Annotated in this window: 111 protein-coding genes, 4 tRNA genes and 2 riboswitches (2 of these 117 cut by a window edge); of the genes, 57 read left to right on the top strand and 58 right to left on the bottom strand. The window is 65.4% G+C overall.

The window, feature by feature from the left end; translation table 11 throughout:
* Window positions 1–1865 carry the 3' portion of a S9 family peptidase gene (locus tag CH306_RS04235; protein WP_094645732.1) on the top strand. The gene continues 262 nt to the left of window position 1, outside the view, so only the last 1865 of its 2127 coding nucleotides appear in the window; the start codon falls outside the window, past its left edge; the stop codon is at window positions 1863–1865.
* A 48-nt stretch (window positions 1866–1913) separates the two neighbouring features.
* Here the strand turns inward: CH306_RS04235 and CH306_RS04230 are convergent, their stop codons facing one another.
* The gene (locus CH306_RS04230; RefSeq protein WP_094645731.1) at window positions 1914–2588 is read right to left on the bottom strand and encodes a response regulator; all 675 of its coding nucleotides are present in this window, start codon (window positions 2586–2588) and stop codon (window positions 1914–1916) included.
* Window positions 2585–4078: a sensor histidine kinase gene (locus CH306_RS04225; RefSeq protein WP_235387245.1), complete on the bottom strand. Its 1494-nt coding sequence runs from the start codon at window positions 4076–4078 to the stop codon at window positions 2585–2587. The genes CH306_RS04230 and CH306_RS04225 overlap by 4 nt, the downstream gene beginning before the upstream one ends.
* Before the next feature lie 233 nt (window positions 4079–4311).
* Here CH306_RS04225 and CH306_RS04220 point away from each other — a divergent pair, with 233 nt between their 5' ends.
* From CH306_RS04220 to CH306_RS04210, 3 genes are all read left to right on the top strand, one after another.
* On the top strand, window positions 4312–5706 hold the full coding sequence (locus CH306_RS04220) for a cation:dicarboxylate symporter family transporter (protein ID WP_032395930.1): 1395 nt from the start codon (window positions 4312–4314) through the stop codon (window positions 5704–5706).
* Window positions 5707–5834: 128 nt separating this feature from the next.
* Complete coding sequence (locus CH306_RS04215; RefSeq protein ID WP_306436637.1) at window positions 5835–6344, top strand: glutathione peroxidase; 510 nt, start codon at window positions 5835–5837, stop codon at window positions 6342–6344.
* Between the two features lie 55 nt (window positions 6345–6399).
* Complete coding sequence (locus CH306_RS04210) at window positions 6400–7101, top strand: DUF2334 domain-containing protein (protein WP_094645839.1); 702 nt, start codon at window positions 6400–6402, stop codon at window positions 7099–7101.
* A gap of 169 nt (window positions 7102–7270) precedes the next feature.
* Here CH306_RS04210 and CH306_RS04205 read toward each other — a convergent pair whose 3' ends face one another.
* From CH306_RS04205 to CH306_RS04180, 6 genes are all read right to left on the bottom strand, one after another.
* Entirely contained in the window at window positions 7271–8953 is a 1683-nt protein-coding gene (locus CH306_RS04205; RefSeq protein ID WP_094645729.1) for a glycerol-3-phosphate dehydrogenase/oxidase, read from the bottom strand.
* 51 nt (window positions 8954–9004) lie between these two features.
* A complete protein-coding gene (locus tag CH306_RS04200) occupies window positions 9005–10765 on the bottom strand; it encodes a thiamine pyrophosphate-binding protein (RefSeq protein WP_094645728.1) in 1761 nt (586 codons plus the stop codon).
* A 60-nt stretch (window positions 10766–10825) separates the two neighbouring features.
* Window positions 10826–12226, bottom strand: coding sequence for an iron-containing alcohol dehydrogenase (locus CH306_RS04195; RefSeq protein ID WP_094645727.1), 1401 nt, complete (start codon window positions 12224–12226; stop codon window positions 10826–10828).
* Entirely contained in the window at window positions 12223–13080 is an 858-nt protein-coding gene (locus CH306_RS04190; RefSeq protein ID WP_094645838.1) for an HAD-IIA family hydrolase, read from the bottom strand. The genes CH306_RS04195 and CH306_RS04190 overlap by 4 nt, the downstream gene beginning before the upstream one ends.
* Window positions 13077–14576, bottom strand: coding sequence for a glycerol kinase GlpK (gene glpK / locus CH306_RS04185; RefSeq protein WP_094645726.1), 1500 nt, complete (start codon window positions 14574–14576; stop codon window positions 13077–13079). The genes CH306_RS04190 and glpK overlap by 4 nt, the downstream gene beginning before the upstream one ends.
* A gap of 88 nt (window positions 14577–14664) precedes the next feature.
* The gene (locus CH306_RS04180; protein ID WP_094645725.1) at window positions 14665–15624 is read right to left on the bottom strand and encodes a hypothetical protein; all 960 of its coding nucleotides are present in this window, start codon (window positions 15622–15624) and stop codon (window positions 14665–14667) included.
* Between the two features lie 406 nt (window positions 15625–16030).
* Between CH306_RS04180 and CH306_RS04175 the strand changes: the two genes are divergently transcribed.
* Complete coding sequence (locus CH306_RS04175; RefSeq protein ID WP_179272979.1) at window positions 16031–17599, top strand: FGGY-family carbohydrate kinase; 1569 nt, start codon at window positions 16031–16033, stop codon at window positions 17597–17599.
* On the opposite strand, the gene CH306_RS04170 is transcribed toward CH306_RS04175, so the two are convergent.
* The gene (locus tag CH306_RS04170; RefSeq protein WP_179272978.1) at window positions 17563–18405 is read right to left on the bottom strand and encodes a DeoR/GlpR family DNA-binding transcription regulator; all 843 of its coding nucleotides are present in this window, start codon (window positions 18403–18405) and stop codon (window positions 17563–17565) included. The two genes, CH306_RS04175 and CH306_RS04170, sit on opposite strands and share 37 nt — an antisense overlap.
* Window positions 18406–18424: 19 nt before the next feature.
* Between CH306_RS04170 and thiM the strand changes: the two genes are divergently transcribed.
* Together thiM and CH306_RS04160 are read left to right on the top strand one after the other, a co-directional pair.
* Entirely contained in the window at window positions 18425–19243 is an 819-nt protein-coding gene (gene thiM / locus CH306_RS04165; RefSeq protein ID WP_094645837.1) for a hydroxyethylthiazole kinase, read from the top strand.
* 193 nt (window positions 19244–19436) lie between these two features.
* Window positions 19437–20063, top strand: coding sequence for an LppP/LprE family lipoprotein (locus CH306_RS04160; RefSeq protein WP_094645836.1), 627 nt, complete (start codon window positions 19437–19439; stop codon window positions 20061–20063).
* On the opposite strand, the gene CH306_RS04155 is transcribed toward CH306_RS04160, so the two are convergent.
* Window positions 20060–20698, bottom strand: coding sequence for an MBL fold metallo-hydrolase (locus CH306_RS04155; protein ID WP_094645835.1), 639 nt, complete (start codon window positions 20696–20698; stop codon window positions 20060–20062). The genes CH306_RS04160 and CH306_RS04155 overlap by 4 nt on opposite strands.
* 100 nt (window positions 20699–20798) lie before the next feature.
* Here CH306_RS04155 and purS point away from each other — a divergent pair, with 100 nt between their 5' ends.
* From purS to CH306_RS28965, 5 genes are read left to right on the top strand one after another with little or no spacing between them, the layout of a single operon-like run.
* Window positions 20799–21050, top strand: a complete 252-nt coding sequence (gene purS, locus CH306_RS04150) for a phosphoribosylformylglycinamidine synthase subunit PurS (protein ID WP_032395924.1) — start codon at window positions 20799–20801, stop codon at window positions 21048–21050.
* On the top strand, window positions 21047–21724 hold the full coding sequence (purQ, locus tag CH306_RS04145) for a phosphoribosylformylglycinamidine synthase subunit PurQ (protein WP_045196674.1): 678 nt from the start codon (window positions 21047–21049) through the stop codon (window positions 21722–21724). Before purS ends, purQ begins: the two co-directional genes overlap by 4 nt.
* A gap of 34 nt (window positions 21725–21758) precedes the next feature.
* Window positions 21759–22109, top strand: a complete 351-nt coding sequence (locus CH306_RS04140; protein ID WP_094645722.1) for a VOC family protein — start codon at window positions 21759–21761, stop codon at window positions 22107–22109.
* Between the two features lie 7 nt (window positions 22110–22116).
* On the top strand, window positions 22117–22449 hold the full coding sequence (locus CH306_RS04135; RefSeq protein WP_094645721.1) for a hypothetical protein: 333 nt from the start codon (window positions 22117–22119) through the stop codon (window positions 22447–22449).
* Window positions 22446–22607 carry a hypothetical protein gene (locus CH306_RS28965; protein ID WP_179272977.1) on the top strand — a complete coding sequence of 54 codons (162 nt, stop codon included), beginning with the start codon at window positions 22446–22448 and terminating at the stop codon, window positions 22605–22607. Before CH306_RS04135 ends, CH306_RS28965 begins: the two co-directional genes overlap by 4 nt.
* A gap of 93 nt (window positions 22608–22700) precedes the next feature.
* On the opposite strand, the gene CH306_RS04130 is transcribed toward CH306_RS28965, so the two are convergent.
* Window positions 22701–23609 (bottom strand): hypothetical protein, encoded by a 909-nt coding sequence (locus CH306_RS04130; RefSeq protein ID WP_179272976.1) that lies wholly within the window; start codon window positions 23607–23609, stop codon window positions 22701–22703.
* 58 nt (window positions 23610–23667) lie between these two features.
* On the opposite strand from CH306_RS04130, the gene CH306_RS04125 reads away from it, so the two are divergent.
* A complete protein-coding gene (locus CH306_RS04125; RefSeq protein WP_094645720.1) occupies window positions 23668–24975 on the top strand; it encodes a M18 family aminopeptidase in 1308 nt (435 codons plus the stop codon).
* Window positions 24976–25533: 558 nt separating this feature from the next.
* Here CH306_RS04125 and CH306_RS04120 read toward each other — a convergent pair.
* Window positions 25534–26298, bottom strand: a complete 765-nt coding sequence (locus CH306_RS04120; protein ID WP_230596830.1) for a nucleoside phosphorylase — start codon at window positions 26296–26298, stop codon at window positions 25534–25536.
* A 114-nt stretch (window positions 26299–26412) separates the two neighbouring features.
* Here CH306_RS04120 and purL point away from each other — a divergent pair, with 114 nt between their 5' ends.
* The 10 genes from purL (at window position 26413) to purM (ending at window position 39848) form a co-directional block, all read left to right on the top strand.
* Window positions 26413–28704 (top strand): phosphoribosylformylglycinamidine synthase subunit PurL, encoded by a 2292-nt coding sequence (gene purL, locus CH306_RS04115; protein WP_094628480.1) that lies wholly within the window; start codon window positions 26413–26415, stop codon window positions 28702–28704.
* 83 nt (window positions 28705–28787) lie between these two features.
* Window positions 28788–30515, top strand: coding sequence for an alpha/beta hydrolase (locus tag CH306_RS04110; protein ID WP_256981035.1), 1728 nt, complete (start codon window positions 28788–28790; stop codon window positions 30513–30515).
* Window positions 30512–31108, top strand: coding sequence for a CPBP family intramembrane glutamic endopeptidase (locus CH306_RS04105; protein WP_094645718.1), 597 nt, complete (start codon window positions 30512–30514; stop codon window positions 31106–31108). The genes CH306_RS04110 and CH306_RS04105 overlap by 4 nt, the downstream gene beginning before the upstream one ends.
* Window positions 31108–31494 (top strand): sterol carrier family protein, encoded by a 387-nt coding sequence (locus CH306_RS04100; RefSeq protein ID WP_032395916.1) that lies wholly within the window; start codon window positions 31108–31110, stop codon window positions 31492–31494. Before CH306_RS04105 ends, CH306_RS04100 begins: the two co-directional genes overlap by 1 nt.
* A gap of 127 nt (window positions 31495–31621) precedes the next feature.
* On the top strand, window positions 31622–33184 hold the full coding sequence (gene purF, locus CH306_RS04095) for an amidophosphoribosyltransferase (RefSeq protein WP_032396301.1): 1563 nt from the start codon (window positions 31622–31624) through the stop codon (window positions 33182–33184).
* A gap of 142 nt (window positions 33185–33326) precedes the next feature.
* Complete coding sequence (locus tag CH306_RS04090; RefSeq protein WP_045200295.1) at window positions 33327–34967, top strand: ABC transporter substrate-binding protein; 1641 nt, start codon at window positions 33327–33329, stop codon at window positions 34965–34967.
* A 105-nt stretch (window positions 34968–35072) separates the two neighbouring features.
* Window positions 35073–36059 carry an ABC transporter permease gene (locus tag CH306_RS04085; protein WP_045200293.1) on the top strand — a complete coding sequence of 329 codons (987 nt, stop codon included), beginning with the start codon at window positions 35073–35075 and terminating at the stop codon, window positions 36057–36059.
* The gene (locus tag CH306_RS04080; protein ID WP_032395914.1) at window positions 36059–37027 is read left to right on the top strand and encodes an ABC transporter permease; all 969 of its coding nucleotides are present in this window, start codon (window positions 36059–36061) and stop codon (window positions 37025–37027) included. The genes CH306_RS04085 and CH306_RS04080 overlap by 1 nt, the downstream gene beginning before the upstream one ends.
* Window positions 37024–38661: an ABC transporter ATP-binding protein gene (locus tag CH306_RS04075; RefSeq protein ID WP_094645717.1), complete on the top strand. Its 1638-nt coding sequence runs from the start codon at window positions 37024–37026 to the stop codon at window positions 38659–38661. Before CH306_RS04080 ends, CH306_RS04075 begins: the two co-directional genes overlap by 4 nt.
* An 86-nt stretch (window positions 38662–38747) precedes the next feature.
* Window positions 38748–39848, top strand: coding sequence for a phosphoribosylformylglycinamidine cyclo-ligase (gene purM / locus CH306_RS04070; protein ID WP_032376541.1), 1101 nt, complete (start codon window positions 38748–38750; stop codon window positions 39846–39848).
* A gap of 91 nt (window positions 39849–39939) precedes the next feature.
* On the opposite strand, the gene CH306_RS04065 is transcribed toward purM, so the two are convergent.
* The 3 genes from CH306_RS04065 to ygfZ form a co-directional block, all read right to left on the bottom strand.
* Entirely contained in the window at window positions 39940–40134 is a 195-nt protein-coding gene (locus CH306_RS04065; protein ID WP_082073787.1) for a DUF3073 domain-containing protein, read from the bottom strand.
* Between the two features lie 248 nt (window positions 40135–40382).
* A complete protein-coding gene (locus CH306_RS04060) occupies window positions 40383–41021 on the bottom strand; it encodes an MOSC domain-containing protein (RefSeq protein ID WP_094645716.1) in 639 nt (212 codons plus the stop codon).
* Window positions 41018–42139, bottom strand: a complete 1122-nt coding sequence (gene ygfZ / locus CH306_RS04055) for a CAF17-like 4Fe-4S cluster assembly/insertion protein YgfZ (RefSeq protein ID WP_094645715.1) — start codon at window positions 42137–42139, stop codon at window positions 41018–41020. Before ygfZ ends, CH306_RS04060 begins: the two co-directional genes overlap by 4 nt.
* Window positions 42140–42249: 110 nt before the next feature.
* Here ygfZ and CH306_RS04050 point away from each other — a divergent pair, with 110 nt between their 5' ends.
* The 6 genes from CH306_RS04050 (at window position 42250) to CH306_RS04025 (ending at window position 50448) form a co-directional block, all read left to right on the top strand.
* Window positions 42250–43548, top strand: a complete 1299-nt coding sequence (locus tag CH306_RS04050; RefSeq protein ID WP_094645714.1) for a dicarboxylate/amino acid:cation symporter — start codon at window positions 42250–42252, stop codon at window positions 43546–43548.
* A 34-nt stretch (window positions 43549–43582) separates the two neighbouring features.
* Complete coding sequence (locus CH306_RS04045) at window positions 43583–44449, top strand: aminodeoxychorismate lyase (RefSeq protein ID WP_094645713.1); 867 nt, start codon at window positions 43583–43585, stop codon at window positions 44447–44449.
* Between the two features lie 131 nt (window positions 44450–44580).
* On the top strand, window positions 44581–46137 hold the full coding sequence (locus CH306_RS04040; RefSeq protein WP_094628484.1) for a cytochrome ubiquinol oxidase subunit I: 1557 nt from the start codon (window positions 44581–44583) through the stop codon (window positions 46135–46137).
* A gap of 9 nt (window positions 46138–46146) precedes the next feature.
* Window positions 46147–47184: a cytochrome d ubiquinol oxidase subunit II gene (gene cydB / locus CH306_RS04035; protein ID WP_094645712.1), complete on the top strand. Its 1038-nt coding sequence runs from the start codon at window positions 46147–46149 to the stop codon at window positions 47182–47184.
* On the top strand, window positions 47178–48869 hold the full coding sequence (gene cydD / locus CH306_RS04030) for a thiol reductant ABC exporter subunit CydD (protein ID WP_094645834.1): 1692 nt from the start codon (window positions 47178–47180) through the stop codon (window positions 48867–48869). The genes cydB and cydD overlap by 7 nt, the downstream gene beginning before the upstream one ends.
* Window positions 48862–50448: an amino acid ABC transporter ATP-binding/permease protein gene (locus tag CH306_RS04025; protein ID WP_143545368.1), complete on the top strand. Its 1587-nt coding sequence runs from the start codon at window positions 48862–48864 to the stop codon at window positions 50446–50448. Before cydD ends, CH306_RS04025 begins: the two co-directional genes overlap by 8 nt.
* Window positions 50449–50643: 195 nt before the next feature.
* On the opposite strand, the gene CH306_RS04020 is transcribed toward CH306_RS04025, so the two are convergent.
* Window positions 50644–51285, bottom strand: a complete 642-nt coding sequence (locus CH306_RS04020) for an FABP family protein (RefSeq protein WP_045200287.1) — start codon at window positions 51283–51285, stop codon at window positions 50644–50646.
* A gap of 418 nt (window positions 51286–51703) precedes the next feature.
* Between CH306_RS04020 and CH306_RS04015 the strand changes: the two genes are divergently transcribed.
* Window positions 51704–53158 carry a cutinase family protein gene (locus CH306_RS04015; RefSeq protein ID WP_256981024.1) on the top strand — a complete coding sequence of 485 codons (1455 nt, stop codon included), beginning with the start codon at window positions 51704–51706 and terminating at the stop codon, window positions 53156–53158.
* A gap of 78 nt (window positions 53159–53236) precedes the next feature.
* Here the strand turns inward: CH306_RS04015 and CH306_RS04010 are convergent, their stop codons facing one another.
* From CH306_RS04010 to CH306_RS03990, 5 genes are all read right to left on the bottom strand, one after another.
* Window positions 53237–53542 (bottom strand): DUF1416 domain-containing protein, encoded by a 306-nt coding sequence (locus tag CH306_RS04010; protein ID WP_032395905.1) that lies wholly within the window; start codon window positions 53540–53542, stop codon window positions 53237–53239.
* 1 nt (window position 53543) lies between these two features.
* The gene (locus CH306_RS04005; RefSeq protein ID WP_094645710.1) at window positions 53544–54380 is read right to left on the bottom strand and encodes a sulfurtransferase; all 837 of its coding nucleotides are present in this window, start codon (window positions 54378–54380) and stop codon (window positions 53544–53546) included.
* Window positions 54381–54418: 38 nt separating this feature from the next.
* Window positions 54419–54904, bottom strand: a complete 486-nt coding sequence (locus CH306_RS04000) for a DUF4395 domain-containing protein (RefSeq protein ID WP_032396296.1) — start codon at window positions 54902–54904, stop codon at window positions 54419–54421.
* A gap of 254 nt (window positions 54905–55158) precedes the next feature.
* Window positions 55159–55578, bottom strand: coding sequence for a thioredoxin family protein (locus tag CH306_RS03995; RefSeq protein ID WP_094645709.1), 420 nt, complete (start codon window positions 55576–55578; stop codon window positions 55159–55161).
* Window positions 55575–56354: an LmeA family phospholipid-binding protein gene (locus CH306_RS03990; RefSeq protein WP_045196641.1), complete on the bottom strand. Its 780-nt coding sequence runs from the start codon at window positions 56352–56354 to the stop codon at window positions 55575–55577. Before CH306_RS03990 ends, CH306_RS03995 begins: the two co-directional genes overlap by 4 nt.
* A 130-nt stretch (window positions 56355–56484) precedes the next feature.
* Here CH306_RS03990 and CH306_RS03985 point away from each other — a divergent pair, with 130 nt between their 5' ends.
* The 6 genes from CH306_RS03985 (at window position 56485) to pstB (ending at window position 62306) form a co-directional block, all read left to right on the top strand.
* Window positions 56485–57246: a winged helix-turn-helix transcriptional regulator gene (locus tag CH306_RS03985; RefSeq protein ID WP_032395901.1), complete on the top strand. Its 762-nt coding sequence runs from the start codon at window positions 56485–56487 to the stop codon at window positions 57244–57246.
* Entirely contained in the window at window positions 57247–58152 is a 906-nt protein-coding gene (gene mshD, locus CH306_RS03980; RefSeq protein ID WP_094645708.1) for a mycothiol synthase, read from the top strand.
* Between the two features lie 202 nt (window positions 58153–58354).
* Window positions 58355–59455: a phosphate ABC transporter substrate-binding protein PstS gene (pstS, locus tag CH306_RS03975; RefSeq protein ID WP_032395899.1), complete on the top strand. Its 1101-nt coding sequence runs from the start codon at window positions 58355–58357 to the stop codon at window positions 59453–59455.
* Window positions 59456–59542: 87 nt separating this feature from the next.
* On the top strand, window positions 59543–60580 hold the full coding sequence (pstC, locus tag CH306_RS03970) for a phosphate ABC transporter permease subunit PstC (protein WP_045196637.1): 1038 nt from the start codon (window positions 59543–59545) through the stop codon (window positions 60578–60580).
* Window positions 60581–60583: 3 nt separating this feature from the next.
* Complete coding sequence (gene pstA / locus CH306_RS03965) at window positions 60584–61492, top strand: phosphate ABC transporter permease PstA (protein WP_032395897.1); 909 nt, start codon at window positions 60584–60586, stop codon at window positions 61490–61492.
* 37 nt (window positions 61493–61529) lie between these two features.
* A complete protein-coding gene (gene pstB / locus CH306_RS03960; protein WP_032395896.1) occupies window positions 61530–62306 on the top strand; it encodes a phosphate ABC transporter ATP-binding protein PstB in 777 nt (258 codons plus the stop codon).
* 134 nt (window positions 62307–62440) lie between these two features.
* On the opposite strand, the gene phoU is transcribed toward pstB, so the two are convergent.
* The 6 genes from phoU to CH306_RS03930 all read right to left on the bottom strand — a co-directional run bounded on the left by phoU (window position 62441) and on the right by CH306_RS03930 (window position 69112).
* Window positions 62441–63115, bottom strand: a complete 675-nt coding sequence (phoU, locus tag CH306_RS03955; protein WP_032395895.1) for a phosphate signaling complex protein PhoU — start codon at window positions 63113–63115, stop codon at window positions 62441–62443.
* A 66-nt stretch (window positions 63116–63181) separates the two neighbouring features.
* On the bottom strand, window positions 63182–65104 hold the full coding sequence (locus CH306_RS03950) for an LCP family protein (RefSeq protein ID WP_094632561.1): 1923 nt from the start codon (window positions 65102–65104) through the stop codon (window positions 63182–63184).
* A 120-nt stretch (window positions 65105–65224) separates the two neighbouring features.
* A complete protein-coding gene (gene dusB, locus CH306_RS03945; protein WP_032395893.1) occupies window positions 65225–66364 on the bottom strand; it encodes a tRNA dihydrouridine synthase DusB in 1140 nt (379 codons plus the stop codon).
* 122 nt (window positions 66365–66486) lie between these two features.
* Entirely contained in the window at window positions 66487–67443 is a 957-nt protein-coding gene (locus tag CH306_RS03940; protein ID WP_045196634.1) for an acyl-ACP desaturase, read from the bottom strand.
* 271 nt (window positions 67444–67714) lie between these two features.
* Window positions 67715–67790: transfer RNA gene (locus CH306_RS03935), tRNA-Lys, on the bottom strand.
* Between the two features lie 68 nt (window positions 67791–67858).
* Window positions 67859–69112 carry a lipase family protein gene (locus tag CH306_RS03930; RefSeq protein ID WP_094645707.1) on the bottom strand — a complete coding sequence of 418 codons (1254 nt, stop codon included), beginning with the start codon at window positions 69110–69112 and terminating at the stop codon, window positions 67859–67861.
* A 664-nt stretch (window positions 69113–69776) separates the two neighbouring features.
* On the opposite strand from CH306_RS03930, the gene CH306_RS03920 reads away from it, so the two are divergent.
* The 6 genes from CH306_RS03920 (at window position 69777) to CH306_RS03895 (ending at window position 71968) form a co-directional block, all read left to right on the top strand.
* Window positions 69777–70445, top strand: coding sequence for a TetR/AcrR family transcriptional regulator (locus tag CH306_RS03920; RefSeq protein ID WP_032377441.1), 669 nt, complete (start codon window positions 69777–69779; stop codon window positions 70443–70445).
* A gap of 79 nt (window positions 70446–70524) precedes the next feature.
* Window positions 70525–70597, top strand: a tRNA-Glu gene (locus CH306_RS03915).
* 124 nt (window positions 70598–70721) lie between these two features.
* Window positions 70722–70795: transfer RNA gene (locus tag CH306_RS03910), tRNA-Asp, on the top strand.
* Between the two features lie 56 nt (window positions 70796–70851).
* Window positions 70852–70928 (top strand) — tRNA-Phe (locus tag CH306_RS03905).
* Between the two features lie 84 nt (window positions 70929–71012).
* A complete protein-coding gene (locus tag CH306_RS03900) occupies window positions 71013–71582 on the top strand; it encodes a DUF6584 family protein (RefSeq protein WP_094645705.1) in 570 nt (189 codons plus the stop codon).
* An 83-nt stretch (window positions 71583–71665) separates the two neighbouring features.
* Window positions 71666–71968 (top strand): hypothetical protein, encoded by a 303-nt coding sequence (locus CH306_RS03895; RefSeq protein ID WP_032395870.1) that lies wholly within the window; start codon window positions 71666–71668, stop codon window positions 71966–71968.
* A gap of 21 nt (window positions 71969–71989) precedes the next feature.
* On the opposite strand, the gene CH306_RS03890 is transcribed toward CH306_RS03895, so the two are convergent.
* A complete protein-coding gene (locus CH306_RS03890) occupies window positions 71990–72289 on the bottom strand; it encodes an ANTAR domain-containing protein (RefSeq protein ID WP_141214673.1) in 300 nt (99 codons plus the stop codon).
* Window positions 72290–72380: 91 nt separating this feature from the next.
* Complete coding sequence (locus CH306_RS03885; protein ID WP_032395868.1) at window positions 72381–72965, bottom strand: helix-turn-helix domain-containing protein; 585 nt, start codon at window positions 72963–72965, stop codon at window positions 72381–72383.
* Between the two features lie 111 nt (window positions 72966–73076).
* On the opposite strand from CH306_RS03885, the gene CH306_RS03880 reads away from it, so the two are divergent.
* Complete coding sequence (locus tag CH306_RS03880; protein ID WP_094645704.1) at window positions 73077–74195, top strand: hypothetical protein; 1119 nt, start codon at window positions 73077–73079, stop codon at window positions 74193–74195.
* On the opposite strand, the gene CH306_RS03875 is transcribed toward CH306_RS03880, so the two are convergent.
* The 6 genes from CH306_RS03875 to metE form a co-directional block, all read right to left on the bottom strand.
* Entirely contained in the window at window positions 74122–75039 is a 918-nt protein-coding gene (locus tag CH306_RS03875; RefSeq protein WP_094645703.1) for a pseudouridine synthase, read from the bottom strand. The two genes, CH306_RS03880 and CH306_RS03875, sit on opposite strands and share 74 nt — an antisense overlap.
* 90 nt (window positions 75040–75129) lie before the next feature.
* Window positions 75130–76125, bottom strand: coding sequence for an NADP-dependent oxidoreductase (locus CH306_RS03870; RefSeq protein ID WP_094631136.1), 996 nt, complete (start codon window positions 76123–76125; stop codon window positions 75130–75132).
* 10 nt (window positions 76126–76135) lie between these two features.
* Window positions 76136–76561 carry an organic hydroperoxide resistance protein gene (locus tag CH306_RS03865; protein WP_027495882.1) on the bottom strand — a complete coding sequence of 142 codons (426 nt, stop codon included), beginning with the start codon at window positions 76559–76561 and terminating at the stop codon, window positions 76136–76138.
* The gene (locus tag CH306_RS03860; RefSeq protein ID WP_032395865.1) at window positions 76558–77016 is read right to left on the bottom strand and encodes a MarR family winged helix-turn-helix transcriptional regulator; all 459 of its coding nucleotides are present in this window, start codon (window positions 77014–77016) and stop codon (window positions 76558–76560) included. Before CH306_RS03860 ends, CH306_RS03865 begins: the two co-directional genes overlap by 4 nt.
* 97 nt (window positions 77017–77113) lie before the next feature.
* Window positions 77114–78157 carry an ABC transporter substrate-binding protein gene (locus tag CH306_RS03855; RefSeq protein WP_045200282.1) on the bottom strand — a complete coding sequence of 348 codons (1044 nt, stop codon included), beginning with the start codon at window positions 78155–78157 and terminating at the stop codon, window positions 77114–77116.
* 106 nt (window positions 78158–78263) lie between these two features.
* Window positions 78264–80519 carry a 5-methyltetrahydropteroyltriglutamate--homocysteine S-methyltransferase gene (gene metE, locus CH306_RS03850; RefSeq protein ID WP_094631137.1) on the bottom strand — a complete coding sequence of 752 codons (2256 nt, stop codon included), beginning with the start codon at window positions 80517–80519 and terminating at the stop codon, window positions 78264–78266.
* A gap of 130 nt (window positions 80520–80649) precedes the next feature.
* A riboswitch (cobalamin riboswitch) is annotated at window positions 80650–80847 on the bottom strand.
* Window positions 80848–81096: 249 nt separating this feature from the next.
* Between metE and CH306_RS03845 the strand changes: the two genes are divergently transcribed.
* Window positions 81097–82188, top strand: coding sequence for a 3-deoxy-7-phosphoheptulonate synthase (locus CH306_RS03845; protein WP_094645833.1), 1092 nt, complete (start codon window positions 81097–81099; stop codon window positions 82186–82188).
* 13 nt (window positions 82189–82201) lie between these two features.
* Here the strand turns inward: CH306_RS03845 and CH306_RS03840 are convergent, their stop codons facing one another.
* Window positions 82202–82822: an alpha-ketoglutarate-dependent dioxygenase AlkB gene (locus tag CH306_RS03840; protein WP_094645702.1), complete on the bottom strand. Its 621-nt coding sequence runs from the start codon at window positions 82820–82822 to the stop codon at window positions 82202–82204.
* Window positions 82823–82880: 58 nt separating this feature from the next.
* Here CH306_RS03840 and CH306_RS03835 point away from each other — a divergent pair, with 58 nt between their 5' ends.
* Entirely contained in the window at window positions 82881–83306 is a 426-nt protein-coding gene (locus CH306_RS03835; protein ID WP_094645832.1) for a VOC family protein, read from the top strand.
* Here CH306_RS03835 and CH306_RS03830 read toward each other — a convergent pair.
* Together CH306_RS03830 and CH306_RS03825 are read right to left on the bottom strand one after the other, a co-directional pair.
* Window positions 83299–84324, bottom strand: coding sequence for an AraC family transcriptional regulator (locus tag CH306_RS03830; RefSeq protein WP_094631138.1), 1026 nt, complete (start codon window positions 84322–84324; stop codon window positions 83299–83301). The genes CH306_RS03835 and CH306_RS03830 overlap by 8 nt on opposite strands.
* The gene (locus CH306_RS03825) at window positions 84321–85493 is read right to left on the bottom strand and encodes a pyridoxal phosphate-dependent aminotransferase (RefSeq protein ID WP_094645831.1); all 1173 of its coding nucleotides are present in this window, start codon (window positions 85491–85493) and stop codon (window positions 84321–84323) included. The genes CH306_RS03830 and CH306_RS03825 overlap by 4 nt, the downstream gene beginning before the upstream one ends.
* 62 nt (window positions 85494–85555) lie before the next feature.
* Here CH306_RS03825 and CH306_RS03820 point away from each other — a divergent pair, with 62 nt between their 5' ends.
* Window positions 85556–86542 (top strand): LLM class F420-dependent oxidoreductase, encoded by a 987-nt coding sequence (locus CH306_RS03820; protein ID WP_094645701.1) that lies wholly within the window; start codon window positions 85556–85558, stop codon window positions 86540–86542.
* Between the two features lie 19 nt (window positions 86543–86561).
* On the opposite strand, the gene CH306_RS03815 is transcribed toward CH306_RS03820, so the two are convergent.
* The 3 genes from CH306_RS03815 to CH306_RS03805 form a co-directional block, all read right to left on the bottom strand.
* Window positions 86562–87230 (bottom strand): DUF3239 domain-containing protein, encoded by a 669-nt coding sequence (locus CH306_RS03815; RefSeq protein WP_032395859.1) that lies wholly within the window; start codon window positions 87228–87230, stop codon window positions 86562–86564.
* 39 nt (window positions 87231–87269) lie between these two features.
* Window positions 87270–88925 carry a DNA repair helicase XPB gene (locus CH306_RS03810; RefSeq protein WP_032396285.1) on the bottom strand — a complete coding sequence of 552 codons (1656 nt, stop codon included), beginning with the start codon at window positions 88923–88925 and terminating at the stop codon, window positions 87270–87272.
* Between the two features lie 88 nt (window positions 88926–89013).
* Window positions 89014–91305: a helicase-associated domain-containing protein gene (locus CH306_RS03805; RefSeq protein ID WP_094645700.1), complete on the bottom strand. Its 2292-nt coding sequence runs from the start codon at window positions 91303–91305 to the stop codon at window positions 89014–89016.
* A 61-nt stretch (window positions 91306–91366) separates the two neighbouring features.
* Between CH306_RS03805 and CH306_RS03800 the strand changes: the two genes are divergently transcribed.
* Window positions 91367–91555, top strand: coding sequence for a hypothetical protein (locus CH306_RS03800; protein WP_032395857.1), 189 nt, complete (start codon window positions 91367–91369; stop codon window positions 91553–91555).
* 77 nt (window positions 91556–91632) lie between these two features.
* Here CH306_RS03800 and CH306_RS03795 read toward each other — a convergent pair whose 3' ends face one another.
* From CH306_RS03795 to CH306_RS03785, 3 genes are all read right to left on the bottom strand, one after another.
* Window positions 91633–92244 (bottom strand): resuscitation-promoting factor Rpf1 domain-containing protein, encoded by a 612-nt coding sequence (locus CH306_RS03795; RefSeq protein ID WP_032395856.1) that lies wholly within the window; start codon window positions 92242–92244, stop codon window positions 91633–91635.
* Between the two features lie 8 nt (window positions 92245–92252).
* Window positions 92253–92453: riboswitch (cyclic di-AMP (ydaO/yuaA leader) on the bottom strand.
* Window positions 92454–92729: 276 nt separating this feature from the next.
* Window positions 92730–93104 (bottom strand): YccF domain-containing protein, encoded by a 375-nt coding sequence (locus CH306_RS03790; RefSeq protein WP_032395855.1) that lies wholly within the window; start codon window positions 93102–93104, stop codon window positions 92730–92732.
* A gap of 2 nt (window positions 93105–93106) precedes the next feature.
* On the bottom strand, window positions 93107–93325 hold the full coding sequence (locus CH306_RS03785) for a hypothetical protein (protein WP_032395854.1): 219 nt from the start codon (window positions 93323–93325) through the stop codon (window positions 93107–93109).
* Window positions 93326–93522: 197 nt separating this feature from the next.
* On the opposite strand from CH306_RS03785, the gene CH306_RS03780 reads away from it, so the two are divergent.
* The gene (locus CH306_RS03780; RefSeq protein WP_008719325.1) at window positions 93523–93939 is read left to right on the top strand and encodes a cold-shock protein; all 417 of its coding nucleotides are present in this window, start codon (window positions 93523–93525) and stop codon (window positions 93937–93939) included.
* Between the two features lie 13 nt (window positions 93940–93952).
* Here CH306_RS03780 and CH306_RS03775 read toward each other — a convergent pair whose 3' ends face one another.
* Genes CH306_RS03775 through CH306_RS03765 form a run of 3 tightly spaced genes read right to left on the bottom strand, consistent with a single transcriptional unit; the run spans window position 93953 to window position 97062 of the window.
* A complete protein-coding gene (locus CH306_RS03775) occupies window positions 93953–94465 on the bottom strand; it encodes a DUF2771 domain-containing protein (RefSeq protein WP_032395853.1) in 513 nt (170 codons plus the stop codon).
* Window positions 94462–96219 carry an MFS transporter gene (locus CH306_RS03770; protein ID WP_179272724.1) on the bottom strand — a complete coding sequence of 586 codons (1758 nt, stop codon included), beginning with the start codon at window positions 96217–96219 and terminating at the stop codon, window positions 94462–94464. The genes CH306_RS03775 and CH306_RS03770 overlap by 4 nt, the downstream gene beginning before the upstream one ends.
* A 3-nt stretch (window positions 96220–96222) precedes the next feature.
* Window positions 96223–97062 carry a glutaminyl-peptide cyclotransferase gene (locus tag CH306_RS03765; protein ID WP_094645699.1) on the bottom strand — a complete coding sequence of 280 codons (840 nt, stop codon included), beginning with the start codon at window positions 97060–97062 and terminating at the stop codon, window positions 96223–96225.
* Between the two features lie 32 nt (window positions 97063–97094).
* On the opposite strand from CH306_RS03765, the gene CH306_RS03760 reads away from it, so the two are divergent.
* From CH306_RS03760 to CH306_RS03750, 3 genes are read left to right on the top strand one after another with little or no spacing between them, the layout of a single operon-like run.
* Window positions 97095–98156, top strand: coding sequence for a DUF3027 domain-containing protein (locus CH306_RS03760; protein ID WP_094645698.1), 1062 nt, complete (start codon window positions 97095–97097; stop codon window positions 98154–98156).
* Between the two features lie 23 nt (window positions 98157–98179).
* A complete protein-coding gene (locus CH306_RS03755; protein WP_256981022.1) occupies window positions 98180–100882 on the top strand; it encodes a sacsin N-terminal ATP-binding-like domain-containing protein in 2703 nt (900 codons plus the stop codon).
* The gene (locus CH306_RS03750; protein WP_176459147.1) at window positions 100872–101423 is read left to right on the top strand and encodes a phosphatase PAP2 family protein; all 552 of its coding nucleotides are present in this window, start codon (window positions 100872–100874) and stop codon (window positions 101421–101423) included. The genes CH306_RS03755 and CH306_RS03750 overlap by 11 nt, the downstream gene beginning before the upstream one ends.
* On the opposite strand, the gene CH306_RS28960 is transcribed toward CH306_RS03750, so the two are convergent.
* Entirely contained in the window at window positions 101392–101535 is a 144-nt protein-coding gene (locus CH306_RS28960) for a hypothetical protein (protein ID WP_155289340.1), read from the bottom strand. The genes CH306_RS03750 and CH306_RS28960 overlap by 32 nt on opposite strands.
* Window positions 101536–101676: 141 nt before the next feature.
* On the bottom strand, window positions 101677–101916 hold the full coding sequence (locus CH306_RS03745) for a DUF2530 domain-containing protein (RefSeq protein WP_094631145.1): 240 nt from the start codon (window positions 101914–101916) through the stop codon (window positions 101677–101679).
* Between the two features lie 82 nt (window positions 101917–101998).
* On the opposite strand from CH306_RS03745, the gene CH306_RS03740 reads away from it, so the two are divergent.
* The 3 genes from CH306_RS03740 to CH306_RS03730 are packed head-to-tail and all read left to right on the top strand — an operon-like array spanning window position 101999 to window position 105260.
* Window positions 101999–103450 carry an NCS2 family permease gene (locus CH306_RS03740; RefSeq protein ID WP_032395850.1) on the top strand — a complete coding sequence of 484 codons (1452 nt, stop codon included), beginning with the start codon at window positions 101999–102001 and terminating at the stop codon, window positions 103448–103450.
* A gap of 52 nt (window positions 103451–103502) precedes the next feature.
* Entirely contained in the window at window positions 103503–103931 is a 429-nt protein-coding gene (locus CH306_RS03735) for a MarR family winged helix-turn-helix transcriptional regulator (RefSeq protein WP_032396280.1), read from the top strand.
* Window positions 103932–103988: 57 nt separating this feature from the next.
* Window positions 103989–105260 (top strand): MFS transporter, encoded by a 1272-nt coding sequence (locus CH306_RS03730; protein WP_094631146.1) that lies wholly within the window; start codon window positions 103989–103991, stop codon window positions 105258–105260.
* 5 nt (window positions 105261–105265) lie between these two features.
* Here the strand turns inward: CH306_RS03730 and CH306_RS03725 are convergent, their stop codons facing one another.
* The 5 genes from CH306_RS03725 to CH306_RS03705 are packed head-to-tail and all read right to left on the bottom strand — an operon-like array spanning window position 105266 to window position 108973.
* Window positions 105266–105871, bottom strand: coding sequence for a response regulator transcription factor (locus CH306_RS03725; protein ID WP_094645696.1), 606 nt, complete (start codon window positions 105869–105871; stop codon window positions 105266–105268).
* Window positions 105868–107004, bottom strand: coding sequence for a sensor histidine kinase (locus tag CH306_RS03720; RefSeq protein WP_094645695.1), 1137 nt, complete (start codon window positions 107002–107004; stop codon window positions 105868–105870). Before CH306_RS03720 ends, CH306_RS03725 begins: the two co-directional genes overlap by 4 nt.
* Window positions 107005–107043: 39 nt before the next feature.
* On the bottom strand, window positions 107044–107817 hold the full coding sequence (locus tag CH306_RS03715; protein WP_094631148.1) for an ABC transporter permease: 774 nt from the start codon (window positions 107815–107817) through the stop codon (window positions 107044–107046).
* Window positions 107814–108749, bottom strand: coding sequence for an ABC transporter ATP-binding protein (locus CH306_RS03710; protein WP_094631149.1), 936 nt, complete (start codon window positions 108747–108749; stop codon window positions 107814–107816). The genes CH306_RS03715 and CH306_RS03710 overlap by 4 nt, the downstream gene beginning before the upstream one ends.
* A complete protein-coding gene (locus CH306_RS03705; protein ID WP_082073783.1) occupies window positions 108746–108973 on the bottom strand; it encodes a hypothetical protein in 228 nt (75 codons plus the stop codon). The genes CH306_RS03710 and CH306_RS03705 overlap by 4 nt, the downstream gene beginning before the upstream one ends.
* An 80-nt stretch (window positions 108974–109053) precedes the next feature.
* Here CH306_RS03705 and CH306_RS03700 point away from each other — a divergent pair, with 80 nt between their 5' ends.
* Window positions 109054–110469, top strand: coding sequence for an MFS transporter (locus CH306_RS03700; protein ID WP_094645694.1), 1416 nt, complete (start codon window positions 109054–109056; stop codon window positions 110467–110469).
* Here the strand turns inward: CH306_RS03700 and CH306_RS03695 are convergent.
* On the bottom strand, window positions 110450–111649 hold the full coding sequence (locus CH306_RS03695; RefSeq protein WP_094645693.1) for a GNAT family N-acetyltransferase: 1200 nt from the start codon (window positions 111647–111649) through the stop codon (window positions 110450–110452). The two genes, CH306_RS03700 and CH306_RS03695, sit on opposite strands and share 20 nt — an antisense overlap.
* Window positions 111650–111766: 117 nt before the next feature.
* Between CH306_RS03695 and CH306_RS03690 the strand changes: the two genes are divergently transcribed.
* Window positions 111767–112570: a TrmH family RNA methyltransferase gene (locus CH306_RS03690; RefSeq protein ID WP_032395843.1), complete on the top strand. Its 804-nt coding sequence runs from the start codon at window positions 111767–111769 to the stop codon at window positions 112568–112570.
* Window positions 112567–112836, top strand: coding sequence for a DUF2537 domain-containing protein (locus CH306_RS03685; protein ID WP_032395842.1), 270 nt, complete (start codon window positions 112567–112569; stop codon window positions 112834–112836). The genes CH306_RS03690 and CH306_RS03685 overlap by 4 nt, the downstream gene beginning before the upstream one ends.
* 33 nt (window positions 112837–112869) lie before the next feature.
* On the opposite strand, the gene CH306_RS03680 is transcribed toward CH306_RS03685, so the two are convergent.
* The 3 genes from CH306_RS03680 to CH306_RS03670 form a co-directional block, all read right to left on the bottom strand.
* Window positions 112870–113622, bottom strand: a complete 753-nt coding sequence (locus CH306_RS03680; protein WP_045196604.1) for a DUF6928 family protein — start codon at window positions 113620–113622, stop codon at window positions 112870–112872.
* Between the two features lie 93 nt (window positions 113623–113715).
* The gene (sepH, locus tag CH306_RS03675) at window positions 113716–114612 is read right to left on the bottom strand and encodes a septation protein SepH (protein ID WP_094631152.1); all 897 of its coding nucleotides are present in this window, start codon (window positions 114610–114612) and stop codon (window positions 113716–113718) included.
* Window positions 114613–114724: 112 nt separating this feature from the next.
* On the bottom strand, window positions 114725–115343 hold the 3' portion of the coding sequence (locus CH306_RS03670) for a rhomboid-like protein (RefSeq protein ID WP_094631153.1). The gene runs 53 nt beyond the window's last position; 619 of the gene's 672 nt are visible here — the last part of the coding sequence; its start codon lies beyond the right edge, outside the window; it ends in the stop codon at window positions 114725–114727.

Below are 115343 nucleotides of genomic sequence, written 5' to 3'. Positions count from 1 at the left end.
CGCGCACCGTCGAGGGACAGTCCTACGGACTCCAATGCCGTTGTCCCGTCGACTCTCTCGACGACTGGACCCCGCCCACCCTGTCGTCCGACGTGGACGTCCCCGGTGAGCAGATCCTGCTCGATGCCAACGAAGAGGCGAAGGGACACGACTTCTTCTCCCTCGGCGCGTTCTCGATCAGCCTCGACGGCAACCTGCTGGCCTATTCGACCGACACCGAGGGCGACGAGCGCTACACACTGCGTTTCAAGAATCTCGAGACCGGCGAGCTGCTCGCCGACACCATCGAGAACGTCGCGCCCGGGGCCACCTGGACGGCCGACGCCACCCACGTGTTCTACCTGACGGTCGACGAATCCTGGCGTCCCGACACCGTCTGGCGGCACACCCTCGGCAAGTCCGAGGACGTCCAGGTCTTCCACGAGCCCGACGAAAGTTACTGGGTCGGATTCGGTTCCACCCGCAGCGAGAAGTACCTGATGATCTGGGTCGGCTCGAAGATCACCTCCGAGTGCCTGGTGCTGGAATCCACCGATCCCGAGGGCGAGTTCCGCGTCGTACTGCCCCGCACGGACGGCGTCGAATACAGCATCGAGCACGCCGTCGTGGCCGGTGAGGATCGATTCCTCATCACCCACAACGGCTCGGTGAACGGTTGGGGCACCGAGGGGGAGAAGGCCGAGAACTTCCTGCTCGCCGAGGCTCCGGTCTCGGACCCACTCGATCAGCGCACGCTGGTTCCGCATCGCGACGACGTCCGCGTCGAGGACATCGATGCGTTCGCCGGCCACCTGATCTTCACGTACCGACGAGAAGCCCTGACGCGCATGGCGATCTGGCCGCTGACCGACGAGGGGTACGGCGAGTACCGCGAGCTCGAATTCGACGAGGAGCTCTACTCCGTCGGCGCAGGTTCGAACCCGGAATGGGATCAGCCGCTGCTGCGGATGGTGTACACCTCATTCATCACCCCCGGCCAGGTCTACGACCTCGACATCGCCAGTGGCGAACTGCTGCTCCGCAAATCACAGCCGGTCCTGGGCGAGTTCGACGCCGGTGACTACGTGCAGCATCGTGAGTGGGCCACTGCGCCGGACGGAACTCAGGTTCCGCTGTCGGTCATCGCGCGCAAGGATGTCCCCGAGGGGCCGGCTCCCACGTTGCTCTACGGCTACGGATCGTACGAGGCGTCGATGGACCCGTCCTTCTCGGTCGCCCGGTTGTCGTTGCTCGACCGCGGCATCGTGTTCGTCGTCGCACACGTACGCGGCGGCGGCGAGATGGGTCGGCACTGGTACGACAACGGCAAGACGCTGAAGAAGAAGAACACCTTCACCGACTTCATCGCTGCCGCACAGCATCTCATCGACACCGGGCGCACCTCACCGAAGCATCTGGTCGCCGACGGCGGCAGCGCAGGCGGACTGCTCATGGGAGCGGTGGCGAACATGGCACCGGAGCTGTTCAACGGCATCCTCGCCAACGTTCCGTTCGTCGATCCGCTCACCTCCATCCTCGACCCGTCGCTCCCGCTGACGGTCATCGAATGGGACGAATGGGGAAACCCGTTGGCCGACAAGGAGGTGTACGAGTACATGAAGTCGTACAGCCCCTACGAGAACGTCGAGGCCAAGGACTACCCGTCGATCCTGGCGATCACGTCCATCAACGACACTCGCGTCCTCTACGTCGAACCCGCCAAATGGGTTGCGGCTCTGCGTGCGACGAAGACCGGTGACTCGGACCTGCTGCTCAAGACCGAAATGAGCGCCGGACACGGCGGAGTCAGCGGACGCTACGAGAAATGGAAGGAAGCGGCTTTCGAGTATGCGTGGATTGTGAGCGCCTCCGGCGCACGTGCATAGAAATTCGTAGCCTGCTACGAATTTCCGCTCACATGCGGCGCAGCCGCTCTAACGCCACACGTAGCGGACTTGCGGTCGCCCGGCCTTGCCGTATTCGGTGTGCCGGGTGACCAGTCCGTCGTCGGCGAGGCGCTCGAGATATCGCCACGCCGTCACTCGGGACACTCCGACGACCTTGGCGGCCTCGGATGCATTGAGTCCGTCGGCCGCTTCCTTGATGCTCGCGGTGATGCCGTCCATCGTCTGCGGGGCGATGCCCTTGGGTGTCGAGACGCGTTCGTCGGCGGTCCGCAGATGCGCCATCGCGCGGTCGATGTCGCGTTGACTCGACGCGTTCTCTCCGGCAGGCAACGCGGCATGGAATTCGCGATAGCGCTCGAGTTTGTCGCGGAACGCAGCGAACGTGAACGGCTTGAGCAGATACAGCACGATGCCGTGTGCCACGGCGGAGCGCACCACCGACAGATCCCGTTCGGAGGTGATGGCGATGACGTCGGGACTCGGGCGTAGACCGCCGAGAGCTGCCGCCACGTCGATGCCGCTCGCGTCGGGCAGATCGATGTCGAGCAACACCAGATCGACGGCTTCGGTGCTGGCGAAGCGCATGGCCGACGCACCGGTGTGCGCCACCCCCGCCACCTCGAAGCCCGGGGTTCGCTCGACGTACGTCTTGTGCGCTTCGGCGATCAGCGGTTCGTCGTCGACGATCAGGACGCGGATCACGAGAGCGATCCCGGGATGGTGGCGACCATGACCGATCCGTACGTCACTTCCGAGGTCAAGGTGCCGCGATGGCGACCGATCACCTGAGTCACCAGGGCGAGGCCGAGACCGCGTGAGCCGGACTTGGTCGAGTAGCCGCGCCGCAGAGCAGCTTTGAGCGTCTCCGGCGGCATTCCGGGACCGCTGTCGGCGACTCGGACGACGAGTTCACCATCGGCGTCACGGACCGTCACTTCGACCCACGGCTGGTCGGATTCTTTCGAGGCATCGATGGCATTGTCTATCAGATTGCCTACCAGCGTGACCAATTCACGTGCAGTGAGCACACCCTCGTGCTCCATGGCGGTGTCGTCGGTGATCGTCAGCTCCACGCCCTGCTCGGCGGCCTGACTGACCTTGCCCAGCAGCAGTGCAGCGAGTGCAGGTTCGCTGACCGCGTTCATCAGGCGATCGATGAGAGCCTGCGACAGCTCCAGATCGGCCGTCGCGAATTCGACTGCCTCCTCGGGTCGGCCGAGCTCGACCATCGTGATGACGGTGTGCAGCCTGTTCGCCGACTCGTGAGCCTGCGAACGCAGCGACTCCGCGAAACTGCGCACCGAGTCCAATTCACCCATCAACGAACGCAATTCGGTCTGATCGCGAATCGTGAGTACGTTGCCCAGGCGTCGGCCCTCCCACATCACCGGATCCTGATTGACCACGAGCACGCGATCCTTCGTCAGATGCAGTTCACCGCGCACGATGCCGGTGTCCATCTGCTGCATGGACTCCGGCAACGAGCCGAACGAGACAGGGCCCTCGGGCAGATCGAGGAGGCGTCGGGCCTCGTCGTTGACCAACTCCGCCTCGTCGCCCCGACCGAACACCAGCAAGCCTTCACCGATGGAATGCAGAACGGCGTCGTGATGCTCGTACATCGTGCGCAGCTCCGCAGGAGCCATCCCCAGTGTCTGACGCCGGAGCCGGCGGCTGAGCAGCGTCGATCCCGCGGCGGCGACGACGAAGGCGGCGAGAACGACCCCGACGATGAGGGGTAGACCCTGGAAGAACTGGTCGCTGATCTTGGCCCTGGTCACGCCCGCCGAGACGAGGCCGACGATCTCGCCGGAGGAATCGGTGACCGGAGTGACCGAACGGATCGACGGGCCGAGAGAACCCACGTACGTCTCGGTGAACGTCTCGCCTTGCAACGCGCGATCGATGTTGCCGCTGAACGGCTTACCGATCAGGTCGACGGTCGTGTGGGTGTAACGGGTCCGATCCGGGGCCATGACCACGATGAAATCGACACCCGTGACCTGACGGATCTTCTCGGTTTCCGGCTGCAGCCGAGACGTCGGATCGTCGGACTCGATAGCAATGGGCGTCGACGGTTCGTTGGCGATACTGACCGCGATCGCCGTGACTTCGCGTCGGGTCGCGTCGTCGCTGTTGGACCGCTCGTTGAGCACCGTCAGGATGCCGCCGGCGAACACGACGACCGCCATGACGACGAGCTGGAGCACCAACACCTGGCCGGCGACGCTCAGTGGGCGCTTCGAGGACAACGCAATCCTTTCGTGCAATACATCGAACGTGAACGAAATGAACGTATAGGTGACTCCTGTCACCCGGTGCAGCAACATCATCTCTCAGCAGGGGTGATCCACCTCACTCCACTCCCAGTAGTCACGAAGTCAGCAGTTCGACTCGCGCTTCACCGGAACCAGAAGGAACATTCATGACAACCATCGATGCGGAGCGGTTCGACAATCCGCCCACCGAGCCCAAGAAGAAGCGCGACAAGACTCACTGGCTCTACATCGCCGTGATCATCGCCGTCGTCGCCGGCGTCATCGTAGGACTGACCGCCAAGGACTTCGCCGTCGAGCTCGCGGTCCTCGGCACGCTCTTCGTCAGCCTGATCAAGATGATGATCAGCCCCGTCATCTTCTGCACCATCGTCCTCGGTATCGGATCGGTTCGAGCGGCAGCCAGCGTCGGACGGGTCGGCGGCCTTGCCCTGGCCTACTTCATCACGATGTCGACCATCGCCCTCGGTATCGGCATGGTCGTCGGCAACCTGATTCAGCCCGGCGAGGGACTCAATATCGTGCCCGGCGGTGGCGATGAGTACGCCAAAACCGCAGAGGGTGCAGGCGGAACCATGGACTTCATCGCCGGCATCATCCCCGAGAGTCTGCTGTCGTCGCTGACCGCCGGATCCGTCCTGCAGACGCTGTTCGTCGCCATCCTCGTCGGCTTCGCGCTGCAGGCCATGGGCAAGAGCGGCGAGGGCATCCTCAAGGGCATCGGTTCGGTGCAGAAGCTCGTCTTCCGCATCCTGACCATGATCCTGTGGCTCGCCCCGATCGGTGCCTTCGGTGCCATTGCCGGTGTCGTCGGCAAGACCGGGTTCGACGCCGTCATCCAGCTCGGCACCCTGATGCTCGCCTTCTACATCACCTGCTTCATCTTCGTCTTCTTCTTCCTCGGACTGATCTTGCGCTTCGTCTCCGGCTTCTCGATCTTCAAGCTGGTCAAGTACCTGGCCCGTGAGTACCTGCTCATCGTCGCCACGTCGTCCTCCGAGTCGGCCCTGCCGCGTCTGATCGCCAAGATGGAGCACGTCGGAGTCGAGCGCACCACCGTCGGCATCGTCGTCCCCACCGGATACTCGTTCAACCTCGACGGCACCGCGATCTACCTGACGATGGCCTCGATCTTCATCGCCGACGCCATGAACATGCCGCTCTCGATCGGCGAGCAGTTCTCGCTGCTGCTCTTCATGATCATCGCCTCCAAGGGCGCAGCCGGCGTCTCCGGAGCCGGTCTGGCCACCTTGGCCGGTGGCTTGCAAAGCCATCGCCCCGAACTGCTCGACGGAGTCGGCCTGATCGTCGGAATCGACCGCTTCATGTCCGAGGCCCGTGCGCTGACGAACTTCTCGGGTAACGCCGTCGCCACCCTGCTGGTCGGCACCTGGACCAAGACCATCGACAAGGACCGGGTCAACACGGTGCTCGACGGCGGCCTTCCGTTCGACGAGGAGACCATGGTCGACGACCACCTCCCCGAGGACGACCGGCCTGCAGACAAGCAGGTCATCATCGAAAAGCACGCCGCCAAGGCGTAGTGCCTGCCGGGCGCCGCGCATCCCCCCGTCGCCCGGTTCGGAAAACCGAGAACGACCCCGCCACCAGCGGGGTCGTTCTTGTTTTCCACGTCGGTTCCCGTTCTCGGCGTACTCACAGGTAAGTTCGGATGATGACTGAAGTTCAGAACATCGGCATCAACACGCTGGGCGGTGCGCCCACCTCGCTCGACGAGTACGCCGGACGGGCCGTGCTCGTGGTCAATGTCGCGTCCAAGTGTGGACTGACCCCGCAGTACGAAAAGCTCGAGAAGCTCGCCAACGATTACTCCTCTCGTGGCCTGTCGGTCGTCGGAGTGCCCTGCAACCAGTTCGGTGGCCAGGAGCCCGGCACGGCAGAAGAGATCGAAACCTTCTGCTCCACCACCTACGGCATCACGTTCGCGATGACCGAGAAGATCGACGTCAACGGTGACAATCAGCACCCGTTGTACGCCGAACTGACCAAGACCGAAGACGCCGAAGGCAAGGCCGGAGACGTCCAGTGGAACTTCGAGAAGTTCCTGATCTCGCCCGACGGCGTCGTCACCAACCGTTTCCGTCCGCGCACCGAGCCGGACGCCCCCGAGGTGCTCGCAGCGATCGACAAGATCCTGCCGAAGGAAACGATGACCGTTTAGCTTCTGTCTGCATCGACTTCGAGCCTCGTTCACGCTGGTGTGCGAGGCTCGAGTCATGTCTGGACGCCTGATCGTGTCGGTGAGCGGTATCAAGAACGACACCTACGAGCACGCCGCCGAATTCGCGCGGATCCTCGACGGACGAGGCGTTCCGCTCTCACTGCTCGTCGCGCCTCGATTGAAGGACAAATACCGTCTCGCAGCGGACGTGCCCACCCAGGAATGGTTGCGGGCGCGACGCGACGGCGGCGACGCGATCGTTCTGCACGGCTACGACCAGGCCGCGACGAAGCGTCGACGCTCCGAGTTCTCCGCACTGCCGCGTCACGAAGCCCGACTTCGACTGATGGCCGCCGACCGCGTCATGGAACAGACCGGCCTGCGCACCCGGGTGTTCGCCGCTCCCCGCTGGATCGCTTCACCCGGCGCCGTGGAAGCACTGCCCGACGCGGGATTTCGAACGTTGGCTGCGCTCAACGGTATTCACGACCTCGACCGGGACGGTGTCGTCCGCGCCCGAGTCTGGGGAATCGGCGAAGGATTCAAAGCCGAACCCTGGTGGTTCAAAGCACTGGTACTCGGCGCAGGCCGCACCGCCCGCCGCGACGGAGTGGTACGCCTGGCCATCAGCGCCAAGCAACTCGGACGACCCGGACCGCGCCAGGCAATCCTGGACGCCATCGACCTCTCCCTGCACCACGGAGCCGAGGCCGGGGTCTACGAATGGACCCCACGCACCAAATCCCGCGTGGCCTAGCTCCTCGCTGCACCCCCACCCGCCCCGCGTCAATGGACCATTGCACGGTCCAGACGTCTGCAATGCGCCATTCACGCGTACGGGGTTGCGGCGTGAATGTGCCATTGCACCGCTCAGACGTATGCAGTGGTCCATTGACGCGAACGGGGTGGGGGTACGGGAACGTCGATCAGCTGCTGGTTGTCGAGTATGAGACCTCGGGTTCGAGTGCCGTCGGAACAGGGCGGCGCGTGCAGGAGGTCAAGCGTTTGACGTACTCCTGATTTTCTCGAAGATCTCGCGCGACGTGGTCGGTGGACCATCCCGCGTGCTGTTCGAGGATTCGCCCCACGGCCTCGGCGGCACCGTCCTGCGCGCCGGGTTCGATGCCGATCATGATGCGCCGATGCAGGATGTCGGCCAGTGTCACCGCGTATTCCTCTCGGATTGCCAGCATCACTTCGGCGGCCAGGAACGCACCGCGGCCGTGTCCGACCACCTCTGCCAGTGTCGGTTCGGTGCGCGTCAACTCAAGCAGTTCGTCCACGCGGCGGCCGTACACGGCCACCAATCGGTCCACGAGATGTTCGGATAGACCCAGATCGTCTGCAGCCGAGCGTAATCCGCGAGCAGGATCAGGGCCTGCACCGGGCAGTGGCGTGGTGCGAGCACAGAACGTCGGCTTCGGGCGCTTCATCTTCCGGTAGACCATCGTCAGCGTCTCCTCGGCCAGCGACAGGTGTGGCGTCAGCTTGCCGCCGACGACCGAGATCAGCCCCTCCAGCTCGTCGTGATCGACGATGTCGTGGCTGCGGGAGATGGCCCGAGTGTCCCCATCGGCTTGGAAGGGGAGGGGCCGAACACCCGCGTACGTCATCACCACCGACTCGCGCGTCAATCCGGCACCGGGGATCAGCTCGTTGGTCTCGGCCAGGATGTAGTCGATCTCGTCCTGTGTTGCCGCCACGGTGTCCAGGTCGCCGTCGAAGCGGTCGTCGGTGGTTCCGATGAGGAAGTGCCCGCGCCACGGAATGACGAGCACTGCGCGGTTGTCCGAGCGGGCCTCGTAGTACACCGCGCATGTCGGAGCGCCGGGGAACGGTCCGACGACGGCGTGAGTTCCCTTGGTACCACCGATCAATCGAGGCATCGAGGGTGCGGAGCCGACCAGCACGTCATCGACCCACGGCCCGGCTGCGTTGACGACGACCGTGGCCCGAATCACGGCGGATCGTCCGGTCGTGACGTCGAGGAGTTCGACTCCGGTGACCGTGGATCCCGTCGTGGTCAACGCAATTGCCTGGGTGTGGTTGCGCACCGTCGCACCGTGACGCGCCGCGTCGAGCACATTCTCGACGACCAATCGCTCGGCGAACTCGACCTGGCCGTCGTAGTAGTGCAGACCACCCGCGAGTGACGAGGTGTCCAGACCGCCGAGTTCGACGGCCATGGCTTTCTTGTTCAATCTGCGGTGTCGAGGCACCGACTTGTTCCAGGACAAGGCGTCGTACATCGCCATGCCCACCCGCATCATCCAACCCGGTTTGTGGTTGTGGCCGTAGAGCGGAACGACGAACGGCAACGGCTTGACCAGATGAGAAGCAATGTCGAACAGTGCTTCCCGGTCGCGCAGTGACTCGTGCACCAATGCGAACTCCATGAATTCGAGGTAGCGAAGTCCGCCGTGCATCAACCTGCTCGACCAACTGGACGTGCCGCCCCCGAAATCTCCCTTGTCGATCAGGAGGGTTCGGGTGCCCTGCAGTGCGGCCTCGCGGGCGATCGCCGCCCCGTTGATGCCCGCACCGATCACGACGAGGTCGTACTCCTGCGCGGCCACCTCGTCGAGATCCAGTCGTGTGGTGTTACTCATGTCTGTCCCTCTTCGTCGTTCCACTCGGTCTTCGGACCTGTTGCTGTGCAGTTACTTTCGTCCCGCAGACTGCTGCCATGGACGAGCCTGGTAGACCGTTCCCGGGCGTGGATAGAATTTGCCCGACGCCAACCGGCGGGTGTAGCTGTCGATCGGCGTCGCGTCGGGATCGATTCTGATCTCGACGACGGTGGGTCCTTCGGTACTGAAGGCCTTGTCGAATGCGTTGGCCAGCTCGTCGGCCGAGGTGACCAGAATTCCCTGCATTCCCAGACCTGCCGCCGCCGCGGCGTACGAGGTACTGGCCTTCTCGCTCTCCAGGTCCACGGAATAGCGCAGACCCTCGTAGTGGAGGTGCTCCCACATACGGAGCCATCCCCACGTTCCGTTGTTGAGGACGACGTGCACGATGTTCATGCCGTGGGCGGCCTGGGTGGCCAATTCGCCTACCGAGTAACTGAATCCGCCGTCGCCCGAGACGGTGACGATGCGTGCTTCGGGGCGGGCTTTCGCGGCACCCATCGACGCCGGGGTCGAGTAACCGAGCCCGCCCTGTCCGCGTGCGAACAGGAAGTTGCGTCCCGGCACCGGGTTCTTCAGGTAGTTCGATATCCAGCCGGCGCTGAAGCTGGCGTCGGAGACGACGATGTCGTGGGGCCGCAGATGCTTGGCCAGTTCGGTCATGGCCCTCGGCGGCATGACCGGGCTCGCCTCACTCAGTCTCAGTGGTTCCGTCGATGCCCATGCGGCAATCTTCGACTCCGCAATTCGCCTCTGCCACTCCGGGACCGACTTGGGTTCCACCAGCGGGACGAGCGCTTCGAGGGTGGCCTTGACATCGCCCAGCAGTCCGGACGAAGGCCCGAAGGTTCGGCCGAGCTGACTGCCGTCGACGTCGACCTGGATGGTCATCTGCTCCGGACGGGGCAGGGCCCAGTTCAGCGACGTGTTCTGTCCCACTTTGGATCCCAACCAGATGATGAGATCGGCCTCGCCGGCCAGCTCACGCGCGGCCTGTGATCCGAGAGGGTTCAGTACGCCCACCGAGTAGCTTTCGGTCTCGGTGACCGAGCCCTTGCCGGTGAAGCTGGTGCCCACTGCGGCGCCGACGCGAGTGGCGAACTCGGCGAGCTCCGCGGTTGCTCCCGAACCCAGAACGCCGCCACCGGCAATGATGTACGGACGCTCGGCCTTCGCGATCAGCGCTGCGGCGGTGCGCAGTTCGTCGTCGGAGGGCCTGCTTCGGTACGCAGGTGCGGAGTTGAATCTTTCCTCTACCTGGAGATCTGTTTCTTCCCACTCCTCGTCCAGCACATCGTGTGGAATCACCACGGCCGTCGGGCCGGGCTTGCCGGTGGTGGCAGTGCGGAACGCCGCTCGCACCAGATCGGGGACCGTTTCCAGGTCCGGTGCCAGCCAGGACTGCTTGGTCATGGTCTGCAGGAACGGCATCTGATCGAACCCCTGGGAACCGACGCCACCGTCGCGCAGCGGAACCCAGGACCGTGGGAGTTCGCCGACGATGGCAACGATGGGCACCGAGGCGTTCATGCTCTCGATGAGTCCGTCGGGAAGCTTGGTCGTGCCGGGGCCGACGGTCACGTCGACGATTCCCGGCTTACCGCTCACTCGTGCATAGGCGTCGGCGGCGTAGGCCGCGGATCGCTCGTCACGGCAGCCGAGATGGGACATGTCTTTCCTGTTCGACAGACCCTGGTAGAACGCAGCCGTCTGGCCGCCGGGCTGTCCGAACACCTGTGTCACTCCGTGCTTACGCAGAATTTCTGCGACGAGATCGCCACCGTGTGGCATGAGACACGCTCCTTGTTGTCGGGTCGAGAGTTGTTGGTGCGTAGAGGGAATGGTCTTCGGTTAGAGTCCGCCGCCGGACTCGGCGGCGCGGTCGAGTACGCGGTCGATGAATTCGTCTGTCCAGCGGCCGGATACGAGCAGCGCGTCGCACAGCGTGAACCGATCTCGCATGAGCGGAAGTGTGCGCATGATCCACCGAACAGTCTCGCGGTCGACAGGAGGTGTCAGCTGCGAGAACCTGGTCGGTGCGCCGATGGCTGCCAGATCGGCAGCGATGTCGGCTGCGGGTCGGAGAAGGGCAACCAACGCGCGGCGGTGATCGGGCCAGTTCGCCACGAAATCGTCGAGTTCACTGCGCGCGCTCGACCACCTGGCCATCTTGGTCGCCACATTGCGGGCACAGGCCTCTCCGACCCTGCCGGAGGGGTCGATCGATTCCCATGCCCCGATGACCGAGGACTCGAGGTCCGGTATCGGTGTGACCGCGTCGTCGACGTCGATGGCGAGAGCATCGAAGGATTCGATTGCACTCTCCCACAACGCCGCTGATATCACCGCGGCGACACCCACCTGAGCGCCGTGTAGGTCGTGGTCGGTACCTCGGGCCACTGCCGCCATGTCGATCAGGTGGCTGATCAGGTGCTCGCAGCCCGATACAACGGCCGTCGTTCCGGTGACGCCGATGCCGAGCCCCCCGTAGGTGAGCGTATCGAGTAGTGCTTCGAGATCCAGCTCCGTCAGCGACGGTGCATCTCGAAGTCGCTCCGCCGCTGCCCCGATCACGGCCAGAACGTCGGAGTCGAACTCGGTGTCCATGCCCAGAGTGCACGCCAGATACCAGTCGGCAGGTGCGCACCAGATCGCGGCCGCATCTCCGAATCCTGCTCTGGTCAGCGCGGCAGGTGCGTGGGCGACCACGTCGTGATCGATGAGCAAGGCGACGGGCCAGGCGGTGGGAACCGTGCTCTTGGTGCCGCTGCGGACCAGCACCGACAGTGGATCGGAGAAGCCGTTGACCGACGCACATGTCTGGATCACCACGAGGGGAACGCCATGCCGATGGGAGAGCACCTTGCCGAGGTCCACGATGGTGCCACCGCCGACGGCCACGATGGCCGCACACCCCGCGCTGGCGGCGGTGGAACCGTCCACCGTTGTTTCGTCGAGAACCACCGTCCCGTGCCGGTGGTTCGGGACCGACACCATGGCCGTGAAGTGTCGGGCAACAGTGCTCTCGATCTCGGCGAGGACGTCGCGTGAACCCACCGAGATCGGTGTGCCGTCGTGCAGGATCACCGCCGTACCCGACGCATCGAGTTCTGCCAGAACGGAGTTCAACTCCGCCAACGCCCCCGGAGCACTGACGAGCGTGCGGAGCGTCGACGCGGCGTGGTCGATTCCGATCTGCGCGAGATAACGCGCTGTGTCCGTCGTCGCGCCGACGGTCTGCGGCCGGCTCATCCTGCGCTCCGAGTCGATCGAACAGGCAGCAGATCATCGACCGATTCGACGATGTACGTGGGCCGACCCTCTGGCTCTGCCCGGTCGACATCGTCGAGAGTCGATTCGCCGGTGAGCACGAGAGCCGTCGAGGTGCCGGCGTTCACCCCCATGGCGATGTCGGTGGTGAGCCGGTCGCCGACGACGAGCGTGGTGGCCGGATCGATCCCGGTGAGCGCGCTGATGGTCTCGAACATGAACGAGCTGGGTTTGCCCATCTGCGCAACGGCAACGAGTCCTGTGCTCGCCTCGATGGCCGCCGTGACCGCCGCCGCGTCCGGGTCGCCGAATCCTCCTGGGAGAGGGCAGAACCGGTCGGGGTTGGTGGAGACGAGAATCGCGCGACGGTAGACGGAGAGTGCCTCGAAGGCAATCTTGAGTTTGCGGTAGTCGAATCCGCGGTCGTAGCTCGCGACCACGACGTCGATCTCCCGTGGATCCTCGCTCAGTTCGAGGCCGGCCGCCGAGATCGAGTCCTTCAGCGGCTGTTCACCGATGACGAAGATCTTGCTTTTCGAGGCATGCTCGGCCAACCACCGCACCGTCGTCATCGACGTGGTGATCACGTCGGACACCTGCGCCGGTATGCCGAGCGAGGTGAGCTTGTCGGCGTACTGCTGCGGCGCACGGGTGGGGTTGTTGCTGCAGAACACAACTCGATGACCATGGTCGCGGAGCGCTTCGATCAGGTGCGCTGCACCGGGCAGCAGTTCGTCGCCGAGATAGAGCGTGCCGTCGAGGTCGAAGACGTAGGACTCGAACAGCTGTGTCGGTCTGTGCAGAATCGACTGTGTGAGTGTCGAAGTCGGCGTCATCGGGTCGTCACCTTGCGGGCCCAACCCTTGGAGAGTTCGACCGCCTCGATCCAGCCCGCGTACATCTCCTCGGCTTTGGTGCGGTCCATCTTGGGCTCGAAGGTGCGGTCCACCGACCACAGTGCCTCGATCTCGTCGAGGGATTCCCATACCCCGGTGCTCAATCCGGCCATCAGCGTCGCCCCCAGCGCAGTGGCTTCGGTGATGGCGGGCCGGATCACGGGGATGCCGAGGATATCGGCCTGGAGTTGGCAGAGCATGTTGTTGTTCACCGCGCCGCCATCGACCCGCAGCTCGGGCAACGTGACCTGACCGTTCGCGGTGATCGCGTCCACGACATCGCGGGTTTGGAAGACCATGGATTCGACGGCTGCGCGGATGATGTGCAATCTGTTGGTGGAGCTGCTCATTCCGACGATGCAGGCACGGGCGTAGGGATCCCAGGTCGGCGCGGCGAGTCCGGTGAAGGCGGGAACCAGGTAGACACCGTCGGTGCTGGCCACCTGGCCTCCGTACCATTCGCAATCCGCAGCTCCGTGAATGAGTTTCATGTCGTCGCGCAGCCACTGCATGGTCTTGCCCATGCTGAACAGCACGCCCTCGTTCTCGTAGCGGACATCGTCGCCGACACCCCAGGCGACGGATGTCGTTGCGCCCTCGACCATCTGCGGGGTGTCGCCGCAGTTGATCGTCAGCACCCCCGCTGTTCCGTACGTCATCTTGGCCTGACCGGCTCGGAAGCAGACCTGCCCGAAGAGTCCGGCTTGCTGATCGCCCATGTTGGACGCGATGGGAATCGGTGCCCCGAACGTGGCACCGGCGTCGCCGACGATCGTGTCCGAGGAGACGACCTTGGCGAGCATGCAGCGCGGAATGCCATAGGCGTCGAGCAGATCCTGATCCCACTCACGGGTGTGGATGTTGAACATCATGGTTCGCGAGGCGTTGGAGTAGTCGGTGACATGGGCGCACCGTCCGGTGAGGTTCCAGATCAGCCAGGTGTCGATGGTGCCCGCCAACAGTTCCCCCTTCTCGGCCCGCTCGTGCGCTCCCGGCACGGTCTCGAGAATCCAGGCGATCTTGGACGCGGAGTAGTAGGCGTCCGAGTTCAGGCCGGTGCGCTCACGAATCACAGAGTCGAGTCCGCGTTCCCGCCATCGCTCGATCACGCCGTTGCTCTGACGCGATGCCCAGACCACCGCGTTGTGGATCGGTCGCCCGGTCTCCTTGTCCCACACCACGGCCGTTTCCCGTTGGTTCGTCAGTGCGATCGCGGTGATGTCGGTCGGTTCGAGATCGGCGCTCCGCAGTGCCTCGCGCATCGTTTCCAGCTGTGCGGTGAGGATTTCGAGAGGATCGTGTTCGATCCATCCCGAGTTCGGATAGATCTGAGTGATTTCGCGTTGCGCTACCGCGCGGACCTCGCACTTCTCGTCGAAGATGAGAGTTCTTGCGCTGGTGGTGCCTTCGTCGATTCCGAGAATGTACTGAGTCATGGCTGACGCTCTTTCCGTCGTGTCGTGGCGAGATGGGGTTGGTGTTTCGGGTGAGATCGAGTTACCGCTGTGGGGCCGACGGGCCGGTTTAGATTTGTCCGAATATCAGTTGGGTGCCGACGATCAGCGATGTCGTGACGGCGATGGCGCACGCCGGAGGGTCGAAGTGGCTGTCTCCGAGCGTGTGGAAGATGCGGGAGCTGAGCTCTGCGAGAAAAGCGCTGAACAATCCCACTCCGACGGCCGCCACCAGTGCGATCGTGCTGGGCGCACCTGCGGAGAGAACGGCGACGGCGGCCAAGCCGGCGGGCAACGTGATGTGATGCGATACCGGACCGGACAGGCCGATCTGCAGCAGCAGGAGTGTCGTGGCACTGAATCCGAAGAGCAGGATGGGGCCCAGTGCTCGGGCCGACTCCGGAAGGCTGACGATCAGCCAGCCCGCGGCGAGTCCGAAGCCGACAGCGACGGTGGCAACCTGCAGCCGGTGCGATTGGAACGGTAGCCAGGCCTGCGTCGCGGTCGGGTGCCACCGGGTGGCGATCTGTGCGCCCGGGCCACCTCGGTTCGATGCCACCAGTCCGGTGCGTCCGAACGAAAGGCGCGTTGCCGCAGCAAGAATCACGACCGTGAGGGCGACAGTATCGGTGAGCACCACCGCCGAGGTAATCGTCGAGTCGATGCTCACGGCGGATTTGAGCGCCTTTTCGAGTGCGAATCCGAGAACTCCGAATGCGCCGCCGACGAGCAGCACGCTGCTGCTACCGAGGCCGACCAGCGGCGAGAGAATGTTCTTGCCGTCGTCCAGCTTGCCGGTGCGTTTGGCATATGCCGCCGCCGCAACCGCCCCGACGAACGCCACCTGGGGGCCGAGAAAGGGCCCGAATGCCAACTGCCCCAGGAAGTCGTAGTCGGAACCGGCCAGCGCAGCCACCACGCCGACGATGCAGAAGATGCCGCAGAGACTGAAGACGAACAGTCCGCCGAGGGCAGCGCCGACCAACCCACCGCCGAATGCGGCGATGTACGCGACCAGTTGAAGATCCACGGCAAGAGTCCTTTGTTCGAGACGGTGAGGTGCCCGTTCACGGGTCCTCGTGGTGGAGCCCGTCCACTCCTGGCCCGAGGTGACGGGTGGGAATGCGGGGCGAAACCTCTTCGAAAGCCATCGGCCGCACCAGGCGGGGACGGTGACCGAGGGAGCTCGTGTTCGAGCGGCGCCGGGTTGAGAGGAACTGACTTCGTGTTTATGCCGGTTTGTGCGGCTTAGTGACGAAGTTAACTCACGGTGGAGTGGCAGTCAACATCTACCGAGCGGTAATATTTACGACTTCAAACCCCATTTCACTAGGCAACTTGGTGAAACTATGTGATCCTTGTCATCTAGTTCTGAGGCGGTAGCCCTCCGCACGGGATCGCAAGAGCTGCATTAATCCGCAGCCGGGATGGTGGTCATGGAGCAATACATCGTCGGCATCGACGCCGGCGGAACCTTCGTCAAAGCGGGGCTGTTCGACGCGAACGGGCACGAATTGGCCGCATCGAAGGAACGAAGCCCGCACTCGACGTCCAGCGGCGGCAGGCGTGAACAAGATCCCGATGCACTGTTCGGTGCTGTGTGCTCCGCGGCGCAGGCCCTGCTCCGCTTGTCGGACATCGGTCCGCGCGACATCGCCGCGATATCGGTCACCGGCTACGGCAGCGGGTTGTGGCTGGTCGACGAGCACGGCGCGGCACTCGGGAACGGCATCCTCTCGACAGATGTCAGGACCGAACTCGAACCCGCATCAGCACTGGACGAGGTCACGGCAGCACGGGTTGCGCACATGGTGTCGCAGCGAGGGTGGAGCGGACAGACCGCGGCGTTGTTGAGATGGTTCGACGAGCACGAGCCGTCGATGCTGCCCAGGGTGCATCGCGTCCTTGCCTGCAAGGACTACATCAGGTCTCGATTGTGCGGGGACATGTCCACCGATCACACCGATGCCGGGCTGACCGGCTTGTGCGACATCGAGCGAAATTCATGGTCGGAGGACGCACTCGACTTGCTGGGACTCTCGCAGTGGCGCGCCGTGTTGCCGAGTATCGGGCCGGGCGCAGAGAAGGTCGGCGTGGTCACCGCCGTGGCCGCCGAACTGACCGGATTCGCGGTGGGCACCCCTGTGGTTCGGGGAGTGGTCGACGTCGCCGCGTGCGCTGTCGCCTCACGAGTGCTCGACAGGAGGCACATGTCCGTTGTCGCAGGAACATTCGGAATCGACCAAACGCTCCATCGACGCCCCAGAACCAGCAGGCCCCCGTTGCTCCAGTGCCGGTACGTCACGGGGGAGGTGTATCTCGCGAGCGAAGGCGGGATCACGTCGGCGAGCAACCTCGAATGGTGTTGTCGCTCGCTGTTCGGCGGACTGGCCGACGACGCCAGGAGCCGAGGGGGAGAGCTCTATCGGATGTGCGACGAGGCCGTGACTCGCGCGTATGCCCGAGATCGATTGGGCGACATGATGTTCTTCCCGTATCTGTTCGGTGGACCCGGGGGCGCGCCGGCCGGTCTGCTCGGGGCTGTCGCCGAGGACGGGTTCGACGAGGCGGCGCTGGCTGTGTACGAGGGAATCGCCTACGCGCACAGAGCGGATATCGAGTCGCTCCTCGAGGGCGAGGACGCAGCTCGGCCGGGCGTCGTCCGGATGTCGGGGGGTGCCTCGCTCAGCCCGATCTGGCCGCAGATATTCGCCGACGTTCTCGGACTGCGCGTGGACGTCGCCGACCGAGGGGAAATCGGGGTCCGTGGTGCTGCGATCACAGCTGCGGTGGGAATCGGACTGTTCTCGGAATTCGCCTCCGCTGCATCGGCATTCACGCCTACGCTGCGATCCTACGAACCCGATCCGCAGAAGGAGGCGGTGATGGCTGTTCGATACGCGCGCCATCGCGCAACGACCACGGCACTGGCTGCGGTCTGGAGCAGAGGGTATTCGGTCGACGTTCGCTATTGCGATCGGTCGGTCGTCGGCGCGGATGCCTGACCGCCCTGTTCGATGTCGTCGACGGAGATGCACTCGACGCCGCTGTCGCGATACTGCCGCAGAAGTGCGGGATCGAGGCCGGGCTCGACCGCAAGCGTGGTGATCGCCGCGAGCGGGGCGACCTGGAATGCGCCGGAATAGCCCAGCTTGTCGCTGGTGCACAGGACGATCGAGCGGTGGGCCCCCTCGATCATCGCCCGTTTGATCTGAGCTTCCTCGTACTCGAAATGAGTGATACCGGAGTCGACGTTGATGCCCAGAATGCCGAGGATCGCGACATCGGCATTGATCGACTCGTACGTCTTGAGAGTCTGCGCGCCCACCGTCACCATGGCGTTCTTCAGGAGGCGACCCCCTACCACGACGACCTCGCAGTGGGGATGCTCCGCGAGGTTCACCGCGGTGGACGGGCTGTGTGTGACGAACGTTGCGCGAAGTTGGGGGTCGAGCTGTTTCGTCACCTCGATTGCCGTCGTACCGCCGTCGATGAGAATCACCTGGCCGTCCTGCAACAGGCTTGCGGCAGCACGGGCGACGAGCGACTTGGCCGACGCCTCCTGGCCTCGCCGATCCCGGTAGTCCTGGTGCAACGTGGACACCACCAGCGCTCCGCCGTGCACACGCTTCAATTTTCCTTCCGCTCCGAGCTCGTCCAGATCCCGGCGAATGGTGTCCTCGGAGACGTCGAACGTCACGGCGAGTTCGGAAGACAGAATCTTGCCCGTCGTGCGCAGTTGCTCGAGGATTCGGAAGTGCCGCTCGGGCTTGAGGAGTGTGGCCACCAGGGCATCGTATCCGGCGATCACGGTCGTAGACTCGTCAGCGATGAGTAATTCGAGCGTGACCGTGGACGACATCGTTGCCGCACATCGACTTCTGCGCGAGCGCAATCCGCTGGTGCAGTGTCTGACCAACACGGTGTCGGTGCAGTTCGTCGCCAACGCGCTGTTGGCCGCGGGGGCCGCGCCGGCGATGGTGGACAACCCCGAGGAAGCGGCCGGCTTCGCCGAGATCGCCGACGCGGTCCTGGTCAATCTCGGGACTCCGACGGCCGCGCAGGTCGAAAGCGCTCACCTGGCGTCGGCCGCAGCTGGGGCAGCGGGGAAGCCGTGGGTACTCGATCCGGTGGGAGCGGGCGGTCTGCCGTGGCGAACCCAGGTGGCCGTGGAGCTGCTTGCCAACCGGCCCAGCGTCATTCGCGCAAATGCATCGGAAGTCATGGGACTGGCGGGCGCTGACGGCGGATCGCGCGGCGTGGATTCGTCTGCAGCCGTGGCCGATTCGGTCGAAGCGGCCCGGTCGCTGCTCGATCGAGTGGACGTGGTGGCTGCATCGGGGGAGATCGATCACATCCTCGGCCCCGGCGGCCTGGTGAAGGTGGGCGGCGGAAGTGCACTGCTGCAGCGAGTTACGGCTACCGGGTGTGCGCTCGGTGCACTGACGGCTGCCTACTGCTCGGTGTCACCGAATGCGCTGATCGGTGCCGTCGCGGCGCACGCGCATGTCGCGGTGGCGTCGGAGATCGCGGCCCGGTCGACGTCGCGGCCGGGATCCTTCGCTGCCGCGTTCCTCGACGGCCTGGATGCGGTGGACGGGTCGGTCTTACGCGAGTTGGTCCGGCTCGACATCGGCTGGCCTGAATGACGCGCGCTCCAGTGTGCAGCTGGTGCTCCACTGTGCTGCCATATTCGCGGGAATGTCGCGAAATGTGCGCGTAGTGGCGCGAAAAATGCAGATCGCTGCGAAGGTAACGCCCTCTTGACCGAAACGTGATGTAACGGAACACGTTTGCGAGCGGACATACTTGGCGTCGGGCAAATCGAACCAGGTGGTCTTCATGAAACGACTTCTACTCCTCGTAGTCAGTGCAACACCCCTCGTCGCCTGCGGCGGAGCGGAGCAAGGAACCCCCGCGGCAGCACCGTCCCCGGCCGTTCCGGCAACCACTCAGGCAAGCCCGGCACCGGTGACACCCGACCCGGCCACCGTGACCGAGGGAGCGCAGCCGCAGCGGACGCCACCCGAGGAGGCCAGCGACCTGGTTCCGATGGGTACGTCGGAAGCCGAGCCACTGTGCCTGGATCTGACGTGGGGGCAGGTACCGCAGGCCGTGGACTCGCTGCCGCTCGTGTTCGCAGATTCACCGTGGGTCGCTACCGACATGGGCGATCCCTGTGCGTCGTTCACCTGGGTCGAAGCTCTGCCGTACGGCGCGACGGTCAGCTCGCCGACACATCTGCTGTTCTTCCACGACGCTGAGTACCTCGGCACTGCGACGTCGGAGCCGTACGGGTTCACGTCGGTGGCGGCCCAGTCCGCCGACACGATCACAGTGAACTACCGCTGGCCGCTCGCGAACGATGCCAATGCCAATCCCACCGGCGGCCCGGTGACGATCGACTACCGCTGGGACGGGACACAGGTCACCATGATCGGCACCCTCCCGCCCGAGGTCACCGGCTAGATCGAGACGGAGGATTCCTCGGGTAGCTCGCGGATTTCGGCGTCGGACATCTCCTTGAAGCGGCCGTAATAGACGCCCCTTGCCTGCTCCGCAACCACGGCCTGGTGAATGGGGAAGGCCATGCGCGGCGCCACCGCACGCAGGAATTCGACGGTTTCGGACAGCTTCGACCAGGGTGCTGCCGCAGGAAGTGCGAGCACCTCGACCTGTTGTTCTGGAACGAACAGCGAGTCGCCCGGATGGAAGAGCTGGCCGGGGTTCTCCGGGGTGCCGAGCAGGTAGCCGGTGTTGTCGATCTCGGGCAGCTCGGGATGGATGACGGCGTGCGTGCCGCCGACGCCGGTAACCGTGATGCCGCCGACCGTGAAGGCCTTGCCTGCGGGAGCTGCCGCCCATTTGCCGCCGAGCTGGCCCGCGGTCATCGGATCGGCGTGCAGTGCCGCACGCGGATTCGCCTCGACGAGCCCGGGAAGTCGTTGCAGATCAACGTGATCCGGATGCTGATGGGTGACGAGGATCGCGTCGAGTCCGGTGATGCCCTCGAACCCGTGCGAGAACGTGCCGGGATCGAACAACACGGTGGTGCCGTTGAGTTCGACGAGAACGCAGGAATGTCCGAAGTGTGTCAGCCGCATGGACTCCACAGTAAGCGCGGTTTCGCGCCTCCCGCCAGGGCTGCGTAGACTCCCACCTGCCGGTAACTGTCTTGCTGTACGTATTTCAAGGAGCGCTTTAGTGGCCCGAGTCGTTGTCGATGTCATGCCCAAGGCCGAGATTCTCGATCCGCAGGGTCAGGCGATCGCAGGAGCGCTCGGCCGACTGGGGATCTCCGGCGTGTCCGACGTCCGCCAGGGCAAGCGCTTCGAGCTCGAGGTCGACGACACCGTCGACGACGCTGAACTCGAGAAGATCGCAGAATCACTGCTGGCCAACACCGTGATCGAGGACTGGACGGTCACTCGCGTCTCGGTGGAGCCCGCCGCATGAGCGCCCGCGTAGGGGTCATCACGTTTCCCGGGACCCTCGACGACGTCGACGCCTCGCGCGCCGTAACCCTCGCCGGTGGCGAGGCCGTCAGTCTGTGGCATGCCGATGCGGATCTGAAGAACGTCGACGCCATCGTCGTCCCCGGCGGATTCTCGTACGGCGACTACCTCCGGGCCGGTGCAATCGCTCGCTTCGCCCCCGTGATGGAGTCCGTCGTGAAGGCCGCCGAAGGTGGCATGCCGATCCTCGGCATTTGCAACGGCTTTCAGGTGCTCTGCGAGGTGGGCCTGCTCCCCGGCGCGCTGACCCGTAACGAGGGTCTGCACTTCGTCTGCCGCGATCAGTGGCTGAAGGTGGAGAACACCGACACCGCATGGTCGTCGCGCTACGAGCCCGGTGCCGAGATCCTGATCCCGGTCAAGAATGCCGAGGGCCGGTTCCAGGCACCGCAGAACGTGCTCGACGAGCTCGAGGGCGAAGGTCGCGTCGTGTTCCGCTACAGCGGCACCAACCCGAACGGATCGCAGCGGGGGATCGCAGGAATATCCTCGGCGAACGGCCGGGTCGTCGGTTTGATGCCGCACCCCGAGCACGCCACCGAGCCGTTGACCGGACCGAGCGACGACGGCCTGGGGATCTTCTACTCGGCACTGGACACGATCGTCAACGCCTGAGTTTCATGTCGGTGGTCGCGGTTACTGTGCCGCCATGACACTGACCTTGGGCATGATCACGTTCGACACAACCGATCCGGAACCGCTCGCACACTGGTGGGCGGCACAGGTGGACGGAACGATCGTGGAAGAGAACGACGGCTGGTTCTACGTCGTCGAACTCGCTGCGGCACCGTACCGAATGGCGTTTCAGAAGGTCGAGGACCCGACGCCGGGCAAGAATCGCGTCCACCTCGACATGACCACCCTTGACCTCGACGGCGAGGTCGCGCGACTGGTCGAGGCGGGTGCACGCGAAGTTGCGCAGCACACCATGGGCGACTTTCGCTGGGTGACGCTGAGCGACCCCGACGGCAACGTGTTCTGCGTGTCCGGGTCGCACTGAGCAGTGAATGCCGGCCCAGGCATGGGTGACTCTGGTGGTGGGCGTCCTCGCCGTCGTCGGAGTCGCTCTCACCATTCGTCAGCGCACCGTCGCCGACAAACGAGCGCAGGCATGGCAGCGGATCACCTGGTGCCTCGACCACACAGTCAGCACGGACGACGCCGAAGCTGCCCTGGGGTGGGATATCTACGGGGCGGTCACAGATTCGCCACTCATAACCAGAACAGAACAGGACGTTCTCGTTGCCGTTGCCGATCGCGCCCTCCGACACGCACTGGCGGAACCCTCTGAATGCGAGGACACTGACAATCGAGTCGATGAACTGGAGGAACCGCGATGACCACCGCCGAGGAACGCAAGATCAAAGCTGGGCGTCCGGAAGTCGCCGCGGCCGCCGCTCGCGCATCAATCGCAATCCGTGAACGCAACGGGCGTGAGGTACCTCAGTGGATTCGCGACGCCGCAGCGGGACGACCCACCGCCCCGCCGCCCGAATAGCACGCGTCCTATCAGGACACGAGCGCCCAGCATTCCGTCTCTGGAATGCGGTGCGTTCGTCGTGAATGCCAGGCGTTCGGACCGTCGAACACGTCATGCCGCACACTCTCGCAGCTCGGTCACAGTCGAGGCGAAGATGCCGGTGGGTTCGATCGAGATCCCGTCGAACACCTGGCAGTACTCGCCGTCCCGCCAGAAGAACACCGAGCGAGACAGTGGGCTCGGTGTATCACGACTGAACATATCCGCCAGATCGGCGAGCTCGGCTGCTGCCATGAGCGCCACGTCGGCGTTGCGCGGCCGGTGAAAAACGAACTCGTAGGCATTTGGAACCACGAACAATACGCCGTACAGACATTCGCCGAGGTGCGCGGAGATCAGCGTGGTCATATCGGCAACCTTCGACGCGAGGTAGATCGAATCACCGCTGAGGACCTCGATGTCGATGCTGTTTCTGCTGAGAATTCGGCCGTCCTCGAACTTCAGCGCCGCGGTGTTCCTTCGTCCGGCTGCCCAGGCGGCGTTCAGGTCTCGGCCGACGAGATGCCGATCTGCCAGTGTCACAGCGCGATTCGGAGAAGACAGGTTCAGCACCCGTCGCGGTGCGCCCGGCACGTCGAGTAGTGGGACGGAATACTCGTACTCGCACTCACCCATAGCCGCCAGGGCTGACGGAGCGATGACGCGCTCGCGCAGCCTCGAGTGGAATTCGTCGTCCGACAATCCGGTGAAGAACGTGGGATCTGCCTCGCGCATCGTCTCGATCATGAGGTCGACATGGCCGGCGATGATGCCGTCCCACGCCGATCGACTCACCCCGGAGCATCGGGCGAACACATTGTTCAGTGACATGCGAACGCCCGAGCCCACCGCCAAAGTCGTCGCGTCCTCGCGGTGAACCACCACCCCGCGCTTGCGAAATGCTTCGATCGTCTTCATCCGCACGATGGCGAATGTGGTGGCATGAACTGCGCCGTAGTCGGGCAAAGAATGAAATTTCATGACGTCGTCCCCCCGGTCGGTGTGTGCTCTCGAGGTGTTCGACGCGGCGGCTGCCACAATGGTTCCCATGTCGACTCACGCCTCCGCCACCGGTCTCTGCAACTTCGTCGACGTCTCGCCGTCACCGTTCCACGTCTGCAACACGGTGTCGGTGCAGCTCGAGGACGCCGGTTTCGTACGCCTCGAGGAGACCGACGCCTGGTCGACGGACCCGGGCCGCTACTACCTCGTTCGCGGCGGATCACTCGTCGCGTGGAGTACCGAGCACAGTAATTCGGGTCAATCCGCAGGCTCCACTCCTGACGGCCCGTTCCGAATCGTCGGCGGGCACACCGACAGCCCTAACCTTCGCGTGAAGCAGCATCCCGATCTGCAATCCGCGGGCTGGCAGATGGTGGGCCTCGAACCGTACGGCGGTGCCTGGCTCAACTCCTGGCTCGATCGCGATCTGGGTATCTCCGGCCGGCTGAGTGTGCGCGACGGCAACACGGCCCGCGAGGTACTGGTGAAGGTCGACGAGCCCATTCTGCGAGTTCCGCAGCTGGCAATCCACCTGTCCGAGGATCGCAAGGGCGTCACCCTCGATCCGCAGCGACACGTCAATGCCATTTGGGGCGTGGGCAATTCACCTCAGTCGTTCATCGCCTACGTCGCCGAGCGAGAAGGCGTCGACCCGCATTCGGTACTGGGTTGGGAGTTGATGACCCACGACCTCGCACCCAGTGCCGTCGTGGGCGTCGAGTCCGAACTGGTCAGTGCGCCGCGTCTGGACAATCAAGGAACCTGCTACGCCGGAACTCAGGCTTTGCTTGCCGCAGTGGACAATCCGACCGCAGTCACGCCGGTGCTGGCACTGTTCGACCACGAGGAAGTCGGCAGTATGTCCGACCGCGGCGCGTTCTCGGACCTGCTGAACACAGTGCTCGAGCGCATCGTGCTCGGACGCGGCGGTGGGCGTGAGGAATTCCTGCGCACGATGGCCGGATCCATCTGCGCCTCGGGCGACATGGCGCACGCGACGCATCCCAACTACCCGGACCGGCACGAGCCCGCGCATCGCATCGAACTCGGTGGGGGACCGGTACTCAAGGTCAACCAGAATCTTCGCTACGCAACGGATTCCGCGGGAGCTGGTGCCTTCGCGCTCGCCTGCGATCAGGCCGGGGTTCCCTTGCAGCGCTACGTACATCGCGCCAATCTGCCGTGCGGATCGACCATCGGACCCATCACCGCATCGCGCACCGGCCTGTCGACGGTGGACGTAGGAGCCGCTCAGCTCGCCATGCACTCGTCACGAGAATTGATGGGAGCTGCCGACGTGAAGGCATACGCCGACGCGTTGGCGGCATTCTTGGCTCCTGCCTGAGCTCGATCGGCCAGTCGCAAACGCGCGCGCATTTGTCGGGTGCGCGCGGACTCGTGACCCGTGCGGGGGCAATTCTGCGCGCGTATTGCAAACGCGCGCGCGTTTGCGGGGGCCGAGGGGCGGAGGGTGAGGGTAGTAGCTGAATACCGCGGCGCGACCCCGTTCGGCGTTCCCCGTTCCCCGTTTCTCGTTCGGCTATCGCAAACGCGCGCGCATTCGTCGGGTGCGCGCGGATTTGTGACCCGTGCGGTGGCAATTCCGCGCGCGTTCGGCAAACGCGCGCGCGTTTGCGGGGGTCGGGGGGCGGAGGGTGAGGGCGGAGGCTGAGTACCGCGGCGCGACATCGTTCGGCGTTCCCCGTTTCTCGGTCGGCCAGTCGCAAACGCGCGCGCATTCGTCAGGTGCGCGCAGATTGGTGACCCGTGCGGGGGCAATTTTGCGCGCGTCTCGCAAACGCGCGCGCGTTTGCGGGGTCCGGGGGTGAGCGGGGGCTGGGGTGAGCCGGGGCTGAGGTGAGCGAGGGCCGGGGATGAGTCAGTGACCCAGCGCCCCGGAGACTCAGATCGGGCTCAGTTGGAGGCACGCATCTGCCGCGAGCCAGAACAATTGTTCGCGCACTGTTGTCGCCTTGGTCCAGCCGCGGTGATCCCAGTCGGCGGCGAGGGAATCGCCCGCGTACAGCAGTTGCGCGAATCGCACTCCGCGGAATCGGGCCACGGCGCAGAAGGCCGAGGCCTCCATGTCGACGGTTCGGCAGCCTTCTTCGACTCGGCGGGAGACGCGGGCGCGGGTCTCGCGGTAGAGCGCATCGGTGGTCCAGGAACGCCCGGTGACGAAGTCGACTCCGGCGTCGGTCAGTACGGATTGCAGCACGGCCACGCCTGCCGGGTCGGCGTCGACCACGCGGCCCGGCGGCAGGTAGTGGAACGAGGTGCCCTCGTCGCGGACGGCGCTGTCGACCACCATCACATGTCCCATGCCCAGGTCGTCGGACAGTGCGCCCGCGCCGCCGACGGCCACGAACTGGGTGCATCCCATAGCGATGGCCTCTTCGAGGAACAGTGCCGCCAACGGCGCACCTACGCCGGGGTGGAACACGGCGAGCTTCTCCCCGTGTCGTTCGATCTCGTAGACGGGGTGTTCGCCGTGCTCGGAGCGCATGACCGACACGACTCGGGCGTCGCCTTTCGCGCAGATGCTCTCGATCACCTCGGAGAAGAAACAGACGACGGCTTTCGGCGGAACGTCGACTCCCTTGGCCACCATCGACGGGTCGATGACGCCCGTTTCGTCCAGATCGTTCTCGGTCAGCGCGATGTCCATCAGGTGATGTTCGCACGAGGCGACGCTCGGCCCTGCACGACCGATGCCGTACATGTCTGCGGGTCCCGATAGACTCTCCCTGGCATTTCGCTCCATCGAAGGGACCTATTCCTCGTGTCCGCTAGCTCTGTACCCACAGACACCGTCTCCAACGCTGTCGCCACCCCCGACGTTGCGCAGCCGTACAAAGAACTCGGACTCAAGGACGACGAATACGTCCGCATCAAGGAAATCCTCGGCCGTCGGCCCACCGACGCCGAATTGGCGATGTACTCAGTCATGTGGAGCGAGCACTGCTCGTACAAGTCCTCGAAGGTGCACCTGAAGTACTTCGGCGAGACCACCACCGACGAGATGCGCAAGCCGATGCTCGCCGGTATCGGTGAGAACGCGGGCGTCGTCGACGTCGGCGACGGTTGGGCCGTCACGTTCAAGGTCGAGAGCCACAATCACCCGTCGTACGTCGAGCCCTATCAGGGTGCAGCGACCGGCGTCGGCGGCATCGTCCGCGACATCATGGCCATGGGCGCGCGCCCGATCGCCGTCATGGACCAGCTGCGATTCGGTGCTGCCGATGCACCCGATACGCGCCGCGTTCTGAGCGGCATCGTCGCAGGCGTCGGCGGTTACGGAAACTCGCTCGGCCTGCCGAACATCGGTGGCGAGACGGTGTTCGACGCCTCCTACGCCGGCAACCCCCTGCTCAACGCTCTGTGTGCCGGCGTCATGCGTGTCGAGGACATGCATCTGGCGTTCGCGTCGGGCCTGGGCAACAAGATCATTCTGTTCGGCGCACGAACCGGTCTCGACGGCATCGGCGGCGTGTCCGTGCTGGCCTCGGAGACGTTCGACGGGGACGAGACCGGCGGGGGCCGTAAGAAGCTCCCCGCGGTGCAGGTGGGCGACCCCTTCACCGAGAAGGTGCTCATCGAAGCCTGCCTCGAGCTGTACTCCAACAAGTTGGTCGTCGGCATCCAGGATCTCGGCGGTGCCGGATTGTCCTGTGCCACTTCCGAACTCGCCTCCGCAGGCAGTGGCGGAATGCACATCGAGCTGGAGAAGGTGCCGATGCGCGCCACCGGCATGACGCCCGCCGAGGTGCTGTCGAGCGAATCCCAGGAGCGCATGTGCGCGGTGGTGACGCCCGAGAACGTCGACGCGTTCATGGCCGTCTGCCGCAAGTGGGACGTCCTGGCCACCGTCATCGGTGAGGTCACCGACGGAGAGCATCTGCAGATCACGTGGCACGGCGAGACCGTGGTCGACGTTCCGCCGAAGACCGTTGCGCACGAGGGACCGGTGTACAACCGTCCCGTGCAGCGACCCGCCACCCAGGACGATCTGGTCGCGAACACCACGGCGTCGCTGAAGCGTCCGGAAACCGGTGACGAGCTGCGGGCGACGCTGCTGAAGATGATCGGCTCGCCGCAGCTGTGCAGCCGTCGATTCATCACCGAGCAGTACGACCGCTACGTGCGCGGAAACACCGTCCTCGCCGAGAACGCCGACGCCGGCGTCATCCGCATCGACGAGAAGACCGGTCGTGGAATCGCTTTGGCCACCGACGCGTCGGGCCGCTACACCGCACTCGATCCTTACCAGGGCGCGCAGCTCGCGCTCGCCGAAGCCTTCCGCAACGTCGCTGTCACCGGCTCGACGCCCAAGGCCGTCACCAACTGCCTGAACTTCGGCTCGCCCGAGGACCCGGGCGTCATGTGGCAGTTCCAGCAGGCCGTGCGCGGACTGGCCGACGGCTGCGTCACCCTCGGTATTCCCGTGACCGGCGGCAACGTCAGCTTCTACAACCAGACCGGTGCAGAGCCGATCCTGCCGACGCCCGTCGTCGGTGTACTCGGCGTCATCGACGACGTGCATCGCCGCATCCCCACCGGCCTCGGACTCGAGCCCGGCGAGACGCTGATCCTGCTCGGTGACACCCACGACGAGTTCGACGGGTCCATCTGGGCGCAGGTCGAGCACGACCACCTCGGCGGCGTGCCGCCCAAGGTCGATCTCGCCCGTGAGCAACTGCTGGCAGACATCTTGCTCTCGTCCTCGCGTGACGGACTGGTCTCGGCAGCCCACGATCTGTCCGAGGGTGGCCTCGCGCAGGCCGTCGTCGAAGCTGCTCTGGCCGGTGAAACCGGTTGCCGCATCATCGTTCCCGAGGGTGCCGATCCGTTCGTGACACTGTTCTCCGAGTCCTCGGGCCGCGTACTGGTCGCCGTACCGCGCACGGAAGAGACTCGCTTCACCGGCATGTGCACCGCCCGCGGTCTGCCGTGGGTGCGCATCGGCGTCGTCGACGAGGGCTCGGATTCGATCGAGGTGCAAGGGCAGTTCTCCGTCCCGATGACGGAACTGCGCGAGACGTTCGAGAGCACTCTTCCCAGACTCTTCGGCTGACCGAGGTGGGGGGACACACATCGGAGCAGCAGCTCGCCGAGCCCGACTCCGCACTCGAGCAGAACGAGCATCACCGCTACCACCTGCCGACGGTCGAGTTCTCGGTCCCCTCACCGGACAAGCACCCGTTCGTCATGTGGGCCTGGGGCCTGCTGCGCCTGGACTTCACCGGAATTGCGTTCGGCGCGTTGTTCTTCTGCTGGTCGTTGACTCCGTCGCTGCTCCCGCGGGGATGGTTGTTCCAGGGCATCATCGGCGGTATCAACGCGGCCATCGGCTACGCATTCGGCGTGGCGGTGGGATGGGCCGTCACCCGTTGGTGGCTCTCGTCCCGATCGTGGTGGCCGTTGCCGCGCAAGATCGAACTCGCCGTCAAGGTCGCCGTACCCGTCCTCGCGATCGCAGCGTCGATGATCATGTTGGCGATCTCGGCGGAATGGCAGCGTGAGCTGGCCGCACTGATGGACGCCGAGGGCACCACCACCACGGGATACTTCCGAACCGGTGCACTCAGTATCGCCGTTGCGGCGCTGTTGATTTCGGTATGGCGGGTGTTGCGCGACCTCGTTCGTCTGCTCGCCCGGCAGATAAACCGCGTCGTGAAGATGCCACGCGAAGTTGCCAACGCGCTCGGAGTCGTCGTCCTCGTCGTGCTGTCCGTAGCGCTGGTTCAGGGCGTCCTGCTCCGGGCCGTCTCCGAGGTCACCAACTCGGCCTTCAGCCTGCAGAACGACGAAACCCGCGACGGCGCAGAACAACCCGTGGCCGACGAACGCTCCGGTAGTCCGAACTCGTTGGCACCGTGGGACACCCTCGGATTCGAGGGCCGCAACTTCGTCTCCAGCGGACTGCGCGCCGACGAGATGGAGCGGGCGACCGGCCGTCCCAGCCTCGAGCCGATCAGGGCGTACGCCGGCCTGGAAACCGCCGAGACCCAGGACGAGCGACTGAACATCGTGGTCGCAGAACTCGAACGTACCGGGGCGTTCCAGCGCGCGGCTCTCGTCGTCGTTCCGACCACCGGAACCGGATGGGTCAATCCCACCGCCATCGAAGCCGAAGAGCTCATGTTCGGCGGCGATGTCGCCACCGTCGCATCCCAGTACTCCTACCTGCCGAGTTGGATCTCCTTCATCGCGGAGGGCGACAAGGCCGCGCAGGCGGGCAGAGCTCTGATCGACAAGGTGCACGACCGCTGGCTGCAGGAACCGGAGGCCACCCGCCCCAAGTTCTACGTCTACGGCGAGAGCCTCGGCACCCAGGCGGGCGAGGGCGCGTTCGACGGGTTGGCCGACATCCGGGACACCACCGACGGCGTGCTGTGGGTGGGGCCACCGAACAACAACCGCATCTGGAGTCAGTTCGTCAGCCGACGCGACCCGGGAAGCCCCGAGGTTCGGCCGGTCTACTCCGAGGGACTGACGGTCCGATTCGCCGACAACTCGTCGGGCATCCCGCCGGAGGATCAGCCCTGGTACGAACCGAGAATCCTCTACGTCCAGCACGCGTCGGATCCGGTGGTCTGGTGGTCACCCGATCTGCTGTTCGAGCGTCCCGACTGGTTGTCCGAGCCACCCGGTCCGGACCGGCTGCCGAGTATGCGGTGGTTCCCGGTCGTCACCTTCTGGCAGGTGGCCGCCGACCTGACCAACGCTGCGGGCGTTCCCGACGGGCACGGCCACAACTACGGAACCCTCGTGCTCGACGGCTGGGTTGCCGTCGCCGCGCCGGAGGGGTGGACCGACCGCGACACCGAACGAGTCCGCGGAGTCATGGAGCAATTCGCCGGCCGAGACGGTCCCGAGAAGTGACCACCGAGGCGTTGGCGATCGGTGCCGCGACGACGGCGTGGAGCACGGTCGTGCTGCCCTCGACAGGCCTCGGTGCCCGTGGACGGGCGGTGGCCAATTCCTCGTTCGCAGTGGCCGTTGCGGCGGTCTCGGGCCGCAGCGCCGCGCAACTGGGATTGCGCAATACGGTTGCAGGCGTGAAGTGGGGCGCGGCGGCATCGGCCGTTCCGGTACTCGGATCGGCCGTCGTGGCCGCGATTCCTGCGTTGCGACGCCGGGTTCGGCCGTCCGAGGACGAGCTGGCCGAGTGGGTTCTGTTTCGGATTCCGGTGGGGACGGTCCTCACCGAGGAGTTGCTCTTTCGCGGCGTGCTCGACGCTGCATCGCCCGCTCTGTCGCCGATCTTCTTCGGGCTCTGGCACATTCACCCGGCCCGGGCGGCGGGTGACACCGTGGTCGGGACGGTCGTGGCGACGGCCGCGGCCGGGGTGGTGTTCTCGTGGCTGCGAGCCCGCAGCGGCAGTGTGCTCGCGCCGGCCTTGCTGCATTACTTCCTCAACGCCGGCGGCGCCGTTCTGGCGCATCTCGCTGCGAACGACAGGAGTTCGACGTAGTGCCACCACACAAGGAAGTCGGCCCCGCCGAGGTACGCGACGCCGTGCTGGCCGTCGAGGACTGGATCAAGGGCGAGGCGGACAAGCCTGCGCGGGCGCAGATCGCCGCAGCGGTACGAACCACTGCCCGAACCCTCGGCCAGAACGCGCCGGGATCCTCGGTGGAGGTGCGGGTGCCGCCGTTCGTCGCGGTGCAGTGCATCGTGGGGCCGCGCCACACCCGCGGAACTCCGCCGAACGTGGTCGAGACCGATGCGCTGACGTGGCTGCAGGTGGTGACCGGAATCCGGAATTTCGCCGACGCACTCGCCGACGGCTCGATCGATGCGTCGGGCAGTAGGGCGGCCGAGGTGGGGCGCTGGCTGCCACTGATGTCCATCAGGTGATCGGCTCCAATTCGGACACGCGTTCACCTGCTGGGAATCTCCCGTCCACACGATGCGTTGACTCGGGCCGTGTGCCCGTAGACTCGGGCATGGCCCCCCGCCCCGTACCCCCAAGGGAGCAATGCCCGTGACCAACGCCGATTTGTCGGTCGACAGTCCGAATCTTCTGGTAGGCAAACCGCTCGACGAACCGGAGAACGAGCCGCGCGAGGAGTGCGGAGTCTTCGGAGTGTGGGCACCGGGCGAGGATGTGGCCAAGCTCTCGTATTACGGCCTCTATGCGCTGCAACACCGTGGTCAGGAAGCTGCCGGCATCGCCGTCTCCGACGGTTCCCAGGTGTTGGTGTTCAAGGATCTCGGGCTCGTCAGCCAGGTGTTCGACGAGCAGACACTCGGTGCCATGCCCGGGCACGTCGCCATCGGACACTGCCGCTACTCCACCAGTGGATCGGTCACGTGGGAGAACGCGCAACCGATCTTCCGCACCACCACCGCCGGGACCGGGATTGCGCTCGGCCACAACGGAAATCTGGTGAACTTCGCCGAGCTCGCCACCAAGGCACGCGACGCAGGGCTGATCAGCGACCGGCTGCAGGGCAACGGCACGTCGGATTCCGACGTGGTGACCGCGCTGCTGGCCCACAAGGCCGCCGACTGCACCATCGAGCAGGCTGCGATGGAGTTGCTGCCGCAGCTCCAGGGTGCCTTCTGCCTGACGTTCATGGACGAGCACACCCTCTACGCCGCGCGCGACCCGCACGGCGTCCGTCCGTTGTGCCTCGGCCGCCTCGATCGCGGCTGGGTGGTGGCCAGCGAGACGGCAGCACTCGACATCGTCGGTGCCGCGTTCGTCCGCGACATCGAACCCGGTGAGCTCCTCGCTATCGATGCCGACGGCGTTCGGTCCTCACGATTCGCGGCCCCCGAGCCCAAGGGCTGCGTGTTCGAGTACGTCTACCTCGCTCGGCCGGACAGCGTCATCGGTGGCCGTTCGGTGCACTCGACGCGTGTCGAGATCGGACGACGCCTCGCCAAGGAGCATCCGGCCGACGGCGACCTGGTGATTCCGGTGCCCGAGAGCGGAACTCCCGCTGCGGTCGGTTTCGCGCAGGGCTCCGGCATTCCCTACGGCCAGGGCCTGATGAAGAACGCCTACGTGGGCCGCACGTTCATTCAACCCTCGCAGACCATCCGCCAGCTCGGTATCCGACTCAAGCTCAATCCTCTCAAAGAGGTCATACGGGGCAAAAGACTGGTGGTGGTGGACGATTCGATCGTTCGCGGCAACACCCAGCGAGCCCTGATCAGGATGCTGCGCGAGGCCGGTGCGCTGGAGATTCACGTGCGTATCGCGTCGCCGCCGGTGCGCTGGCCATGCTTCTACGGCATCGACTTCGCTTCTCCCGCAGAGCTGATCGCCAACGGTGTCGACTCCGAGGACGGGATCCTCGAAGGCGTCCGCCAGGCCATCGGTGCCGACTCGCTGGGGTACATCTCCATCGACGGCATGATCGCCGCGTCGGAGCAGCCCGAATCACGCTTGTGCGCAGCTTGTTTCACGGGCAAGTACCCCATCGATCTGCCTGCGGACAATGCGCTCGGCAAGCACGTACTCGAAGGTCTGTTGTCCTCGGCGGCCGGGCAGCCGGTGGACAACGACGCGAATGTGAGCGCTCTTAGTCGTCCGTGAGCTGGGCGTTCCTGCAAGGGAACAGCGGGGTTTTCTCAATGCCACATATTGGAAACAGTCCGTCGGTACTGTCCCGAGTTACATAGGACACACCGATTTGGATAGAGGCATTCAGATGACCCTGTCGCCCGACGACGGACGCATGCAGCGCTACAGCGCGGCATCGAAGACTGCAGTGCGCAAGCATGGCAGGAAGACCGCTGCAGTGGCAGCACTGTCGGTACTCGCACTGACGGCCGCAGCCTGCGGCTCGGGACGCACCGACGCCGGAGGATCCGGCGACAGCGGCGGCGAGACCATCACGGTCGGCACCACCGATCAGGTGACATCGCTCGACCCGGCCGGCTCGTACGACAACGGTTCGTTCATGGTGATGAACCAGACGTATCCGTTCCTGATGAACTTCGCGCCCGGTAGCTCCGAACTCGAGCCCGACGCGGCCGAGAGCTGCGACTTCACCGAGCCGACCGTCTACACGTGCACGTTGAAGGACGACCTGAAGTTCGCCAACGGCAACCCGCTGACGAGCGAGAGCGTGAAGTACTCGTTCGATCGGATCGTCGCGATCAACGACCCCAACGGCCCCGCGTCGTTGCTCACCAATCTCGACAGCATCGCCACGCCCGACGAGAAGACCGTCGAATTCACCCTGAAGGCTGCGAACGACCAGACCTTCCCGCAGATTCTGGCGACCCCGGCAGGACCGATCGTCGATCAGACCGTCTTCCCGGCCGATTCGATTCTCGACGACGACGCCATCGTGGCGGGTACTCCGTTCGCGGGCCCGTACTCGATCTCGAGCTACGCCAAGAACTCCCTCGTCAGCTTCGCCGCGAACGGTGACTACAACGGCATTCTCGGAACGCCGAAGACGTCGTCGATCAACGTCAAGTACTACACCAGCTCCGACAACCTCAAGCTCGACGTGCAGAACAAAGCCATCGACGTCGCGTGGCGCTCGCTGACCCCGACGGACGTCGAATCGCTCGGCAGTGTGGACGGACTGACGGTGCACGAGGGACCCGGCGGCGAATCGCGCTACATGGTGTTCAACATGAACACGATGCCCGGCGACACCCCGGAGCAGAAGTTGGCCGTGCGCAAGGCAATTGCGTCCTCGGTCGATCGTCAGGCGCTGTCCGACGGCGTCTACAAGGGCACCTACACCCCGCTGTACTCCGTGGTTCCCACCGGACTGGCCGGCGCGAACACCGCCTACGGCGATGTCTACGGCACCACGCCGAACCGCGACGAGGCGGCTGGATTCCTTTCCGCCGCAGGCATTGCCACTCCCGTTCAGCTCAACCTGCAGTACAACCCGGACCACTACGGTTCGAGCTCGAGCGAGGAATACGCCGCGATCAAGAGCCAGCTCGACGCGACGGGCCTGTTCAACGTGAACCTGCAGTCCACCGAGTGGAGCACCTACACCAAGGAACGCGTCGCCGACGCCTACCCGGTGTACCAGCTGGGCTGGTTCCCGGACTATCCCGATGCAGACAACTACCTGACGCCGTTCTTCGCGCCGGACAACTTCCTGCAGTCGCACTTCGAGAGCCCGGCCATCACCTCGCTGCTCGATCTCGAACGCACGACCGCCGACGAAGACGCTCGGATGCAGATCATCGGTCAGATTCAGACCGAGCTCGCGACGAACTACCTGCCGACGCTTCCGTTGTTGGAGGGCAAGCAGATCGCCGTCGCCACCGACGAGATCAGCGGTGTGGACGAGACTCTCGACGCCTCGTTCAAGTTCCGTTTCGTCACTCTCGCCAAGAGCTGACCGGTGCCCACTACCGCGGACGCGCCGGTAGGGGAGAAGCAAGCGCAGCAGGCGAGCGCGCCGTCACGGTACGGCGCGCTCGCCCGCTATCTCGGGGTCAGATTTCTGCTGATCATTCCGACTGCCTGGATTCTCGTCACCGTCGTCTTCTTTCTCATGCGTGTGATCGGTGATCCGATCACCGCCGCCCTCGGCGGCCGCCTTCCCGCCGAACAGATCGCCCAGCGCAAGGCCGAAGCCGGCTACGACCGGCCGATCCTGACGCAGTACTGGGAGTACCTGACCGGATTGCTGCGCGGCGATTTCGGCCGCTCGGCCACCGACAATCGCGCGATCAGTGACGTTCTGCTCGTCAACGGTGCTGCGACACTGGAATTGGCGTTCTGGGCACTGCTGGTCGCCTTCGCGGTCGGCATCCCGCTCGGCTTCTTCGCCGCCACCCATCGGGACCGATTCGGTGACGCCTCGCTGCGGATCTTCGCGATCCTGGCGTATGCGGCACCGGTGTTCTTCGTCGGCATGCTGCTCAAACTGCTGTTCGCGGTCAAGCTCGGCTGGCTGCCGGTGGCCGGACGAGCCAGCACGAACGTGGAACTGGCACTGCAGAACGTCTCGCCCAAGACCAACATCCTCATCGTCGATTCGTTCCTCTACGGAGAGACGAGCTACACCGTGGACGTGCTCGAGCATGCGGTACTTCCCGCACTCGCTCTGGGTCTGCTGACGGCCGGAGTGTTCCTGAGGCTGGTGCGCGTCAACCTGATCCAGACCCTGCAGGCACCCTTCGTCGACGCCGCACGCGCTCGCGGATTGAGCGAGGGCACGGTGACGCGACGGCATGCGTTCCGTAACGCCATGATTCCCATCGTCACCGTCATCGGCCTGCAGATCGCCGTACTGCTCGGCGGGGCTGTGCTGACCGAGACGACCTTCGAGTGGCAGGGCCTGGGCTACGAACTCGCCCGGTACCTGCAGGCCCGCGATTTCGTTGCGGTGCAGGGCATCGTGACGTTCCTGGCCGTGGTGGTCGCCGTCGTCAGCTTCGTCACCGACGCGATCGTCGCACTCATCGACCCGAGAGTGAGGTTCTGATGAGCACCGAAGTCGTGCTGTCCGACGTCCCTCCCACCCGTCCGCACCGCCGAGGATTTCCGGGCGTCGCGTTCGTCAAGTCCACGTCGGGGCTGCAACGCGTCACCCTGATCGTCGGGTTGGCCCTGATGGTCGGGTTCGTTGTCGCCGCAGTGTTCGCTCCGCTCCTCGCGCCGTACGGGTTCTCGCAGACCAGCGACGCCGGGCAGGATTTCGCCCGCCAGGCGGCTCCGTCCGCGCAGCATTGGTTCGGCACGTCGGTCCGCGGCGAGGACGTGTTCTCCCGCGTGATCTACGGTGCGAGAACAGCATTGATGGTGATCGCATCGTCGTTGGTGCTCTCGCTGATCATCGGTGTTCCGCTCGGCCTGGCCTCGGGCTACATCGGCCGTTGGTTCGATCGCGTCCTCGTACTGTTCATGGACGCGATGTACGCCTTTCCGTCGCTGCTCCTCGCGGTGGTCATCTCGATCGTCGTCGCAGGCGGACAGTCGTCCAGTTTCGGCGGTATCGCGTCCGCGGCAATCGCCATCACGGCGATCTTCGTGCCGCAGTACTTCCGCGTGGTACGCAACGCCACGGTGGCGGTCAAGACCGAACCGTACGTGGACGCCGCCCGGGTCACCGGGGCCGGTACTCCACGAATCCTGTTCCGGCACATCCTCGCCAACGTGGTGCAGACACTGCCGGTCATCATCACCCTCAACGGTGCCGAGGCCATCCTGACCCTCGCCGGGCTCGGATTCCTCGGCTTCGGTATCGAACCCACCTCCGCCTCGGAGTGGGGCTACGACATCAACAAGGCGCTGCCGGACATCTCCAATGGCATCTGGTGGACGTCGGTGTTCCCCGGCCTGGGCATCGTGCTCGTGGTGCTCGGCCTGACCATGGTGGGCGAAAGCGCAAGCGAGACACTCAATCCGCTGCTGCGCACCCGCAAGAAGTTCAAGAAGGCGGTGAAGGTATGACATCGAGCGTTGTGACTCCACGCGAGTCCGCACTGTCGGTGAAGTCGCTGTCCGTCACGTTCGCCACCGATGCCGGCGAAGTCGACGCCGTCACCGAGGTCTCGTTCGAGGTGTATCCCGGCGAGGTCCTGGCTGTGGTGGGTGAGTCCGGATCGGGCAAATCCGTCAGCGTCCGGTCCGCCATCGGACTGCTACCCGACACCGCACGCGTCGAGGGACACGTGGTTCTCGGTGGCCAGGACGTGACGACGCTGAGCAACAAGGCGTGGGCGCAGTTGCGCGGCAACAAGATTTCGATGGTGTTCCAGGAACCGGGTAGCGCTCTCGATCCGCTGTTCACCATCGGATATCAGATCGTCGAGGCGCTGCGTGCGCACACAGGCGCGGACGGTAAGCGGATGTCGGCCAAGGACGCCAAGACGCGAGCCATCGAACTGCTGTCGATGGTGGGTCTGCCCAGTCCCGAGCAGCGGTTCTCGTACTACCCGCACGAGCTCTCGGGCGGGCAGAAGCAACGCGTCATGATCGCGATCGCCATCTCGTGCGAGGCGAAGGTCATCATCGCCGACGAGCCGACCACCGCCCTCGATGTCACGGTGCAGGCCGAGATCCTGGAGTTGCTCCGCGATCTCAAGGACCGGCTCGGCTGCGCGATCGTGCTGATCACCCACAGCATGGGCGTCGTCTCGGATCTGGCGGACCGCGTCGTCGTCATGCAGAACGGTCGCGTCGTCGAGGAGGCCCCGGTGGCGCAGCTCTTCGACGCACCCGCGGACGATTACACCAAGAAGCTGCTGGCCGCGGTGCCCACACTGGCCGCGGTGGAGTCCGACAAGACGGTCGACACCTCGGGTGAACCGGTACTCGACGTCTCGCGTCTGGTGGTGCAGTTCTCCGGCGGCGTCGGCTCACCTGCGTTCAGGGCCGTCGACGATGTCTCGCTGACCATCCACCGCGGCGAAACCCTCGGACTGGTGGGAGAATCCGGCTCGGGCAAGTCCACGATCGGCAGATGTGTTGCAGCACTGCAGAAGCCGACGAGTGGCAGCGTGACGGTGATGGGACAGAACATCGCAGGCGTGAGCGAACGCAAGCTCAAGCCGCTGCGCAAGCGATTCGGCTTCGTCTTCCAGGACCCGTCGGCGTCACTGAATCCGCGACTGACCGTCGGGCAATGCATCGCCGAGCCGATGATCGTGCACAAGTACGGCTCCACGGATGCGATCGCCGCGAGGACCACCGAACTGCTCGACGCCGTGCAACTGCCGTCGGGCACCGACAAGCGCTACCCACACGAGCTCTCCGGTGGGCAGCGGCAACGCGTCAGCCTGGCGCGGGCACTGGTGCTCGGTCCGGATCTGGTGGTGGCGGACGAGCCGACCAGTGCGCTCGACGTCTCGGTGCAGGCAGCGGTGCTGGACCTGTTCGAGGCGCTACAGCAGGAATTCGGTTTCGCGTGCCTGTTCATCAGTCACGATCTCGCCGTGGTGGACCGCGTCGCGCATCGGGTGGTGGTGCTGCGCAACGGGGGAATCGTCGAAGAGGGAACACCGTGGAAGATTCTGCGATCCCCGGAGGCGGACTACACGAAGAAGCTGTTGGCTGCGATTCCCGGCAAGCGCCTGCACACGTGAGTTCTTCTCCTGACCGGGCACTCCGGTACCGTTGGGGCCGCGCCGAACCGGGCGCTGACATGAACTAGTACACAGGCTGGAGCCGAATGACCGAGGAATCCCAACCCACGAGCGCAACTCACTCGGGCGGTGCCTCCTACGCGGCGGCCGGGGTCGACATCGCCGCAGGAGACCGAGCAGTGCAGCTGTTCGCGCCGCTCGCCAAGAAGGCCAGTAGGCCCGAGGTGATGGGCGGTCTCGGCGGTTTCGCCGGTCTCTTCGCACTCAAGGGCGACTACCGCGAGCCGGTCCTTGCGGCCTCGACCGACGGCGTCGGCACCAAGGTCGCCGTCGCGCAGGCCCTCGGCAAGCACGACACCCTCGGCCTCGACCTCGTGGCCATGGTCGTGGACGATCTCGTCGTCTGTGGTGCCGAGCCGTTGTTCCTGCAGGACTACATCGCCGTGGGCCGCGTCGTTCCCGAGCAGGTCGCCGAGCTGGTCAAGGGCATCGCAGAAGGCTGCATCATCGCCGGCTGCGCATTGCTCGGCGGCGAGACGGCCGAGCACCCGGGACTGATGGCCGACGGCGATTACGACCTCTCGGCCACCGGCATCGGCGTCGTCGAGGCGGATTCGATCCTCGGACCCGAGCGGGTGCGTCCCGGTGACGTCGTCATCGGCATGGGCTCGTCGGGTCTGCACTCCAACGGCTACTCCCTCGCCCGCAAGGTGCTGCTCGAGATCAACCACATGGATCTCGGCGGACACGTCGAGGAATTCGGCCGCACGCTCGGTGAGGAACTGCTCGAACCCACCAAGATCTACGCCAAGGACTGCCTCGCGCTCGCAGCCGAGACCGACGTCCGCACGTTCTGCCACGTGACCGGCGGCGGACTGGCGAACAACCTCTCACGGGTCATGCCCGAGGGTCTGGTCGCCGAACTCGACCGCACCACCTGGAGCCCGGCTCCGATCTTCTCGCTGATCGCTCAGCGCGGACGCGTCGAGCGGGCCGAGATGGAGCAGACGTTCAACATGGGTGTCGGCATGGTGGCCATCGTGGCACCCGAGGACGTCGACCGAGCACTCGCGGTGCTGACCGCACGCCACATCGACTGCTGGACTCTCGGCACGGTGAAGAAGGCGACCGGTAAGGACGTCGCCGACGAGCGTGCGTTGCTGCTGGGTAACCATCCGCGGTTCTGACCGCGGCAAGGTTCTGATCGTCCGAACATCGGGCGAACAAGTGAGGGGGAGCCGCTGTGCGGCTCCCCCTCAGTCGTTGTCGTGCACAGTACTAGCGTCGCCAGTCCTCGTACTCGTCTTCCTCGACTCGGGAATGCACATCCGAGTCAGAGTGGATGCCACGATGGGAGTTGGACGAACCACCGGAGAGCTCTCTTTGCAGACTCTCCAAGTCCGTTGTCGGCGAGCTGTACTTGAGCTCACGAGCGACCTTTGTCTGCTTTGCCTTAGCCCTGCCTCGGCCCATGGCGGTGCCCCCTCGCGGACTTGCGGGGCGGCCTGGGGAAATTTGGCGGCCCCGTTAGAGTTGGTATTTCTTCCTGGCACACACTCTAGCGCGCGAATCGCTGCGATGCGCATACGGCACCACGTGTTGGGGGCGCGCATGGTGATGCGACACGCCCGGGCCGGGGGTCGATGCCGCCTGTACCTGCGCATATCCGTGCAGAGGCAAACTATCTTCGTTCTGCGACACGAAATCGGTAGTGCTGCGCGTCATGGTCTCCGCAACGATTCGAGCGCTGCAGCGGCGTCGCGGTACACCTTCGGTGCCAATCCCGGCGCGTCCAGCAGAGTCTGCATCGCTGCGTGATCCCTCCCCTCGAACAGCATCCGCACCGTCACCCCGTGCTCGGGGACCGACGTCACGGTCACGGCGTCACCACCGCCGAAGATCCCGGGTTCGAGCACTCGGAGATACGCACCCACATCACCGCGCGCGGTGAAGCGACGGATCCAACCGGGCTCGCCCATCCACCGTGCGAACGTTCCGCAGGGCTTGCGGGCGATCGTCACCTCCAACTCCACACTGCCCACTCGCCACCGCGAGCCGATCACCGCATCGGTCACCGGGACACCGGTGGTCCGCAGGTTCTCACCGAAACGTCCGGGAGGAACGGGCGTGCCCAGCTGATCGGCCCAGTACCTCGCCTCGTCCTCGTCGTAGGCATAGACGGCCTGATCGAGTCCGCCGTGGAACTTCGTGTCGCGGCAGTGATCACCACCGATGCCGAGCTCGTGGACGTCCACCGGCCCGTCGACGGGCCGTTTGTCGATGCCACTGTCGACCACCGCGCGGCGTCCGAACGGAACATCGGCGTGCACAACGCAGACAGCGAGAACGGTGCCGATCACCGGCCGCGCAGGCGGTCCACCGCAGCGCGACCGGCCTGGACGTCGTCGTACGACGGGATCGAATCGGGATCGATCGACGCCGCACACGGACCCGCCTCGAGGGCGGTATCGACCGGAACGGTCCGCTTGAGCAGAGCCAGTGCGATCGGCCCCAGCTCGAAGTGATCGATGACGGTACCGAGGCGGCCGACGGAGCGTCCGCCCGCGGTGACCGGATCGCCGGTGCCGGGCCGACCGTCCGCAGAACCGTCGAGATGCAGCAGCACCAGGTGCCGCGGCGGGCGACCGAGATTGTGCACGCGGGAGACGGTCTCCTGCCCGCGGTAGCAGCCCTTCTCCAGATGCACCGCGCCGAACTCGGCGGCGCTGCCGATCCAGCGAACCTCGTGCGGGATGGTCTTCTCGTCGGTGTCCACTCCTACGCGTGGACGCAACGATTCCACGCGCAACGCGTCGAACGCCCAGGTTCCGGCGGGAGCGGCTCCGGCGTCGCGCAGCCGGACGAACCAGTCGGTGATGTTCTCGCGGGGGATCACCACGTCGTACGAATTCTTGCCAGGCCAGGGCATCCGTCGAACGAAACCGCCGCCGTCGATCGGCGAAGCACCGTACATCTCGGTCGGAGCAGGCAGGTCGGCCTTGCCGAGCACCGAGGACGCGTCGGATCCGAGGACGGTGAGAACGGCGAGTTCGTCGGCCTGGCGGGGTTCGGCCTTGGCCCAGAACACCATCTTCTTCAGAAACGAGAGCAGATCCGGGCCGGCTGTGCGCTCGGTGTCGATGTACGTGACGCCGGCCAGGTCGGTCTGCACGAAGTGATGCTCGATGCGGCCGTTGACGTCGAGACTGAGATTCTCGGCCGAGCTGCCGTCGGCCAGGTTCGTCACGAGTTGGCTCGAGATGGTGTTCAACCAACTCAGGCGCTCGTCTCCGCTGATGGCGAGGACGAAGCGGTGGGACCGATCGATGACGGCAGCGCCGCTGACCGCGTTGCGTTGTTCACCGAACGGATTGCCGTAGTGCCAGGCCACCCCGGCATCGACGCTGTCGTCGGGGGAGGGCACTGCGCCGGGAAGTGTCAGAAGTGGACTCGGGCTGATCGTGACTGTGTCGGACACAGCTCCATAGTAGGAGCCCGTCGGCGAGGCAACTCGATGACCGGTCCCTTTACACCCCCGAAACGGCGACGACACGGCACCGCGACGGCGCCTACCTACCGTGTCGATCCATGAAGAAACTGGCGCATCCAGCCGCGCAGATCGGCCTCGCCGCGATCGGCGGCATCGTGTTCGGGTTGGTGGTCGGCGAGTGGGCCGCGAACCTGAAGTTCATCGGCGATCTGTTCATCCGACTGATCCAGATGTCGATCGTCCCGCTGGTGATGGCCTCGGTCATCGTCGCCACCGGATCGATGGCAGGAGCGGGAACCGGCAGGATCGCCTTCCGCACCTTCAAGTGGATGATCGGGTTCTCGGTGGTCGCGGCCGTGCTGGCCTGGGTGCTGAGCAGCATCGTTCGCCCGGGCGCGGGCATGGTGTTCACCCAGCAGCTCGATCCGTCGCTCAAGGAATCGGCGGGTGAGGCGCTCGGCTGGCAGGACACGTTGCTCAACTTCGTCAGCACCAACGTGTTCGACGCCATGTCGACGGCGACGATGGTGCCGATCATCGTCTTCTCGCTGCTCTTCGGTATCGCGCTGCGCAGCCACATCACCAAGACCGGCAACACCCAGGTGCTCTCGTTCATGGACCAGATTCAGCAGATCGTCCTGACGATGATCCGGCTCGTCATGGTCATCGCCCCGGTCGGTGTGTTCTGTCTGCTCGCCGCGCTGGCCGGAGACGTCGGGTTCTCCGTGGTCTCCACCGCACTGAGCTACCTCGGCACCACGCTCCTCGGGGTGCTGATTCTGTTCGCGCTCTTCGTCGTGGTCGTGACGATGCGAACCCGATTGAACCCGTGGAAGCTGCCCAGCAAGCTCACCGAGCAGACGGCCGTCGCAGTGACGACCACGAGCTCGGCCGTCACCTTCCCCACGGTGCTGCGCAACACCGTCGAGAAGGTCGGCGTCAGCCAGAAGGTCGCCAACTTCACGCTGTCGATCGGGCTCACCATGGGCTCGTACGGTGCCGTTCTCAACTACATGATCGTGGTGATGTTCCTCGCGCAGGCAGGCAACATCGAGTTGAGTCTCGGGCAGATCGTGCTCGGCATGGGTCTGGCGGTTCTGCTCAACATGGGCACCATCACCGTGCCCGGCGGATTCCCCGTCGTCGCGATGTTCCTCGCGACCTCGCTCGACCTACCGTTCGAGGCCGTCGGCCTGTTGATCGCCGTCGACTGGTTCGCCGGAATCTTCCGTACGTTCCTCAACGTCAACGGAGACACGTTCGTCGCCATGCTCGTCGCCAACGCCGACGACGAGATCGACCGCGAGGTCTACAACGGCACCAAGGTCGTCGTCGCCGAGGATCTCGACCTCGACGAGTACGCCGACGCGATGGCGGCGGCCGACCGAGCGGATTGATCGAACGCGTCCGCTCCCCTCTAGGGTGACGGGCATGTCGGAGTCGGTAGTGGTGACGTTGGACGGCCGGGTGCACGACGCGAATCGGCCGTTGCTGTTCGCCGACGATCTGGCCGCGGTGCGCGGCGACGGGGTGTTCGAGACGCTGCTCGTGCGCGACGGCGCGGCGTGTGCGGTCGAGTTGCATCTGGCTCGGCTGGTGGCGTCCGCGAAGGCACTGGACCTGCCCATTCCCGATCTCGACCAGTGGCGCGCCGTCATCGAACAGTCCGTCGGCCTGTGGGCGCGAGAGTCCGAGGACGAGGCAGTCCTGCGTCTGGTTCTCAGCCGCGGACGCGAGGGCGGCGGTGACCCCACCGCGTACGTGACGGTGGGAGCGCTGCCCGAGCGAGTGAGAGCCGCGCGCACCGACGGGGTGTCGGTGATCACGCTCGACCGCGGCTACTCGGTGGACTTCTCGTCCCGAGCGCCGTGGCAGCTCGCGGGGGCCAAGACGTTGTCGTACGCGACCAACATGGCCGCGCTCCGGCACGCGACCGCTCAGGGCGTCGACGACGTCATCTATCTCAGCAGCGAGGGGCGGGTGCTCGAAGGTCCGCGCTCGACGGTGGTGCTCGCGCGCGGTAAGACTCTCGTCACACCGTCGGTCGAGCAGGGCATCCTGGCCGGAACCACGGTTGCCGGGTTGTTCTCCGTAGCCGAGTCCGCCGGTTGGACGTGCGAACGCGGACACCTGTATCCGGCGGATCTCATTGCTGCAGATGGTGTTTGGCTGGTCTCGAGCGTCACTCTCGCCGCGCGGGTCACGACGATGAACGGCGTCCCGCTGGGCACTCGGCGGCACACCGACGACGTTCGATCGATGGTCGATGCCGCCGTTGAGACGGCCGAAACTCGGTAGGAGTCCAACGACTCTGCCGAAGGACTCTTCCCTACTACTACTCGTAGTAGTACTGTCGAATTCGTCGCGGGCCAACGCCCTGACCTGCGGTGTTACCCGTCACAGTACGGGTGGAAGAGTTCGGAGCCTTGATGGACGCCTTGGATGTCTCACGATGGCAGTTCGGTATCACCACCGTCTACCACTTCATACTCGTTCCCCTCACGATCGGCCTCGCTCCGATGGTGGCTGCCATGCAGACCATGTGGGTGATCACCGGCAAGGACTCCTGGTACCGACTGACCAAGTTCTTCGGCAAGCTCTTCCTCATCAACTTCGCCCTCGGCGTCGCCACCGGCATCGTCCAGGAATTCCAATTCGGCATGAACTGGAGCGAATACTCCCGCTTCGTCGGTGACGTGTTCGGCGCTCCGCTCGCACTCGAAGGCCTCGTCGCCTTCTTCCTCGAATCCACGTTCCTCGGACTGTGGATATTCGGATGGAGCAGACTCCCCAAACTCGTTCACCTGGCCACGATCTGGCTCGTCGCCATCGGCGTCAACGCCTCGGCGTACTTCATCATCGCCGCCAATTCCTGGATGCAGCATCCCGTCGGCGCGATCTACAACGAAGAGACCGGCCGCGCCGAACTGACCGACATCTGGGCACTGCTCACCAACAACACTGCACTGGCAGCATTTCCACACGCCGTGGCCGGAGCGTTCCTCACCGCCGCGACCTTCGTCGCAGGCATCTCCGGCTGGTGGATGGTCCGCGAGGCTCGTAAAGCGAAGACCGAGAACGAGTTCGACACGCTCCCGGCCCCGGCCACCGGGGTCGCTGCGCAGGCTCCGCTCCCTGCCGATGGGGTCACTGCGCAGGCTCCGCTCCCGGCCACCGACTCGCGTTCGATGTTCAGGTCGGCAGCGCGCATGTCCTTCATCGTCATGATCGTCGCGGGCGGCGCCCTCGCCATCACCGGAGACATCCAGGGCAAGCTCATGTTCGAGCAACAACCGATGAAGATGGCATCCGCAGAATCGTTGTGCGACACCGAGACCGGAGCCAGTTTCTCGCTCCTGACCGTGGGCACCCACAACAACTGCGAGTCCGTGGTCCACCTCATCTCGATCCCCGGTCTCACCTCGTTCCTGGCGGAGAACGACTTCGGTGCCACCGTGCAGGGAGTCAACCAACTGCAGGAGCAGTACGAGCAGCAGTTCGGCCCGGGCAACTACAAGCCCAACCTGTTCGTCACCTACTGGGCATTCAGGATGATGATCGGACTGGCCGCAGGCTCGGCACTGCTCGCGATCGCGGGACTGTGGGTCACTCGGGGTGGCCGGATTCCCGACCAGAAGTGGTTCTCGCGGTTGTCACTGCTGGCCATTCCGACGCCGTTCCTGGCGAACAGCGCCGGTTGGATCTTCACCGAAATGGGCCGCCAGCCATGGGTCGTCGCACCCAACCTGTCCGGCGTCGATCAGATTCGGCTCACCGTCGACCAAGGTGTCTCGGACCACCCCGTCGGCCTCGTTCTCGCCTCACTGGTGACGTTCACACTGCTCTATGCCGCTCTCGGTGGTGTGTGGTTCTACCTGCTCCGACGCTACGTGGTCGAAGGGCCTCTCGAACACGACGCGCATCCGCACGTCGACCCACCGGAATCGGAAGACGAAGAGCCCAAACAGCTCTCGTTCGCCTACTAGGGGATAGCAATGTCACTGCCCGAATTCTGGTTCTTCGTCATCGGCTTCTTCTTCGTCGGCTACTTCGTGCTCGAAGGGTTCGACTTCGGCGTCGGAATGCTCATGCCCATTCTCGGGCGGCACCCCGATTCCGCCACGGGGGAGAAGCGTCGACGCACCGTACTGAACACGATCGGCCCGGTCTGGGACGGCAACGAAGTCTGGCTCATCACCGCAGGCGGCGCGCTGTTCGCAGCGTTCCCCGAGTGGTACGCAACATTGTTCTCCGGCTTCTACCTCCCGCTGCTGCTGATCCTGGTGGCACTGATCCTGCGCATCTGCGCCATCGAATGGCGTGGCAAGATCGACGATCCGGTGTGGCGCAGGCGCTGCGACATCGGCATCGGTATCGGCTCGTGGGTACCGGCGGTGCTGTGGGGCGTTGCCTTCGCCAACATCGTGCGCGGCGTCGCCATCGACGAGAACAAGAAGGTCACCGCCGGCTTCTTCGATCTGCTCAACCCCTATGCACTGCTCGGCGGAGCCACGATGGCACTGGTGTTCGCGCTGCACGGCGCGGTGTTCATCGCACTCAAGACCTCGGGAGACGTGCACGAGGACTCGGTGAAAATTGCAGCGCGACTGGCTATTCCGGCAGTTCTCGTCGGCGGATCATTCGCTGTGTGGACCCAACTCGCCTACGGCAAGACATGGACCTGGGTACTCGTCGGCGTGGCAGCGGTGGCCCTGCTCCTCGTCGTCGCGCTGACGGCGAGAGTGCGCGAAGGCTGGGCCTTCGTGTTCACCAGCATTGCCATCGTTGCGGTTGTGGTGCTGCTGTTCGCCTCCCTGTTCCCGAACGTCATGCCGTCCAGAACGGATGCCGCCTTCGATCTCACCATCGCGAACGCGTCGTCCAGCCCGTACACACTGAAAGTGATGACCTGGGCCGCAGCATTCGCCGCACCCGTCGTCATCGGATACCAGGGGTGGACGTACTGGGTCTTCCGCCAACGCATTTCGAGTGCCCACATCCCGGACTCGATCGGACTGACGGTGAAATCGTGACCGCCTCCGCTCGCACGCGGGGACCGGTCGATCCCCGACTGTGGAAGTACTCTCGATCCGCGCGGGGCTACCTGATCGTCACGGTTGCTCTGTCGACCGTCGTCACGCTCTGCATCATCGTGAGCGCGTTGACAATCGGAACTGTGCTGGCAGGGGTCATCACCGAACCGACGGCCAGATCGCTGTCCGCCTGGACGACGGAACTGGCGGTGCTGGCGGGCGCAGTGGCCGTCCGTGTGCTCGCAACCGGAGCTCAGTCCCGCTACGCGCACCGGTCGGCGTCACGTGTGGTGGCCGAGCTGGAAGTGGAGGTGCTCACTGCAGCAACGCGATTCGAGCCTCGCGAGCTCGACCGCGAGCGGGAAGAATTGGTCGTCGTCGTGACCCGAGCAATCGGGGGTCTGCGGGCGTACCTGACCGGATACCTGCCGGCGCTGGTGTCCGCGGCCATCGTCACTCCGCTGGTTCTGATCGTCATCGTCACCCAGGACGTGACGTCGGCGGTGGTCATCGCGGTGACCTTGCCGCTCATTCCGATCTTCATGATTCTGATCGGGTTGCTGACCAAGGGCCGAGCCGCGGCGACGCTGACCACGATGACCAGGCTGTCTGCGCAGTTGCTCGATCTTCTGGCCGGCCTGCCGACCTTGCGCGCGCTGCGTCGCGAACACGGACCGGCCGCTCGCATCCGCGCACTGGGCGACGCGCACCGACGAACCACCATGCGCGCGTTGAAGATCGCCTTCCTGTCGTCGATGGTGCTCGAGTTGCTCGCGACCCTGTGTGTCGCGCTCGTGGCCGTCGGCATCGGATTGCGATTGGTCTTCGGCGAGATGACTCTCGAAGCGGGCATCATCGCGTTGATCCTGGCGCCCGAGGTGTACTTCCCGCTGCGCGCCGTGGGGACCCAGTTCCACGCAGCAGAGGACGGCGTCGAGGCCGCGGAGCGCGCCTTCCGAGTCCTGGACAGGCGTACGACACAGCCGATCGGCCGCCGGACCGTCGACGCTGCGACCGCGAACATCGAACTCGCCGGACTCACCGTCGCGAGCCGGGACGGCGACGCTCCGGCCCAGTTGAGTGCGCTGTGCCGCCCGGGCACCATCACGGTACTGACCGGGCCCAACGGCTCGGGTAAATCGACTGCACTGCACGCGGTTCTGGGACTCACGACGCCCACGAGCGGCGCGGTTCTGGTCGGCGGTGTGCCCGTGGTCGATCTCGATCTCGACCGATGGTGGGCACAGGTCGCCTGGCTTCCGCAGCGGCCGATACTGCTTCCCGGCACGCTCCACGAGAACGTCACCCTCCACGGCGTGCCCGACGCCGCCGCACTGGACGCGGCCTGCCGCGCTTCGGGATTCGATGCCGTACTGCGAGAGCACCCGAACGGCTGGAACACTCGCGTCGGTCAGGGTGGAGTCGGTCTTTCGCTCGGCGAGCTGCAATGTCTGGCCCTGACCCGAACGTTCGTCTCCGCTGCTCCGGTGATGGTGCTGGACGAGCCCACGGCGCACCTGGATGCGGCGAGCGAACGGACTGTGCTGCAGGCCCTTCGAGATGCGGCCGATCGCGGGGTCACCGTGGTGATGGTCGGTCACCGGCGCTCGGTACTGCACGCCGCAGACCGCGTCGTCGAGGTGCGAAGCAGCTCAGCGGTGGCACGGGAGTTCGATCATGTCTGATCTACGACGCGCGCTGGCCCTGTTCGAGCTCTCCCCACGGCGGGTGGCACTGGCCGTGGCCGCAGGCGTGGCAACTCTCGGCAGCGCACTGGCTCTCGCCGCACTGTCGGCATGGTTGATCACCCGAGCGTGGCAGATGCCTCCGGTGCTGGATCTGACCGTCGCAGTGGTGGCCGTTCGTGCATTGGGCATCTCCCGCGGGGTGTTTCGCTATCTCGAACGATTGACCACACACGACGCGGCCCTGCGCGGTACGACGGCAGCGCGCACGAGGATCTACGAACGACTGGCGAACGGGCAGGGCGCGCTCACTCTGCGGCGCGGTGACGTCCTGGCTCGCACCGGGGCGGACGTCGACGTGCTCGGCGACGTCGTCGTACGCGCGATCGTTCCCATCTGCGTCAGCGTCGTGATGATGCTCGCAGCCGTAGGACTGGTCGCCGCTATCGCGCCTGCCGCCGCGTCGATCCTGGCGGTGTCCTTGCTGATCGCGGGGGTGGGCGCACCGATCCTGGCGGCGCGGTCGGCACGGGTCGCCGAAGAGGCCGGAGTCGACGCCGACGCGCGGTTCACCGAGACGGCCGTTCGGGCACTCGACCACGCCGCAGAGCTGCGGGTCGCCGGACGACTCGATGCGACGCTCACCGAAGCCCATGGGGCAGCTCAGGACTCGGTTCTCGCACGCGACCGGGCGGCACGACCGTCGGCGCTGGCCGATGCCGCCGGTCCGCTGTCGATCGGTGCATCGGTGATCGGGTCCTTGCTCGTCGGCATCGGGCTGTACGGACCGACCGGAGGCACCGCAGGTGGCATGACACCGATGGCCCTGGCCATCGTCGTGCTGGTTCCGCTGGCCGCCTTCGAAGCGACGGCGGCACTGCCCGGAGCGGCAGTCGCCCTGATGCGTGGACGAATCGCCGCAACTCGAATCCTCGCCATGCTCGATGCGGCTCCGCCGCAGTGGCGTGGTCATGTGCCCTCTGAGGCACTCGACCGCACCACTGCGCGAAGCGCACTGATCGGACCCAGCGGATCGGGCAAGAGCACGATGCTGCGGGAGTTCGCCGAGGAATGCGGTTCGGAGGCAGCGCTGTTCGCCGAGGACGCGCACCTGTTCGACACCTCGATTCTGGAAAACCTGCGGGTGGTGCGCGGCGACGTGGACGAACAGGAAGCAATCAGGGCACTGCAGAAAGTCGGCCTCGGTCCATGGCTCGACGCTCTGCCGCTCGGAGTCCACACCACCCTGGTGGGCGGCGCACAGGCCGTCTCCGGGGGAGAGCGCCGCAGACTGCTGCTCGCGCGGGCTGTGCTCAGCACGGCACCGATCGTGCTGCTCGACGAACCGACCGAGCACCTGGACCGAATCTCCGGCGAATCGATACTGCGCCAGCTGCTCACCACGGACGGAGGATTGTTCGGAGCCGACCGAACAGTGGTGGTCGTCACCCATCAACTGCCGGAGCGCACCGACGCCGACCAGGTGATCGACCTCGGCTCGGACAGTGCGAAAAAACTCTTTGCCGACTCGGAAACTCGGGCGTACGTTGTGAAGTACACGAGAGAGGAGGTGGTCTGAAGTTGATGAACTCTAGGACGCGTGAGGTGGCTGTCAGCTAGCCGCAATCGCTGACGGATTCACTGCGAAGACCGCGCGAGCGGCAAGCGAATCCCAGACAGCTACCCGGCCCCCGAGCCCCCGACCTGTCCGGTCGGGACCTGACATCAGGTATGGCTCGGGGGCCGTTCGGGTGCAGTGGGTAGTGCTGAAGAGTCAGCCGATGTAACGAGTCAGGCGCGCGGACAACCGCGGTGCCAATGGGCCGTCGGCGACGACTCGTTCTTCGACGTACGCGAGATCCCCGCCTTCGACAATGCCGTAGAGCCGCTTGGCCCCTCCGACCAACGCACCCGATGTGCTACGGATGACGACATCGGTGGCCAGTTCCCAGGACGACTTGGTGAGTGCATGGCCGTAATACAGTTCGACGACGCCGGTGCTGTGTGTCAGCAACAGCTCGACGACCTCTTCGTCCTCGGAACCCTTGAGCCCGTTGCCACCGCTCATGCGCCAGAACCCGGTTTCGCGGAGATCGGGGTGTGCGAAGTTACCGTCGGAATCGAGTCGCCACGAACGTGATTCCCAGCTCAGGTAGCTACCGCCGTCGTGGGTGACGACGATCTGCTGACCGAAGGGGTAGTCGGTACCGGACTCGGGGTCGTGTCCTTCGCCTTCACCGCGCCACACGCCGACGAGAGGCAACAGAGCGAGCATCGACGGGTGCAGATCGGGGCCGAGGCGGAGGTTGGCCGTGTCGTCGGGATGCGGGATGTCCGGCAGGACCGGAACGTTCCGCGTCGACGCGTCGGCGAACTTCTGCTCGGCAGCCGCTATTGCTTCGTCGCCACTGGTGATGGGGGTATCGAGCCCCTCGTCAGCACTGCCGGGTCGACCCGCAACCGGTTCTGTCACGATTCGTCGTTGACCAGTCGGTAGACGACATACAGCGAGAACGCGATGATGGCTACTGCCGCAAGCGCCAGCAATACCTCGAAGAAGATGACCACGAGAGCGAGTTTAACCCGCTGCGATCGTCGTCGAGAACAGCGGCCCGAATCCGGGCTGTGTCCTTGGTGACATCTACCCAACTTCGGGGCCGTCAGTGCGCTGGATCACTCGTATTGATGGAGAAAGCCCGGCGAGCAGGTACCTTCTTCGGGGGGCGTCGGGTGCTCGAGGGCGAGGGCTCGACGTTTTTCACTGTGTTCTGTCGAAGGCTGGGGAGGTCTCCGTAACAATGCTGCGTCGTAAACGGACATCGTCGTTCGGATCCGTGTCGTTCAAATCCGCGGTGTGTGCACTGGCGTTGGCTCTTGCCGCACCGGCAGCCGCGCTCGCCGCCCCGGATTCGGGATCGGCGGATGCCGGCTCGTCCGACTTCGGGTCGTCGCAGGGCCCGAACATCGACCCCAACAATTACGCGCAGGACTGCCCGGATGTGTTGATGCTCGCCGTGTCCGGTGCCACCGACTCGGATTCGGGGCGCAATCCTCTGAACGAGGAATCGTCGACCGTGGCGTCGAACTGGGTCGGCAACGTCACGGTTCCCACCGGTGAGGTCAATGCAGGCAGCCCAGGCACGGTCGGCTGGCTGTACGTTCCCTACGCATCGACGTACGGCGTCGGTGTGCTCGACGACGTTTCGACCTATCAGAACACCATCGCCGAAGGCATCGCGTCGACGAATCGTCTGATGGACGAGTACAAGACCAAGTGCGGTGACAGGACGAAGTTCGTTCTGGTCGGGTACAGCGTCGGCGGCGAGATACTCGACCGGATGGCCGTCGAGATCGGCCACCGCAATCCCGACGCGCTGGTCACCGCCGACGACATCGCCGGAGTGATGATGGTCGGATCGCCGTACCGGCCGGCCGGGGTGCCGAATTTCGACGACGAGCCCGGCGAGTCGCTCGGTGGATTCATGGACCAGTCGCCACGGGACTACGGAACGTTGACCGACAAGGTCACCTGGTCGTGCCGACCTTGGGATCTCTCGTGCGATGCGCCCGACAAGATCGAACTGCTGCAGCTGGCCCTGGGGGTTCTGGGCCAGATGCGCTTCACCCTGCTCAACCCCGTTCAGACGGTGGCCGATTTCGCCCGGACGGTGGCCACGATCGCCACTCGTGCGATCGTCGACATCGCGACGAACAAGTCGTGGCTCGAATCGGACGAAACGCTGCTACAGGTCCTGGTGAAGGTGTCCGACCAGCAGTATCAGGTCGATGACGCCAAGGCGGTGGCGGCTCTGTCCCCCGACCAGCTGCTCGCCGACCTCAACTGGGCACTCGGGCCGGGTGCGGACACCGTCGAGGCCAAGCTGCGCGCCGAGGGCGAAGGAATGGTCGAGAACAACAAGGGCATCGCCGACGTCGTACTCGGGCCGTACCTGCTGCTCGGATTCCTGCAGCACCTGTCGTACTGGTACAACGACCCCAACGACGGTTACGAGTGGGAGAGCGAGAAGATCGTCGCGTGGGTGACGGACCTCGCCCGCACCGAGCGCGAGAAGAAACAAGCACCTGCTCCCGACACCGCCGCACCGCAGGACCCGCCCGCCGAGGCCCCGGCCGAACCTCGATTGCTGCCGGAGCCGGGGACGGTCACCCAGATCAGCGATCTCGGCGCGTTCCTCGAGTCCCAGGGAATCCCGGTACCGGAAGGGATGTTCCCGCCGCAGTACTCGACGGTTCCCGATCCGGCGGCCCCGGCACCCGTTCCCAACTAGAGGCCTCCGGAAGAGCGAAAAACCCCCGCACCTGCGAGCAGGTGCGGGGGTTTTCTCGTGAGATACGAACGGGCGGAATCAGACTCCGACGGTGACGTTCGCCGAGTGCACGCCTGCGCCGTCGGGAGCGATGACGGTGTCGCCGTTGCCCGATGCCGACAGAGCACGCAGCGTCCACTGTCCGGGGGCGGCGAAGAACCGGAAGTCTCCGGTACCCGACGCGACGACCTCTGCGGTGAATTCGCCGCTGCCGTCGAGCAGACGCACGAAAGCCCCGGCTACGGGCTCACCGTCGCCTGCGAGGACGCGGCCGGTGATGACCGTCTCCTTCTCGACGTCGACGCCTGCGGGGATGGTCTGGCCTTGCACGGGTGCTCCACACATATCAGCGAACCTCCAGCTCGATGGGTGCTCCGACGAGAGAGCCGTATTCGACCCAGCTGCCGTCGTAGTTCTTGACGTCTTCCTTGCCCAGAAGCTCCTTGAGGACGAACCAGGTATGGCTCGAACGCTCGCCGATGCGGCAGTAGGCGATGGTGGCCTTGCTGTCGTCGTAGCCCTTGGTCTTGTACAGCTCTTCGAGCGCTTCGTCGGACTTGAACGTGCCGTCCTCGTTGGCAGTCGTGCTCCACGGGATGTTGATCGCAGACGGCACGTGGCCACGCTGCTGCGCCTGTTCCTGCGGAAGGTGAGCCGGGGCGAGGATCTTGCCCGAGAACTCGTCGGGCGAACGCACGTCGATCAGGTTCTTGTTGCCGATGGCGTCGATGACCTCGTCGCGGAACGCGCGGATCGACAGGTCGGGTGCCTCGGCTCGGTACTGCGTGGTCTCACGGCTGACGACGTCCTTGGACAGCGCGCGGCCGTCGAGCTCCCACTTCTTGCGGCCACCGTCGATGAGCTTGACGTCCTTGTGTCCGTACAGCTTGAAGTACCAGTAGGCGTAGGCGGCGAACCAGTTGTTGTTTCCGCCGTACAGGACGACGGTGTCGTCGTTGCTGATGCCCTTGGCCGACAGCAGGTCCGAGAACTGTTCCTGGTTCAGGAAGTCGCGGCGAACCGGGTCCTGCAGGTCCTTGCGCCAGTCGAGCTTGATCGCACCTTCGATGTGTCCGCCGTCGTAGGCGCTTGCGTCTTCGTCGACCTCGACGAAGACGGTCTTCGGTGCGTTCAGGTTCTGCTCGGCCCAGTCGGCAGAGACCAGGACGTCGGAGCGAGCCATGGTGTTCCTTTCGGTGTTTCTCTATGGATCGGTGTAGGTCAAGCAGTGGTGCGCGAGGTGGTGCGCAGTCGCGCAGCGAGGGGGTAGATCATGCAGCCGAGGCATACCGCGAATGCGGCGTTGAGGAAGGCCGCGAACAACGCGAAGCCCGTGGCCACGGTGCCGACGACGGGAGCGCCGAGCGCGAAGCCGAGAACTCCGACGGCGGCGAACACGAAGCCCACCAGTTGAGCGAACTTCAACGGTGCCACCGGCTCGCGTTCACTGGTGGGGGACAGCCTCGGTGCGACGAATGTCGCGTAGATCGTGCCGTACGGACTGTGCTTGGGTCCGCGGACGGCTCCGATTCCGAACACGATCGCCTGTAGCCCGAGCAGGATTGCCGCCGCGGGGACCGAGAACGTGGTGAGGACGAGAACGAGGACCAGGACGGCGGTGGTGATCCACGCGGCGAAGCGCGGTCCGCGAACATCGACCTGGTCGACGGTGGTGTCGGTGGTGGTTCTGGTGTCGGGTGTCGACATCGAGATGTACTCCTGTGCGAGGCCGGGGCACGCCAGCATGGGCAGTGCTCGGACGTGGATTTCGATCATCGGGCCGGACATCACGCATGGGCGTGGCGGCAGAAGGAAATCAGCAGCAGCGACAGCAACAACCGCCCAGTCGACACAGATCAACTGTGCGTCGACTGGTGAGCATCAGCTCGCGGCGGGAGAACACGAAGAGCATCCTACCCGCTACCAGCGTCGGGTCCTACCGTCGGTCTCGGGAGGGTCGGTCAGAGGTTGTCGAGCGCGGACCGTAGCGCCGCCGCGGACGGCACCCCCGCGATTCTGGAGCGCCGTTGCAATGCGCTGTCGAGGACGAACGTCGTGGGCAGTGACAGCACGCCCAGCTCGCGGGCGAGGATCGGATGGGCGTCGATGTCGAGTTCGAGTTCCCGGGCGTCGTTTCGCCCTTCCAACACCTGCCCGACGACGCGTCGCACAGCTGCGCACGGCCCGCACCAGTCCGCCGAGAAGTGCAGCACCGTCGCGGAGTCGGTCGCGGCACCCGCGTCGAGCAGAAGTGGGTACAGAGCGTCGGTCTCGGATTCGGTGGTACGCACTGCCCGCACTGCACCCGATCGGCTGCGGAGAAACAATCCGGTGGCGACGGCCAGTATCGCCACGACGACCAGAACTGTGATCCCTGTCACGGCTTCTCGATCTCGTTGAGGTCGATGGTCACGTTCTCGCCCGACCCTTCGATGACGATCTGCGAGCCCTCCGCGTAGACGTCGGTCGGGAGGAGCCCGAAGGGCAGGCTCTGACGCTCGATGGTCTTGGTGAACAGTCCCAGCACCGTGGGCTCGGCGAAATCGGGGATCGAGAAATCTGCCTGACCCTCCGGGCCGAAATAGAAGTCCGACGCCACGATGGCGACGCTGTCACCTTCGAGCAACAGATCGGCCTTGACGCTCACCGTCGTCTCGAGGGGGCCGACCGGAACCGTTCCGGTCAGCACGACGCCACCGGTCGTGGTCTTGCCCGACCCACCGGAACCGCCGGTACCGTCCGACTTGTCGGCCGGCGGGGCGGAAACCTGCAGGTCGACGATGCCGAGGAACCGGCCGAGGTCCGTCGCCTCGATACGGACGCGGCCGTCGAGCTCGTCCACCGGGATCGCTCGAACGTTGTTGTCGATCAGGTCGGACAGCGCGATGTGCACGCCGCGGAGATTGGCCTCGATCGTCGTCGAGCCGACGTAGTCGGTCGGCACGTCCTGCGCTCGGATCTCGATGTTCTGATAGCGGCCGTCCGCCGCCTGGGTGAGGAACGGGAATCCGTGCACGATCACCTGAGGGTCCGAGGTGAGCTCACCGCCCGCTCGGATCGCGCGGGAGACCCGGTACTCCGAGTAGGCCGCTGCGCCGAAATCGACCACGAGCGCGAGGGCCAGCAGGCTGGCGAGTCCGATGAGAAGTGTGCGCACGGGTCCATTGTGACCGACGGATCGCGTACTGCCCTCTTCGGCCGGTTGTACGGACAAGCTAGTCTGTGTCCTTGACGATCACTCCAATCCAGCCTGGGCTGGACCGGCCAGCAGTAAGAATGGAGACGCAGTGGAGCTCCTACTACTGACCTCCGATCCCCATCCGGAGGGCGTTCTGCCGTCCCTCGCTCTCCTGGCGCATCACGTACGCCCGGTGCCCACCGAGGTGTCCTCGCTTCTCGAAGCCGGTTCGGCAGATATCGCATTGGTCGACGCGCGCACCGATCTCGCTGCTGCTCGTGGTCTGTGTCGCCTGCTGGGGAGTACCGGATCGGCCATCCCCGTCGTGGCAGTTCTCACCGAGGGCGGACTCGTCGCGGTGAACTCCGACTGGGGCCTCGACGACATCCTGCTCCCCGGCACCGGCCCCGCGGAGCTCGACGCTCGGCTGCGGTTGCTGGTCGGCCGTAGCGGGGGAGTTGCCAGCCCGGAGACCTCGGGCAAGATCACGCTCGGCGAACTGGTCATCGACGAAGGCACGTACACCGCGCGTCTACGAGGCCGTCCGCTCGATCTGACCTACAAGGAATTCGAGCTGCTGAAGTATCTGGCTCAGCATGCGGGTCGGGTCTTCACTCGCGCCCAGCTCCTGCAGGAAGTGTGGGGCTACGACTTCTTCGGTGGTACACGCACCGTCGACGTCCATGTTCGACGCCTCCGCGCCAAGCTCGGTACCGAGTACGAGTCGCTCATCGGAACCGTGCGGAACGTGGGATACAAGGCTGTTCGTCCGGCGCGCAATGCCAAGGGTGGACCAGTGGCATCGGATGCTGCCGGCGGGGATTCCGACGATGCGGATTTCGAGTTCGAGCAAGAGAGTACTCTCTCGTAGATGAGTTCGGATCCTGCCTTCGACGTCCATTCGATCGACGGCGGAGCACCGTCTTCCCGAGTTTCCTACGAGATTCATCGAATCCTTTCGCGCGCAACGGAAGCCGACGGCACTGCGCCGTTGTCGGAGCAGGCCGTGAAGGCCGTCGACGACGGTGACGAGGTCGTTCGGTTCGTCGCGACCGAGGGCGATCGTGTGGTGGGCTACGTCGGAATCGCCGACGGGATGGCCGAGGCCGTCGTCGACCCTTCCTTCCGCGGTCACGGTGTCGGGCGCGAATTGGTTTCTCACGCACTCGATGTCGGCTCCGATACCCGTATCTGGGCGCACGGCAATCTGCCCGCCGCACGGTCCGTCGCTGCGGCGCTCGGGCTGCAGGTCGTTCGCGAGTTGCTCCAGATGCGTCGCTCGTCCGGGCATCCCGATCTTCCGGATGTTGTTGTGCCAGAGGGTATTTCGCTCCGAACCTACCGGGGGCATCAGGACGACGCCGAGCTGCTGCGCGTGAACAATGCGGCCTTCTCGTGGCATCCCGAACAGGGTGGCTGGACCGATCGTGACATCGACGCACGACGAGAAGAATCGTGGTTCGATCCGGCGGGCCTGTTCCTGGCGTTCGAGGAGGGCAGTGACCGCCTCCTCGGTTTCCACTGGACGAAGGTCCACCGGGCCGAGGGTGTGGAACCGGCCATCGGCGAGGTGTACGTGGTCGGAATCGACCCGCAGTCGCAGGGTCGTGGTCTGGGGCGGGTGCTGACGCTGGCCGGCCTGCACTATCTACGCAGCAGAGAACTGGGCCAGATCATGCTCTACGTCGAGGCCGACAACACCGCTGCCGTGCACACGTACACCAAGCTGGGCTTCGAGAACTACCACGTGGATGCCGCTTACGCGCGCAGTGCGTGAACGGACACACCGACTGCGGTGTTCATCTCCCGTTCACCTATGCGGGGGTAAACGTCTACCACCTGCCCTTACCTTTCTCGATGGGCGACAACCTACGTCGCCTGGTGCGAGGTTTCTTTCGGAGCCGGCACCCACACAGTCACAGCGCGGCCGCTCAGGTCCGAGCCGTGGACACGGCCTACAGATTCCCCGGAGGAAACAGGTGAACCTCAAGCGCAACGGTGCTCTCATGAGTGCAGTGGCCATCAGTGCCATGTTGCTGACCGCATGCGGTAGCGACGCCAACGTCGCCACCACGGACGGCGCATCCGACTCCTCGGCTACCTGCGAGGGCAAATCCCCGCTGACCGGCGAAGGCTCGTCCGCGCAGCAGAACGCCATGTCCAACTTCACCTCGATCTACTCCGGCGTGTGTGCCGGCAAGGCAGTCGAGTACACCACCAGCGGCTCGGGTAACGGCCGCACACAGTTCGTCGCCGGACTGGTCGACTTCGCCGGCTCCGACTCCGCGATCAAGGACGAGCAGGCAGTCGAGGCGGCCACCCGCTGCGACAGCAACCCGGCGTGGAACCTTCCGCTGGTCTTCGGACCGGTCGCCGTGGCCTACAACCTCGACGGCGTCGACAACATCGCGCTGAACCCGGACGTCATCGCGCGCATGTTCACCGGCCAGATCACCACCTGGAACGATCCCGCCATCGCCGCACTCAACGAGGGCGTCGACCTGCCGGCCACCGCGGTCACCCCCGTCTACCGCTCCGATTCCTCGGGCACCAGCGACAACTTCCAGCGCTTCCTCGCCGCTTCGGCTCCCGAGGCGTGGACCCTGAACCACAGCTCCGACTGGGCCGGCGGCGTCGGCGAAGGTGCCAACGGATCCTCGGGCGTGGCCCAGGCAGTCGCGGCCACCCCCGGCTCGGTCACCTACGTCGAGAAGGGCTTCGCCGACCAGGAGAGCCTCGGCACGGCTGCCGTCGACTTCGGCAACGGACCGGTCGAGCTCACCACCGAGTCGGCTGCCGCAGCCATCGACGCGGCAACGTTCTCCGGCGAGGGCAACGACCTCGTCATCGACATCGACGCGCTGTACGCCAGCAACGAGGCCGAGACCTACCCGCTGGTTCTCGCAACCTACGAGATCGTCTGCTCGGCGGGCTACGACCCCGAGACCTCGGCAGCAGTCAAGTCGTTCCTGCTCAGCGCAGCCAACGAGGGTCAGCAGGGCCTCGAGGAAGCCGGCTACGTGCCGCTCCCCGAGTCCTTCAAGGAGCGTCTGACCACCGCTATCGAAGCAATCGCCTGATTCAATGAGACGTAACCCTGCTTCGGCTCGTGGCAACGCGAGCCGAAGCAGGACCGTCCTCGACCTCCACACGAGACAGTGAGCGGTATGAGCGACACCCACTCGATGACCGGCGTCCCCTCTGCGGCTACCGTGCCCACCGCGGGTGCCGCGCACAAACCGGAAGAACCACAATTGTCAGACAAGAACAAGACGGGGACCGTCACACGTCCCGGTGACAGGATCTTCTCCGGCCTCGCCACGGGCTCGGGCATCTTCATCATCGCCCTGATCGCCGCCGTGGGCATCTTCTTGCTCTGGCGTGCCATCCCTTCACTGTCGAACAACACGGTCAACTTCCTGACCTACAACGGCGCGTGGGACACCTCCAACACCTCGGCCATGGTGTTCGGCGTTCTCGATCTCTTCCTGGTCACCGTCACGGTGTCTCTCTTCGCGCTGATCCTCGCGATGCCTGTCGCACTCGGCATCGCCATCTACCTGACGAACTACGCACCCAAGCGAGTCGCGGGACCGCTCGGTTACGTCATCGATCTCCTGGCCGCAGTTCCGTCGATCGTCTTCGGCCTCTGGGGCCTGTACGTCCTCGCGCCCGCCATCAGCCCGTTCGCAGAGTGGCTGAACGCCAACCTGGGTTGGTTCCCGCTCTTCGGCACCGGCTCGGTCTCCATCGCAGGCGGTGGCACCATCTTCACCGGTGGCATCGTGCTCGCGGTCATGATCCTGCCGATCATCGCAGCGGTGACTCGCGAGGTCTTCATGCAGACGCCGAAGGGGCAGATCGAAGCAGCTCTCGCCCTCGGAGCCACCCGCTGGGAGGTCGTGCGCACCACGGTCATTCCGTTCGGAAAGTCCGGCTACGTCAGCGGCTCCATGCTCGGTCTCGGTCGTGCACTCGGTGAGACCATCGCGCTCTACATCATCATCCGCAGCACTCAGGCAACGTTCGGCGGAACATTGTTCGACGGCGGTTCCACGTTTGCCACGAAGATCGCGCTGGCCGCGGGCGAGTTCAACAACCCGCTCCAAGCCGGTGCCTACATCGCCGCGGGTCTGGTGCTCTTCATCCTCACCTTCGTCGTCAACGCCGGTGCCCGCGCCGCCATCGCCGGAAAGAAGGACTGACCCGTGACCGCAACCATGGACAAGCCCGTCAAGGAACCGACGTTCCAGGGCGTCAGCGCACGGCGTAAAGCGTCCAACCTCACGGCGACGATCCTCGTCAGCCTCTCGGTTCTCGTCGCACTCGTACCGCTCATCTGGGTGCTCTACACGGTGATCTCACGCGGTCTGTCCGCCGTGGTCTCGCCCACCTGGTGGCAGAACTCGCAGGCCGGCGTCACCCAGTTCATCGCAGGCGGCGGCGCTTACCACGCCATCGTCGGAACACTCCTGCAAGGACTGTTCTGCGCCATCATCTCCATCCCGATCGGCATCTTCGTCGCCATCTACCTCGTCGAGTACGGGGCCGGTACACGACTGGCTCGAGTGACGACCTTCATGGTCGACATTCTGACCGGTGTTCCGTCGATCGTCGCGGCCCTGTTCATCTACGCACTGTGGATCGCCACCTTCGGATTCCAGCGCTCCGGTGTCGCCGTCGCATTCGCCCTTGTGCTCCTGATGATCCCCGTGATCGTGCGCTCGGCCGAGGAAATGCTGCGCATCGTCCCGCAGGACCTGCGCGAGGCGTCCTACGCCCTTGGCGTCCCGAAGTGGAAGACCATCGCCAAGATCGTCATTCCCACGGCCCTGTCCGGCATCGTCACCGGCATCATGCTCGCCCTGGCCCGCGTGATGGGCGAGACGGCACCGGTGCTGATCCTGGTTGGATCGGCCACCGCCATCAACTTCAACATCTTCTCCGGGCCGCAGACGTCTCTGCCGCTCATGATGGTCGACCTGCAGAAAGCAGGAACCGGCGTGCTCACCGCTGAGCGCATGTGGGGAGCAGCCCTGACGCTGATCCTGATCGTCGCAATACTCAACATCGGCGCGAAGTTGGTCTCGAAGTTCTTCTCGCCCAAGAACTTCTGACCCACCCGACTCCAGCGAACTCTAAGGAACGAAGAACATGGCAAAGCGTCTCGATCTCAAGGACGTCAACATCTACTACGGCAAGTTCCACGCCGTCTCCGACGTCACTCTGGCCGTACCGCCGCGCAGCGTCACCGCGTTCATCGGGCCGTCGGGCTGCGGTAAGTCGACCGTCCTGCGTTCGCTGAACCGTATGCACGAAGTCACCCCGGGTGCGCGCGTCGAGGGTTCGGTGCTGCTCGACGGCGAGGACATCTACGGCAGCGGCGTCGACCCCGTGGGTGTGCGTCGCACCATCGGCATGGTCTTCCAGCGCCCCAACCCGTTCCCGACGATGTCGATCCGGGACAACGTCGTTGCGGGCCTGAAGTTGCAGGGCGGCCGCGGCAAGAAGGAACTCGACGAGATCGCCGAGCGCTCGCTCAAGGGAGCGAACCTCTGGAACGAGGTCAAGGATCGCCTCGACAAGCCCGGTGGTGGCCTCTCCGGCGGTCAGCAGCAGCGTCTGTGCATCGCTCGCGCGATCGCCGTCTCTCCCGATGTCCTGCTGATGGACGAGCCGTGCTCGGCTCTGGACCCCATCTCCACCCTCGCCATCGAGGACCTGATCCAGGAACTCAAGCAGGACTTCACGATCGTGATCGTCACGCACAACATGCAGCAGGCCGCCCGTGTGAGCGACCAGACCGGCTTCTTCAACCTCGAGGCGACCGGCAAGCCCGGCAAGCTCATCGAGATCGACGACACCGAGAAGATCTTCTCCAACCCGACGCAGAAGGCCACCGAGGACTACATTTCCGGCCGCTTCGGATAACCACACACGAACGAAGAAGCCCCCGCTGAGCACAGGCTCGGCGGGGGCTTCTTCGACATCTGCGCTCGTTGTCCCGATGCGAGAACCGAGTAGCGTTGCAGCGCAGCACTACTCGGTTCTCGACGAGGGCAGGCCTACGAGGTGGGGATGTTGTTGTGGCTCAGGTCGATGGGCAGCTCACCCGTCACCAGGAAGATCACTCGACGGCCGACCTCGACGGCGTGGTCGGCGAACCGCTCGTAGAAGCGGCCGAGCAGGGTCACGTCCACCGCAGCAGCGACCCCGTGGCTCCACTCGCGGTCCATCAACACCGTGAAGAGGTGACGGTGCAGATCGTCCATCGCCTCGTCCTCCTCCTGCAGCTTGGCAGCGCGCTCGGGATCGCGGGTCTCGAGGACCTCACGAGCCGACGCGCCGATCTGGACGGCGAGGCGACCCATCTCGGCGAAGTACCCGTTGACGACCTCGGGGAGGGCGTGGTTCGGGTGCCTGCGGCGGGTGATCTTGGCAACGTGCAGTGCGAGCGCGCCCATACGGTCGATGTCGGCAACGATCTGAATGCCGGCCACCACCGAACGGAGATCGCCTGCGACTGGAGCCTGCAGGGCGAGAAGGGTGAAGGCCTTCTCCTCGCACACCGCGCTGAGTTCGGTGATCCTGTCGTGTTCGGAAATGACCTGCTCGGCGAGCACCAGGTCTGCTTGAAGGAGGGACTGAGTGGCCTTTTCCATGGCCGCACCAGCCAGGCTCGCCATCTCTCCGAGGAGATCGGCAAGCTCGTTCATCTGTTCGTTGTAGGCGACGCGCATGAGCGAAGTTTAGTAGCTCACACCGACTAGTTCCCTGTCCCGAGGGTTAACGGAGCATGAATGAAGTCAGGCGCACGTGTCGTCGGCTGCGTTGGTGTACGAGAGATCCTCCGGAAGGGGCGCACTCTGGGTGGTTCCTTCCACCTGAGTGGGATCGATTTCGGTACCGAACGCCGTCGGGTACTGGGTGTATCCGGGATAGTTCGAGCCGAGCACGACCTCGACGACATTGTTCAGGCTCGGTGCCAACTCGATGGCAGCGCCGGGAATCGCCGACGCGACCGTCGCAGCGGCGGCTTCCTGATCCTGGGAGTAGCGCACCACTGTCTGCGCTGCGGTGCCCGAGAAGTTGCCGACCGTCAGGATCTGGAATCCGTAGACCGCGAGTTCGTCGGACGCCGTCTGCGCCATCCCGGCGATGTCGGATGCGTTGGACACCTGAATCGACACGGTCGACGGGTCAACGGCCAACAGTGGCGCGTCGGGTACGGCGGCAGGTGCGGGTGATTCGGGTGTCACCGGCTCCGCTCGTTCCTCGCCGGGCAACGGAGCGTCGTCGATGATGGCCTGGAAGATCGCACCGATCGCGTCGTCGTTCGGGATCTCGTTGCCGTAGTCGTTGGTGCCGGTGGTGGGGATGGTCAGGAAGGTGACCGCGCCGGCGTCCACGTTCTGCAGCGAGCGTCCCAGTGTCACCAGGTCCTGAGTCTTGACGTTCTCCACGAACGTGTCCGAGGTGAACGCGTTGACGAACCCGTTGAGCTTGCCGGGATCGAGCAGCACGTTGTTCGAGAGCGCGGACCGCAGCAGCGACGACAGGAAACGCTGCTGTCGCTTGATGCGGCCGTAGTCGCCGTTGCCCTCGGACTCGACGTTGCGGGCCCGAACGTAGTTCAGCGCGGTGCGGCCGTCGATACGTTGTGTTCCGACGTTGGGAAGGACATTTCCGAGTTCGTAGTCGAACAGGGGTTGCGCGGTGCAGACCTCGACGCCGCCGACCTCGTCGACCATGGACTCGAACCCGGCGAAGTCCATCCCGACGAAGTGTCCGATGCGTAGGCCCGAGATCTTCTGGATGGTCTTGACCAGACACTTCGGGCCGCCGAGGGCGTAGGTGGCGTTGAGCTTGTCGCCGTAGGCCTCGGGGAACATCTCCCCGGTGTAGGTATTGGTGATGTTGTCGAACTGCTCGCACTCCGGCCGCGTCACGTCGAGGTCGCGGGGGAAGGACACCGCGACGACGCGACTGCGGTCGGCAGGGATGTTGACCAACATGACGGTGTCCGAGCGCGATCCCTCGGCGTCGGCGACGGTTCCGGCTCCCACCTCGCCGCTGGCCCCGGCGCGGGTGTCGGTGCCCACGATCAGGTACGTCTCGTCACCGTACTGGCCTGCGGCGTCGACGACGTCGGTCGAATCGGGATCGAGAGCGGCGACCTGGAGAAATCCTTGATCGGTGTTGCGTAGGTATCCCCACACCACTCCGGTCAAGGCCACCGCCAGGATCGCGACGAGGGAGACCAGGCTCCGGCCGATCATCCGTACCCGACGGCGGCGACGTACCCGACTCATCGCCAACCGCGTCAGAGTCGGTCGATCCGCTGCGGGCGCGCCCACCGGTTCCGGTGCGGCATGCGGCGGCGGAGTCGGCGGCACTGCCCGGGCAGGCGAGGGAGTGGAATCGGTGATGGGGGCGATGACCTCGGTCGGCTCTTCGACTTCGGGACGTTCGTCAGGCACCCGCCGCATCGATCCCGAGCGCGACATCTTGTCCACCAACTCGGCGACCGAGACGGTGTCGGCGTTACGCGGTGATCGTTTGCCGAGCCTGCCGCTGTCTCCGGGCTGCGGTGGTTGCTCTGCGTCCGGTGTTGCAGGACGTTCGGAGCGAGGTGGGCGCTGTCCGGAACGTCCGATTGAAGACAGCGGGCGCTCCCATGGGGCGCGACCCTCGGGCACAGACGGGCCCGACTCTCGATCGTCTCCCACGAATTCGAACCTGGCCTTCCATCACACGCACGCGCCGTCAACTCGGCAATCCCAGCCATAGTACTGACTCGAGCGGCATGGTCCACTCGTGCGAGGTGGGGGCTGCTGGTCAGCCGTGAATCAGCCGCCGGAATGCATCAGATCGGCACCGGCGGGAACGCAGACGTCCTCCGGGTCGTCGAGCCAACCGTCGGGCAACGCAACCGCGCCCGGCGAGCCCTGCCGACCACGGGGGCCTTCGGCGTCCTTGGGAAACGGAACGGTCGGATCGAGTTGCGCCAGAAGGTCGTCCAGTTCGCCGAGAGTGGACACCAACGCCATCGAGACCCGAAGATCCGACCCCGCCGGGAACCCGCGGAGATACCAGGACACATGCTTGCGCAGCTCGCGCAGACCCTTGCTCTCACCGTGATGCTGAGCGAGCAGCTCGGCATGCCGGGCGATGATGGTGGCCACCTCGCCGAGGGTCGGTGGAGTGGGTTCGGGCCTGCCGTTCAGGCGGGCGCTGAGTTCTGCGAACAGCCAGGGCCGACCCAGGCAACCACGCCCGACGACGACGCCGTCGCACCCGGTCTCCGCCATCATGCGAACCGCATCGGACGCCGAGAAGATGTCGCCGTTGCCCAGTACCGGGATGCCGGAGACGTGTTCCTTCAGTCGCGCGATCTCGTTCCAGTCGGCAGTGCCGGAGTAACGCTGAGAGGCGGTTCTGGCGTGCAGTGCCACTGCCGCCGCGCCCTCGCCTGCGGCGATTCGACCTGCATCGAGATGAGTGTGGTGGTTCTCGTCGATGCCGACGCGGAACTTGACGGTGACGGGAATGTCGGTGCCCTCGGTCGCCTTGACGGCCGCGGCGACGATACGACCGAACAGGTTCCGCTTGTAGGGCAGCGCAGCACCGCCGCCCTTTCGGGTGACCTTCGGAACCGGGCAGCCGAAGTTCATGTCGATGTGGTCGGCCAGATCGTCGTCGACGATCATCTTCGCCGCGTCGTACGTGGTGTCCGGATCGACGGTGTAGAGCTGCAGCGACCGCGGGGTTTCGGTGGGGCCGAAGGTCGTCATGTGCATCGTCGCCGGCTGGCGTTCGACGAGCGCGCGTGCGGTGACCATCTCGCACACGTACAGACCCGAGGTACTGCCCGCCCGCTGCAACTCCTGCTCCCTGCACAGCGTGCGGAACGCCACATTGGTGACGCCGGCCATCGGTGCGAGGACGACGGGGCTGGCCAACTCCAGCGAGCCGATCTGCAGTGTCATGAGAGAAGCCTTTGGAACGGAGGGAACGTGATCATGGTGACGGCGGTGGGGCGAGAGCGACGGCCCGAAAACAGTGGTGCCCGGCACCGAAGTCGGTACCGGGCACACCAGCCGATCTGAGCTTACGACGCGCGTGCTTCGGCCTTCGCGCGTTCGCGGGCGAGGGAGCGGTCGCGCATCTCCTCGAACTTGGTGGCCTGACGCTCGAGGTCTTCGAGGAACGCGGCGAGTTCCTCGCGCTTGTTCTCGCCGCGGCCGGTGAAGTCGTTGCGCTCGAACACGCTCCACTTGCGCAGGACCGGCCAGACGACGTCCTCGAGGTGCTGACGCAGGTCGTAGATGCCGTGCTTGGCCATCAACACACCGTTGCGGCGGAAGTTCGGCATACCGGCACCGGGCATGACGAAGTTCGTCACGATGTCGGAGACCGCGTCGAGGGTCTGATCGGGAGCGATGTCCATCGCCGCGCCGGTGATGTTGCGGTAGAAGATCATGTGCAGGTTCTCGTCGGCGGCGATGCGCTGGAGCATGCGGTCGGCGATCGGATCGTCGCAGACCTTGCCGGTGTTGCGGTGCGAGACGCGCGTGGCGAGCTCCTGGAACGTCACGTAGGCGACCGAGTGGAGCAGACCCGTCTGCGACCCCGCCGGTGAGGCGAACCCGTTGGTCATGTGGATCATGCGGGCTTCTTCGAGGGCGACGGGATCGACGCCGCGGGTGACGACGAGGTAGTCGCGCATGACGATGCCGTGCCGGTTCTCCTCGGCGGTCCACCGGCCGACCCAGGTGCCCCAGGCACCGTCCTGGGAGAAGTTCTCGGCGATCTCCCGGTGGTAGGACGGCAGGTTGTCCTCGGTGAGGAGGTTGGTGATCATCGCGGCCTGTGCGACGTCGGAGAGCTTGGACTGCTCCGGGTCGTAGTCCTGGCCGCCGAGTGCGGCGAAGTTACGACCTTCGTCCCACGGTACGTAGTCGTGAGGGTGCCACTCCCGAGCCATCGAGATGTGACGGTTCACATTGTCCTCGGCAGTGGGCACCAGCTCTTGCAGAAGCTCGAGCTGTGTCAGATCCCTCGCCATTAGATCGCCTCCATAGATTGCGTACGACCGGTCCAGCTTACGGCACCGTAGGTTCGGTGTGAACCTCGTCGTGGCTGTTCACTTGCTGTTCCGGCGGTCGTGATGTTCGGTGTCGATCGGCGCGAAGTCTCCCCCGAGCGTCGATCTTGCCACCGGCCTTCGCGAGTGCACGACCGCTGCAGTTCCCCCAACACGTCGCTCGGTCTCGGCCGATCGTTACGCCCGAGTGTACGTTCCGGACAGGTGTGAGCACTGTTACTCGGACGGTGTGTGGTGCCCCCAGTAGGACTCGAACCTACGACCTGCGGATTAAAAGTCCGTAGCTCTACCAACTGAGCTATAGGGGCGCGGCTCGAAAGTGTAATGGGCCGCGTAGCGCCAACGGGCAGTACCCCCGGCAGTGGGTTCCGACGGGTCAGCGCCCGAAGCTGCTGCATCCGCTCGGCACCGGAATGCCTGCCAGCCGGTCGTCGATCCAGGCGTACGCGCCGGGAATGCCGCTGAGGGCGACGATCAGGTGTTCGCCGAGATATTCCTCGAGTCTGACGTTCGCACCCTGGGCGCACCACTCGTCGTAGAGGGTCTCGGCTCCCTGTCGAGGAATCCAGAACTCCTGCCTGCCCTGATAGATCATGGTGGGGATGGTGGGCGCGAGGTCGCCGCCGAGACGGGTCGCGGCGATGATGCTCTCGGCGATCTCGGTGCGATCGACATTCGGAACGTTCGAGAGCGCCTGTGCCGGGATCGGAGCCACCACGCCACCGGGGGCGAGCAGACCGACGCACATGTCCTTGGCGATCGTGGCCAGACGCAGTCCGTCGGCGTTCATCAGCGAGAACATCTCGGGGTACTCCCGTGCCACCCCGAGCGCCGCCGACAGGAAGAGCGTCGATGCGGCCGTGCCGTTCATCGACGTCAGCAGAATCCGGTAATCGGTCGGTGGACCACCGAACGCCGCGCCCACCAGATTCACATCGGGCGCGTACGTGGGGGCCAATTGTGCCGCCCATCCTGTGGCGATCGCCCCACCCGAGTACCCCGTCATGGCGATGGGAGAAGACGCAGGCACGCCGAGCTCGGGCAGTCGAACCATGGCTCGGAGGGCGTCGAGCACCGCGTGTGCGGCCATGCGTCCGGCGGCGTAGGCCTGCCGTGGCCCCTCGTGATCGGTGACGACGACGGCGTAGTTCTTGGCCAGAAACGCCTGAACGGCCGGTATCTCTCGGGCGAGGCCGCGAGGGAGCAGCCACGACGGCGCACAGGTGTTGCCGAGTGAATTGATGGCCATGTTGTATGCCACGACGGGTCGGCTCCCGGCTCCGGTCCACGGTTCGACCGGCACGATCACGGTGGTGGCCGCAGCGACGGGACGGTCCTTGGAGTCGTTGGTGCGGAACAGGATCTGAGTCGAGGTGACCGGCGTGAACAACGGTCCGACGGTCACTCGTCTGGTTGCGAGTACGGTCCCGGGAGGTTGTTGTTCGTAGCCTGCAGGGGGATCGAACCAGGGCTCACCCAGTGGGGTGGGTAGATAGAGAGCCGGGTCGGCGACGGGGGCCACGAAGTTGCCAAGGGGGTCTGCAGGCGCCGTGCCGGTCGTCGACAGAGCGAGCACGACCACCGCGAACGACGTTGCGATGGAACGAAATACGCGAATCGGCACCTTCATGGCATGCACTCGTTTCCGATCGGCCGAACTACTCCATGTGGTGCATGTCACAGTAATTCAGTACAGGTGCGAGTTCGGTGCGAGTCCGGGAACGTGTCGAAAATGTTACCGACCGGTCTTTCTCGTATCGATTACCGGGCAATGGATTTGACCGATGGCAGACAGCGGTTTCGGCGTATTCGATTGCTGATCACTAGATTTGAAATGCTAACGAGGCACGCGAATCAGTTCTGGTCCGAGATCCGTTACCGTGAAATGTAATTCGGTTTTCAACCGAAAGTGCGTGTGTGCTCCAAGCGACGTGAACGATGCGTCGATCGTTCGTTTCACGGAACTCGGCTGTACCTCGGTCGCTGCCGATGGCGAATCGGACGAGCCGCGAGTCGGCACGCGGTCGGTAAGGGGGTCGGTCCGAAGAAGGTCGCGTCGGCGACAGCGGTGGACCGAGTGGAAAGCGGCTCGAGTGCGCACCCCCTGCAGCGCACTCGAGCCGCGCAGATCATACCATCCGGCTTGTTTCGGACGCCTAACCGATTTTTCCGACGGATGTGTGTGGCGAAGCGAACCGTAGGTGAGTCGACTCACGTGTCGTTCGGGTGAAGTACTCTCTATATGTACTACCTGCGGATACGCAGGGCGCTTGGGGCTCGGAGGCACGGAATAAATGGCACAACAAGAGCGCGCACGGCGGACCCGGGCTGCCATCGTGGAGGCGGCGGCGGCGGAATTCGCCAAGCGTGGATACGCAGCGGCATCCGTCAACACCATCTTGGAGGGCTCCAACGCCACCAAGGGTGCGATGTATTTCCATTTCCAGTCGAAGGAAGATCTGGCCCGAGCCGTGCTCGCGGCCGGTCTGGATCGGTACGTCGCCATTACGGAGAAGTGGGCCGACACCACCGCACACCCGTTCTACGTCATCCGCGGGATCGTGGACGACATCGCGCAGAACTTCCAGAACGACGTGATCGTGCGCGCCGAGTTCCGGTTGATAGTCGAGCCGGAGTTCTACGCGGAGGTGCACTCCGGGGGCGGTCGCGTCTGGGGAGCTCAAGGCCACAAGCAAGCCGAGCGCGCTCTCGCGATGGGCGACCTCAAGCCGGAGTTCGACGCAGCCAAGTTCGTGCGGGTGCTTGCCGCGTCGATGGCCGGTCAGCGGTACATGTCGGATCTGGTTGCCGACAACGCAGATCTGCGCGAGCGGTTCGAGGAATCCGTCGAGGTCGTACTGCTCGCCATGGCGTCCGAGCGTTGGCTCGCCGAGTTCAAACTGCACGGGTGGGAGCACTACGGCGAAAACTGCGCGAAAACCACCTCTGACCTGCCGGTTTGAGATTTACAGCGAAAGTGTCCTAAGCTATCCCAGCTCCCAACGGAACGCCGTTGAGGGTAACGTCGAAGCAGTTCGGCGGGCCCCCTTCGTCTAGCGGCCTAGGACGCCGCCCTTTCAAGGCGGTAGCGCGGGTTCGAATCCCGTAGGGGGTACGTAGGAAGAGATCGGATTGACAATCCGGTCGGCAGTACAGCATTCTTCGTCTCGCTTCCCGCGTGATGCGGATTTGCAGTTCGGAGAGTTGGTGCGCTAGAAATAGCGCGGCAACAACAGCAAGGCCCTGTGGCGCAGTTGGTTAGCGCGCCGCCCTGTCACGGCGGAGGTCGCGGGTTCGAGTCCCGTCAGGGTCGCAACATCGGTACGAAGGTACCGACATTGCGATGGCATTGTTTCACCGGTGCCGCCCGGCCAGGTAGCTCAGTTGGTACGAGCGTCCGCCTGAAAAGCGGAAGGTCGCCGGTTCGATCCCGGCCCTGGCCACCACGGTGTTGGATCGACAAGCACGATGAAAGCCCCTTCCGGTCGTCCGGCAGGGGCTTTTTCGTTCCCAGGAGTTATTGTCGACGCGTGGACGTGATCGATCGAGCTCAGGAGGATCTGGCGCGCGGAGACAGTATCGCCGCTCGAGATCGGCTGGTCGGCGCACTGGTCCGGAACCCGACGTCGCCCGGCATCCTAGAATTGCTCGCGTACACGCATCTGGTACTCGGCGATCGTGCGGCGGCCGGAGCCGTCTGGTTCCTCACCGACAAGTCCGACGACGATCCGACGGCGTCCGCAGCGTTCGCCGCCCTGGAGAAGCAGTACCGGTCGCCTCTGATGATTGCGCGGGCACTGCCCATCCACGCGCCCTCCGATTGGTATCCCACTCGCGCTCGGATACGGCTGGAGCGGCTGGGTGCCGCGATCGAAGCCAACGGTCAGCACTGGGTGCCGCCACGAGACGTCGTGTATTTCGACGAGGACGGGCTGAACTCGGACGACTTCTACGGCCGGGACGGCGATCAGGACGACTCGGAGTACGACCGCGCAGGGGCGAATTACCGAACGGTGCGGCAGCGGGCGATCGCGGCGACCATCGTCATCGCGATCGCTGCCACCTCGGCATCGGTGGTGCTGGCACTCGTCTTCGGGTGACGCCGGTTCACGGACGAAGCGTGCGGCACCGAGCGTAGAGTCGCGAAAGAATTTCCGCCGACGATCGAGGGTGACGAGTTTCCATGGGCACAGCGAACGGTGCGGCGTCACCGGCTCCGCGAGACGACAACTATGCCGTCAACCTCGAGCAGGCGAGGGTGTTCGCGAGAGGGCTGGCCGAACATATCGAGACGTGCTCGGCGTCCATCGAACTGGCGCAGTCCAAGGCATTTCGAGCTCGCGCGGATCGCGCCGAATCACGGGCCCGAGCGTTCGAGTCCGAAGCGTCGACGCTCCGAACCGAGCTCTACGAGATGTATCGACACATCGACGCGATGACGGCACGCTTTCCGGAGCTGCGCAGCGACCCATCCGTTCGCGGCTAGCTCTCCGGAGCGCTCGTTCGATCAGAGGGCAGCGGAATCGGTGACCAGGCCGAAGGTCGTCTCTGCGCCTCGACGGCCGAGTGCCGATCCCCAGACCTCGTACACCGCGTCGGTGGCGGAGGATCGCTCGATGTCGCGGCCCTCCGCGACGGTGATGAGCGTGCGAGAGAGCTCGAACAGACTGACCCGGTGATGTCTCGCGGTCGTGAACAGCTCGTCGATGGCGTCGGCAACGGATCCACCGTGGATCCCGATGAGCACTCCGGTTGCGATGTCCACGTGAGTGCGGGACGCAGGCGATTCGGGCAGTCTGTCGGTCATCTTTTTCCTCGAGATGGTGTGTGGTCGGTGCGGATGACCGAAGTGGATCCTGGCGTCGAGCGGCTTCACTGTCTCACACGGACATGACATTTCATACCGTCGGTTTCGCCCGCACGTGCATCCGCTCGCCCTGGGGTCCGAACAGGCTCAGAAGCTCCACCGGTCGGTTTCCGACGGCACCGAACCAGTGCGGCACACGAGTGTCGAATTCGGCTGCCTCGCCTGCCTTCATCGTCAGATCGTGCTCGCCGAGAATCAGCCGCAGGGTGCCGTCGAGGACGTACAACCACTCGTACCCCTCGTGTGTCCGCGGACGCGGCTCCGAGCCCTCCGGGCGGACCAGGAGCTTGTACGCCTGAAGACCGCCGGGACGCAGCGTCAGCGGCAGGATGGTCACGTGTTCGCGAACGGTCGCCGTGGTGCGCACCCGAGGGTCCGCCACGGGCGGAGCGGTCACCAGATCGTCGAGTTTCATCTGATGGGCACGAGCGATGGGCCACAGCAATTCGAGGCTGGGCTTGCGGTCACCGGACTCGAGTCGCGACAGTGTGCTGATCGAAATTCCCGTGGTGTCCGACAGCGATGCCAGGGTGGTGTTCTTCTCCATCCTGATGCGCTTGAGGCGGGGACCGAGGCCCGCGATGACCTCGTCCAGGCCGGTGTTCGAATCTTCCATGACACCATTGCAGGTTCGGCAACGAGGTTTGTCAACCCAGGAAACATCGAGGCCCGAAAACGGCCCGCGAAAACGGCCCGCGGGCGACGGCAGGCGGCACATACTCGATCGATGACCGGTCGTCCGGGGACCACGTACCGCAGTGGCATGATCCGCGATGCCTACGGAAGCAGTGCATCCGAGGCGTTCATGGTCGTCGCCATCGCGACCATTCTGATCACAAGGGCTTACCTGGAGTTGACCGACTATCCCCAGGTCGGGGGCAAATCGTTGCACATCGCTCACGCCCTGTACGGCGGCGCTGCGATGATGCTCGCGTTGCTGATCGGGTGGATGTTCATCGGGTTCGGCGTTCGAGTGTTCACGGTGGTGCTCGGCGGAATCGGATTCGGGCTCTTTCTCGACGAAGTCGGCAAATTCGTCACCAAGGACAACGACTACTTCTACGGACCCTCGTCGGAGATCATGTACGTCCTGGTGGTGCTGCTGTTGGTGTTCAGCAGGATCGTTCGGGAGTTCCGCCGGCCCTCGGTCGACGAATCGCTGGCCAACGCGGCTGCGATCGCAGCCGACGGCGTCGCGCACGGCCTACCCGAGCATCGTCGCGACTGGGCGCTACGCATGGTCGCGCGGGCCGAGGCCGAGGGTGCCGACGCGGACACCGTGGCCGGGATCCGCCTGTTGCTCGGCCGCGCTCGGCAGTCGACGTCGCGGACCCACTCGCTGAAAAATGTCGTTCCCCGGCTGATTCCCGCGTTCTTCACCAGCGCCCGGTGGATTCCCGTCGTCGGGTGGGGGTTGGTTCTGCTCTCCGGGGCGGGGGTGGTGTTCGGGATCGTCGAGCTCGTCATCGGGGACCTGCACATCGATCGACGCGACCTGACGATCGACGTCGACAGAATGGGAATCGCGAGCGGGATCCTGTTCGTCAGTGCCTGCCTCACCTTCGTCACGGCGCTGCCTGCGATGCTGTGCTTGCGTGCTCGAGGACCGCTCTGGCCGCTGCGAACCCTCCGGGTGTCCGCGTTGATCTTCACTCTTCTCAACGCCCTCGTGGACTTCGCTCAGGAGGGTTTCGCCGCGCTGGGGAATGTGGCGGTGGGACTGTTCGCGCTCGCGGTCATCTCGCATCGAATCACCGTCCGTACCGCCGAGCTCACGTCGGAAGCTGCTGCGACGCAGGCGGATCGAGACTCCGATTGCTCTCGAACCGTCGAATCAGGCCGCTGAGCGGATCGACGAATTCGATCGAACGCGCCAGCAAGCGAAGCGGGTCGGAGTAGTCGTCGTGAGCGACCTCACGGAACGAGGGATAGAAATTGTCGCCGACGATCGGAATGCCCAACGAGCACAGATGAACTCGAAGTTGATGCGTCTTTCCGGTTCGCGGACGCAATCGGTACAGGCCGTGGGATCCGAACGTGTCGACGAGCTCGACGAGTGTTTCCGCGTTGGGCTCGCCCGGTACCTCTCGGGCCTGAAGAACGCCGCGCTCCTTGATGATTCGGCTGCGTACCGTCAGCGGGAAGTCGATGTCCCGGGAGCGTGGGGCAATCGCCTCGTAGTGCTTGGTGACGGTGCGTTGAGCGAAGAGTTCCTGGTACGGCCGGCGGGCCTGCTGTCGCACGGTGAACACCAGAACCCCTGCGGTGAGCCTGTCCAGACGGTGCGCCGGGCTGAGCTCGGGCAGGTCGAATCGGCGGCGGAGCAGAACGAGGGCCGAGCGAGCGATGTACGCGCCGCGCGGAGTGGTGGCCAGAAAATGCGGCTTGTCGACGACGAGCAAGTTCTCGTCGCGATGGAGGACGTCGAGTGAGAACGGAACCGTCGGCTCCACCGGCGGGTCGCGGTAGAGGTAGATGTCCGCCCGCGGTCTCGCGACGGTCGTCGAATCGACCGGTACGCCTGCTGCGTCGACGATCTCGCCGCCCGCAACTTTCTCGGTCAGTCGGGCGGCGTCCTGCGGGAACCGGGCGCGCAGGTACTCGAGCACCGTCGCTCCGGTCGCGACCTCCGGCATCCGCACCCGAGTGGGATCGAGGCCGTCGCGCAACGGGAGGGGAGCGGCGGGCATGCACCGACTGTAATCGGCCTGGGCATGGAAACACCCCGGCCGGAAATTCCGGCCGGGGTGTGGTCTGCGGTGAAACCGTTCGGGTTCTACCTAGATGGTGACAACCATCTTGCCGGTGTTCTCGCCCTTCATCAGGCCGATGAACGCCGAGGGGGCGTTGTTCAGACCGTCGACGACCGTCTCGTCGAATTCGACTGCGCCGCTGCCCAGCCACTCGGTCATCTTCGAGCGGAACTCTTCGGTCACGTGCGCGTAGGAGCCGACGATGAAGCCCTTGAGCGTCAGTTCCTTGCCGATGGCGAGGGCAAGGTTGCGCGGTGCCGGTGTCGGTTCGGTCGAGTTGTACTGAGCGATGGCTCCGCACATGGCAATTCGGCCGTACTTGTTCATCGAACCGATGGCGGCCTCGAGGTGCTCGCCGCCGACGTTGTCGAAGTACACGTCGATGCCGTCCGGTGCTGCCTGTCGCAACTGCTCGGCAACCGGGCCGTCGTGGTAATCGAACGCCGCGTCGAAGCCGAGCTCGAGCAGGCGAGCCACCTTGGCGGGGGATCCGGCACTGCCGATGACCCGAGATGCGCCGAGGGCCTTGGCGATCTGTCCGACGAGCGAACCGACTGCGCCTGCAGCGCCGGAGACGAAGACGACGTCGCCCTCCTTGAACGAAGCGACTTCGGTCAGGCCTGCGTACGCCGTCGTGCCGGTCATTCCGAGCGCGCTGAGGTATGCGGACGCCTTCGCGGCCGAGAGATCGACCTTGCTTGCGCCCTTGGCGGGGACGACGGCGACATCGCGCCAGCCCTTACCGTGCAGAACGGCGTCGCCGACAGCGAAACCCTCGGCCTTGGATTCGATGATCTCGCCGACGGCACCGCCGTCGAGTGGGGCGTCGAGCTGGAACGGCGGGACGTACGACTTCACATCGTTCATCCGCCCACGCATGTACGGATCGACCGACATCACGATGTTGCGGACGAGGATCTGCCCGTCGGCGAGTTCGGGAAGGTCGACGACCTCCGCGCGAAAGTTGTCTTCCGTCGGCCAGCCTTCTGGGCGGGACGCGAGGTGAATTTCGTGTGCCTTCAAGGGATTTCCTCTACTCGTCTTCGGTGACTGTGACGGTGACGTCGATGTTGCCGCGGGTGGCGTTGGAGTACGGGCACACCTGGTGGGCCTTGTCGGCCAGGGCCTGGGCGTTCTCGCGGCTCAAATTGGGCAGGGTCACCTCGAGGGTGACGGCGAGCTGGAAGCCGCCCGCGTCGTTGGGGCCGATGTCGACACGAGCGCCGACGGCCGAATCGGTGACGTCGGCCTTGTCCTGACGAGCGACCATCTGCAGCGCGGAGTGGAAGCATGCGGCGTAGCCGGCGGCGAAGAGCTGCTCGGGGTTGGTGCCGTTGCCGCTGCCGCCCATGGCCTCCGGGATGGCGAGGTCCAGATCGAGCCGTCCGTCGGAAGTGCGGGCGTGGCCGTTTCGGCCTTCACCGGTGGCCAGTGCCTCGGCGGTGTAGATCGTCTTCATGATGCTCCTTCTGTCGTGCCGGAATCGGTGTGATGCAGAGCGCTCGTCAATGCGTCGAGCGACTCCTTGAGTTTGACGAGATCGTCGACGTTCATGCCGGTCTTCTCGGCCAGCTTTCGTGGAATGTCGAGTGCCTTTGCGCGCATGGCGCTTCCGGTCTCGGTGAGGTGGATCTCGACCCGACGTTCGTCGGTGCTCAGGCGTCGGCGCTCGATGAAACCGAGGCCTTCGAGGCGCTTGAGCATCGGCGACAGCGTGCCGGTGTCGAGATCGAGTTCGGCGCAGATGTCCTTGACGCCGCGCCCGTCCCGTTCCCACAGCACCAGCAGTACGAGGTACTGCGGATACGTGACGCCGAGCTCGTCGAGCATCGGGCGATACACCGCGGTGGTAGCCCGCGATGCGGAGTACAGCGCGAAGCACACCTGACGGTCGAGTGCGAGTTCGTTGGTCACGTCAAGAATAGTAGTGCACGGTTAAGTTGTGCGCAACCTACCTGCTCGATGTGCATGGAACTTCGTAGTGGGCTACGAAGTTCCATGCACACGGGGGTCAGCTCTGCAGGGCGCTCTTCAGGCCGTCGAGTACGATCGTTGCCGCCGTCGGGCCTGCATTGAGGTACCACGGGTCGTCGTCGACGCGCACGATGTGGTTCTCGGTTGCCGCGCTCATTCCGGTCCAGAGCGGGTTGGTGGTGTACGACGCGGCGCTGGAATCGGCTCCGGCATCCTGGCTCGATACGAACACCCAGTCCGCGTTCGCGAGCTGAATTTCCTCCTCGCTGAAATCCTGCGAGGTCTTGTCGAACTGCTGGCTTTCCGGGCGCGCCAGACCGGCGTCCCAGGCGATGTATCCGGCGAACGACGGGATGCCGAACACCCGTGCCCGATCGGCGGTGAAGCGGACGAACGAGACCGTGGGTGCGCCGGTGTCGGCAAACGAACCACCCAGTGCCGCAGCGTCGGAGGTGAAGGTGTCGATGAAGGTCTGAGCCTGATCGGTTCGGCCCAACGCGTCGGCGAGAAGGAGGAAGTCCTGCTTCCAGTTCACTCCAGTACCTTCGGTGAGCACGGTCGGCGCGATGGTCGAGAGCGTCGGGTAGATGTCCTCGGAGCCGGTCTTGTTCGCCAGGATGAGGTCGGGTTCGATAGCTGCGATGGCCTCGATGTCGACCTCCTGTCGGTTGCCGACGTCGACGAACTGCGACATGCGATCCGCGTACTGCGGGAACGAGAAGCTGATGTAGTCCGGGACCAGCGCGGCGCCGTCCCCGTAGGCGACTCCGGTGGGTACGACGCCCAGGGTGAGAGCTGCGTCGAGCTGGCCGGTGGCGATCACGACGATCTTCTTCGGTTCGGCGGGGATTTCGGTCGAGCCGCCGAAGTGGCCGACCGTGCGGGGGAACACGCCGTCCGCGGCACCGGAACCCATGCCGTCGGGGATGCCGGTCGGGCCGGGGGCGTCGGTGGCCGCATCGGCTGTGACCGACGTCGACGCGGTGGAGGGAGTGGCCGTCTGCTCGGCGGTGCCGCCGCAGGCGACAGTGGTCAGTGCGGTGACCGCGGCGATCGTGGTGGCCAGGAGTAGACGTTTCACTTCGTTCTCTTTCACAGATCGGGCGTAGGCAGGTAAGCCTAGCCTGTACCTGGCGAACGAGGTGAGCGGAACTTCGTAGCAGGGGTCGAAGTTCCGCTCACCTGGGTCAGCGCAGCGCGGCCGCCGCCTGCACCATGTTTCTCAGCGACCGCTCGACCTCCGCCACGCCGCGGGTCTTGAGTCCACAGTCGGGGTTGACCCAGAGTCGTTCGGCAGGAACTGCTTTCAATGCCGCCCGCAGCGATTCGGTGATCTCGTCGACGCTCGGCACCCGCGGTGAATGGATGTCGTACACGCCGGGGCCGACACCGAGGTCGAATCCGATCGAGTTCAGGTCGTCGAGTACTTCCATGTGCGAGCGGGCCGCCTCGATCGACGTCACGTCGGCGTCGAGGTCGGCGATCGCGTCGATAATCTCACCGAACTCCGAGTAGCACAGATGCGTGTGAATCTGCGTGTGGTCGGACACGCCGGATGTCGAGATCTTGAACGATCGCACGGCCCAGTCCAGGTACGCCGCTGTGTCTTTCGAGCGCAGGGGGAGGAGCTCACGAAGGGCAGGTTCGTCCACCTGGACGATTCGAATACCCGCTGCCTCCAGATCGATCGTCTCGTCGCGAATCGCCAGGGCGATCTGGGCTGCGGATTCGGCCAACGGTAGGTCGTCTCGGACGAACGACCACGCCAGAATCGTCACCGGGCCGGTCAACATGCCTTTGACCGGCTTGTCGGTGAGCGACTGCGCGTACTCGGACCAGTGCACGGTCATCGGTTTCGGGCGCGAGACGTCGCCGTACAGAATCGGCGGCCGAACGCACCGAGATCCGTACGACTGGACCCAGCCGTTCGACGTGGCCGCGAAGCCACTGAGCTGCTCGGCGAAGTACTGCACCATGTCGTTTCGCTCGGGCTCGCCGTGGACCAGCACATCGAGGCCGATCTTCTCCTGCAGTGCAACGACATCGGCGATCTCGGATTGCATCCGGGATACGTATTCGGCGTCGTCGATCTCACCGGTGCGCAGGGCTGCCCGAGCGAGTCGAATCTGCGTGGTCTGCGGATACGAACCGATGGTGGTCGTCGGCAACGACGGCAAGTCCAGTCGCGCAGCCTGAGCCCGGCAGCGTTCCTCGGCCGGGGTGCGGTCGACGGAGATTCCCGCGTCGAGACGTGCCCGAACGGCCGCGTCGTGCAGACGAGGGTCGGTGCGACGAGTCTCGAGCGCGGCTCGGGCCTGCTCGAGCTCGGACGACACCGATTCGGTGCCCTCTCGCAGCGCCCTCGCGAGGACGGCCACCTCGGCAACCTTCTCGGTACCGAAGGCCAGCCAGGATCGGAGCGGATCGACGATGTCGGTCTCTCCGTCGAGGGTGTACGGAACGTGCAGCAGCGAACACGAACTCGACACCGCGAGCGTGCCGGCACTACCCAACAGGCTCGCCAACGTTGCCAGCGCCTTGTCGAGATCCGTCCGCCAGATGTTGCGCCCGTCAACGACGCCCGCGACTATGTGCTTGCTCGCGAGCGCAGGTATCACGGCAACGTGCTCGACGGTGCCCGGCACCGTCAGATCGATCGACAATCCCTCGATACCGGTCGACGCGAGCACGGGCAGTACCGCACCGAGGTCACCGAAGTACGACGCCAGCAGTATGGCAGGCCTCGTCGACACTGCGCTCAGGTAGTCGTAAGCCTTCTTCGCACAGTCGATCTCGTGCTGCGTGCGGTCGGCCACGAGCGCAGGTTCGTCGAGCTGGACCCACTTCGCCCCGGCATCGGCGAGGTGTGTCAGCAGCTCCGCGTACAGCGGCAGAATCTCGTCGAGGCGGTCCAGTAGCGGGGCGCTGCTGCCGACTGCCTTTGACAGCAACAGGAACGTCACCGGTCCCAGGACGACCGGTCGAGCCGGGACATCGAGCGCGCGAGCTTCTTCGAGCTCGGCGAGCACCTTCTCGGGATGCAGTGAAAAGGTTGTCGCCGGGGAGATTTCGGGCACGAGGTAGTGGTAGTTGGTGTCGAACCACTTGGTCATCTCCAGTGGTGCGACGGTCTCGTTGCCTCGGGCGGCGGCGAAACAGCGGTCCAGCTCGCTGTTGATGCTCCGAACCCGCTCGGGTAGTGCGCCGAGCATGACCGCGGTGTCGAGCACGTGGTCGTAGTACGAAAAGGTGTTCACCGGAACGGAATCGAGTCCGGCAGCGACGAGTTCTCGCCAGGTGTTCTCGCGCAACGTCCGCGCGACGGATTCGAGTGCGGCTGCGTCGAGCGTTCCGGCCCAGTAGGATTCGACGGCTTTCTTCAGTTCTCGGTTCGGTCCGATACGGGCGGAACCGAGCACGGTGGCGGTGAATTCGATACTCACGGTAGTTCTCCAGGTGACTGCTGCATCGATGGCGCACCGCCTTCTCGGGCGCGCGAATCCCGGAGAGCCCCACGAGCAGCCGTACCAGGGTTACGCGCCCATTCCACGAGGCGGTGAACCGCTGCGCACGGCGTGCACAGCACAGACGGCAGGTATTCGGACTCGCGGGCACGTGGACGAACAGTCCACTCCTACTGGCCGTCGCTTCCCGAAGAGGCCTCTTCAGTGCTGTTGACGGCGGTCGTTCCTGCATACCGCTGCGGGACAGTCCCGGATTCTCACCGGGTTCCCTCTCACGACGCGCCGTACCGCACGCATCGCTTCGGCGCCGTGGTGAACTTCGGGGCTCCTCATGACCACCTGGCGAACCGACTGCAGGGACGAGCATAGATGCATCGACGAAGCGTCTGCTACGGTGCTCTCATGCAGCGCACGTATTTCTGGTTTAGCAGGCCGGCCCCGGGTGGGTCAGCCAGCGACGCCATGCGCTGAACTTCCACCCCACGAGCCGGATACAGACCGGCTCGAAGTGCGTGTGGAGCATGAGGAGCCGGCCTGGGAACAGGAACGCCCTCTCATGACACTCTCTCTCGACACCCCACCTCTCGACGATCAGCGGACCATCAGCATCAGTCCGTTGATCGCTCCGTCGGTGCTGCGCCGCGAGCATGCCGTCGACGACGCGATCTCGGCCACGGTCCGTACCGGCCGCGCCGGTGTGGTCGACGTGCTGGACGGCCGCGACGATCGGCTGATCGTCGTCGTCGGCCCGTGCTCGGTGCACGACACCGCCGCTGCTCTCGACTACGCCCGACGCCTCGCCGCCAAGGCATCCGAACTGGGCGATCGCCTGCACATCGTCATGCGCGTCTACTTCGAGAAGCCGCGAACGACGCTGGGCTGGAAGGGTTTGATCAACGATCCGCACCTCGACGGCAGCTTCGACATCAACGCCGGTCTGCGAGTGGGACGCCAACTGCTGCTCGACATATCCGCGCTCGGTCTGCCGGTCGGGTGCGAGTTCCTCGACCCGATCACCCCGCAGTACATCGCAGACCTGGTCAGCTACGGCGCAATCGGTGCGCGAACGGCGGCCAGCCAGGTGCACCGGCAGCTGTGCAGCGCGTTGTCGATGCCGGTGGGGATCAAGAACTCCACCGAGGGGGACATCCAGGTTGCGGTCGACGGCACCCGCGCTGCCGCCGCGAGCCACGTCTTCCCCGGCACCGATCTCGACGGTCAGGCGGCTCTCATTCGCACTGTCGGGAACCCGGACTGCCACGTGATCCTGCGCGGCGGTGTCGACGGGCCGAACTACGACGCCGAATCGGTCGCCGATACCGTTGCGCGACTGCGTAAGTCGGGTCTGCCGGAGCGGGTGGTCATCGACGCCAGTCACGGCAACAGTCGTAAGGACCACAACAAGCAGGTCGACGTGGTCACCGACGTGGCCGCTCGGGTGGCGGCAGGCGAACACGGCATCGTCGGACTGATGCTGGAGAGCTTCCTGGTCGCGGGCCGTCAGGATCTCGAACTCGGCCACCGGGACGAGCTGGTGTACGGGCAGTCGATCACCGACGCCTGCCTCGATTGGGACACGACGGCAACGCAGTTGGACACGTTGGCCGCAGCGGTGGTGGAGCGTCGGAACTCGATCACCGCTCGTTGACGAACCCGGCCCGTCAGCGAACCCCGCGCGGTCGGAACTGCACGCTGATGCGTGGGCCGGTCGCGCGGGTCGACTTGGGAATCGCATGCTCCCAGGTGCGTTGGCACGAGCCGCCCATCACCACCAGGTCCCCGTGGGCCAGCGTGAACTTCAGCGAGGTTCCGCCGCCACGCGGTCGAAGCATGAGTTGACGTGTGGCACCCAGCGATACGATCGCGACCATGGTGTCCTCGGTGGCGCTGCGGCCGATGTTGTCGCCGTGCCAGGCGACGCTGTCGGATCCGTCGCGGTAGTAGCACAGTCCGGCGGTGGCGAACGATTCACCGAGTTCGGTGCGGTAGTGATCGTCGAGCGCATCGCGTGCGTCGTACAGGGCTGCGTCGGGCCACCGTTCGCGCTCGGCGTAGAACCGAACCAGGCGCGGCACGTCGACCACGCGGTCGTACATCTGCCTACGTTCGGCTCGCCAATCGACGGCGTCCACCAGCGAATCGAACAGGTGGGTACCGGCCAACCAGCCCGGTCGAACGTCCACCCACGCCCCGAGTGTGAGTTCGCGGCGGGTGACGGACTGCAGCGATCCGACGCCACCGTCGTCGTCACCGAACAGGGAGCCTTGCATCGCGAGCGACATGGATCGACTGTATCGAACAGGTGTTCCCATTGCCAGTGAGTGGCGGTATCGTGCCCGCATGGGATACGGACTTCAGGTTGTGGTCGACAGCTCGAACCCCCATGCGCTGGCGAAGTGGTGGGCGCAGACGCTGGGCTGGCAGGTCGAACCGAGCGACGAGAGTTTCATCCGTGAGATGGTCGCCGCGGGCCACGTCCGCGAAGAGGACACGACCGTCTTCGAGGGCGTTCTGGTGTGGCGGGCGGGCGCCGGCATCTCGGATCCCGAGTCGCCGGGCAGTCCGCGGGTGTTGTTCCAATCGGTGCCCGAACCGAAAACGGTGAAGAACCGGTTGCACCTCGACATTCGCGTCGGCGACGAGCGCGAGACGGTGGTCACGCAACTGCAGGCCCGGGGTGCATCGGTACTGCATCGAGGACATCAAGGCCCCAGTGTCTGGATCACCATGACCGATCCGGAGGGCAACGAGTTCTGCGTCAGTTGACTCGGTAAGCACCGGGAGTCTGGCCGGTCCATCGCTTGAAGGCCCGGCGGAAGGCACTGGGCTCGGAGAACCCCAGGCGGGTCGAGATGTCGTCGACGCTGTCGCCGCGACTGAGCCCGGAGATCGCTGCATCGCGCAGTACTTCTTCGCGCAGTTGGTTGATGGAGGTGCCCTCTTGCCGAAGAATTCGTCGCAGGTGCGGTGGGCTGATGTTGAGCATCGCCGCGATCTCCTCGGTTCCCGGTGCTCCACCTTTGAAACCGGTTTCCAGGGCGCGGCGGACCTGGCTCGACGCCGTACTGTCGTAATCTCGAGACGAGAACAATAGATTGGGCGACTCCGCGAGGTAGTCCGCCAGCGTCGCCTCGGTCTGCACGATCGGTGCCCGCATCACCGCGCTGTCGAATTCCAGTGTGGCCAGATCGGTTCCGAACTCCACATGAGTGCCGAAGATGGCGTCGTACATCTTTCCCGCTTCGGGTCCCGGCAGCGGGTAGGGCAGTTGGACCGACAGAAGTTTGACCCGGTTGCCGATGAGCCACGCCGCGAATCGGTGCAGCAGAATCAACAGGAAGTCGGTCAGCAGTCGCTCGGCGAGTTCGTTTCCCTCCGGGCTCAGGTGGGTGGTGGGGGTGACGTGCACGGTCAACACCGTGGATTCCTCGGTTCGGTCCATCGTCATGGGGCGCACCGGAATCAGCACCCGCATGGTCTCGGACATCCGAACCAGCGCAGCCCACAGGTTCTCGGTGTGTATCAGCGTCTGGCACACCACGCGAAAGCTGCCGCGTCGCACCGGAACTGCGGCGAGGCCGAACAGTTCGTCGCCGGTCATCGCCCAGACCGCCTGGGTGAACGCGGTGACCTGCCGGGTGGTCAGGCGCTCCGCAGGATTGTCGAGGATGGTGGAACCGATGCCGGCCATCGACAGCGGGTAGGTCAGGTCCACCCCGCTCTTCGTCGCGAGGTCGACGGCCTGCCTGACGAAGTACGCCGGGATCGTCGGTTGCGCAGTCACAATTTTCGTAGCCTCTCGGCTGCGTCGGCGAGAACCTCGTCCTGCTTGCAGAAAGCGAAGCGCACCAATGATTTCCACGGACCCGGCTCGTCGACGAACGCGGTCACCGGAACCGCCGCCACGCCGACCAGGTCCGGGAGGGCACGGCAGAATTCGTAGGCGTCACCGCGCCCGATCGCCGCGATGTCGGCACAGACGAAATACGTTCCCGCGCTGTACTTCACATCTGCTCCTGCGGCGGCGAGCGCGGCCGAGAGCGTGTCCCGCTTGCGTTGCAGGCCGTCGCGCATCGTGGCTATCCAGGCCTGTTCGTGCTCGAGCGCGTAGGCCACGGCCGGTTGGAAGGGAGTACCGCCGACGAAACTCATGAACTGTTTGGCGGCGCGGACGGCGTCGATCAGTTCGGCAGGCCCCAACGCCCACCCCGTCTTCCACCCGGTGGCGTTGAAGGTCTTGGCGGCGCTCGACACGGTGACGGTTCGCTCGAACATCCCGGGCAGTGTCGCGATCGGCGTGTGTACGCGGCCGTCGAAGACGAGATGCTCGTAGACCTCGTCGGTGAGGACCAGCAGATCGTGTGCCACCGCGATCTCGGCGATGCGGATCATGGTGTCGCGGTCGAAGACCGTGCCGGTGGGATTGTGCGGGGAATTGACGATCAGCATGCGCGTGCGAGGCCCGATGGCGCGTTGGAGGGCGTCGGTGTCGACGGTCCACCCGTTGCCGTCGGCGACCAGCGACACGGCGGTCCGGGTGGCACCGGCGAGAGCGATGGCGGCGGCATAGGAGTCGTAGAACGGCTCGATCAGCAGGACGTCGTCGCCCGGCTCGATCAGACCGAGGAGGGACGCCGAGATCGCCTCGGTGGCACCGACGGTGACGAGTATCTGCGAATCGGGGTCGTAGCGCAGACCGAATCGCGCCGACCGGTCCTCGGCGATGGCAGCGCGCAGCACCGGCATGCCAGGGCCGGGGGAGTACTGGTTGAGGCCACTGGCGATGGCCTGGCGCGCGGCTTCGAGCATGGCGGGTGGGCCGTCGGTGTCGGGGAAGCCCTGCCCGAGGTTGACGGCATTCTTCTGGACGGCGAGCGCGGTCATCTCGGCGAAGATCGTCGATGCGAACGGGCGCAACCGTGCCACTGTGCGCGAGGGGAACGACTCGGACATTCCTGCAGCGTAGTTCACAGACGGCAGCCGGTCGTTCGCCCTGCGTCTGTACTGTGCCTGTCATGCGATTCGGATTGTTCGTGCCACAGGGGTGGCGTCTCGATCTCGTCGGTATCGACCCTGCCCGGCAGTGGAGTGCGATGCGCGACCACGCACTCGCCGCCGAGGCCGGTCCGTGGGAATCTCTGTGGGTCTACGACCACTTCCATACCGTTCCCACCGCGACCGACGAGGCCACGCACGAGGCCTGGTCGCTGATGTCCGCGTTGGCCGCGTCCACCTCGCGGATCAGGCTCGGGCAGATGTGCACGGCGATGGCGTACCGCAACCCGGCCTACCTGGCCAAAGTTGCTGCCACCGTGGACATCGTGTCGGGCGGCCGCGTCGAGATGGGCATCGGCGGCGGCTGGCACGAGCACGAGTTCCGAGCCTACGGTTACGGATTTCCCTCTGCCGGAGAACGATTGGGCAGGCTCGACGAGGGTGTGCAGATCTTCAAGCAGGCATGGACGGCCGGCGAGGTATTCCTCGACGGAAAGTACTACGAGATCGACGGTGCCGTGGTGCGACCCCTGCCGTTGCAGGAGGGCGGCATCCCGCTGTGGATCGCGGGTGGCGGCGAGAAGGTCACCCTGAAGATTGCCGCGAAGTACGCCAACTACACCAACTTCGACGGAACCCCCACCGGTTTCGCCGCCAAATCCGCTCTGTTGCGTGAGCACTGTGCAACCGTGGGTACCGATTTCGATGCCATCGTCCGCTCGGCGAACTACAACGTCGCCATCGGTGCAACCGAGGCCGAGGTGGAAGACCGACTGCGCGCCCTCGAAAGTCGCCTGACCGAGTACGTGGGTGCAGAGAAGGCGCAGGGTGCCCTCGACGCGTACCGCGGGATGCCCGCAGTGGGAACTCCTGAGCAGATCGTCGAGAATCTGACGGCGCTGCAGGAACAAGGGATGACGTACGGCATCTTCTACTTCCCCGAAGCGGCGTACGACCGGTCCGGTATCGAACTCTTCGAGCGCGAGGTGATCCCCGCCCTGGCCTAGGCCGGGGATGCGGTTCGGTTCAGCGCAGGTCGTCGGGGAGATCCGCAGGATCGATGAGCAACTGCTGGTTCTTGGCGGTGCGGACCTTCTCCGACAGGCCGATGTTGGCGTGCAGCAACGCCCACTCGCCCTCGGTGATCTCCTCGACTGCCCGCGCGATGACCCCCGGATCGGTGGTTCCCCATGCGATGGGCATTGCCGTGGCCAACTGCCACGTTCGCCCACCGGTGTTGCGGCCACGGTCCGCGAGAACCGACACCGCAGGCACCTGAGCGCCCCGCTCGACGGCGTGGCCGGGAAGCGTGCGCACGACGCGGGTGATCAACACGTAGTGCGGCTCGTCCACCTCCGGCTTCGCGATGTCGATCAGAGCCAGCAGTATCGCTCCACTCGGTAGCTTCTCGGCCACCATCGCCGGCACCAGATCGCCTGCAGCATATTGCGATTCGATGGAACCCATCTTTCGGGGTGCCCACAGCATCACCCAGAGCGAGGTGGCCGCACCGATCAGGAACACCGCGCCGAGGATGTACGACCACGGAGCGGCGATCCAGATGAACCAGGCCCCGAGCGCGATGAGGAACACGGCGGTCAGCGCTGCGGAGGAACGCAGCCGACGAAGCTCGGTGAACGTCTCGTTGACCGACTTCGCGTGGGCTACGTCTACAGGGAACTCGAACTTGCGCACAGAGGTATTCCTAGCACGGCCCCGAGCGGACCCGACGTCTCAGATCGCCGGACCGAGCAGATCGTCCGCGTCGGTGATGCGGTAGGCGTAGCCCTGTTCGGCGAGGAAACGCTGACGGTGGGCTGCGTACTCGGCGTCGAGGGTGTCGCGGGAGACCACCGAGTAGAAATGCGCCTGACCGCCGTCGTGCTTCGGCCGGAGCAGCCGGCCGAGGCGCTGCGCCTCTTCTTGCCTGGAGCCGAACGTTCCCGAAACCTGAACTGCCACAGAGGCTTCCGGAAGGTCGATCGAGAAGTTCGCCACCTTGCTCACCACGAGTGTCTGGATCTCGCCCTTGCGGAACGCGTCGAACAGCACCTCGCGCTCCTTGTTCTTGGTCGAGCCCTGAATGACCGGAGCGTTCAGCGCTTCACCGAGCTCGTTCAACTGATCGAGATACGCGCCGATGACCAACGTCGGAGCGTCCTGATGTTTGGCGAGGATCGACTTCACGACGGCGATCTTGGTGTGCGCCGTCGAGCACAGCTTGTAGCGCTCCTCGGGCTCGGCGACGGCATAGGACATGCGCTCGGCATCGGTGAGGGTGACGCGAACCTCGATGCACTCGGCAGGCGCGATCCAGCCCTGTGCCTCGATGTCCTTCCACGGAGCGTCGTACCGCTTGGGTCCGATCAGCGAGAAGACGTCGCCCTCGCGGCCGTCCTCGCGGACGAGGGTCGCGGTGAGGCCGAGGCGTCGACGGGACTGCAGATCGGCCGTCATGCGGAACACCGGCGCGGGGAGCAGGTGCACCTCGTCGTAGATCACCAATCCCCAGTCGCGGGAATCGAAGAGCTCCAGGTGCTTGTACTCACCCTTGGTGCGACGTGTGATCACCTGATACGTGGCGATTGTCACAGGGCGAATCTCCTTGCGCTCTCCCGAATACTCACCGATCTCGTCCTCGGTGAGCGAGGTGCGTGCGATGAGTTCGCGCTTCCACTGCCGACCGGCGACGGTGTTGGTGACCAGAATCAGCGTGGTCGCCTTCGCTCGGGCCATCGCGGCTGCGCCGACCATCGTCTTGCCGGCACCACAGGGCAGTACCACCACTCCCGAGCCACCGGCCCAGAACGAATCGGCCGCCATCTCCTGGTAGTCGCGCAACGTCCAGTTGCCGCCCTCGGTGTCGAGCTCGATGGGGTGAGCTTCGCCGTCGACGTAGCCGGCGAGGTCCTCGGCAGGCCAGCCGATCTTGAGCAGCATCTGCTTGACGTGGCCGCGTTCGGACGGATGCACGATCACCGTGTCCTCGTCGACCATCGCGCCGAGCATGGGTGCAATCTTCTTGTGCCGCATCACCTCTGTGAGCACGGCGCGGTCCAGACTGATCAGGACCAGACCGTGTATCGGGCTCTTGACCAACTGCAACCGGCCGTAGCGCGCCATGGTGTCGACGATGTCGACCAGCAGCGGTTGCGGCACCGCGTAACGCGAGAAGTTCACCAGCGCGTCGACCACCTGCTCGGCGTCGTGGCCCGCGGCACGGGCGTTCCACAGGGCCAGCGGGGTGATGCGATAGGTGTGCACGTGCTCGGGGGCACGTTCGAGCTCCGCGAACGGTGCGATGGCCGCCCGCGCTGCGCCCGCGAGTTCGTGATCGACCTCGAGCAACAGCGTTTTGTCGGACTGGACGATCAGCGGGCCGTCGGTCACGGTTCCTCCTAGAGACATCTGTTGCGCCCGAAAGAGCGCAACTTCTCCATTGTCCACAGGTAGGGGCGCGCGTGCACGTGAGCCCGGTCTACTCGACCAGTGCGACCGAGGTGATGCGATGCAGGGTGAAGCGTCGAACCCCACCGGTTGCGGGGTCGAACGCGTCGAGTTGGCCGCCGCCGATGCTGATCGGATCGACGATGCGATGGGTGGCCACGCCCTGGGCGTCGACGTAGCCGATGCTCACGCTCCGTTTGACCTTCGCCGCGGTCTGCAGCAGCGTCATCGTCGCGGTGCTGCTGGCCCGAGATCCGTCGGCGCGCACCACCGCGCCGCCGTTGCCTGCCGCTCTGTCGGCTGCGCGCATTCCACGCACCAACGAACCCAGCTGTTCCTCGGTCGGGACGGCCGGAGTGCGGAACGTCTGGCGTGGCCGCCTGGCCGATACCCTCGACCCGCGGGCACGCAGATCGACGATGGTGCCGGACGAGTCCTCGCCCGCAGGCGCGAATCCCGCTCCGGCCAGGACCGTGAGCACCTCGGCGAGCGGGGCCTGTGAGATCGCGACGGTCGGAGCCAGTGCCCTCAGGGCCAGGGATTCGGCTGCCGGCGACGCCATCACCTCGGCCAGCAGAGCCGGGTCCTCGCATCGAACGAACGACGCGGCGACGCCCGCTCGTAGGCGGCCGTGCCGACGAGCCACATCGTCGATCAGATAGGTCAAGGCCTGGGGCACCGGCGTGCGCGAGTGGGTGGCGAACAACGTGTGCAGCTCGGAGGCGCTCAGTCCCACATCGAGAGCGCGGCGCAGGCTGGTGTCGCTGATCCGGTACATCGTGGCTGCGCCCGCGGATTCCACATCGGCGACCAGTTCGATCCGATCCTGCAGGTCCGGCTCGAGCGGGCCGGGTGCCACCAGCGTGAGATCGGCTTGCACCAGGACGTAGTCGATGGGCTCGGGCAGGGCCGCACGCATGTCGGCCTCGGCATTGCCGTCGTGCAGAAGGGAGCGTCCCGGGGTCGAGATCGCCCCGCGGGCGACGATGCCGAGAGCCGTTGCTTCGGCGAGAACATGTCCGACGGGGGTGACGCCGAAGCGTCCCGACCACCGGGGTCGACGCCACGCCAGGGTGCGGGCGAGATCGGCGGGCTGTGCTGCGTGTCCGCTGCCGAGTTCGGCGAGCAACTCGAGAATCATCCGTCGATCCCGGGGTGCGGCCGGGGATCGGACTTCGTCGGACAGGGCGGCGATGGGCTTGTCGTTGGGGTCACGCATCCCGATGACCCACGGTGCCCGTGGCACTTCGAGCCAGGCGGAGGCGAGGGTGTGCCAGCGGGCAGCGGGGGCCGCGGTGAGCCACGCGTCGACGGCGGGTGTGGGTGCCCAGTAGTCGTCGCCGTTGTCGGACGCAGGCACCGGGTCCGGTGTTCCGCTCGAGATGAGATGGGCGGCGGCCAGTAACTCGACGAGGATGCTCACTCGATCGTCGTCGAGGCCGGTGGCCTTGGTGATCTTGCGGAGCTCGCGCACTCCGAGGCCGCCGGCCTTGAGGGCGGGTGCAGGCGAGGCCGACAACGCCTCGATCACGGCCACGCAGTGTCGGTTCAGCTCCAGTGCCTCTCCCGCGGCAGCGGCGTCGACATCGGCGAGCGAATAGGTGCTGGTGGCGAGCTTGGGTTCGGCGAGCGAGCGTGGGTCGGACATCGGTTCGCCGCGCAGGATCTGCCCGACCTGGACGGGAAGCTCGACGGTTTGCTCGTCCAACCAGATCAGTAGGCCTGCGGCGAGCAGCTTCTGGACGGGTCGATCGGGCGGTGTGCCCGGTGCGGCGTCTCGGGTGCGGCCGGTCGGGGACGATCTGGCGAGGGTGTCGAGAAGGCTGCGTTCGCCGTCGCCGAGCTCGGCCAGAGCCGCGGTGATGTGTGATTCGGTGAGGTTGTCGACCGGGTCGAGTGCGCGGCCGATGCGCCACGGCACCGCGTCCGCCGCGGTGGCGCTGATTCGGAAGCCGGCTGCATCGCCCCACACCAGCAGGCGTTCGCGCAGCTGGGCCAGTGCCCTGTCCACGCTCTTGGCCGGTGCGCGTTTGGCGACCACTGCCAGCAGCGCGGCGCGAGTGACGGGTCGTTCGTACGCTTCCTCGATGGCGAGGATCTCGAGGATCGTCAGGGCCAGGGTGTCGAGGGTGTCCGCGGTGTGCAGGATCGATCGGCGCTGCTCGGCCCGTCCGGCCAGCACGGCCAGGGATGCGGGCGGCGGCGCGGTCAGATCCGGACGCAGCGACATGGCCTTGATCAGCTCGGCGTCGCTGCGAGCTGCGATCCATTGCGGCAGATCAGGAGGCGTGTCGGTGTGTCGGTGCGCAGTCGTGTCGGTCATCGTCTATCAGATTAGAGACCTGGGCTGGTGCTCGCCGCAGGGCAGGTGTCAAAATGGGCCCATGGTGAACAAGTCGAAGAAGCCCTATGTCGATCCAGGCTGGCCGGACACCGCTCGCGGTGACCACGCGGTGACCGAACTCTCGTCCGCTCGATCGGGTGGCTTGTCACCCTTCGGCGAGGACACCGAGTTCCCGCTGCCCGTCGAAGACCTGCCCTATGCCCACCCGGTGACCGTGGTCAATCGCTGATTGCGGACCTCGAACACGAAAAAGCCCCCGACGATCGTCGGGGGCTTTTCTCGTACGAGCTCGAACTGCCGTGCAGCCTACTGGGGCAGGAATGCCTTGTTGGCCTGGTAGAAGTTCACGATCTGCGGATCGAGCTGGATGCCCTGAGCCGCGTTCTGCACGAACGCTGCGATCTGCGGATCGTTGGTGATGTTCTGGACGGCGGTGACGATGCCTTCGACGACCTCGGCCGAGCTGTCCACGGCCGGGATGGACGTGAGGTCGGGGAGAGCGGGAACCTCCGGTGCCTTCGGGGTGACCGGAACGCTGCGCTCGGTGGGCGCGCTGTTCAGGCCGAGGCTCGAGGAGCAGGACGGCCATGCGCCCCAGCCCTGCGAGTCGAGGACCTTCTCCGCCACTGCGATCTGCTCTTCGCGGCTGGCCTGGTTGGCCGTGGCCGCGTACTGCTGGCCGCCGTGTGCGTTCCAGGTGCTGGGGGAGAACTGCAGCCCGCCCTGGAAGCCGTTGCCGGTGTTGATGCCCCAATTGCCGCCGGCTTCACACTGTGCCAGGCGGTCCCAGTCGGAATCCGGTGCCGCGTTGGCGGTGCCGGTGAAGGCGATGCTCGCGGTGCCCATGATGGCTCCGGTGACTGCGACCTTCGCGACGGTTTTGCCAGTGGTGCTCGGCTTGCGATGACGTCCGCTCATACGAGTTGAAATCCTCTCCACACGCGCCTGCGAGGTCAGCTGTCGGGTTCGGGCTGAGAGGTAGCCCGGCCTTTTCGCTCACTCCTCGGAATGAGCAATTGGGCTTAACCCCAAGGGAAGTCGGGGCGGCTTCGTGAGCCGCTACAACTTCCCGGTTGTCCGTGGAGGACGTGGGTCCCCCGTCCTCGTCCCCTGGGTGATCGTCGAGGGTGTTCCGGTTCCCGCGGGACGAGGTTTGGCGCTGCGGGCCGGAATTCGGCCGAACTTTCCGGCCGCTGCTGACCGTACTGAAATTCCCGCCTTACGTCACTATTTGGTAACTGTCGATTTCGGGGCGTCGTCGAGAGCGCATTTCGTACCTGTTTCGGGTCTCTCGAGTCGGCCCAGCTAGTGGACGTGCCGGGCATTGAACCCCTGTCCGTTGCCTGTCCGTTACCCGAGCGTGATGTGATGGAAGTCACATCGGCGTCGCCTCGTTCGAGAGGTCACCGAACGGCAACGATGTCCTTGCCGAGGGGCATGAGGGATACGGGAATCATCTTGAGGTTCGCGATCGCCAACGGGATGCCGATGATGGTGATCGCCATCGCGAGCGCAGTGAGCACGTGAGTCAGGGCCAGCCACCAACCGGCCAGAATCAGCCAGAGCACGTTCCCGATGAGCGCGCCCGATCCGGACCCCGGCTTGTCGACGATCGTCGACCCGAACGGCCACAGCGCGTAGACGCCGATGCGGAACGACGCGATCCCGAACGGGATCGTCACGATGAGGATGCACAGCAGCAGTCCGGCGAGGAAGTAGCCGAGCGCCAGCCACAGGCCGCCGAAGACCAGCCAGATGATGTTCAGAATCAATCGCATGGTCAGCGCGCCCGTCGTCCGGATGCCAGCGCGTACACCAGTGCCAGCAGGAAGCCGGTCGGCGCGGAGAACATGGCCGTCAGATACAGCCCCAGTGGGGGCTTGGCGTCGGAGAAGATCGGAAACATCAGGATCGCGACGATGGCGACGAGGCCGATCGCGAACAGGGTCAGCGCGATGCGCAGCAGGGCGGTGCTGCTCTTACGGGTCGTTGTGTCCACGTACCCCACGGTAGTGCGAAGCGGGGCGCTGTGAGGAGCACGGTGCGGGAACAACTCGAATGCTCTATCCGGGCTCACCGCGCTAGACTGAAGTATTCGCGTCCTACGTTCTCGTGGGGCGCGAAACTTGTGCGGGCCGACGATCGGTCCCACGACCAACGCAACTAACGACAGCAACAGATGAACGGGTGAGCTCAGTGCCGACCGGCAAGGTGAAGTGGTACGACGTCGACAAGGGATTCGGATTCCTCTCGCAGGAGGAAGGCGAGGACGTCTACGTGCGTTCCTCGGCGCTGCCCGAGGGCGTCGAAGGCCTCAAAGCCGGCCAGCGGGTCGAGTTCGGGATGGCCGCGGGCCGCCGCGGACCGCAGGCACTGAGCCTGAAGGTTCTCGAGCCCGCACCGTCGGTGCGTCAGAACACCGGCAGCACCCGCCGCGAACCCGTCGAGCGCAAGCACACACCCGACGAACTGCACGGGATGGTCGAGGACATGATCACGCTGCTCGAAGCGACCGTGCAGCCCGAGCTCCGCAAGGGCAAGTACCCGGACCGCAAGATCGCGCAGCGCATCTCCGAGGTGGTCCGGGCCGTCGCCCGCGAGCTGGACAGCTGATCCCGGGAACGAACTACGGGCGCGTGCCGATCGACCAGATGGCGTGGCTGACGAAGCCCTCCTGATTGGTGTCGGTGTCGATGATGCCGGTGGGCAGACGAATTTCGATCCCCAGCAGGGTCCGGTCGCTGTCGTCCGTGGTGGGCACCGTGACGCTGAGCCTGGTTCCGGGTTCGTTGAACTCGCTGTCCTCGACGACGTTCCCGCTGTCGTCGCCGTAGACCCGGGCCAGCACCCACGGCGCCGAGTAGACGGCCTCGGGGAGTGAGAGCTGCACCGTCGGGGCCTTGCCGACCTCGATTTCGGTCGTCTCGCCGACATTGGTGCACAGCGGGTCGGTGACGGCGCAGTACAGGTACGGCTCCACTTCGACGGCCCGGCCGTTGGCGTAAGCGGAGACGGTCGGTTCCTTCTCCGGTGCGTTCCCGATCAACAGTGCGAGGACCGCGACGAACGCAGCGGCGACGACGAACAGACCAGCGACGGTCAGGGCGGCGATCTTCTTGGTACGGGGAGCGAGATTCACTTGGTCACGTTTTCGCCGAAGGAACCGTCGGACACTTCTTGTTCGACGTGGTCGGGGCGGTTGCCGCCGAAGCCGGGCAGAAGCGATCTGCCGCGGTAGGTGAGGAATGTCTGCACGAGCCCGATCGTAAGCAACACCGAGACCACCGTGAAACCGAGCCAGTACTCGGTGGGGAGCAGGACGCCGAGCGTGCCGCCGAGGACCCAGCACAGCTGCATGACGGTCTCCGAGCGGCCGAATCCCGACGCGATCGATTCCGGCGGCAGGTCGGCCTGCAGCGACGCGTCGAGGGAGACCTTGGCGAGTGCGCTGGCGCTCGACGCGACGAGCGCGGCCACCGCCGCGGTCAGCAGGCTGTCGGTGATGGCAGCGACCACGGCCACCACGGTCACGGCGATGGTGCATCGCAGGACGACCAGGGACGGCCGACCGAGCTTGATCCTGGCACCGAGCGCGTTGCCCGAGAAGTTGCCGAGACCGGCGGCGGCCCCGACGAGTCCGAGCATCGCAGCCTGCTGAAGCGGCTCGTGTTCGGTACGGGACTTGGCGACGAACGCGATGTAGAGCGTGAGGAACCCGGTGAGAACCCGGATGGTGCCGTTGCCCCACAGACCGACGATGACCGCGCGGCCGAGGGGCTGTCTGCGGTTCTTGGTGCTGCCCGACGTCGGCGGGGCCGAGACCGTGCGGCGGAGGTTCTCGGTCGGGGCACCGCTTCCGGCGTAATCGCGTCCACCGTGCTGATCGGCGTGGTAGCTCAGGGTCGCGGGCACTTCGCCCTCGGTGATCTCGACCCAGGACGGGATGCGCATGCTCAGATACGCGCCGAGCACGGTGATCGCGGCGACGAACCACAGGGCTCCCGGTGAACCTGCGACGAACGCGATGCCGCCGGCGAGCGCGCCGGCAGCGATGGTGCCACCGAGCAGACCGAACACCGTCAGACGGGAGTTGACGCGAACGAGGTCGATCTCCGGCGGCAGTACTCGCGGCGTCACCGCGCTCTTGAGCACCGCAAAGGACTTGCTCAGGACGAGCATGCCGAGCGCGGCCGGATACAACACCCAGCTGTCGAAATTGAACACCAGCACCACCGCCAACACGGTGCGCAACCCGAACGAGGTGGCCAGCGCGATGCGACGGCCGTGCTGCAATCGGTCGAGCAGTGGCCCGATGAGCGGCGCGATCAGCGCGAACGGTGCGATGGTGATGACGAGATACAGCGCGACCTTGGTCTTGTCCTCACCGGTGGCAGCCGAGAAGAAGAGCGTGTTGGCCAATGCGATCGCCAGGGCGGCGTCCGAAGCGAAGTTCGCCATGGTGGCGTAGGTGAGCGCGGTCAGACCGGACTTGTCGGCACCGTCCGCCTTCGCGGCTCGCTGGAAGGACGCGATGCCCTTGCCGGTCAGCTCGCGGCCGCGCATGGCGGCGACGCGGGTGACGGTCAGCTTCTTGGGCATCGGCGGCGGCTTGCGTGCGCCGGCCCTGCCACGCGCGGCAGTGATCTGCTCGGTCCGCGGCGGGTGCAACGGCGGCAACGGCTGACGCCGACTCGGAACATGGGTGGACGTCAGGGGAACAGCGGGCGGGTAGTTCGCCAGACCGGGGTGCTCGGTGGGGTCAGGAGCGGAGCCTGCGGAGTGACCGGTGGGGTCGGGAGCGGAGCCTGCGGAGTGACCGGTGGGGTCGGGAGCACCGTTGCGCTCGGGGTCGTCCGCACCCGGTGGGGTGTGGGGGAGACGTGGATCGGTCACGGGTCAATTCTGTCCTACCGGCGCGGTATCGGTGAATCGCACCTCGAAGATCTTGGGCCAGTATTTGCCGGTCACGAGGAACCGGTCGGTGCCGGGGATCTGTGCGATGCCGTTGAACACGTCGGCACCGCCTCGTTCGGTGGCCGACATCGAATTCCACAGTGGGGTGCCGTCGATCACGGCGGTCACCGTGCCGGTCGCGGGATCGATGCGCATGATGTCGAACGTCTGCCACACGTTGGCGTACACCGATCCGTCGTCGGCGCATTCGAGTTCGTTGAGTCGCTCGACCGGATTGCCGTCGAGTGTGACGTTCACGGTGGACTCGACGTCGAACGACGTGGGATCGCGGAAGGTGAGGGTGGACGAGCCGTCGCTCATCACGAGGCGGTCGTCCGGTGTCTGCGTGCACAGCCCCCAGCCCTCGCCGTCGTAGTTCACCCGGCGTCGCTCGGCCAGAGTGGTCGGGTCTCGGGCGATCGCGACGCCGTCCTGCCAGGTGATCTGCCACAGGGTGTCGCCGTCGACGGTGATGCCTTCGCCGAACAGGTCGGCCGGCAGATCCACGCGATCGAGTTCGGTCATGGTCTCGAGCGAGGTCCGCCTGACGAACGAAGAGCCTTCCAGTCCGGTGCCCTCGTAGAGGACGTCGCCGTCGATCTCGAAGCCCTGGGTGAATGCGTCGTCGCCGCGGTCGTATTCGCGCACGATCTCTGTCGTCAGGGCCGGAACCGAGTCGGACGTCACCGGGGCCGGCTGCGTCGACGACGAGCAGGCGGACACAGCCAGCAGCGAGGTGACTATGGCGGCGTAGGTGCGAGCGCTGGCGGTCATTGCACCCATGATGGCAGCCCGAACTGGGCGTCACCGAGTCGATGCGGCAAACTGAATGTGTGAGTTTCGTATCTTCTCCAGAGCTCGATTCCATCCGCCCCGTCTTGGCCGATGCCGTGGACCTCGCGCGGCAGGCTCTGCTCGACCTGGGAGAGGGCGGTGTCGGGGAGTACCTCGGGGTCACCGCTGAGGACGCCAGTGCGGCCACTCACCGGTTCGCCAGCGATCTCGAGGGGTACCGAGGATGGCAGTGGGCCGTCGTGGTCGCCGCCCCGGAGGACGCGGACCACGCCACGATCAGTGAGCTGGTTCTGCTTCCTGGCCCCGATGCTCTCGTGGCTCCGTCCTGGGTGCCGTGGGACGAGCGCATCCGTCCCGGCGACCTGGGACCGGGCGATCTGCTCTCTCCGCGTCAGAACGATCCGCGGCTCGTGCCGGGGTACATGGCATCCGGTGACCCTGCGATCGACGAGGTGGCAGGCGAGATCGGTCTGGGCCGAACACAGGTCACCAGCCTCGAGGGACGCCTCGACGCTGCCCAGCGGTGGCACGACGGTGATTACGGTCCCGATACCGAGATGGCCAAGGCCGCGCCGTCGACCTGCGGGCTCTGCGGCTTCTATCTCCCCATCGCCGGCTCGCTGTCGGCCGCATTCGGGGTGTGCGGCAACGAATTCGCCGCCGACGGACGCGTGGTGCACGCCGAGTACGGCTGCGGTGCGCACTCCGACACCGAACTCCCCACCGGGGCCGGATCGCCACAATTCGAGCCGTACGACGACGCAGCACTCGACGTCATCGCAACGCCGGTTCCCCCGGTGAAGCCGGCCGACAGCGTCGAGACAGCCGACAGCGTCGAGACAACGGACAGCGTCGAGACCGCCGACAGCGTCGAGACAGCGGACTCTGTCGAGACAATTGAATCGGCCGATACGGTCGAGACGACCGACACCGTCGAGACGACGGGAGTCACCGAGGCTGCCCCGGTAGAGTCCGCGGCTGCCGATCTCGTTGCGTCCGACGAGGCCGACACAGTGGCCGATGATGCCACGACCAACACCGATCGCGCTGCGCAGGAAGAGGATTCGGCATCTCCGAGCTGATCGATCCGTTCGATACCGGGTCGTTGCGGGAGTCTGTTCTCGCGGCGTGGGGCTCGTCGCCCACCCGGCTTCGGGAGGATTCGGCGTCCGAGTCCGATCTGGTGCGCGGGGGCTACCGCGACCGGCTGTTGACCGAGCTCGCGCAGAACGCAGCGGATGCTGCCCGACGCGCCGGTGTCCCGGGTCGCATGGCGGTCTGGACCGATCACGCCGGTGCCGTCCATGTGGCCAACACCGGTGCTGCGCTGGATGTTTCGGGTGTGCATGCGTTGACCGCCTTGAGGGCGTCGGGCAAGACTGCTGCGGATTCGGGCGTCGGACAGTTCGGGGTCGGGTTCACCGCCGTGCGGTCGGTGTCCGACGAGATCGAGGTGCGATCCCGCAACGGCGGCGTGATGTTCAGCGCGCATCGCACGCTCGAGGCGCTGCGTGAGCGAGACATGCGTACGCCCGACACCGGCGTGCCGGTGCTGCGGCTCGCGTGGCCGGTCGCCGTCCCGCCCACCGATGGGTTCGACACCGAGATCGTGCTGACGGTGCGAGCCGACGCGGCAGCGAATTCTGTCGCCGCGGGCTTCGCGGACGAGGCGGTCGACCTGCTGCTCGAACTGGAGGCGCTGAACTCCATCGAGATCGATGGTGTCGTGATCGACTGCGTCAGAACGACACTCGATGACAGCAGCGCCGAGATCACGATCGGATCGCGAACTTGGCGGCAGTTCGTCACCCCGGCGGCGCGCTGGCTCGCTCCGGTCGTCGACGGTGTGCCCGTTCCCTCGCCGCCCGACGTCTTGCGCGCGCCGACTCGCTCGGACGAGCTGATGTCGTTGCCCGCGTTGGTCATTGCCGATGTGCCGATGCAGCCCGATCGGCGGCGCGTGTTGCCGAGTGTCTCGTTCGACGCGGTAGCGCACGGGTACCCGGACTTCGTGGCCTCGCTGCCTGCCGGGTCGAGGGCGTCGTTCGTACCCGAAGTCGGATTCGCGCGCAGTGAGGTCGACGGCGCACTGCGTGAACTGATCTTCCGTCGATTGTCCAGTGCGCCATGGCTTCCCGGTGCCGACGGACGTGACCTCGTGCCCGAGCAGGCGAACGTCATCGCGGACGCCACCGAGGAACTCGTCTCGGCGCTGGTCGACGTCGTACCGAATCCGGTCGACGCGTCGCTGTCGGGTGCGCGGCATGCATCGGCGCTGTCGGCGGTGGGTGTGCGCCGGATCGGGTTGGCGAGGCTGGCGGAGATGGTCGGTGGGCTCGATCGCGAGCCGAGTTGGTGGCGGCGAGTGTACGACGCCTTGACCCCGCTCGTGGTCGATGGCGTGGCTGCGGAAGAGCTTGCCGCGCTGCCTGTTCCGCTCGCAGACGGTCGTACGGTGACCGGCCCGCGCACGACGGTGATCGGCTCCGATGCCTCTGCCGCGGTCACCTGGGTCCGGCTGGTGCATCCGGACGCGGTGAGTTCGCTGCTCACACGCTTGGGTGCTCGGGAGGCGACTGCGACCGAACTGCTCAGCGACCCGGCACTCGAGGCGGCTCTGGACGATCTCGACTGGGACGAGAGCGAGGAGGTCGACCGGCTGGTCGATGCCGTGCTCGCGCTGGCGGGAGAGGCGGGTGAGCTACCGAGTTGGCTGGGCGGCCTGCCCCTCGCGGACGACGAGGGCGAATTGCGCAGCGCCGACGAATTGTTGCTTCCCGGAGCGCCGTTGGCGGATCTGCTGGTTCAGGACTCGCCGTTCGGTGTTCTCGCGTCCGCGGTGGTGGACAGGTTCGGTGAGCGTGCGCTGCGTGCAGTGGGAGTCGGGTGGGGATTCTCGGTGGTGCGTGACGAGCTGCCGACCGGGCCTGATCACGATCTCGACGACGAGGCGGCGTGGTGGTCGAGTCTGTCCGATGAGCCGGAGACACTTCTCGCGGTCCGGGATCTCGACCTCGTTCGATCTGACGCATGGACCGAGGCCCTGACGGTGCTACTCGACGATCCCGTTACCTGTGCGGCACTGGTCGATCGTGAGGGCTACACCGCGTGGTGGCTCAGGCGTCATGCACGACTGCACGATTCGCGTCCGATCGAGTTCCGAGCGCCTTCGGACGAGACGTTCGCCGGGTTGCTCGATCCGCTGGATCATCCGCGTGCCGACGAACTGCGGGCGGTGCTCAGTGCGTCGAACTGCGAGAACGCCGATACTGCCCGCGTGTTGCTGGCGGCGCTGTCGGATTCGCAGCGCACCCCGACTCCCGCGGTGATCGCGCGAACCCACACGCTCATCGCCACCGCTGTTGCAGAGCAACGCATCGAGGTCTCGGACATCGATCCACCGGATCGCGTCCGCACGCTCGGCGGCACAGTCGTGGACGCGTCGGATGCGCTGGTGATCGACGCTCCGTGGCTGGCGAGCGTGGTGCCGCCGGAGGTCGCCGTGCTCTCGGACATGGCAACCGCTGCCGCACTGGCCGATGTTCTGGACGTCGGGCAGGCGTCGGAGGCGATCGGCGGAGAAGTGATCGGCGTAGGACGCGTCAGCTCGTGGGATCGTGAACCGGGAGCCGTGTTGGCCTGTGCCGTAATGGGATTGCCGCTGCCGTCAGGAGGGGTGGTGGTCCATCACGAGCTGGTGGTTCGGCTGTCCGGTGACGTGAGCGGAGATCGAGAAGTGCCGTGGTGGGTGACCGCCGACGGAACGGTCCACTGCACGCAGAGTTGGGAGCGACCTCGTGGGGCTTGACGGTGTGATCCTGGACTGGATGGTCGAGCATCGAGTCGGTTGGGTCACGACGATGTTCTGGATCATCACCACGGTGGGCAACACGGTGTCGATGTTTCTGTTGTCCACGGTGATCGTGGGTGCGTTGCTTCGCGTCGGACGCAGATCGGATGCCGTTGTCGTCGCGGGCTCGATGCTGACCGGGTGGGGTCTGATGAATGCGCTCAAATTCGCGTTCGCGCGGGAGCGTCCACCGATTCCGGAGCGGCTGGTGGACATTGCGAGCCATTCGTTTCCGTCGGGCCACGCGATGGTGTCGATGGTGCTTGCCACGGTGGCGATCGCGGTGATGTTGCGATCGCCTGCTCCGTGGCTGCATCGGCCGGCCCTGCTCGTACTACCTGTGGTCGCGTCCCTGCTGATCGGATTCTCTCGGATCTACCTGGGTGCGCACTGGACCACGGACGTGCTGGCCGGCTGGGTGTTCGGTGCCCTGTGGGGGCTGGGGTCGATCTATGCCGTCAGGCTGATCAGCGCGAGAAATCGGAGCGCTGGGCGATGACGAGCAGCTCGTCGCGCATGGCCGGGCTGGAGACAGCGTTGGCGCGTGCGTAGAGGGCGCGGAGCGAGCGGACGTGGTTGCGGCGGTTGCGGTACTGAGAGACGAGCTTCATGGCCTGGCTTTCGTGGATCTAGTGGTTATCTGAACTGACATAACCCATGGTCCACGTTAACTTTGTGTTACTCAACCGGCTGACGGGTTAGTTTGCCCACGTCAGGGGCGGTGCGGTGACCGGGCTAACGTGATCCTGATCTCAATCGAGGCCTCGTTGGGCGGTTTTGCTTCCGCGACGTGACGCCGCTCTCTGCGCGAGGAAGATTCCGAACCCTACTGCACCCACGGCGATACCGGACCAACACGTCGCCAGTGCGTCGTCGGTGCGCTCTCCGGTGGCGGTGAACACCACCAGCGCGACGATCCAGCCGAGTATGCCGATCGTCAACACCGGCACCGGATCGGTGAGGCTGCGCGGAATCTGGGGGAGGTGGGCCACGAAATCACGCTACGCCACTGCGTTGGTCTCGGTTGCGTCGCTGCAGTTACCCAACTGCTTCGGTGTGCTTTATCGTTCGCTCATGCAATTGTCGTCGCGGCTACTCGACAACTACTTCAAGATCACCGAACGCGGCTCGACGGTCGGATCCGAGGTTCGAGGTGGCGTGGTCACGTTCGTGGCCATGGCGTACATCGTCGTCCTCAATCCGCTGATCCTGGGCAGCTTCTCCGCCGACGACGCAGCGGCCAAGACGGACGTACTCGGCAACATTCTGCCGGTCGCCCAGGTCGCCGCCGTCACGGCGCTCGTGGCCGGATTCATGAGCATCGCCTTCGGCATCATCGCCAATTACCCCTTCGGCATCGCAGCGGGCCTCGGCATCAACACCCTGCTCGCGGTGACCATCGCGCCGCAGGTGACGTGGCCCGAGGCGATGGGGCTCGTCGTCATCGACGGCATCATCATCGTGCTGCTGGCCGTCACCGGGTTCCGCACCGCGGTATTCAACGCGATCCCGCCGGAGCTGAAGGCGGCGATCGCCGCCGGTATCGGCGCGTTCATCGCGTTCATCGGATTGGTCGACTCGGGCTTCGTGCGCCGCATCCCCGACGCCGCAGGCACGACGGTTCCCGTCGGGCTCGGTATCGACGGGTCCATCGCGTCGTGGCCGACGGTGATCTTCGTGTTCGGGCTGCTGCTGATGGGTGTACTCGTGGTGCGCAAGGTCCGCGGCGGACTGCTGATCGGCATCGTCGTCACGACGATCTTCGCGGCGATCGTCGAGGCCGTCACCGATGTGGGGCCCTCCAACGGCGTCGACCCCAAGGGGTGGAATCTGTCGGTGCCCCAGTTGCCGAGCCAGTTGGTGCAGTCTCCCGATCTGTCGCTGGTCGGCAACGTCGATCTCTTCGGAGCGTTCACGCGCATCGGCGTGCTCGCCGCGAGCCTGCTGGTCTTCACGCTGGTGCTCGCGAATTTCTTCGATGCGATGGGCACGATGACCGGCTTGGGCAAGGAAGCGAAGCTGGACAAGGACGGGACCCTGCCGAACATCGGAAAGGCACTGGTCGTCGAGGGAGCAGGAGCGATCGTGGGAGGCGGTGCTTCGGCGTCGTCGAACACGGTGTTCGTGGAATCGGCGTCCGGAATCGCCGAGGGGGCGCGTACCGGACTGGCCAACGTCGTCACCGGACTGCTCTTCCTGCTGGCCATGTTCTTCACCCCGCTCACGGCCGTGGTTCCGATCGAGGCGGCTGCGCCTGCGCTGGTCGTGGTGGGTGCCCTGATGATCGGGCAGGTCCTCGACATCGACTTCCGCCGGTTCGACTACGCACTGCCCGCCTTCCTGACCATCGTGGTGATGCCCTTCACGTACTCCATCGCCAACGGGATCGGCGTCGGTTTCATCACCTGGGTCGTACTTGCGGTCGGTTCCGGTCGCGCGAAGTCGGTTCATCCCCTGTTGTGGATCGTCGCGTTGCTGTTCGTCGCATATTTCGCCGTCGGACCCATCACCGAGGCGGTTACATGACGCATGGTCGGTACCAGGGCGTATTCTCTGCGCTGTGACGTCGGGAAATGGTGTGAAGGACAATCGGAAATTGGCAAGCGACCTGTCGCTTGCGGTGGTGAGGCTGACTCGCCACCTTCGGGGTAGGCGAGTGGACTCGCAAGTCTCGCTCACTCAGCTGTCGGCTCTGGCCACGCTGAGTCGGGAGGGCGATATGACGCCGGGTGCATTGGCCGCGCGGGAGAAGGTCCAGCCGCCGTCGATGACACGGGTGATCGCATCGTTGGCCGAACTGGGCCTGGTGGCGCGCACCCCCCATCCCACCGACGGGCGGCAGGTGATCGTCTCGCTCTCACCGGCCGGTCGAGAACTGATCGCCGACGAGGCCAGTGCCCGCGAAGCATGGATGACGGCGCAGCTCGCAGGCCTCGGTCCCGAGCAACTCGACACACTCCGTGACGCGGTAGCGATCATCGGGGCCCTCGTCAGCGACTCCGAGTAGTTACCTAGGTTTATTATTTGAACGGTGGCCCCTGCTTCCCGTACCCCCGGCTCGACGATGTTCGCTGCTCTGAAGACCCACAACTACCGATTGTGGGCGTCGGGGCAGATCGTCTCGTTGGTCGGCACGTGGATGCAGAGGGTCGCCCAGGACTGGCTCGTTCTGACGCTGTCCGGCGGAAACGGCTTCGCCGTCGGCATCGTCATGGCCCTGCAGTTCGGACCGACGCTGTTCCTCTCGGTCTGGGGTGGGGTCCTGGCAGACCGCTACGACAAGCGCAAGCTGCTGATGATCACCCAGGTCTTCGCCGCGGTCTGCGGTCTGGTGCTCGGCGTCCTCGACGTCGGGGGGATGGTCGAACTCTGGCACGTCTACGTCATCGCATTCGTCCTCGGCTGCTCGTCGGCGATCGACGCTCCGGTACGGCAATCGTTCACCATCGAGATGGTCGGCAAAGAGACCCTCGCCAATGCGATCGCGTTGAACTCGATGACCTTCAACATGGCGCGCATCGTCGGCCCTGCCGTGTCCGGAGTACTGATCACCCTCGTCGGCACCGGCTGGGTGTTTCTCATCAACGCCGTGTCGTTCGCGGCGGTCTTCGGTGCCCTCGTGGCGATGAACGTCGGTCAGCTCTTCCGCGTCGAACCCGCCCCACGCGCCAAAGGGCAGGTGCGAGAGGGCTTTCGATACGTCTGGGGACGCGGTGACCTACGAGTACTGCTGGCCACGGTCTTCATGGTCTCGACGTTCGGCCTCAACTTTCCGCTGAGTCTGTCGGTGTTGGCGCGCAACACGTTCGGTAGCGGGGCAGACGCCTACGGTCTGCTCTCGACAACCCTGGCCGTGGGCACATTGGCCGGCGCGACCCTGGCGGCGCGGCGGGCGAGCGCGCCGCGCCTGCGGCTGTTCATCGGTGCCGTCATCGCGTTCGGAGCCTTCGAGTTGATCGTCGGATTGATGCCCAACTACCTGCTCGTCGCACTTCTGCTGATACCCACGGGTGCCCTGACGTTGACGTTCACGACGTCGGCGATGAACATTCTGCAGATGTCGGTGCCGTCCGACATGCGCGGACGCGTGATGGGCATCTACATGCTGTGCTTTCTGGGCGGAACTCCGCTCGGCAGCCCGGTGCTAGGCTGGCTCGCCGACGTCCTCGATCCACGCGCACCACTGGTGTTCGGCGGCGTCATCTCGCTGGCGACGGGGCTGTTCGCGGCCGTGTATCTACTGCGGCACAACAATTTGCGGATCACGGTGGTGCCGCCCGCAGACGGGCACCGGCTGCCCACCCTCGACACCGTGGCCGCCACCGCGAAGGTGTGAGGCGTTCAGATCCAGCCGTGGCGTCGGGCGAGAGCGCAGGCCTCGTGCCGGTTCGCTGCACCCAGTTTCGCAGCCGCCGCAGACAGGTAGTTGCGAGTGGTGCCGGGCGAAAGATGGGCGCGCCGTGCGATCTCCGCGATCGACGCGCCGTCGGCGGCGAACTCGAGCACATCGGCCTCGCGCGGTGTCAGCGGCGAGTCTCCGGCCCCGATGGCTTCGGCGGCCAGCGTCGGGTCGACGTAGCGCCCGCCGCCGTGCACGGTGCGCACCACGTCGGCCAGAGTGGCGGCCGAGGTGGTCTTGGGGAGGAAACCGCGCACGCCTGCTTCGAGCGCCTTCTTGAGGTAGCCCGGCCGGCCGTGGCTGGTGACTATGATCGACGCGCAGTCGGGCAGCGTCTCGGCGATCTTCTGGGCCGTCTCGATGCCGTCGATTCCGCCCATCTGCAGGTCCAGCACGGCCACATCGGGGGAGAGCGAGGCTGCGGCGGTCAGCGCCTTCTCCCCGGAGTCGGCCTGCCCGACGATCTCGATGTCGTCCTCGAGATCGAGCATGGTTGCCAGCGCAGCACGGATGAGATTCTCGTCGTCGGCCAAGAGAACTCGGATCATGGTGTGGTCCTTGCGTTCTGGGGCGAGGTCGGCAACGCCGCAGTGAGGGTGAATTCGTCGGTGGTCTGCTCGGTGTGCAGGGTACCGTCGACGGCGACCAGCCGTTCTCGCAGTCCGCTCAGGCCTGTGCCGTCGTCGCGGCCGGTCGATGGCTGCGGATGATCGTTGATCAGTCGAATACTGTTGTCGGTCAGCTCGATCCGGCAATAGGTGGCCTCGGAGTGACGCAGAATGTTCGTCACACCCTCACGGACCACCCACGCGGCGGCCTCGGCTGCGCGCTCGTCGAGCATCGAGGTTTCACCGACGAGCTCGGTGGCGATGCCCGCGGCGGACAGCAGGGATCGAGCGCCGTCGAGTTCCGAGGCCACATCGATCGATCGATAGCCGCGGACCAGCTTTCGGGCGTCGGCCATGGATTCCTGGGCCAGAATGCGAACCTCGTCCATCTGGGCCGCAGCTCGATCGTCACCTCGACGCGCCAGTGCCGCGGCGAGTTCGCTCTTGACCGCGATGGCCGAGAGTGCGCGGCCGACGACGTCGTGCAGATCTCGCGAGAATCGCAGACGCTCCTCGGCAACGGAGAGCGCGGCAGCAGCGTCGCGGGTGGCATCGAGTTCGGTGACGATACGCAGCAGCCACGCTGACAGTTGGACGGTGAAGGCCATGAAGGCGATGAGGAGACCGAGCACCAGTGTTTCCACTGCCGGCGTGCCGAGAGCTGCTGCAAGTCCAGCAGCGGCCACGGCCGCCGCCAGGCACCACCGCAACGGGATCAGCGTTGCGACCGCACTGGTGACGAGCACGACGGCCCACAATGCATTGTTCGTGGCCCCGCCGGCAACCAGCACCACAGCGGCGACTGCCATGATCGTCAAGGGAATTCGTGGGCTCGCCGTCGACTGGCCGCCGAGCGCGGGGGTGCGCTGAACGACCACGAAGGTCGCTGCGGCACAGACTGCCACGGCCGCCATCGACAGGTAGTCCTCGAACTGCAGTGACGTCAGCATCGCAGCGGCGGCAACACCGACGGTGATCAGCAGAAACGACTGGCGGGTGTAGACGCGCACCTTGTCCACTGCACTGCTGTCGTTCCAGCCGTGCAGTGGATTGAGGTACTGGTGCAACTTCATGATCTCCAGCCTTGCAGACGGTGCGGCGAAAGGGGCGATCTAGGACCGCGGTTCCCAACGGAAGTGCGTGCGGGCGATCAGCAGGCTGCCGACGATCCAGGCGAGCATCACCAGCAGCGGCATTCCGGCTTCGGTGAAGGTGGCAGCGAAACCGATGGGCGCGTCGCCAGGCGTGGTGGTGCCGAACCAGCCGAGGTTCAGCAGGTCCGAGACCGCAGCCATCGGGGTCAGCTCGATGACCCGGCTGAACGAATCCGGGAGTACACCGCGAAGCAGTGACGAGCCGACCATGGCGATCAAAATGACCGGAAGACTGGTGATCTGCGCCGCTTCCGCATTGCGGGTGAAGGCAGACGTGATCAGTGCCAGTGCGGCGAACAGAGCCGCGCCGCCGAGCAGGGCCACCGCGACGAGCAGTGCGTTCGTAGGAACCGGGCCACCGAAGGCCAGAACCACGGCTCCGACGATCAGGCCCAGTGCCACGGTGAGGATGAACGAGGGTACGGCCGGCCCCAGCAGAATCTGTAGGTCCGAGCTCTCTCCGGTCCGAAGTCGCTTGAGTACCAACTCGTCTCGACGCGTGGCGTAGATCGAGAGCATGTTGTAGTAGACCATGAACACCAACAGGAACAGTACGAACATCTCGAGCGCCGCTCCGACGCCCACGTCGGTCAATCCGTCGTCGCCCCGACTGCCGATGATCAGCAACGCGATCGGCAGCACGAGGGGTATGACGGTTGCGTTGAACAGCAGTACTCGGTTGCGTCCGAGCAGCGTGAACTCTGCTCGTGACAGGGCGGTCATCGTGCTCATGCGCTCATCACCTCGTTGTTCTGGATAGCGGAATTGTCGAATTCGTCTGCAATGGAGAGGAATACGGTCTCGAGCGATGCCGCTCGGGCGTCGAGACCGTGGAGGGTCACTCCGTTGTCTCGCGCCCACAGCAGCAGATCGGTCAAGGTCTCCTGTACCGAGGACGTCTGGATCGAGATGGTGTCTCCCGAGACGTCGATCGACGTACCGGGCAAAGTCGGCAGTGCCGTACCGGGGGCCTGCAGTTCGATCTTCGCCGGATGGTCGGCGACCACCTCGTCGACCGTTCCGCTACGAACGACGCTGCCGCGGTGCATGATCGCCAGCCGATCGCACAGTGACTCGGCCTCGTCCAGGTAGTGCGTCGTCAACATGATCGTCACGCCGGAATTCTTCAGCTCCTGGATCAGACGCCACGTGTTGCGGCGAGATTCGGGATCGAGTCCGGTGGTCGGTTCGTCGAGGAACAGCACCCTCGGGCGGCTGATGATGGCGCACGCCAGATCCAACCTGCGCTGCTCGCCGCCCGAGAGAAACTTCACCCGCGTGTCGGCCCGGTCGGCCAGGTCGACGCGCCCCAGCACCTCCGCCGTCGGCAGTGGATTGCTGCACGTGCCCGCCCACATCCGCAGGCTTTCCGCGGTGGTCAGATCCTGGGGCAGGCCGCCCTTCTGCAGCATGATGCCGAGAGACGGTCGAACCTTGCGGCGATCGGACACCGGATCCATTCCCATGATCCGCACCGTGCCCTCGCTCGGCCGTGAAAGTCCCTGAATCACTTCGAGAGTGGAGGTTTTGCCGGCACCGTTGGTGCCCAGCAAGCCGAACAGCTCACCCTCCGCGATCTCGAGATCGAGCGTCTTCACGGCCTCGAAAGCGGTTTTGCCCGAACCGTAGCGGCGAGTCATGCCGCTGACTTCGATGATGGTCATGATTGCTTCTCCCAGTTGCGGAGTCCGATGACGAACCGCACGCCCATGAAGGCGACGATGACGCCGAGTGCGACGAATGCCGGAAGGGACGTGCCGACGATCGCGAACAACACGGCGACGATCGCGAGACTGATGACGATGACGACGATCTCACGCGCCATCGTCGGAGCCGGCCCGAGCTCCATGAGATCGGTGAACAGGTTTCCCTCGTCTGGTTGCTTCATGACTACGAGTCTGCTGCGCCCGAACCACCGAAAACAGTGCGGCGCATCATGACCTGAAGTGACACCGTCACGGTCCGGCCATGACAAAAGTCATGAGCGCGCTCGTGGCGACGGCGGTTCTGTCGCTCGAACGGCGAGCGGTAGGGCCGCGGGCCGGGTACCTTCGCCTCGTGAATCGCACCGAGTCGGCGAGCCCCGGCCGTCGTCCGCAGATCCGCGTCATTCTGGCCGGTTCGGTGCCGAACCTGGTGCAGTGGTTCAACCTGTACCTCTACGCGACGTTCGCACCGTACTTTCGGACCGAGTTCTTCGATCCGGCCTCGACGAATTCGCTCGTGTACGTCTACGGACTGTTCGCACTGACCTTCGTCGTACGGCCACTCGGCTCGTGGCTGTTCGGCAGGCTCGCGGACGTGCGGGGCCGGCAGTTCGCGCTCGTCGCGGCGGTCACGCTGATGTCGGCCGGATCTGTTGCCCTTGCGGTCACTCCGACGGTCCACGACATCGGTGTCTGGGCGGCGGTGATCCTCGCGGTCGTGAGCATCGTGCAGGGCATCGCAACCGGTGGCGAGTACGCGGCGGCGACGGTGTTGCTCTCCGAATCGGGCACGCGCGGACACCGGGGATTGTTCGCCTCGTTCCAGGCCGCGACCATCGTCGGCGGTCTCGTGCTCGCGCAGGCCTGTCTGCTCGTGCTCCTCGCGGGTACGGATCGCGCGGCAATTTCCGAGTGGGGCTTTCGTCTCGCGTTCGCCGCGGGCGGCGCGGCGGGCATGGCGTCGTTGTGGTGGGCGCGTGGACTCGATCGCGTGCCCCGTGCACCGGGAGCGCCGCGGGCGGACCGAGACGCCACGATGGGGGCGCTCTTTCGCGATCACCGGCGTGCGCTCGTCTGGGTGTTCTTGCTGACCGCGGGAGGGAGTGCGGCGTTCTACACCTACACGGTCACCGTTCCCTCGATCGTTCGCGAGACCTTCTTCGCCGCGGACGGTGCCAGGGGCGAGCTCACCGCGACCGGCCTCGTGCTCGCGGCCTTCGTGGTGTTGATGGTGCTGCAGCCGGTCGGCGGCGCACTGAGCGACCGCATCGGGAGAAAGCCTCTTCTCGTCACGTTCGGGGCACTGGGCATACCGGCCACCGGCGCACTGGTGCTGGCCACCGACCGGCTGACGTCTCCGCCTGCGGTGTTCGTCATGCTGGTGAGCGCATTCGCCGTTCTCACCTGTTATCTGTCGGTGAACGGCATCGCCAAGGCCGAAGTGTTCCCCGCTCACATTCGTGCCCTCGGCGTCGGCTTCGGCTACGCCGTGGCGAACTCCCTGTTCGGGGGTACGGCACCGTTGATCTACCACGCCACCAGCGGCCGTGGCAGCACCGACTTCGTCGTCTACACGACGGTGCTGCTCTCGGTGACGCTCTGCGCAGCCCTGTGGATGCGGGGTGGCTCGGCCACCGCGCTCGATGCGTCGACCGGTCCTAGAAACCCCAGCCCATGACGGCCGGGCGCGCAGTTCCGAACGTCAGGTCGAGTGCGTGCAGCGACGCGTCGTTGCGGGCGGTGAGGCGGTTGGCCGCGGCGAACAAGCGGGCCCGATGGGTGCCGAAGTAGATGCTGGCGAGCACGTCGATGTCGAGTTCGATGTCCGGTTCGGATTCCACCCGGGTGCAGGTGGCGCGGCCGTCGGTCACGGTCAGCGAGTAGGTGCCGCCCGCATCGAGGAAGGGATCTCGCACAGCGATGATCAGCGAGGTGTCGAGCGCGTAGGTGCGTGCCTCCAAAGCTGCCTCGACGTGCATGATGCGGCCCCACAGAGCGTCGTGGTGAGCCGTGACCTTCGGTAGCCGATTGTTGGTCAGCAGGAACGGCAGCGCTTCGTCCCGTGCCTGCCGTACCTCGATGGTGTCGACCAGGTCCACGCCGACGAGGATCTGCCACAGCGCGGCGTACGCGTCGTCGGTCACCGCGATGAATTCCTCCACCACCACTCGGCTCGGGTTGCGGCCGCGTCGGTAGGCGACGTATCCGTCGGGATGAACGACGAAGAACAGAGCCGTCAGTCCGCCGCGCCGGTTCTCGCGGTCGGCGAAGAACCGCTCCCAGCGGATCGGCGGCTTGGGCTGCGCGCCTGCGGTCTGCTGCTGCCAGCGGTGGTAGATGTCGGGGAGCAGTTCGGTGGCCTCGGCCGATTCGATCAGCCGGACGCCGGTGGCCGGTGGAGTGTCCTTGCGGAACTGCGCGAATCGACGATCGATCGAGACGCTGATCTCCTCGGTCACCGGCCCGTAGCCGAAGCGTCCGTAGATCGTCGCCTCGCTGGCCGTGAGCAGCGAGAGTGGTGCGCCCGCGTCGTTCAGGGCGCGGTGCTGCTGGGTGAACATCGATCGCAGGATGCCGCGTCGACGATGCGTCGGCGCGACCGAGACCCAGGAGACTCCGGACGCCTCGACCTGCGCACCACCGGGAACGGTGACCGACATCGGGAAGTGCATGGCCACACCCACCGGGGTCTCGCCGTCCCAGGCCAGGTACACGTGCTCGGACTGGGTCAGGATCTGCGTCTCGGCCAGGTCCTCGGCGTTCTGGTGCTCGCCGAACGCGTGGGCGTCGAGCAGCGCGACGGCATCCCAGTCGTCGTCGGTGGCGGTGCGGATGGTGATCGATTCGTCGGTAGTCATCGGACTTTACTTTTCCATACAGGAGTGGAGCCCGCGGAACGACCCGAAAAATCTGCCATACGGAAGCAGGCCTTCGCCGAGGGAGTCTCGAAATCGGCCGGGTGACAAGATGAGCACGTGGTGCATGTACTCGACATCGACGACCCCTCGGACCCGCGACTGGACGATTTTCGCGATCTCAACTCGTCGGATCGGCGACCCGACCTGCCCGAGGGCAAGGGCCTGGTGATCGCCGAGGGTGTGTTGGTGGCGCAGCGGCTGCTGACCTCGCGGTTTCCGATGATCAGCCTGCTGGGCGTGGATCGACGGCTCGACGCCTTGCGCGACGATCTCGTCGATTCGGACGTTCCGTTCTACCGGACGTCCGCGGAGGTGATGGCCGAGGTCGTCGGCTTCCACCTCAATCGTGGTGTGTTGGCCGCGGCGAACAGGCCGCCGGCCCTCGATCTCGACGAGGTGTTGGACGGTGCCAGGACGGTGGCGATTCTCGAGGGCGTCAACGATCACGAGAATCTCGGGTCGATGTTCCGCAACGCGGCGGGCCTCGGGGTCGATGCCGTTCTGTTCGGGGCCGCGTGTGCTGATCCGCTCTATCGTCGTTCGGTGCGAGTGTCGATGGGACATGTGCTGCGGGTGCCGTTCGCCAAGGTGCCCGAGTGGCCCCGTGGCCTCGATCGTGTTCGCGCGCACGGGTTTCAGCTGATCTCGTTGACGCCCAACCCGGCGGCGGTGTCGTTGGCGACGGCGATGACGGGGGAGAAGGTTGCCCTGCTGCTGGGTGCCGAGGGGCCGGGTCTGACCGAACATGCCATGCGAGCAACGGACATTCGCGCGCGGATTCCGATGGCCCCTGGCACCGATTCGCTGAACGTGGCGACGGCCGCGGCGATGGGGTTCTACGAACGTGTGCGCCTGACGTGAACGACCACGACCCGAGCGTCCGCTGGACCGGAGTCCCGATCGCCGTCATCTCGGCGGCGCTGGTGGGTGTGGCACTGACGACGTTCGGTCTGGAGCTGGCCAGAATTCATCCACTGCTCGCACTCGGTCTGAACATTATCGTCGTCGCGGGTGCAGCTCCGACGGTCATGCGGTGGCTCGCGATACCGGTGTGGCGCTGGGCGGTGTACGGAGCCGGTATCGGTTCCATCCTCAGCTTCGTGGCACTGGCGGCGCTGGCGTTCTGACGTTCGCCGGCACCCAGGACGGCCCTGCCGCATCTACTTGCGCGAGAACCAACGCTTCTTCGGACGCGGTGCCTGTTCGTCGGGGGCGTCGGGCATCGGTTCCTGTGCGCCACGGCCGTTCGCACTCCGGTTCGGTGGCGGCGGCTCCTGTCCGGGAACGTACATCGTGAAGCCGCAGACCGGCAGGGTGTCGGGATCGAATTCGTCCGCGTGCGGCGCGCCGGTGTAGCGGAATCCGAGCCACTCGGCGTTGGCCGCCTCGGCGAATTCCTGTGGGTGGAACGGCAGCGATTGTGGATCCGGCATCACTCCGGGCGGATAGATCAGCGGATGCTCACCGGCCCAGAACGATCGCTCCCACACCAGTGGCAGGCCGGCGTCCTCGTAGATGTACACCGGGGTGGCGCTGAACGATCGGCGGAATTCACCGCGCTCCCAGTACGCGAACGCACCCCAGGCGTGCTGGGGATCCGAGGCGACGAGGTAGGTGTGTTCGGACGCCAGAGGGCGGGTGAAGGATTCGGGAAGCGTCGACGGTGTCGGCACCGACAGGTTCGATCCGCAGACCACGGTGACGCCGGGGTAGCAACCGATGAAGACGTGATCGTCGTCCACGCCTGCCGATGTCGATATCGGACCCTGTCCGAGAGGCACTGCCGTCAGGTGGGGGTACAGACGTCCGACGAGTGCGCTCGCAGCATTCCAGTCCGAGGTGGTGGCTTCTCGGAGTACCGAAATGGGATCCGGTGCGTCCACGTACCAGATCGTTGATGCTTTGGCCCCCACTACCGGCACCTCTCTCTCCGTAAGCTCCGTCGAAAGCCTACGGTGTGAGCGTCGGCAATCTGTCACCGAGCGGCAAATCGGCCGTCGAAGAGATCAGTTGTGGCCGCTGCTGCGAACGCCGAGCAGCACGTCCTCCCACGACGGCATGGCCGGCTTGCCCCGCTTGTCCTTGCCGCCGGTGTGACCGGCGGCAGGCTTGGGTGCGGGCCTCGGCTCCCTGGCCACCGGTTCGCGTGGCTGCTCGGGCTCGGGAGTCGGCGCATCGTCCACCTCGACCTCGATGGTCTCGGCGTCGAGTTCGCTGTCGGCGGTGGTGCCGTAGTACTCGTCGAAGCTCTGCTGCGAGGCCTGATCGTCATCCTCGGCGGACGTCAGTGCGCGCACCGGTGCGAGGCCGCGCAGTTGGCGTCCGAAGTCGGGATCGATCAGTTCGTGGGCGGTGTCGTCGAGCGGCGCGATGGTGCCGCCGTGGCCGTCGGGCAGGAACTGCCAGTGCGCCTTGTTGGTGGTGCGGCCCGCCTGCCACTTCAGCTGTGCGACCCACTTGCTGTCCTCGTCGCGCCAGGCGTCCCACTCCGCGTCGTCGAGGTTGTGCCCGCGAGCGCGGAAGGCGAGGGTGACGATCTCGAGCAGGGTCTGCACGGCCGGGCCGTCGTGGCGCAGCGGATGACCGGCCTGGGCCATCGACGCGGCCTGCGAACGTTCGAGCAGCACCGGGTGAGCGAACACCTCGACGCGACTGATGGCCATTCCGGAGTCGGCGGCAACCTGTTCGATGGTCGCTCCGCTGCGGATGCGGGCCTGAATTTCTTTCGGCCGAAGCAAGCTGTCCATTTCGATCTCAATCTGTCCTAGTCGAGCGATGTCACCGCGTGAGGCCGCGCGGAGCTTGTCGTCGGCTGGAAGCCGGAATCTGTCGCCGGTCTTGGGATCTGCGCACACAACGAACTTTCCGTCGGCCTCGAGACCCACCACACGTAAGTCTCGCACCTTGACCTCCTCATCGCGCCGGCTCGCGATACCGTCGAGTTCGAGCCTAGTTCACCTGCCGTATTCGGCGGGTGTTCGACACGCATCGCTTCTGCCGACGATCGTTTCCCTGTCAGAGGGTAGACAGCTGCGGGCTCGGCTGCACCCATTCGGTCGATCTTGCGTCGATTGCTCTGTGCGACAACGCCGATGCGTCCCTGCGCAGGTAGAGGGCACCCAGGCCGAAACCGATGGTCAGGGCAATCGCGTGCCCGACGGCGGTGAAGGACGGATCGGACACTCCACTGATCGTGACGACGCCGATCCACAGTGCGGCCCAGCCGGCACGCCACGGCATCGGCAGGTACCGGATCATCGACCCTCCGACCGCTGCTGCCGCGTAGCTGACACCGACGTCGACGGCCATCGCCAGCGAGTCCGCGAGCCAGTCGTTGTGAATACCGATGAGCAGGCCGACTGCCACCAGAGCAGTGGCACCGACATGTCCGGTGCCGAAGGTGAGAAGGAAGCGTCGCCAGCCGGAGACCCATTCGGCGACGGCGAACAGCACGGCGACCGCGGCCAACCACAGCCAGTTCACCCGACCCTCGGTGAGGAAGACGCTCGTGACGACAGTGGCGAGGTGACCGTCGGTCAGATTGTGCAGGTTGGTACTCGCCGCATGCAGCACGTGCCAGCGATCGTGCGGCCCGATCTGGCCGAGCGCTACCGTGCCTGCCACCGCGAGGGTG

It is taken from the genome of Rhodococcus sp. 15-725-2-2b (assembly GCF_002259075.1).
Lineage (GTDB): Bacteria > Actinomycetota > Actinomycetes > Mycobacteriales > Mycobacteriaceae > Rhodococcoides.
Note: the sequence above shows the minus strand (reverse complement) of the source record. Positions and strands in the feature narration are given on the sequence as shown.

Bases quoted from the DNA above. Each gene is read 5' to 3' on its own strand.
- glpK (WP_094645726.1), bottom strand. From the start codon at position 14,576: ATGACTCAGTACATTCTCGGAATCGACGAAGGCACCACCAGCGCAAGA.
- CH306_RS04200 (WP_094645728.1), bottom strand. From the start codon at position 10,765: ATGCCACACGGTGGCGATCTCGTCGCAGAAATTCTGCGTAAGCACGGA.
- CH306_RS04065 (WP_082073787.1), bottom strand. From the start codon at position 40,134: ATGGGCCGAGGCAGGGCTAAGGCAAAGCAGACAAAGGTCGCTCGTGAG.
- cydB (WP_094645712.1), top strand. From the start codon at position 46,147: ATGTCACTGCCCGAATTCTGGTTCTTCGTCATCGGCTTCTTCTTCGTC.
- CH306_RS04190 (WP_094645838.1), bottom strand. From the start codon at position 13,080: ATGACGCCGACTTCGACACTCACACAGTCGATTCTGCACAGACCGACA.
- phoU (WP_032395895.1), bottom strand. From the start codon at position 63,115: ATGCGCGTCGCCTACAACGAACAGATGAACGAGCTTGCCGATCTCCTC.
- thiM (WP_094645837.1), top strand. From the start codon at position 18,425: ATGAGTAATTCGAGCGTGACCGTGGACGACATCGTTGCCGCACATCGA.
- CH306_RS03730 (WP_094631146.1), top strand. From the start codon at position 103,989: ATGTTCGCTGCTCTGAAGACCCACAACTACCGATTGTGGGCGTCGGGG.
- CH306_RS04120 (WP_230596830.1), bottom strand. From the start codon at position 26,298: ATGGACATCGCGCTGACCGAGAACGATCTGGACGAAACGGGCGTCATC.
- pstC (WP_045196637.1), top strand. From the start codon at position 59,543: ATGAGCGACACCCACTCGATGACCGGCGTCCCCTCTGCGGCTACCGTG.
- CH306_RS04210 (WP_094645839.1), top strand. From the start codon at position 6,400: ATGTCTGGACGCCTGATCGTGTCGGTGAGCGGTATCAAGAACGACACC.
- CH306_RS04225 (WP_235387245.1), bottom strand. From the start codon at position 4,078: ATGGCGGTCGTCGTGTTCGCCGGCGGCATCCTGACGGTGCTCAACGAG.
- CH306_RS03840 (WP_094645702.1), bottom strand. From the start codon at position 82,822: ATGTCGCTCGCGATGCAAGGCTCCCTGTTCGGTGACGACGACGGTGGC.
- CH306_RS03940 (WP_045196634.1), bottom strand. From the start codon at position 67,443: ATGGCGAGGGATCTGACACAGCTCGAGCTTCTGCAAGAGCTGGTGCCC.
- CH306_RS03700 (WP_094645694.1), top strand. From the start codon at position 109,054: ATGACAAAAGTCATGAGCGCGCTCGTGGCGACGGCGGTTCTGTCGCTC.
- CH306_RS03835 (WP_094645832.1), top strand. From the start codon at position 82,881: ATGGGATACGGACTTCAGGTTGTGGTCGACAGCTCGAACCCCCATGCG.
- CH306_RS04135 (WP_094645721.1), top strand. From the start codon at position 22,117: ATGCCGGCCCAGGCATGGGTGACTCTGGTGGTGGGCGTCCTCGCCGTC.
- CH306_RS03705 (WP_082073783.1), bottom strand. From the start codon at position 108,973: ATGAAGCAACCAGACGAGGGAAACCTGTTCACCGATCTCATGGAGCTC.
- CH306_RS03895 (WP_032395870.1), top strand. From the start codon at position 71,666: ATGGGCACAGCGAACGGTGCGGCGTCACCGGCTCCGCGAGACGACAAC.
- CH306_RS04220 (WP_032395930.1), top strand. From the start codon at position 4,312: ATGACAACCATCGATGCGGAGCGGTTCGACAATCCGCCCACCGAGCCC.
- CH306_RS28965 (WP_179272977.1), top strand. From the start codon at position 22,446: ATGACCACCGCCGAGGAACGCAAGATCAAAGCTGGGCGTCCGGAAGTC.
- CH306_RS04090 (WP_045200295.1), top strand. From the start codon at position 33,327: ATGCAGCGCTACAGCGCGGCATCGAAGACTGCAGTGCGCAAGCATGGC.
- CH306_RS28960 (WP_155289340.1), bottom strand. From the start codon at position 101,535: ATGAAGCTCGTCTCTCAGTACCGCAACCGCCGCAACCACGTCCGCTCG.
- CH306_RS03845 (WP_094645833.1), top strand. From the start codon at position 81,097: ATGACACTCTCTCTCGACACCCCACCTCTCGACGATCAGCGGACCATC.
- CH306_RS03790 (WP_032395855.1), bottom strand. From the start codon at position 93,104: ATGCGATTGATTCTGAACATCATCTGGCTGGTCTTCGGCGGCCTGTGG.
- CH306_RS03805 (WP_094645700.1), bottom strand. From the start codon at position 91,305: ATGACCGACACGACTGCGCACCGACACACCGACACGCCTCCTGATCTG.
- CH306_RS03885 (WP_032395868.1), bottom strand. From the start codon at position 72,965: ATGGAAGATTCGAACACCGGCCTGGACGAGGTCATCGCGGGCCTCGGT.
- CH306_RS03720 (WP_094645695.1), bottom strand. From the start codon at position 107,004: ATGAAGTTGCACCAGTACCTCAATCCACTGCACGGCTGGAACGACAGC.
- CH306_RS04080 (WP_032395914.1), top strand. From the start codon at position 36,059: ATGAGCACCGAAGTCGTGCTGTCCGACGTCCCTCCCACCCGTCCGCAC.
- purM (WP_032376541.1), top strand. From the start codon at position 38,748: ATGACCGAGGAATCCCAACCCACGAGCGCAACTCACTCGGGCGGTGCC.
- CH306_RS04130 (WP_179272976.1), bottom strand. From the start codon at position 23,609: ATGAAATTTCATTCTTTGCCCGACTACGGCGCAGTTCATGCCACCACA.
- CH306_RS04075 (WP_094645717.1), top strand. From the start codon at position 37,024: ATGACATCGAGCGTTGTGACTCCACGCGAGTCCGCACTGTCGGTGAAG.
- CH306_RS04205 (WP_094645729.1), bottom strand. From the start codon at position 8,953: ATGAGTAACACCACACGACTGGATCTCGACGAGGTGGCCGCGCAGGAG.
- CH306_RS04000 (WP_032396296.1), bottom strand. From the start codon at position 54,904: ATGTCGACACCCGACACCAGAACCACCACCGACACCACCGTCGACCAG.
- CH306_RS03890 (WP_141214673.1), bottom strand. From the start codon at position 72,289: ATGACCGACAGACTGCCCGAATCGCCTGCGTCCCGCACTCACGTGGAC.
- CH306_RS03875 (WP_094645703.1), bottom strand. From the start codon at position 75,039: ATGCCCGCCGCTCCCCTCCCGTTGCGCGACGGCCTCGATCCCACTCGG.
- CH306_RS03740 (WP_032395850.1), top strand. From the start codon at position 101,999: ATGCAATTGTCGTCGCGGCTACTCGACAACTACTTCAAGATCACCGAA.
- CH306_RS03765 (WP_094645699.1), bottom strand. From the start codon at position 97,062: ATGGGTGCAATGACCGCCAGCGCTCGCACCTACGCCGCCATAGTCACC.
- CH306_RS04125 (WP_094645720.1), top strand. From the start codon at position 23,668: ATGGTTCCCATGTCGACTCACGCCTCCGCCACCGGTCTCTGCAACTTC.
- CH306_RS03795 (WP_032395856.1), bottom strand. From the start codon at position 92,244: ATGAGCGGACGTCATCGCAAGCCGAGCACCACTGGCAAAACCGTCGCG.
- CH306_RS03725 (WP_094645696.1), bottom strand. From the start codon at position 105,871: ATGATCCGAGTTCTCTTGGCCGACGACGAGAATCTCATCCGTGCTGCG.
- CH306_RS04160 (WP_094645836.1), top strand. From the start codon at position 19,437: ATGAAACGACTTCTACTCCTCGTAGTCAGTGCAACACCCCTCGTCGCC.
- CH306_RS03760 (WP_094645698.1), top strand. From the start codon at position 97,095: ATGCGGCAAACTGAATGTGTGAGTTTCGTATCTTCTCCAGAGCTCGAT.
- CH306_RS04195 (WP_094645727.1), bottom strand. From the start codon at position 12,226: ATGAGCCGGCCGCAGACCGTCGGCGCGACGACGGACACAGCGCGTTAT.
- CH306_RS03825 (WP_094645831.1), bottom strand. From the start codon at position 85,493: ATGTCCGAGTCGTTCCCCTCGCGCACAGTGGCACGGTTGCGCCCGTTC.
- CH306_RS03880 (WP_094645704.1), top strand. From the start codon at position 73,077: ATGACCGGTCGTCCGGGGACCACGTACCGCAGTGGCATGATCCGCGAT.
- CH306_RS03800 (WP_032395857.1), top strand. From the start codon at position 91,367: ATGGTGAACAAGTCGAAGAAGCCCTATGTCGATCCAGGCTGGCCGGAC.
- CH306_RS04025 (WP_143545368.1), top strand. From the start codon at position 48,862: ATGTCTGATCTACGACGCGCGCTGGCCCTGTTCGAGCTCTCCCCACGG.
- pstB (WP_032395896.1), top strand. From the start codon at position 61,530: ATGGCAAAGCGTCTCGATCTCAAGGACGTCAACATCTACTACGGCAAG.
- CH306_RS04175 (WP_179272979.1), top strand. From the start codon at position 16,031: ATGGAGCAATACATCGTCGGCATCGACGCCGGCGGAACCTTCGTCAAA.
- CH306_RS03710 (WP_094631149.1), bottom strand. From the start codon at position 108,749: ATGACCATCATCGAAGTCAGCGGCATGACTCGCCGCTACGGTTCGGGC.
- CH306_RS03920 (WP_032377441.1), top strand. From the start codon at position 69,777: ATGGCACAACAAGAGCGCGCACGGCGGACCCGGGCTGCCATCGTGGAG.
- CH306_RS03865 (WP_027495882.1), bottom strand. From the start codon at position 76,561: ATGAAGACGATCTACACCGCCGAGGCACTGGCCACCGGTGAAGGCCGA.
- purQ (WP_045196674.1), top strand. From the start codon at position 21,047: ATGAGCGCCCGCGTAGGGGTCATCACGTTTCCCGGGACCCTCGACGAC.
- CH306_RS04140 (WP_094645722.1), top strand. From the start codon at position 21,759: ATGACACTGACCTTGGGCATGATCACGTTCGACACAACCGATCCGGAA.
- CH306_RS04045 (WP_094645713.1), top strand. From the start codon at position 43,583: ATGTCGGAGTCGGTAGTGGTGACGTTGGACGGCCGGGTGCACGACGCG.
- mshD (WP_094645708.1), top strand. From the start codon at position 57,247: ATGAGTTCGGATCCTGCCTTCGACGTCCATTCGATCGACGGCGGAGCA.
- CH306_RS03820 (WP_094645701.1), top strand. From the start codon at position 85,556: ATGCGATTCGGATTGTTCGTGCCACAGGGGTGGCGTCTCGATCTCGTC.
- CH306_RS04155 (WP_094645835.1), bottom strand. From the start codon at position 20,698: ATGCGGCTGACACACTTCGGACATTCCTGCGTTCTCGTCGAACTCAAC.
- CH306_RS03715 (WP_094631148.1), bottom strand. From the start codon at position 107,817: ATGAGCACGATGACCGCCCTGTCACGAGCAGAGTTCACGCTGCTCGGA.
- CH306_RS04010 (WP_032395905.1), bottom strand. From the start codon at position 53,542: ATGTGTGGAGCACCCGTGCAAGGCCAGACCATCCCCGCAGGCGTCGAC.
- CH306_RS04215 (WP_306436637.1), top strand. From the start codon at position 5,835: ATGATGACTGAAGTTCAGAACATCGGCATCAACACGCTGGGCGGTGCG.
- dusB (WP_032395893.1), bottom strand. From the start codon at position 66,364: ATGACACTGCAGATCGGCTCGCTGGAGTTGGCCAGCCCCGTCGTCCTC.
- CH306_RS03695 (WP_094645693.1), bottom strand. From the start codon at position 111,649: ATGACTACCGACGAATCGATCACCATCCGCACCGCCACCGACGACGAC.
- CH306_RS03930 (WP_094645707.1), bottom strand. From the start codon at position 69,112: ATGAAGGTGCCGATTCGCGTATTTCGTTCCATCGCAACGTCGTTCGCG.
- CH306_RS04005 (WP_094645710.1), bottom strand. From the start codon at position 54,380: ATGGCTCGCTCCGACGTCCTGGTCTCTGCCGACTGGGCCGAGCAGAAC.
- CH306_RS04040 (WP_094628484.1), top strand. From the start codon at position 44,581: ATGGACGCCTTGGATGTCTCACGATGGCAGTTCGGTATCACCACCGTC.
- CH306_RS04050 (WP_094645714.1), top strand. From the start codon at position 42,250: ATGAAGAAACTGGCGCATCCAGCCGCGCAGATCGGCCTCGCCGCGATC.